Source organism: Frankia torreyi (assembly GCF_000948395.1).
GTDB classification, from domain to species: domain Bacteria; phylum Actinomycetota; class Actinomycetes; order Frankiales; family Frankiaceae; genus Frankia; species Frankia torreyi.
In genome coordinates this window covers 1-115,343 of sequence record NZ_JYFN01000018.1, presented here as the reverse complement: position 1 = coordinate 115,343, position 115,343 = coordinate 1, and the positions used below count along the sequence as shown (strand labels likewise).

The 115,343-nt window shown below is 73.1% G+C and carries 91 protein-coding genes, 2 tRNA genes and 4 pseudogenes (1 of these 97 running past the window's edge); 42 read left to right on the top strand and 55 right to left on the bottom strand.

The window, feature by feature from the left end; all coding sequences use genetic code 11:
• The 22 genes and pseudogenes from FF36_RS13470 to FF36_RS13370 form a co-directional block, all read right to left on the bottom strand.
• On the bottom strand, positions 1-43 hold the 5' portion of the coding sequence (locus tag FF36_RS13470) for a F0F1 ATP synthase subunit gamma (protein ID WP_044885388.1). 854 nt of this gene lie to the left of the window's left edge; 43 of the gene's 897 nt are visible here — the first part of the coding sequence; the start codon lies at positions 41-43; its stop codon lies off the left edge, out of view.
• A gap of 3 nt (positions 44-46) precedes the next feature.
• On the bottom strand, positions 47-1,705 hold the full coding sequence (gene atpA / locus FF36_RS13465; protein ID WP_044885387.1) for a F0F1 ATP synthase subunit alpha: 1,659 nt from the start codon (positions 1,703-1,705) through the stop codon (positions 47-49).
• Between the two features lie 75 nt (positions 1,706-1,780).
• Complete coding sequence (locus FF36_RS13460; protein WP_044885386.1) at positions 1,781-2,614, bottom strand: F0F1 ATP synthase subunit delta; 834 nt, start codon at positions 2,612-2,614, stop codon at positions 1,781-1,783.
• A gap of 2 nt (positions 2,615-2,616) precedes the next feature.
• A complete protein-coding gene (locus tag FF36_RS13455) occupies positions 2,617-3,210 on the bottom strand; it encodes a F0F1 ATP synthase subunit B (protein WP_044885385.1) in 594 nt (197 codons plus the stop codon).
• Between the two features lie 15 nt (positions 3,211-3,225).
• Entirely contained in the window at positions 3,226-3,468 is a 243-nt protein-coding gene (locus FF36_RS13450) for an ATP synthase subunit c family protein (RefSeq protein WP_009742208.1), read from the bottom strand.
• Positions 3,469-3,533: 65 nt separating this feature from the next.
• Positions 3,534-4,403, bottom strand: coding sequence for a F0F1 ATP synthase subunit A (gene atpB, locus FF36_RS13445; protein ID WP_011606996.1), 870 nt, complete (start codon positions 4,401-4,403; stop codon positions 3,534-3,536).
• A gap of 721 nt (positions 4,404-5,124) precedes the next feature.
• The gene (locus FF36_RS35935; protein WP_011606998.1) at positions 5,125-5,259 is read right to left on the bottom strand and encodes a hypothetical protein; all 135 of its coding nucleotides are present in this window, start codon (positions 5,257-5,259) and stop codon (positions 5,125-5,127) included.
• A 209-nt stretch (positions 5,260-5,468) separates the two neighbouring features.
• Positions 5,469-5,906 carry a Cg1360 family ATP-synthase-associated protein gene (locus tag FF36_RS13435; protein ID WP_044885384.1) on the bottom strand — a complete coding sequence of 146 codons (438 nt, stop codon included), beginning with the start codon at positions 5,904-5,906 and terminating at the stop codon, positions 5,469-5,471.
• Positions 5,903-7,009, bottom strand: coding sequence for an MraY family glycosyltransferase (locus tag FF36_RS13430; RefSeq protein ID WP_011607000.1), 1,107 nt, complete (start codon positions 7,007-7,009; stop codon positions 5,903-5,905). The genes FF36_RS13435 and FF36_RS13430 overlap by 4 nt, the downstream gene beginning before the upstream one ends.
• Positions 7,010-7,161: 152 nt before the next feature.
• Positions 7,162-8,418: a serine hydroxymethyltransferase gene (locus tag FF36_RS13425; RefSeq protein WP_044885383.1), complete on the bottom strand. Its 1,257-nt coding sequence runs from the start codon at positions 8,416-8,418 to the stop codon at positions 7,162-7,164.
• Positions 8,419-8,522: 104 nt separating this feature from the next.
• Positions 8,523-9,173, bottom strand: coding sequence for an L-threonylcarbamoyladenylate synthase (locus FF36_RS13420; RefSeq protein WP_044885382.1), 651 nt, complete (start codon positions 9,171-9,173; stop codon positions 8,523-8,525).
• A complete protein-coding gene (gene prmC / locus FF36_RS13415) occupies positions 9,173-10,177 on the bottom strand; it encodes a peptide chain release factor N(5)-glutamine methyltransferase (protein WP_044885381.1) in 1,005 nt (334 codons plus the stop codon). Before prmC ends, FF36_RS13420 begins: the two co-directional genes overlap by 1 nt.
• Complete coding sequence (gene prfA, locus FF36_RS13410) at positions 10,174-11,244, bottom strand: peptide chain release factor 1 (protein ID WP_044885380.1); 1,071 nt, start codon at positions 11,242-11,244, stop codon at positions 10,174-10,176. The genes prmC and prfA overlap by 4 nt, the downstream gene beginning before the upstream one ends.
• Positions 11,245-11,379: 135 nt before the next feature.
• Positions 11,380-11,616, bottom strand: a complete 237-nt coding sequence (gene rpmE / locus FF36_RS13405) for a 50S ribosomal protein L31 (protein WP_011607005.1) — start codon at positions 11,614-11,616, stop codon at positions 11,380-11,382.
• A gap of 577 nt (positions 11,617-12,193) precedes the next feature.
• Entirely contained in the window at positions 12,194-14,638 is a 2,445-nt protein-coding gene (gene rho, locus FF36_RS13400) for a transcription termination factor Rho (protein WP_044885379.1), read from the bottom strand.
• A 437-nt stretch (positions 14,639-15,075) separates the two neighbouring features.
• Positions 15,076-16,314 (bottom strand): homoserine kinase, encoded by a 1,239-nt coding sequence (locus FF36_RS13395; RefSeq protein ID WP_052681096.1) that lies wholly within the window; start codon positions 16,312-16,314, stop codon positions 15,076-15,078.
• Positions 16,311-17,492: a threonine synthase gene (gene thrC / locus FF36_RS13390; RefSeq protein ID WP_044885378.1), complete on the bottom strand. Its 1,182-nt coding sequence runs from the start codon at positions 17,490-17,492 to the stop codon at positions 16,311-16,313. The genes FF36_RS13395 and thrC overlap by 4 nt, the downstream gene beginning before the upstream one ends.
• Positions 17,489-18,772, bottom strand: coding sequence for a homoserine dehydrogenase (locus FF36_RS13385; protein ID WP_044885377.1), 1,284 nt, complete (start codon positions 18,770-18,772; stop codon positions 17,489-17,491). The genes thrC and FF36_RS13385 overlap by 4 nt, the downstream gene beginning before the upstream one ends.
• Entirely contained in the window at positions 18,769-20,229 is a 1,461-nt protein-coding gene (gene lysA, locus FF36_RS13380; RefSeq protein ID WP_044885376.1) for a diaminopimelate decarboxylase, read from the bottom strand. The genes FF36_RS13385 and lysA overlap by 4 nt, the downstream gene beginning before the upstream one ends.
• A gap of 100 nt (positions 20,230-20,329) precedes the next feature.
• Positions 20,330-21,961 carry an arginine--tRNA ligase gene (gene argS / locus FF36_RS13375; RefSeq protein WP_277912931.1) on the bottom strand — a complete coding sequence of 544 codons (1,632 nt, stop codon included), beginning with the start codon at positions 21,959-21,961 and terminating at the stop codon, positions 20,330-20,332.
• 149 nt (positions 21,962-22,110) lie between these two features.
• Positions 22,111-22,241, bottom strand: a pseudogene (locus tag FF36_RS37860) (response regulator); the annotation flags it as partial.
• 1 nt (position 22,242) lies between these two features.
• Positions 22,243-22,497: response regulator (locus tag FF36_RS13370; RefSeq protein ID WP_242422475.1), on the bottom strand; the 255-nt coding region annotated here is incomplete at its 3' end.
• 74 nt (positions 22,498-22,571) lie between these two features.
• Here FF36_RS13370 and FF36_RS13365 point away from each other — a divergent pair.
• Positions 22,572-22,643 (top strand) — tRNA-Arg (locus tag FF36_RS13365).
• 1,784 nt (positions 22,644-24,427) lie between these two features.
• On the opposite strand, the gene FF36_RS13355 is transcribed toward FF36_RS13365, so the two are convergent.
• Positions 24,428-24,727, bottom strand: a complete 300-nt coding sequence (locus FF36_RS13355) for a trypco2 family protein (protein WP_044885372.1) — start codon at positions 24,725-24,727, stop codon at positions 24,428-24,430.
• 167 nt (positions 24,728-24,894) lie between these two features.
• Between FF36_RS13355 and FF36_RS13350 the strand changes: the two genes are divergently transcribed.
• From FF36_RS13350 to FF36_RS37855, 3 genes and pseudogenes are all read left to right on the top strand, one after another.
• On the top strand, positions 24,895-25,332 hold the full coding sequence (locus FF36_RS13350; protein WP_044885371.1) for a hypothetical protein: 438 nt from the start codon (positions 24,895-24,897) through the stop codon (positions 25,330-25,332).
• A 9-nt stretch (positions 25,333-25,341) separates the two neighbouring features.
• The gene (locus tag FF36_RS13345; protein ID WP_044885370.1) at positions 25,342-25,818 is read left to right on the top strand and encodes a hypothetical protein; all 477 of its coding nucleotides are present in this window, start codon (positions 25,342-25,344) and stop codon (positions 25,816-25,818) included.
• Between the two features lie 168 nt (positions 25,819-25,986).
• Positions 25,987-26,838, top strand: a pseudogene (locus FF36_RS37855) (DUF2127 domain-containing protein); the annotation flags it as partial.
• Positions 26,839-27,013: 175 nt separating this feature from the next.
• On the opposite strand, the gene FF36_RS13335 reads toward FF36_RS37855, so the two are convergent.
• Positions 27,014-27,556, bottom strand: a complete 543-nt coding sequence (locus FF36_RS13335; RefSeq protein ID WP_173667357.1) for a DUF2231 domain-containing protein — start codon at positions 27,554-27,556, stop codon at positions 27,014-27,016.
• A 114-nt stretch (positions 27,557-27,670) separates the two neighbouring features.
• Here FF36_RS13335 and FF36_RS13330 point away from each other — a divergent pair, with 114 nt between their 5' ends.
• From FF36_RS13330 to aat, 4 genes are all read left to right on the top strand, one after another.
• Positions 27,671-28,114, top strand: a complete 444-nt coding sequence (locus FF36_RS13330) for a BlaI/MecI/CopY family transcriptional regulator (RefSeq protein WP_044885368.1) — start codon at positions 27,671-27,673, stop codon at positions 28,112-28,114.
• A gap of 88 nt (positions 28,115-28,202) precedes the next feature.
• Positions 28,203-29,126, top strand: a complete 924-nt coding sequence (locus tag FF36_RS13325; RefSeq protein ID WP_052681095.1) for a M56 family metallopeptidase — start codon at positions 28,203-28,205, stop codon at positions 29,124-29,126.
• 3,367 nt (positions 29,127-32,493) lie between these two features.
• Entirely contained in the window at positions 32,494-35,094 is a 2,601-nt protein-coding gene (locus tag FF36_RS13310) for a putative bifunctional diguanylate cyclase/phosphodiesterase (RefSeq protein WP_242422474.1), read from the top strand.
• Positions 35,085-35,921, top strand: a complete 837-nt coding sequence (gene aat / locus FF36_RS13305) for a leucyl/phenylalanyl-tRNA--protein transferase (protein ID WP_044885366.1) — start codon at positions 35,085-35,087, stop codon at positions 35,919-35,921. Before FF36_RS13310 ends, aat begins: the two co-directional genes overlap by 10 nt.
• Positions 35,922-35,950: 29 nt before the next feature.
• On the opposite strand, the gene FF36_RS13300 is transcribed toward aat, so the two are convergent.
• Complete coding sequence (locus tag FF36_RS13300) at positions 35,951-37,264, bottom strand: aminotransferase class I/II-fold pyridoxal phosphate-dependent enzyme (RefSeq protein WP_044885365.1); 1,314 nt, start codon at positions 37,262-37,264, stop codon at positions 35,951-35,953.
• A gap of 650 nt (positions 37,265-37,914) precedes the next feature.
• On the opposite strand from FF36_RS13300, the gene FF36_RS13295 reads away from it, so the two are divergent.
• Complete coding sequence (locus tag FF36_RS13295; RefSeq protein WP_044885402.1) at positions 37,915-38,652, top strand: class I SAM-dependent methyltransferase; 738 nt, start codon at positions 37,915-37,917, stop codon at positions 38,650-38,652.
• A gap of 190 nt (positions 38,653-38,842) precedes the next feature.
• Here the strand turns inward: FF36_RS13295 and FF36_RS13290 are convergent, their stop codons facing one another.
• Positions 38,843-42,439 (bottom strand): UvrD-helicase domain-containing protein, encoded by a 3,597-nt coding sequence (locus FF36_RS13290; protein WP_044885364.1) that lies wholly within the window; start codon positions 42,437-42,439, stop codon positions 38,843-38,845.
• A 325-nt stretch (positions 42,440-42,764) separates the two neighbouring features.
• Here FF36_RS13290 and FF36_RS39970 point away from each other — a divergent pair, with 325 nt between their 5' ends.
• Positions 42,765-47,804, top strand: a complete 5,040-nt coding sequence (locus FF36_RS39970; protein WP_044885363.1) for an AAA domain-containing protein — start codon at positions 42,765-42,767, stop codon at positions 47,802-47,804.
• Position 47,805: 1 nt separating this feature from the next.
• On the opposite strand, the gene FF36_RS13280 is transcribed toward FF36_RS39970, so the two are convergent.
• On the bottom strand, positions 47,806-49,329 hold the full coding sequence (locus FF36_RS13280) for an acetamidase/formamidase family protein (RefSeq protein WP_044885362.1): 1,524 nt from the start codon (positions 49,327-49,329) through the stop codon (positions 47,806-47,808).
• Positions 49,330-49,651: 322 nt separating this feature from the next.
• Between FF36_RS13280 and FF36_RS13275 the strand changes: the two genes are divergently transcribed.
• The 3 genes from FF36_RS13275 (at position 49,652) to FF36_RS13265 (ending at position 55,278) form a co-directional block, all read left to right on the top strand.
• The gene (locus tag FF36_RS13275) at positions 49,652-50,620 is read left to right on the top strand and encodes a thiamine-phosphate kinase (protein WP_044885361.1); all 969 of its coding nucleotides are present in this window, start codon (positions 49,652-49,654) and stop codon (positions 50,618-50,620) included.
• A 544-nt stretch (positions 50,621-51,164) separates the two neighbouring features.
• Positions 51,165-54,971 carry a multifunctional oxoglutarate decarboxylase/oxoglutarate dehydrogenase thiamine pyrophosphate-binding subunit/dihydrolipoyllysine-residue succinyltransferase subunit gene (locus tag FF36_RS13270; RefSeq protein ID WP_044885360.1) on the top strand — a complete coding sequence of 1,269 codons (3,807 nt, stop codon included), beginning with the start codon at positions 51,165-51,167 and terminating at the stop codon, positions 54,969-54,971.
• A 127-nt stretch (positions 54,972-55,098) separates the two neighbouring features.
• Complete coding sequence (locus FF36_RS13265; protein WP_009742177.1) at positions 55,099-55,278, top strand: DUF6104 family protein; 180 nt, start codon at positions 55,099-55,101, stop codon at positions 55,276-55,278.
• A gap of 13 nt (positions 55,279-55,291) precedes the next feature.
• On the opposite strand, the gene FF36_RS13260 is transcribed toward FF36_RS13265, so the two are convergent.
• Positions 55,292-56,266, bottom strand: a complete 975-nt coding sequence (locus FF36_RS13260; protein ID WP_044885359.1) for a zinc-binding dehydrogenase — start codon at positions 56,264-56,266, stop codon at positions 55,292-55,294.
• 179 nt (positions 56,267-56,445) lie between these two features.
• Here FF36_RS13260 and FF36_RS13255 point away from each other — a divergent pair, with 179 nt between their 5' ends.
• Positions 56,446-56,691: a hypothetical protein gene (locus tag FF36_RS13255; protein WP_044885358.1), complete on the top strand. Its 246-nt coding sequence runs from the start codon at positions 56,446-56,448 to the stop codon at positions 56,689-56,691.
• Between the two features lie 72 nt (positions 56,692-56,763).
• Here FF36_RS13255 and FF36_RS13250 read toward each other — a convergent pair whose 3' ends face one another.
• A complete protein-coding gene (locus tag FF36_RS13250) occupies positions 56,764-57,993 on the bottom strand; it encodes an NAD(P)-dependent malic enzyme (RefSeq protein WP_044885357.1) in 1,230 nt (409 codons plus the stop codon).
• Positions 57,994-58,433: 440 nt separating this feature from the next.
• Here FF36_RS13250 and FF36_RS13245 point away from each other — a divergent pair, with 440 nt between their 5' ends.
• From FF36_RS13245 to FF36_RS13215, 7 genes are all read left to right on the top strand, one after another.
• A complete protein-coding gene (locus FF36_RS13245; protein ID WP_063897577.1) occupies positions 58,434-59,297 on the top strand; it encodes an ABC transporter substrate-binding protein in 864 nt (287 codons plus the stop codon).
• A complete protein-coding gene (locus FF36_RS13240; protein ID WP_082121890.1) occupies positions 59,294-60,295 on the top strand; it encodes an amino acid ABC transporter permease in 1,002 nt (333 codons plus the stop codon). Before FF36_RS13245 ends, FF36_RS13240 begins: the two co-directional genes overlap by 4 nt.
• An 11-nt stretch (positions 60,296-60,306) precedes the next feature.
• Positions 60,307-61,065 (top strand): amino acid ABC transporter ATP-binding protein, encoded by a 759-nt coding sequence (locus FF36_RS13235; protein WP_479686784.1) that lies wholly within the window; start codon positions 60,307-60,309, stop codon positions 61,063-61,065.
• A 180-nt stretch (positions 61,066-61,245) separates the two neighbouring features.
• On the top strand, positions 61,246-61,872 hold the full coding sequence (gene rfbC, locus FF36_RS13230; protein WP_044885355.1) for a dTDP-4-dehydrorhamnose 3,5-epimerase: 627 nt from the start codon (positions 61,246-61,248) through the stop codon (positions 61,870-61,872).
• Positions 61,869-62,510, top strand: coding sequence for a GNAT family N-acetyltransferase (locus tag FF36_RS13225; protein WP_044885354.1), 642 nt, complete (start codon positions 61,869-61,871; stop codon positions 62,508-62,510). Before rfbC ends, FF36_RS13225 begins: the two co-directional genes overlap by 4 nt.
• A 364-nt stretch (positions 62,511-62,874) precedes the next feature.
• Positions 62,875-63,411: an anti-sigma factor gene (locus FF36_RS13220; RefSeq protein WP_011607046.1), complete on the top strand. Its 537-nt coding sequence runs from the start codon at positions 62,875-62,877 to the stop codon at positions 63,409-63,411.
• On the top strand, positions 63,408-64,379 hold the full coding sequence (locus FF36_RS13215) for an RNA polymerase sigma factor SigF (protein ID WP_082121889.1): 972 nt from the start codon (positions 63,408-63,410) through the stop codon (positions 64,377-64,379). The genes FF36_RS13220 and FF36_RS13215 overlap by 4 nt, the downstream gene beginning before the upstream one ends.
• Positions 64,380-64,485: 106 nt before the next feature.
• Here the strand turns inward: FF36_RS13215 and FF36_RS13210 are convergent, their stop codons facing one another.
• Positions 64,486-65,013: a hypothetical protein gene (locus FF36_RS13210; RefSeq protein WP_044885353.1), complete on the bottom strand. Its 528-nt coding sequence runs from the start codon at positions 65,011-65,013 to the stop codon at positions 64,486-64,488.
• Between the two features lie 349 nt (positions 65,014-65,362).
• Between FF36_RS13210 and FF36_RS13205 the strand changes: the two genes are divergently transcribed.
• Positions 65,363-66,400 carry a diacylglycerol/lipid kinase family protein gene (locus FF36_RS13205; protein ID WP_044885352.1) on the top strand — a complete coding sequence of 346 codons (1,038 nt, stop codon included), beginning with the start codon at positions 65,363-65,365 and terminating at the stop codon, positions 66,398-66,400.
• Between the two features lie 386 nt (positions 66,401-66,786).
• On the opposite strand, the gene FF36_RS13200 is transcribed toward FF36_RS13205, so the two are convergent.
• Entirely contained in the window at positions 66,787-67,611 is an 825-nt protein-coding gene (locus FF36_RS13200; RefSeq protein WP_044885351.1) for a glycerophosphodiester phosphodiesterase, read from the bottom strand.
• 547 nt (positions 67,612-68,158) lie between these two features.
• Here FF36_RS13200 and FF36_RS13195 point away from each other — a divergent pair.
• Positions 68,159-68,407, top strand: coding sequence for a WhiB family transcriptional regulator (locus FF36_RS13195; RefSeq protein WP_009742166.1), 249 nt, complete (start codon positions 68,159-68,161; stop codon positions 68,405-68,407).
• Between the two features lie 367 nt (positions 68,408-68,774).
• Here the strand turns inward: FF36_RS13195 and FF36_RS13190 are convergent, their stop codons facing one another.
• Positions 68,775-70,235, bottom strand: coding sequence for a sensor histidine kinase (locus FF36_RS13190; RefSeq protein ID WP_173667315.1), 1,461 nt, complete (start codon positions 70,233-70,235; stop codon positions 68,775-68,777).
• A gap of 100 nt (positions 70,236-70,335) precedes the next feature.
• Between FF36_RS13190 and FF36_RS13185 the strand changes: the two genes are divergently transcribed.
• The 3 genes from FF36_RS13185 to bioB all read left to right on the top strand — a co-directional run bounded on the left by FF36_RS13185 (position 70,336) and on the right by bioB (position 73,825).
• Positions 70,336-71,607, top strand: coding sequence for an 8-amino-7-oxononanoate synthase (locus tag FF36_RS13185; protein ID WP_082121888.1), 1,272 nt, complete (start codon positions 70,336-70,338; stop codon positions 71,605-71,607).
• Positions 71,604-72,320, top strand: coding sequence for a dethiobiotin synthase (bioD, locus tag FF36_RS13180; RefSeq protein WP_044885349.1), 717 nt, complete (start codon positions 71,604-71,606; stop codon positions 72,318-72,320). Before FF36_RS13185 ends, bioD begins: the two co-directional genes overlap by 4 nt.
• A gap of 437 nt (positions 72,321-72,757) precedes the next feature.
• Positions 72,758-73,825 carry a biotin synthase BioB gene (gene bioB, locus FF36_RS13175; protein ID WP_370657217.1) on the top strand — a complete coding sequence of 356 codons (1,068 nt, stop codon included), beginning with the start codon at positions 72,758-72,760 and terminating at the stop codon, positions 73,823-73,825.
• Positions 73,826-73,910: 85 nt separating this feature from the next.
• Here bioB and bsaP read toward each other — a convergent pair whose 3' ends face one another.
• Together bsaP and FF36_RS13170 are read right to left on the bottom strand one after the other, a co-directional pair.
• Positions 73,911-74,105 (bottom strand): biotin synthase auxiliary protein BsaP, encoded by a 195-nt coding sequence (gene bsaP / locus FF36_RS32745; RefSeq protein WP_055408282.1) that lies wholly within the window; start codon positions 74,103-74,105, stop codon positions 73,911-73,913.
• Between the two features lie 209 nt (positions 74,106-74,314).
• Positions 74,315-74,545 (bottom strand): biotin/lipoyl-binding carrier protein, encoded by a 231-nt coding sequence (locus FF36_RS13170; protein ID WP_011607058.1) that lies wholly within the window; start codon positions 74,543-74,545, stop codon positions 74,315-74,317.
• A gap of 160 nt (positions 74,546-74,705) precedes the next feature.
• Between FF36_RS13170 and FF36_RS13165 the strand changes: the two genes are divergently transcribed.
• The gene (locus tag FF36_RS13165) at positions 74,706-75,668 is read left to right on the top strand and encodes a DUF5317 domain-containing protein (protein ID WP_236706078.1); all 963 of its coding nucleotides are present in this window, start codon (positions 74,706-74,708) and stop codon (positions 75,666-75,668) included.
• Positions 75,669-75,700: 32 nt separating this feature from the next.
• Positions 75,701-75,775, top strand: a complete 75-nt coding sequence (locus tag FF36_RS40805) for a 50S ribosomal protein bL37 (protein WP_369299096.1) — start codon at positions 75,701-75,703, stop codon at positions 75,773-75,775.
• Between the two features lie 81 nt (positions 75,776-75,856).
• Here the strand turns inward: FF36_RS40805 and FF36_RS13160 are convergent, their stop codons facing one another.
• The 4 genes from FF36_RS13160 to FF36_RS13145 all read right to left on the bottom strand — a co-directional run bounded on the left by FF36_RS13160 (position 75,857) and on the right by FF36_RS13145 (position 78,946).
• Positions 75,857-76,810 (bottom strand): NAD-dependent epimerase/dehydratase family protein, encoded by a 954-nt coding sequence (locus tag FF36_RS13160; protein ID WP_044885398.1) that lies wholly within the window; start codon positions 76,808-76,810, stop codon positions 75,857-75,859.
• A gap of 164 nt (positions 76,811-76,974) precedes the next feature.
• Entirely contained in the window at positions 76,975-77,259 is a 285-nt protein-coding gene (rsrA, locus tag FF36_RS13155; RefSeq protein ID WP_044885346.1) for a mycothiol system anti-sigma-R factor, read from the bottom strand.
• Entirely contained in the window at positions 77,256-77,867 is a 612-nt protein-coding gene (locus tag FF36_RS13150) for a sigma-70 family RNA polymerase sigma factor (protein WP_041939803.1), read from the bottom strand. The genes rsrA and FF36_RS13150 overlap by 4 nt, the downstream gene beginning before the upstream one ends.
• Positions 77,868-78,106: 239 nt before the next feature.
• Complete coding sequence (locus FF36_RS13145) at positions 78,107-78,946, bottom strand: alpha/beta hydrolase family protein (RefSeq protein WP_044885397.1); 840 nt, start codon at positions 78,944-78,946, stop codon at positions 78,107-78,109.
• Between the two features lie 29 nt (positions 78,947-78,975).
• Here FF36_RS13145 and FF36_RS13140 point away from each other — a divergent pair, with 29 nt between their 5' ends.
• Positions 78,976-79,764 carry a methyltransferase domain-containing protein gene (locus FF36_RS13140; RefSeq protein ID WP_044885345.1) on the top strand — a complete coding sequence of 263 codons (789 nt, stop codon included), beginning with the start codon at positions 78,976-78,978 and terminating at the stop codon, positions 79,762-79,764.
• Here the strand turns inward: FF36_RS13140 and FF36_RS13135 are convergent.
• Positions 79,761-81,050, bottom strand: a complete 1,290-nt coding sequence (locus tag FF36_RS13135; RefSeq protein WP_044885344.1) for an amidase — start codon at positions 81,048-81,050, stop codon at positions 79,761-79,763. The genes FF36_RS13140 and FF36_RS13135 overlap by 4 nt on opposite strands.
• Positions 81,051-81,104: 54 nt before the next feature.
• Here FF36_RS13135 and aroA point away from each other — a divergent pair, with 54 nt between their 5' ends.
• The 4 genes from aroA (at position 81,105) to FF36_RS13115 (ending at position 85,272) form a co-directional block, all read left to right on the top strand.
• Positions 81,105-82,427 (top strand): 3-phosphoshikimate 1-carboxyvinyltransferase, encoded by a 1,323-nt coding sequence (gene aroA / locus FF36_RS13130; protein ID WP_044885343.1) that lies wholly within the window; start codon positions 81,105-81,107, stop codon positions 82,425-82,427.
• Between the two features lie 107 nt (positions 82,428-82,534).
• Complete coding sequence (gene rsgA, locus FF36_RS13125; protein ID WP_044885342.1) at positions 82,535-83,521, top strand: ribosome small subunit-dependent GTPase A; 987 nt, start codon at positions 82,535-82,537, stop codon at positions 83,519-83,521.
• A gap of 99 nt (positions 83,522-83,620) precedes the next feature.
• The gene (gene hisN, locus FF36_RS13120) at positions 83,621-84,460 is read left to right on the top strand and encodes a histidinol-phosphatase (protein WP_044885341.1); all 840 of its coding nucleotides are present in this window, start codon (positions 83,621-83,623) and stop codon (positions 84,458-84,460) included.
• A gap of 92 nt (positions 84,461-84,552) precedes the next feature.
• Entirely contained in the window at positions 84,553-85,272 is a 720-nt protein-coding gene (locus FF36_RS13115) for a glycerophosphodiester phosphodiesterase (RefSeq protein WP_044885340.1), read from the top strand.
• 322 nt (positions 85,273-85,594) lie between these two features.
• On the opposite strand, the gene FF36_RS13110 is transcribed toward FF36_RS13115, so the two are convergent.
• The 3 genes from FF36_RS13110 to FF36_RS13100 form a co-directional block, all read right to left on the bottom strand.
• Entirely contained in the window at positions 85,595-85,738 is a 144-nt protein-coding gene (locus tag FF36_RS13110; RefSeq protein WP_235487522.1) for a hypothetical protein, read from the bottom strand.
• Between the two features lie 454 nt (positions 85,739-86,192).
• Entirely contained in the window at positions 86,193-87,443 is a 1,251-nt protein-coding gene (locus FF36_RS13105) for an alpha/beta fold hydrolase (protein ID WP_044885339.1), read from the bottom strand.
• A 12-nt stretch (positions 87,444-87,455) separates the two neighbouring features.
• Positions 87,456-88,886, bottom strand: a complete 1,431-nt coding sequence (locus FF36_RS13100) for a gamma-aminobutyraldehyde dehydrogenase (protein ID WP_044885338.1) — start codon at positions 88,884-88,886, stop codon at positions 87,456-87,458.
• Between the two features lie 189 nt (positions 88,887-89,075).
• On the opposite strand from FF36_RS13100, the gene FF36_RS13095 reads away from it, so the two are divergent.
• Positions 89,076-90,434 carry an NAD(P)/FAD-dependent oxidoreductase gene (locus FF36_RS13095; protein WP_044885337.1) on the top strand — a complete coding sequence of 453 codons (1,359 nt, stop codon included), beginning with the start codon at positions 89,076-89,078 and terminating at the stop codon, positions 90,432-90,434.
• A gap of 319 nt (positions 90,435-90,753) precedes the next feature.
• On the opposite strand, the gene FF36_RS13090 is transcribed toward FF36_RS13095, so the two are convergent.
• On the bottom strand, positions 90,754-92,157 hold the full coding sequence (locus tag FF36_RS13090; RefSeq protein ID WP_044885336.1) for an aspartate aminotransferase family protein: 1,404 nt from the start codon (positions 92,155-92,157) through the stop codon (positions 90,754-90,756).
• Between the two features lie 228 nt (positions 92,158-92,385).
• Between FF36_RS13090 and FF36_RS13085 the strand changes: the two genes are divergently transcribed.
• Positions 92,386-92,874 carry an Lrp/AsnC family transcriptional regulator gene (locus FF36_RS13085; RefSeq protein WP_044885335.1) on the top strand — a complete coding sequence of 163 codons (489 nt, stop codon included), beginning with the start codon at positions 92,386-92,388 and terminating at the stop codon, positions 92,872-92,874.
• A gap of 292 nt (positions 92,875-93,166) precedes the next feature.
• Positions 93,167-93,427 carry a hypothetical protein gene (locus FF36_RS13080; RefSeq protein ID WP_044885396.1) on the top strand — a complete coding sequence of 87 codons (261 nt, stop codon included), beginning with the start codon at positions 93,167-93,169 and terminating at the stop codon, positions 93,425-93,427.
• Positions 93,428-93,721: 294 nt separating this feature from the next.
• Here the strand turns inward: FF36_RS13080 and FF36_RS13075 are convergent.
• Together FF36_RS13075 and FF36_RS13070 are read right to left on the bottom strand one after the other, a co-directional pair.
• Positions 93,722-93,798: transfer RNA gene (locus FF36_RS13075), tRNA-Met, on the bottom strand.
• 119 nt (positions 93,799-93,917) lie between these two features.
• The gene (locus FF36_RS13070; RefSeq protein WP_044885334.1) at positions 93,918-96,983 is read right to left on the bottom strand and encodes a UPF0182 family membrane protein; all 3,066 of its coding nucleotides are present in this window, start codon (positions 96,981-96,983) and stop codon (positions 93,918-93,920) included.
• 159 nt (positions 96,984-97,142) lie between these two features.
• Here FF36_RS13070 and FF36_RS13065 point away from each other — a divergent pair, with 159 nt between their 5' ends.
• The gene (locus FF36_RS13065) at positions 97,143-97,649 is read left to right on the top strand and encodes a PPA1309 family protein (RefSeq protein WP_041939808.1); all 507 of its coding nucleotides are present in this window, start codon (positions 97,143-97,145) and stop codon (positions 97,647-97,649) included.
• A gap of 125 nt (positions 97,650-97,774) precedes the next feature.
• Here FF36_RS13065 and FF36_RS13060 read toward each other — a convergent pair whose 3' ends face one another.
• The 3 genes from FF36_RS13060 to FF36_RS13050 form a co-directional block, all read right to left on the bottom strand.
• Positions 97,775-98,815: a YlbL family protein gene (locus tag FF36_RS13060; RefSeq protein WP_044885333.1), complete on the bottom strand. Its 1,041-nt coding sequence runs from the start codon at positions 98,813-98,815 to the stop codon at positions 97,775-97,777.
• A gap of 90 nt (positions 98,816-98,905) precedes the next feature.
• The gene (locus FF36_RS13055) at positions 98,906-99,304 is read right to left on the bottom strand and encodes a hypothetical protein (RefSeq protein ID WP_044885332.1); all 399 of its coding nucleotides are present in this window, start codon (positions 99,302-99,304) and stop codon (positions 98,906-98,908) included.
• A 59-nt stretch (positions 99,305-99,363) separates the two neighbouring features.
• Complete coding sequence (locus FF36_RS13050; RefSeq protein WP_370657216.1) at positions 99,364-99,861, bottom strand: molybdenum cofactor biosynthesis protein MoaE; 498 nt, start codon at positions 99,859-99,861, stop codon at positions 99,364-99,366.
• A 223-nt stretch (positions 99,862-100,084) separates the two neighbouring features.
• Here FF36_RS13050 and FF36_RS13045 point away from each other — a divergent pair.
• The 3 genes and pseudogenes from FF36_RS13045 to FF36_RS13035 form a co-directional block, all read left to right on the top strand.
• Positions 100,085-101,468, top strand: a pseudogene (locus tag FF36_RS13045) (zinc-dependent metalloprotease); the annotation flags it as partial.
• 298 nt (positions 101,469-101,766) lie between these two features.
• The gene (locus tag FF36_RS13040) at positions 101,767-103,005 is read left to right on the top strand and encodes a ThiF family adenylyltransferase (protein WP_044885330.1); all 1,239 of its coding nucleotides are present in this window, start codon (positions 101,767-101,769) and stop codon (positions 103,003-103,005) included.
• 121 nt (positions 103,006-103,126) lie between these two features.
• Positions 103,127-104,560 (top strand): annotated as a pseudogene (locus FF36_RS13035) (ABC1 kinase family protein); the annotation flags it as partial.
• Between the two features lie 601 nt (positions 104,561-105,161).
• On the opposite strand, the gene FF36_RS13030 reads toward FF36_RS13035, so the two are convergent.
• The 4 genes from FF36_RS13030 to FF36_RS13015 all read right to left on the bottom strand — a co-directional run bounded on the left by FF36_RS13030 (position 105,162) and on the right by FF36_RS13015 (position 110,095).
• Positions 105,162-106,691: an alkaline phosphatase family protein gene (locus tag FF36_RS13030; RefSeq protein ID WP_236706081.1), complete on the bottom strand. Its 1,530-nt coding sequence runs from the start codon at positions 106,689-106,691 to the stop codon at positions 105,162-105,164.
• A 127-nt stretch (positions 106,692-106,818) separates the two neighbouring features.
• A complete protein-coding gene (locus FF36_RS13025; RefSeq protein WP_173402707.1) occupies positions 106,819-107,106 on the bottom strand; it encodes a WhiB family transcriptional regulator in 288 nt (95 codons plus the stop codon).
• 106 nt (positions 107,107-107,212) lie between these two features.
• Entirely contained in the window at positions 107,213-107,722 is a 510-nt protein-coding gene (locus FF36_RS13020) for a glycerate kinase (protein WP_242419836.1), read from the bottom strand.
• A gap of 135 nt (positions 107,723-107,857) precedes the next feature.
• Positions 107,858-110,095: an ATP-dependent DNA helicase UvrD2 gene (locus tag FF36_RS13015; protein WP_044885327.1), complete on the bottom strand. Its 2,238-nt coding sequence runs from the start codon at positions 110,093-110,095 to the stop codon at positions 107,858-107,860.
• A 95-nt stretch (positions 110,096-110,190) separates the two neighbouring features.
• On the opposite strand from FF36_RS13015, the gene FF36_RS13010 reads away from it, so the two are divergent.
• Together FF36_RS13010 and FF36_RS32040 are read left to right on the top strand one after the other, a co-directional pair.
• Positions 110,191-110,430, top strand: a complete 240-nt coding sequence (locus tag FF36_RS13010) for a mycoredoxin (protein ID WP_044885326.1) — start codon at positions 110,191-110,193, stop codon at positions 110,428-110,430.
• 188 nt (positions 110,431-110,618) lie between these two features.
• The gene (locus FF36_RS32040; protein WP_396230172.1) at positions 110,619-112,139 is read left to right on the top strand and encodes a GAF and ANTAR domain-containing protein; all 1,521 of its coding nucleotides are present in this window, start codon (positions 110,619-110,621) and stop codon (positions 112,137-112,139) included.
• Between the two features lie 79 nt (positions 112,140-112,218).
• Here the strand turns inward: FF36_RS32040 and FF36_RS12995 are convergent, their stop codons facing one another.
• The 3 genes from FF36_RS12995 to FF36_RS12985 form a co-directional block, all read right to left on the bottom strand.
• Entirely contained in the window at positions 112,219-113,613 is a 1,395-nt protein-coding gene (locus FF36_RS12995; RefSeq protein ID WP_044885325.1) for a M16 family metallopeptidase, read from the bottom strand.
• Positions 113,610-114,911 (bottom strand): M16 family metallopeptidase, encoded by a 1,302-nt coding sequence (locus tag FF36_RS12990; protein ID WP_044885324.1) that lies wholly within the window; start codon positions 114,909-114,911, stop codon positions 113,610-113,612. Before FF36_RS12990 ends, FF36_RS12995 begins: the two co-directional genes overlap by 4 nt.
• A 188-nt stretch (positions 114,912-115,099) precedes the next feature.
• The coding region (locus FF36_RS12985) for a transposase (protein ID WP_206778456.1) at positions 115,100-115,343 on the bottom strand (244 nt) is incomplete at both ends.

Here is a 115,343-nt window from a genome sequence, read left to right as displayed (position 1 = left end):
CCGAGCGGATGCGCCGCCGGTACTCGCGAAGCTGCCCCGCCACGGATCAGCCCTCGTCGTTGGCGCGTGCCGGAGCCCGGTGAACCGGGATGGACTCCTGACGGACCGCACCGGGGTCGAGCGGGCTGGCGGCGGGCTCGTTGACCAGCGGCTTCCCGTCGGACAGCGTGAACTGGTTCTTGAACGCGGCGATCGCCGAGTTCAGCTCCTGGATCGTGTCGTCGCCGAGCTTGCCGGAGCCGAGGATGGCGTCGTAGATCCCACGGTGGGACCGGCCCACGTAGTCCAGGAACTCCGTCTCGAACCGCCGGACGTCGGCCACCGGCACGTCGTCGACCTTGCCGGTGGTGCCGGCCCAGATCGACACGACCTGCCGCTCGATCGGGTACGGCTGGTTCTGCGGCTGCTTGAGCAGCTCGACGAGGCGCGCGCCCCGGGCGAGCTGGTCACGCGAGGCCTTGTCCAGGTCCGAGCCGAACGCGGAGAACGCCTCCAGCTCGCGGTACTGGGCGAGGTCCAGGCGCAGCCGGCCGGCGACGGACTTCATCGCCTTGGTCTGCGCGCTGCCGCCGACGCGGGACACCGAGGTGCCGACGTTGATGGCGGGGCGGACGCCCTGGTTGAACAGGTCCGACTCCAGGAAGATCTGGCCGTCGGTGATCGAGATGACGTTCGTCGGGATGTAGGCCGAGATGTCGCTGGCCTTCGTCTCGATGATCGGCAGCCCGGTCAGCGACCCGCCGCCGAGCTCGTCGGAGAGCTTCGCGCAGCGCTCCAGCAGGCGGGAGTGCAAGTAGAACACGTCGCCGGGGTACGCCTCGCGGCCCGGCGGGCGGCGCAGCAGCAGCGAGATCGCCCGGTACGCCTCGGCCTGCTTGGACAGGTCATCGAAGACGATCAGCGCGTGCTGGCCGTTGTACATCCAGTGCTGGGCGATCGCGGAACCCGCGTACGGCGCGATGTACTTGAAGCCGGCCGGCTCGTCGGCGGGGGCGGCGACCACCGTGGTGTAGGCCAGCGCGCCGGCCTCCTCCAGGGTGTTCACCACCTCGCGGATGGTCGACTTCTTCTGGCCGATCGCCACGTAGACGCACTTGACCTGCTTCGACGGATCGCCGGAGGCCCAGTTGTCCCGCTGGTTGATGATCGTGTCGATGGCCACCGTCGTCTTGCCGGTCTGCCGGTCACCGATGATGAGCTGGCGCTGGCCGCGGCCGATGGCGGTCATGGCGTCGATCGCCTTGATGCCCGTCTGCAGCGGCTCCTTGACCGGCTGGCGCTGGACGACCGTCGGCGCCTGCAGTTCGAGGGCCCGGGAGCCCTCGGCCTGGATCTCGCCGAGGCCGTCGATCGGCCGGCCGAGCGGGTCGACGACCCGCCCGAGGAAGCCGTCACCGACGGGGACAGCGAGGATCTCGCCGGTGCGGCGGACCTCCTGCCCCTCCTCGATGTGCTCGGCCTCGCCCAGGATGACGGTGCCGATCTCGCCGATCTCGAGGTTCAGCGCGAGGCCCAGCACGCCGCCGGAGAACTCCAGCAGCTCGTTGGTCATCGTGTGCGGGAGACCCTCGACCCGGGCGATGCCGTCACCGGTGACGACGACCCGGCCGACCTCCTCCCGGCCGGCGGAGGTGGCCTGGAAGGAGTCGACGTACTCCCGTAGGGCGTCGCGGATCTCCTCCGGCCGGATGGAGAGCTCAGTCATCGCTTACGTCCTTCGTCGTTCATCGCTGGCAGGGCAGGTCGCCTGGGCGCCGCCATGGTCATGACCGCCACCCGGCTATCGAAGCAGCGCCCGGCGCGCGGCGGCCAGGCGGCGTAGCACGCTGCCGTCGACCACCTCGTCGCCGACCTTCACCACGATCCCGCCGAGGAGCTCGGGATCGAGATCGACCTGAAGTTGGATCTGGCGGCCGAAGTACCGGCTGATCGCCGCGCCCAGGCGGGCGATGACCTCGTCGGTCAACGGCACCGCCGTGCGCACGATCGCGACGACCCGACCCCGGCGGGCCGCGGCGATCCGGCTGAAGTCGGCCAGGCGACGCTCGACGTCACCGTGGATCCGGTCGGCCGCGGCCTGCTGGGCCAACCGCAGGGTGACCGGGTGGGCCCGACCGGACAGCAGCCGGGCCAGCAGCGCGTTCTTCACCGACGCCGGCGCGGCCGGGTCGGTCAGCGCCAGGGCGAGCTGCGGGTGCTGGCCGAGGATCCGGGCGAACCGGAACAGCTCGTCCTCGACCTCCTCCAGCGCGCCGTCCCGCTCCGCCTCGACCAGCAGGGCCTCGACGCTCAGTTCAAGCAGCGCGTACTGCAGGTCGACCGGCCGGGACCAGCGCGCCGAGACCGCGGTCTGCACGATCCGCAGGCTCACCGCGTCGAGCTGGCGGCCGAGCAGCCTGGCCGCGAGCTCGGTGCGCGCCGTCGGGGGCGCTCCCGGGTCGGTCAGCGCGCGGCGCACGGTCGGCTCCCGATGGAGCAGGTCGGCGACGGCCCGCAGATCGTCGGCGACCCGACTGGCATCCACCGAGGTGACGGTGGCGCCCGGCGGCGTCGCCGTGGCCTCGTCGAGGGTCGCCCGCGCGGTGGCGAGCCCGTGCCTGCTGGCTCCCTCCACCGTCAGCCTCCCGACCCCACCGGCGCGGGAGTGCTGCCCGCACCCTCGGCCGAGTTGTCCAGGGCGGCGATGAAGTCGTCGACGAGCCGGGCCTGGGTGGCGGTGCTCTCCACCTGGTAGCCGACGATCTTCGACGCGAGATCGATCGCGATCACGCCGACCTCCCGACGGACCTGGGCCACGATCTGCGCCCGGTCGGCCGCGAGCTGAGCGTCGGCGCGCTCCTTGATGTCGGCGATCTCCCGCTGCGCGGACGCGCGGAGCTCCTCGACGATCTGCCGGCCCTCGGTGTGCGCATCGTCCCGGATGCGCGCGGCCTCGGCCCGGGCCTCGGTGAGCTGCGCCCGGTACTGCTCCAGCAACGCCTGCGCCTCGCGCTGCGCGGACTCGGCGCGGGCGATCCCGCCCTCGATGCGCTCGGTGCGCAGCGCGTAGGTCTTCGCGATCTGCGGGCGGATCTTCCAGAAGAAGAAGGCCACCAGCAGCCCGAAGGCCAGGGTGCCGATGAGCAGTTCGCTCAGCGGCGGGATGAGAACGTTCTCGTCGGAGTGCCCGCTCTCGCTCGCGGCGAGAAGGATGGCGGCTGATGCGCTCATGGTCGCGTCGCCGGTTTACGGGAAGACGAAGGGAACGACGAAGCCGATAAGCGCGAGCGCCTCGGCGAGGGCGAAGCCGATCAGCATGTACCGGAAGGCGACCTGCTCCGCCTCGGGCTGCCGGGCGATCGCCTGGACGCCGAGACCGAAGATGAGACCGATACCGATACCCGGGCCGATGGCGGCCAGACCGTAGGCCACGGCGCCGAGGCTCCCGGTCACGGCGTCCTTGGAGGCGAGAACGATCGAGGGGTCCATTACGGTGCTTTTCCTATTCAGTCGGGCACCGGGACTCGGCCGGTGCTGGGGGGAGTTGTTCAGAACTAGGCGTGCGCCGCTGCCGGCACGCCCACCGGGGCGTGCTCGGCGAGTTCCTCGGACGGAGCAACCTCGTGCTCTCCGTGCGCCATCGCTCCGCCGATGTAGGCGGCGGTGAGGATGGTGATGATGTACGCCTGGAGGGCATCGATGACGAGCTCGAACGCCGTGAGGACGATCGCCACGAGCAGGGACGCGACGCCGAATACGAAGGGCGGCTTGGGCAGCAGGTAGTCCGCGCCCAGCGAGAAGACCAGCAGCAGGAGGTGACCGGCGAACATGTTCGCGAACAGTCGGATGGCCAGCGTGAACGGCCGGACGATCAGTGTCGACAGGATCTCGATCGGGCCCAGCAGCAGGCGGATCGCCAGCGGCGCGGTGGGCGCCGGGTCGATCATCTCTTTGAAGTACGCGCCGGCGCCGTTGGACTTGATGCCCGCGTAGATGAACATCACCCAGGTGACGACGGCGAGGACCATCGGGACCGCGATGCGCGAGGTCGCCGGGAACTGGGCCGCCGGGATGATCGCGAGGACGTTGCTGACCAGCACGAAGCTGAACAGGACCAGCAGGTAGGGCGTGTAGCGCGCGCCCTTCTCCCCGATGACCCCGCGAGCGATCTGCAGATCGACGAAGTCGTATGCGGACTCGCACAGGTTCTGGATCCCGCGAGGTATGATTTTAGCTCGACGGAAACCCAGCCAGAAGATCACGCCGACGAACAGCGCGGCGAAGATCGTGAGCGCGGTGGCCTTGTTGAGGTAGAGATTGACCGAGCCGATCCCGACATCGAACCAGTGCGGAGTCTGGAAGACCTCCTTCGTGGGGCCTTCGAAGCCCTCATCAGCGAGGACCGGCACGACAAACACCTCCATGATCGATTAAGTAACGCGTCCACGGCTCAGCGAGGTTGCCGTGCCGGCGGCAGATTGCCCCCACCCTACCGGGTTCGCACGACACGCTCACACCGAAGAACGACCCGCAGCCAACCGGCGGCAGCGCTTCGAGGGACACCTCGACAAGCCCAGGCCCTGGTGGGTGTCGGCAGGCCGACGTCCTGTTGCCCGCGATACTATCCACACCGGCGCGCCACAGGCACCAACTCGCTTCGAGGTTCACCCTGGCTCATGTGCGCGTTGTCCGGAGGTTTCGCTCCGTTGATGACGATTCCACATTGCGTGACCACCTCATGACGTCCAGTTCGCGCTGACGCCCGCCCGCGGGCCGTCGCTCGGCATGGTGCCGGGACGTGCACGGGTTGCGGTCATCTCGCCACTCCCTCCCGGCGGTCCGCCGCTTGCGCCCACTCTTGCCTATTTCGCCCGCGACGTCGATGACCTGGCAGGTCATGGTTGCGCCGGTGGGACCGGTGCGCGGTCGCCGCGAGTTTTCCCGATGACCGGTGAGATCGCGGCGAATCGGACCGGCCGCACCCATGGAACAGCCGGGAATGGTCGGATAGACAGGTCCACGGGCGCGAACGCCCCGGTCCATTCGGAACGGGACGGCCGGGACCATCGGGATGCAACGAACGGGACGACCGGAACGTCCCCACCAACTCCAGCAAAAAGGGGCGAACGGCCCCCGACCAACCGGCTAGCGCTGAGTCAGCCGGTAGATGACCAGGTACATGGCGGCCCCCATGCCGACCGCGAGGCCGATGGGCAGGAACAGCGCCCGAAAGCCGAACAGCCGGTCGGCACCAAAGCCCACCAGTCCCCAGAACGCCATCCCGGCGATCAGAGTTCCGAAGACGTTCCACGCCTCGCCGGGATGCTGCCCGCCCCGGGCGCGCTGCCGGGGCGGACGACCGGACGCGCGCGGGGCACCGGCACTTTCGGGTGGCCCACCCTCGGGCCCGCCCCGCCGTGCGCCGCCGCTGGCGGCCCCGGGGTTCCGGTCGCTTCCGGGGTTCCGGTCGCTCCGGTCGCTCCGGTCGCTCATCGCGTCGGCGGCCGCCGCGCGGCGTCCCAGGCGCCGGGGCGATCCGGGTCGAAAAAGGGCACCCGGGTGTGGGTCGCGACCCAGAGTTCGGCGCCCATCCAGGCGAAGACGCCGCCGAAGATCGACCAGGCGAAGGACGGCAGGTCGAGCGCCGAGCTGTCCTGGAGCCCCAGCAGCACCACCCCGAGCACCGCGATCTTCAGCGCGTAGGTGCCGAGGGCCGCCGGCAGCAGCAGGTGCGGCGCCCGGCGCGCGACCGCGCCCACCGCCAGCTTGCTGATGGTGAAGAACGCGACGACGATCACGAGCCCCAGCACCACGCTCAGCGCGCCGGTCCCCCCGCGCAGCCCCGCGGAGATCGCCACGGCGGGCACTGCGAGCGCGAGAGTGAGCAGCAGGCCGAGTCGGATCACCCGGGCCGCCGGCACGATCACGCGCGTGCCGACTTCTGCGTGCGGACCAGCAGCGCGAGCAGCGCCGCGAGCCCGACCCCGACGGTGGCGACGAGAATCGGCAGGGGGGAGGCGGAGAACGACGCGGCGACACCGCCGAACCCGACCAGAGCCGCCCAGAAATACATGAACAGAACCGCCCTCACGTGCGAATTGCCGATCTCCAGCATCCGGTGGTGGAGATGCATCTTGTCGGCCGCGAACGGCGACCGTCCCGCCCGCGTCCGCCGGATGACCGCCAGCCCGAGGTCGAGGAAGGGAACAGCGAGGACGGCCACGGGAATCGCCAGCGGGATCAGCGACGGATACGACCGCGAGGGTCCAGCGTAACCCCCGTAGGCGACCTGCCCGGTAACGGAGATCATCGAGGCGGCGGACAGCAGGCCGATCAGCATGGAGCCGGAGTCGCCCATGAACAGCCGGGCCGGATTGAAGTTGTGCGGCAGGAACCCGACGCACACCCCGGCGGTGACCGCGGCGAGCAGGGCCGCGGGCGATGCCCGGTAGAAGCCGTCGATCACCGCGATCTCGTAGGCGAAGTAGAAGGTCGCCAGCGACGCGATCGCCGCGACCCCGGCGGCGAGCCCGTCGAGCCCGTCGATGAAGTTCATCGCGTTGATCAGCAGGACGGTGGCGAGGATCGACAGCGGGACGGCGGTCTCCGGCCCGAGGCTCAGCGTGGTCTCGCTGTTGCGGTCGATGGCGAACGACCACTGGACGCCGAGCAGCACCATGATGCCGGCGGCGGCGACCTGGCCGGCGAGCTTGGTCAGGGAGTCCAGCTCCCACCGGTCGTCGGCGACCCCGAGCAGGCAGATCAGCGTGCCGGCGATGAGCACCGCCCGCGTCTCCGACCAGTCCTGGGACACCACCGACAGGAACGGCAGCCGGTCGGCCACCTCCAGGCCGGCATAGAGACCGGCGAGCATCGCCAGGCCGCCGAGTCGGGGCGTCGGGATCGCGTGGACGTCGCGGTCGCGCACCCCGGCGACGGCGCCGATGCGCATGGCGAAGGTCCGGGCCAGCGGCGTGGCGAGGAATGTCACCGCCGCCGAGACCACGAAGACGAGCAGGTACTCGCGCACCGTCGGGTATCTCCCACTGCCGACCCGGATGTGGTGGAACGCTGTGATGGAGAAGCTGTCATGGAAACGCTGTGATGAAACGCTGTGATGAAACGCTGTCGTGGAACGCTGAGGTGGAACGCTGAGGTGGAACTCGGAACGGCCCGCGGCGGCTACCGCGGGTACGCGGGGTACCGTTCGACGAGCGTGGCGACGCCCGCGGCGATGTCCGCGGCGGCGGCGGGATCACGCACCGCCCGGGCGATCAGGGCGGCGATCTCCTTCATCTCGCCCTCCCCCATTCCCTGGGTGGTGACCGCCGGCGTGCCGACCCGGATCCCGGAGGAGATCGCGGGCGGCTGCGGGTCGTAGGGGATCGCGTTCTTGTTCAGGGTGATGCCGGCGGCGTCGCAGCGGGCCTCGGCGTCGCGGCCGCTGACCCCGAGCTCGCGCAGGTCGAGCAGCGCGAGGTGGGTGTCGGTGCCCCCGGCGACCGGCCGGATGCCCTCGGCGGCGAGGCCCTCGGCCAGCACCTGCGCGTTGGCCACCACCTGGCGAGCGTACTGGGCGTAGGCGGGGGTGGCCGCCTCCCGTAGCGCGACGGCCTTCGCCGCCACCGCGTGCATCAGCGGTCCACCCTGGCTGAACGGGAACACCGCCTTGTCGATGCGCCCGGCCAGCTCCTCGCGGGCGAGGATCATGCCGCCGCGGGGGCCGCGCAGAACCTTGTGCGTGGTGAAGCTGACGACGTCGGCGTACGGCACCGGGCTGGGGATCGCGCCGCCCGCGACCAGCCCGATGAAGTGGGCCGCGTCCACCATCAGCCACGAGCCGACCTCGTCGGCGATGGATCGGAAGGCGGCGAAGTCGATCAGGCGCGGGTAGGCCGTCGCCCCACAGATGATCATCTTGGGGCGGTGCTGGCGGGCGAGGTCGCGTACCTGGTCGTAGTCGATGAGCTCGGTATCCTCGCGCACGCCGTAGGCGACGACGTCGAACCACTTCCCGGAGAAGTTCACCTTGCTGCCGTGGGTGAGGTGACCGCCGTGCGGCAGCGACATCGCCAGCACCGTGTCACCCGGGGTCAGCAGCGCCGCGTACACGGCGAAGTTCGCCGACGCGCCCGAATGGGGCTGCAGGTTGGCGTGCTCGGCACCGAAGAGCTCCTTCGCCCTGGCGATGCCGATCTCCTCGGCCCGGTCGACCACCTGGCAGCCGCCGTAGTAACGCCGGCCGGGATAGCCCTCGGCGTACTTGTTCGACAGCGTCGAGCCCAACGCCGCGAGCACCGCGGGCGAGGTGAGGTTCTCGCTCGCGATGAGCTGCAGGCCCCCGCGCAGCCGAGCCAGCTCGTCGAGCACCACCCCGGCGATGTCCGGGTCCGTGTCGGCGAGCTGGTCGAAGTCCGGGCCCCAGAACGGGGTGCTCATGGCGTACCTACCTTCTGCGCTCGTGCCGCCCGATCGGGACCAATGGTCCTCCGCGCCGGCACGGCCCTCCACTCGGGCCGGGCCAGGACCGGGTCAGGACCGACTCAACGGCCGGCGGGTTCCCGCACGAGGGGCAGGACCTCGCGCAACGCGTCGAGGCCGACGGCGCCGCTGCGAACGACGACCGGCACATCGCCGGTGCAGTCGACGATGGTCGAGGGCACGGCCGCCGGGCACGGGCCGCCGTCGAGATACACCTCGGCGGCACCGCCGAGCTGGTCGACCGCCTCGTCCACCGTGGTCGCCGGCGGCTGGCCGCTGATGTTCGCACTGGAGACGGCCATCGGACCCGTGCGGCCCAGCAGCTCGATCGCCACCGGGTGCAGCGGCATGCGCACCGCCACGGTGCCCCGGCCCTCGCCGAGATCCCAGCGCAGCGACGCCGCGTGCCGGACCACGAGCGTCAGCCCGCCCGGCCAGAACGCCGAGATCAGATCCTTCACCTGCGGGGTCTTGCGGTCGATGAGCCCATCCAGGGTCCGCCAGGAGCCGACCAGGACCGGGACGGGCATGTTGCGCCCGCGCCCCTTGGCGGCCAGCAACGCGGCCACCGCGTCCCGGTCGAACGCGTCGGCCCCCAGGCCGTACAGCGTGTCGGTGGGCAGCACCACCAGCCCGCCGCGACCCACGGCGGCGACCGCCGCATCCAGCCCACGGGCCCGCTCGGCCTCGTCGGAACAGTCGAAGCGCTGCATCACCCCTCCTCCCCTGTCGCTCGCTCCCCGGCGCCGGCCCGGCGCCGGCCGCTGACGAACCGGTCCCGCCCGGCCAGGTCGGGATGGTCGGCCACCTCCGCCCACCGCCCGTCGGCCCGCAGCAGACCCGGTGCGGCGACACCGTGACCATCGGCGTGTTCGACGACGAGCAGGCCCCCGGGGCGCAGCAGCCGGGCCGCCAACGCGACGACGGCGCGCACCACGTCGAGGCCGTCCGCACCGCCCCACAGCGCCCGGGGCGGATCATGCTCGCCCACCTCGGGCTCCACCTCGTCGCGGTCGGCATCCGGAAGATACGGCGGATTGCTGACGACCAGGTCGACCGACCCGGCGAGCCGGGCAAGCGACGCGGTGGGCGCGGCGGTGATGTCGGCCTCGTGCACCGTGACCGGAAGTCCGCTCGCCGCAACGTTACGCCGCAGCCAGCCCAGCGCCGCGGGGTCCACCTCCACGGCGTGCACCCGGGCGCCGGGCACCTCCGCGGCCAGGGACAGCGCGATCGCCCCGGACCCCGCGCACAGGTCCACACACACCGGGCCGTCCGGCGCCGCAGACGCTGACGCTGCGGACACCGAGGTCACCACGGACGCCGAGGTCACCGCGGGCGCCGAGGTCACCGCGGGCGCCGAGGGCAGCGCGGCGAGGGCCCATCCGACGACCGACTCCGTCTCCGGCCGGGGGACGAACACCCCGGGGCCGACGGCGAGGTCGAGATAGCGGAACCCGGCGAGGCCGGTCAGGTGCTGCAGCGGCTCACGCCGGGCACGCCGGCCCACGAGCTCGTCGAGGCGCTCGACGGCCGGCGGGGGCAGCTCGTCGACGAGTGCCAGCCGGGCCCGGGAGATCCCCAGGGCGTGCGCGGCCAACTGCTCGGCGTCGGCGCGGGGGCTGGCGACCCCGGCCGACCGCAGCCGTTCGGTGGCCCGCGCGAGCCAGGCCGCGAGCGTCACGGCGGGCCCGCGGGTCACCGACAGGCCGGTCATGACGCCTGGGCGGCCAACCGGGCCTCCAGATCGGCGGCGGCGAGCGCGTCCAGCACCTCGTCGAGCTCGCCGTCGAGCACCTGGTCGAGGTTGTGCGCCTTGTATCCGACCCGGTGATCGCTGATCCGGTTCTCGGCGAAGTTGTAGGTACGCACCCGCTCCGAGCGGTCCACGGTGCGAACCTGGCTGGCGCGCGCCATCGACGCCTCCGACTCGGCCTTCTCCCGGGCGACGCCGAGCAGCCGGGCGCGCAGGATCCGCAGCGCGGACTCCTTGTTCTGCAGCTGGCTCTTCTCGTTCTGGCAGGACACCACCAGACCGGTCGGGACGTGCGTGATCCGGACCGCCGAGTCGGTGGTGTTCACGCTCTGCCCACCGGGTCCGGACGAGCGGAACACGTCGATGCGCAGGTCGTTCGGGTCGATCTCGACGTCGACCTCCTCCGCCTCGGGAAGCACCAGCACCCCGGCTGCGGAGGTGTGGATGCGCCCGGCGGACTCCGTCACCGGCACCCGCTGGACGCGGTGCACCCCGCCCTCGAACCGCAGGCGGCCGTACACGCCGTCGCCGGGCGCCGAGCCACGGGCCTTCACCGCCACGCTGACGTCGCGGTAGCCGCCGAGATCGGACGGGTTGGCGTCGAGGATCTCGGTCTTCCAGCCGCGGCGTTCCGCGTAGCGCAGGTACATCCGCAGCAGGTCGCCGGCGAACAGGGCCGACTCCTCGCCGCCCGCGCCGGCCTTGACCTCCAGGATGGCGTCCCGGGCGTCGTCGGGATCGACCGGGACCAGGTAGGCGCGCAGCCGCTCGTTGAGCCCGGCCAGTTCGGCGTCGAGATCGTTGACCTCCCCGCGGAACGACGTGTCCTCCGCGGCGAGCTCGCGGGCGGCGGCGAGGTCGCCCTCCACCCGCTCGAGCTCCCGGGCCAGATCGACGACCGGGGCGAGCTGCGCGTAGCGGCGGCTCAGGGCACGGGCCTTCGCGGGGTCGTTGTGCACCGCCGGATCGGCGAGCTGCCCCTCGATCTCGGCGTGCTCCGCGACGAGGCCGTCGAGCGGGGACGTCATGGTGTTTCCTCTTCGCACATCATGGTCCCGGACGCCGCACGGCTCCGGAGCCAGGGTCGGCGGGGCGGCGCTGCCTGCGGCGCCCCGGACGCAAACGGCGCCCGCCCGGGGATCCGGACGGGCGCCGTGGCCGCACTACTTCGCGCCGCCGACCTTCTCGCCGGGGCGCCGCCGGCCGAACCGGCGCTCGAACTTCTCGACCCGCCCGCCGACGTCGAGGATCTTCTGCTTGCCCGTGTAGAACGGGTGGCACTGCGAGCAGACCTCGGCGTTGACGACGCCGTTCTCCTTGGTGCTGCGGGTGGTGAAGGTGCTCCCGCAGGTACAGTTCACGGTCGTCTCGTGGTAGGTCGGGTGGATATCAGCCTTCATGGTCCCTCTTTCGATGTGGCCGCCGGGTCGCCGTCCGGATGGAGGGCGTGAACCGGAGCCGTTCTGCCACCAGTCTGCCAGAGGCGGACGCCACGTCCGCCGGTGACTTTCCCAGCTCGCTCAACGTCCCCACGAGCCAGCCTGTTCCGCCCCGGTTCCGTCCCCCGCCAGTCCCCCGCCCTCGCTCAGCCCCCCGCCCAGCCGTCACGTTCCGTGACACGAGGTGGCGCGACCGAGGCGGGGCGCGAACCGGGCGAAGACTCCCGCGTCGGCGCCGGAGGCGCGGGAGAGCGCCTCCATGGTTCTTCTGTAGGGTTCGGCGTCCAATTTGTCCCTACGTAAGAGACAGGTGGCACCGCTCCCCTGCACAACCGCTTGCGGGACAGCGCCGGTGGGCCAGCCGGGAGGCGAGAGGCTGGGCGGGGCGCCGTCTGCCGTCGCACCGCCTACCGCCTACTCCAGAGGCCTGACGAGCGGCCGCACCATGAGACCGAGGTCTCCGAACGTCGCCGCCCCGCGGCTCCCCCGGTCGGACCGCCGAAGGCGATCCGACGTCACCCCGAACGTCGCCGTAGGACTAATCCTGCGGCGGCGCCGTCTTGGCGATCTGCATGAGGAACTCGTAGTTCGTCCGGGACTGCTTGAGCCGGTCGAGCAGGAGCTCCAACGCCTGCTGGTTCTCCCGGGTGTGGAGCACTCGGCGCAGCTTGTGCATGATCGAGAGCTCTTCGGGGGCAAGGAGGATCTCTTCCTTGCGGGTACCGGAGGCGTCGACGTCGACCGCCGGGAAGATCCGCTTGTCGGCGATCTTGCGGTCGAGCTTGAGCTCGGCGTTGCCCGTCCCCTTGAACTCCTCGAAGATCACGGTGTCCATCGTCGAGCCCGTCTCGACCAGCGCCGTGGCGATGATCGTCAGCGACCCACCGTTCTCGATGTTGCGCGCCGCGCCGAGGAAGCGCTTCGGCGGGTAGAGCGCCGTCGAGTCGACACCACCGGACAGGATCCGGCCCGAGGCGGGGGCGGCCAGGTTGTAGGCGCGGCCCAGCCGAGTGATCGAGTCGAGCAGGACGACGACGTCGTGGCCGAGTTCGACCAGGCGCTTGGCCCGCTCGATGGACAGCTCGGCGACGTTGGTGTGGTCGGCCGGCGGCCGGTCGAAGGTGGAGGCGATGACCTCACCCTTGACCGAACGCTGCATGTCGGTCACCTCCTCCGGCCGCTCGTCGACGAGGACGACCATGAGGTGGACTTCCGGGTTGTTCGTGGTGATCGCGTTGGCGATGGACTGCAGCACCATCGTCTTGCCGGCCTTGGGCGGGCTGACGATGAGGGCGCGCTGCCCCTTGCCGATCGGCATGACGAGGTCGATGACCCGCGTCGTGAGCAGGTGGGGCTCGGTCTCCAGGCGCAGACGCTCCTGCGGGTACAGCGGCGTGAGCTTGGTGAACTCGGGCCGCCCGCGCGCCTCGTCGGGTTCCATCCCGTTGATCGTGTCCAGCCGGACCAGCGCGTTGTACTTGTCCCGACGCTGCTCGCCCTCCTGCGGGGCGCGCACGACGCCGGTGATGGCGTCGCCGCGGCGCAGCCCGTTGCGACGCACCTGGGCCAAGCTGACGTAGACGTCGGTCGGGCCGGTCAGGTAGCCGCTGGTCCGGACGAAGGCGTAGTTGTCCAGAACGTCGAGGATGCCGGCGACGGGCACGAGGACGTCGTCCTCGCGCAGCACCGGCTCGTTCTCGGCCGGGCCGGCCGGCCCGCCGCGACCGCGGTTGCGGCCACGCTCACGGAAGCGGCCCCGCCGGCTGCGGCCGGCGAAGTCGTCGTCGCCCTGACCGTTCTGGCCGGAACGGTCACTACCCGGACGGTCACTACCGGAACGGTCACCGCCGGAACGGTCACTACCCGCACGGTCACTACCGGCACGGTCACTACCGGCACGGTCACTACCCGAGCGGTCGCCGCCGGAACGGTCACCGCCCGAGCGGTCATTGCCGGAACGGTCACCCTGGGTCCGGTCGGCGCGACCCGATGAACGGTCACCGGACTGCCGGTCCTGACGATCCCCGCCGGACCGACGATCCGTGCCCTGACGGTCGTTCGTGGGCCGCTCGCCGTCGCCGCCGCCGGAACGGCCGTTGTCGCCGGCCCGCCCGCTGTCGCCGGAACGGCCGCTGTCACCGAAGCGGCCGCTGTCACCAGAGCGGCCGCTGTCACCAGAGCGGCCGTTGTCGCCAGAGCGGCCGTTGTCGCCAGAGCGGTCGCGGCGGTCCTCACGGCTGCGGACAGCGCCTTCGCCCTGTCGGCCGGGGCTGGTCGCCGGCTGGGTCGGGGCGGACTGGGCGGAGGCGGCAGCGGCGGCCGGCGGCGCGGAGATGGCCGCGGGCTGCGCCGGGGCCGCCACGACGGGGGCTGGACGGGTCTCGACGACGGTGTCGCCGGCCGAGTCCGGCAGGGTCGGCTGCTCGAGGGCGGGGCTGGCCACGCCGCGCGACGCGCCGCGGCGGGAACGGGTGCGGGTGGTGGTGCTGGAGCCGCCGCCGTCGCCGGCGGGCTGACGGGTCGCCAGGGGCGCCGCGGCGGGCGCCTCACTCGGCGCCGGGATGGGCGCCACCGGCGCCTGGTCGATGACGGAGGCGGCGGCGGAGCCGCCCGCGGCCTCGCCGTTCTGCAGGTTCTGGATCGCGGCGATGAGCTGGCCCTTGCGCAGCCGGCCCACCCCCTGGATACCCATGGACGAGGCCATGGACTGCAGCTCGGGGAGCAGCATCGCGGACAGCCCGGTGCCCTGCCGGCGCCGCCGGGTCGCGGTGGCGCCCTCGGCGGTCGGGGCCGCGGTCGCGACGGCGGCCCGGGAGCCGCGGCTGGCGCGCGCGCTGCCGTTGTCGGCGGCGGGCGCGGTGGTGACGGCGTCTGCGGACGAGGTGCCGGCCGCCGGCCCGCTCTCGTGGGGCGGCGATGCAGGCGTCGCAGGCGCCGCAGACTCACGTGCGCTCACTGGCAGCACGTTGGTGGTGTCGCTCAAGGTTTTCCTTCCCTGAAGGAACTGGCTCCTGATGAGCCGGGCGTAGCTTGTGAACCTTCTTCGCCTGCACAGATGCCGGGTGAAGGGGATGTACAGCACCGGATGGGCGACGTCGCGCCCGTCTACGGCGCCAGCGGCCGACTGCCGCGAGCGAACTCGCCGATCCCGCCCAGGTGTGCCGGTGTGGAGCCGAGGCAACGACGACGAGGCCGAAACACCGGAGTCCCGAACCACGGCCCATCTGGCACTGCCAGAGCGGCACTGCGGGAGCGAGCACGCGCCGCGGTGGCAGCGGGTGCAGTCACCAGACTATCCAGCGGCAGACACCTCGGCAACAACCTTGAGACGTCAGGACTTCCCGATGTGACCCACGACCGCGAGCCGCGGCCCGACCGCCCCACCCCAGCCCGACAATATTACGTTATAAATCCGTTCGACTACCTTTCGGGGTCGAGGCGGGTGACCTGCGCCCCGAGGCGGTCAACACTCAGCGGCGCGACCGAGAACTCGGAGCTCGCCGCGCCCACCGCCGCCGCGGCCTGTTCCCCGCCGACCGCGAGGGCGAGTACGGACGGTCCGGAACCGGACAGGGTCGCCGGCACCCCCAGGGCGCGCAGCCGGGCGACCAGCTCGCCGGTGGCCGGCGCGGCGGGCAGCCGGTAGGGCTGGTGGAGCAGGTCCTCGGTCGCGCTGAACAGGGTGCGGGCGCGCTGCGCCGCTCCGGCGGGCTCGGCGGCGGACATCGTCAGCGCCAGCAACGCGGCCCGGCCGAGGGTCCGGGCGGCGTCGGGCAGCCCGACGAGCGCCGGCAGCGCGCCCCGCGACGCCTCGGTGGACTGGCGCACCGTCGGCACGAAGACCACCGGCCGCAGCTCGGCGAAGGGGTCGACGCGCAGGCAGCGGGCCCCCTCGACGTCCTGCCAGGCGACGGTGAAACCACCCGACAGCGCGGCGGCCACATTGTCCGGATGGCCCTCGATGTCATGCGCGAGGCGCAGCATCCACGCGGCTTCGGCCGGCGCCGAGGACCCGGGACCAGCCGCGATCGCGGCCGCGGTCACGTCGGAAGGGACGCCGGGACGGGCTACGCCGGGGGCGCCCTGGTTCGCCGCGGCGCCGGCCTCGAACTCCGGACCGAGATCGGCCCGGGTGAGCGCCGCCGCCGCCACGATCCCCGCCACGATCGCGGCCGCGGACGAGCCGAGCCCGCGGCCGTGCGGGATCCGGTTCACGCAGCGCAGAGCGAGCCCCGGCTGCGGCCGGCCGAGCAGGTCGAACGTCGCCCGGATCGCCCTGACCACCAGGTGCGTCTCGTCCTGGGCGACCTCGTCCGGGCCGACCACGTCGACCGTCAGGCCGGACGCGGTCACCTCCACGTCGACCTCGTCGTACAGCCCGAGGGCGAGTCCGAAGGCGTCGAAACCCGGGCCGAGGTTCGCGCTCGTGGCGGGAACCCGCACCCGGACCCGTCGGGCGGCGCCGGCGGCGGCCGTCCCACCGGCGCCGACCGCCGGCGAGCTCCCGTACTCTCCCCGCGCGTCACGGTCACCCGCGCCGGCGCCATCGCGGACAGCCTCGCCGGCGCCATCGCGGCGGTCACCCGCGCTGAAGATGTCGCGGACAGCCTGGCCGGGGACCGCTTCGGCCCCCGGGACCGCGCCGGACAGGGCGGTCACGAAGTCTGCAGCCCGAGCGCCTCGGCGGCGCCCGCGACGGTCGGCCGGATCGTCTCCGGTCGGGCCGCCCCGCTGATCGCCCAGTCGGGGTCCTTCAGGCCGTTGCCGGTCACGGTGCACACGACGCGCTGGCCCGCCTCGATGCGGCCGTCCTCGCGGGCCATCAGCAGCCCGGCGACACTCGCCGCGCTGGACGGCTCGACGAAGACGCCCTCCCGGCGGGCGAGCAGCCGGTAGGCGGCGAGGATCTGCCGGTCGTTGACGGCGTCGATGAGGCCGCCGGAGGAGTCCCGCGCGTCGACGGCGAAGTGCCAGGAGGCCGGGTTGCCGATGCGGATCGCGGTGGCGATCGTCTGCGGGGAGGTGACGATCTCGCCGCGCACGATCGGGGCCGCGCCCGCCGCCTGGAAACCGCACATCCGCGGCCGGCCGGCGCCGAAGCGGGCGTCCTCCTCCAGGTACCCCCGCCAGTAGGCGGTGATGTTGCCGGCGTTGCCGACCGGCAGGCAGTGCACGTCAGGGGCCCGCCCGAGCGCCTCGACGATCTCGAACGACGCCGTCTTCTGGCCTTCCAGGCGGTACGGGTTCACCGAGTTGACCAGGGTGACCGGTGAGGTGTCGGCGAGTTCGCGGGCGACCCGCAGGCAGTCGTCGAAGGAGCCGTCGAGCTGAAGCAGCCGGGCGCCGTGCACGAGCGCCTGGGCGAGCTTGCCCAGCGCGATCTTCCCGCTGGGGACGAGGACCGCGCAGGTGATGCCGGCGCGGGCGGCATAGGCGGCCGCCGAGGCCGAGGTGTTGCCCGTCGAGGCGCAGATGACCGCCTGGGAACCCGCGCCGACGGCCCGGCTGATGGCCATCGTCATCCCGCGGTCCTTGAACGAACCCGTCGGGTTCGCACCCTCGACCTTGAGATGAACCTCACACCCGGTGAGCTCGGACAGGTGCTCCGCGTACAGCAGCGGCGTGGCGCCTTCCCGCAGGGTGATCACCGGCGTGTCGTCGTCGACCGGCAGCCGGTCGCGGTACTCCTCGATGATCCCCCGCCACGGCCGGTGCGACCGGTCGGGCTGGGTGGACGCCGCCGGCTGCGCCGGCCCGCCCGGGAACGACGCGGACTGCGCACGAGCGCTGGACTCGGCAGCGCTGGACTCCGCACGAGCTGTGGACGTCGTGGTCACGGCTCACCTCCCTCGACCCGCATCACGCCGGACACCGCCCGCACCCCGGCGAGGCCGCGTAGCTCCTCGACGGTGGCCGACAGCGCCGCGTCGGGCGCGGCATGCGTCACGAGAACGAGGCTCGCGTCGTCGCCGCGGCCGTCCTGGCGGACGCTCCTGATGGACACATCGTGACGCGCGAAGGCACCGGCGACCGTCGCGAGCACGCCGGTCTTGTCGGTGACATCGAGATTCACGTGATACCTCGTCACGGTACGGCCCATCGGCAGGACGGGTAGCGCCGCGTAGGACGACTCGCCGGGTCCGCGCCGGCCCGCGATGCGGTTGCGCGCCACAGCGACCACATCGCCGAGCACCGCCGACGCGGTCGGCGCCCCGCCCGCCCCCTGGCCGTAGAACATCAACTGCCCGGCGGCCTCCGCCTCGACGAACACGGCGTTGAACGCCTCCCGCACCCCGGCCAGCGGGTGGCTGCGCGGGATCATCGCGGGATGGACCCGGACGCTGATCCCGTCGGTCTCGACGGAGCGTTCGGCGACCGCCAGGGCCTTGACGGTGCAGCCCATCTCCCGCGCGCTCGCGATGTCGGCGGCGGTGACGTCGCCGATGCCGACCCGGTAGACGTCGTCGATGGTGACCGGCGAGTGGAAGGCGAGCTGGGCCATGATCGCCGCCTTCGCGGCGGCGTCGTAGCCGTCGATGTCGGCGGACGGGTCGGCCTCGGCATAGCCGAGCGCGCCGGCCTCGGCCAGCGCCTCGGCGAAGGACGCGCCGGTCTCGTCCATCCGGGTCAGCACGAAGTTCGTCGTGCCGTTGACGATGCCGAGCACCCGCCGGACACGGTCGCCGGCCAGGCTTTCGCGCAGCGGGCGGATCAGCGGGATCGCCCCGCCGACCGCGGCCTCGTAGTACAGGTCGGTGCCGGCGGCGGCCGCCGCGTCGTGCAGCGCGGCGCCCTCGGAGGCCAGGAGCGCCTTGTTCGCGGTGACCACCGGTTTGCCGGCCCGCAGGGCGGCCAGCAGCCAGTCTCGGGCCGGCTCGATCCCCCCGACGACCTCGATGACGAGATCGACATCGTCGCGGGCGACGAGTCCGGCGGCGTCCGCGGTGAACAGGTTCGCGTCGATGTCGAGGTCACGGACCCGCTCCGGGCGGCGCACCCCGATCCCGACGAGGTCGAGCGGCTCGCCGACCCGGGCGGCGAGGTCGTCGGCGTTGGCCCGCAGCAGCCGGACGATCTCGCTGCCGACGACGCCGCAGCCGAGCAGCGCGATCCTCACGGTGTCACCGCCGCGGCGGTCTGCCCCGCCTGCCCCGCCGGGCCTGCCTGGCCTGCCTGCCCCGCCGGGCCCGCCTGGTCCGCCGGGTCGATGTCGAGGCGCAGCAGGTCCTCCTCGGTCTCCCGCCGGACGATCAGCCGGGCGACGCCGTCGCGCACCGCGACGACCGGCGGGCGGGTGACATGGTTGTAGTTGCTGGCCATGGACCGGTGGTAAGCCCCGCTGGCCGGCACCGCGACGAGGTCGCCGGGGCGCACGTCGTCGGGCAGCGGCACGTCGTGGGCGACGACGTCGCCGGACTCGCAGTGCCGGCCGACCAGCGTGACCACGTGGGCCGCGGCCGAGCCCGCCCGGGAGACCAGCCGGGCGGTGTACCGGGCGTCGTAGAGCGCCGTGCGGATGTTGTCGCTCATCCCGCCGTCGACGCTGACGAAGGTGCGCAGCCCGGGCAGTTCCTTGACCGTGCCGACCTCGTAGAGGGTCACCGTCGTCGGGCCGACGACGGCCCGGCCCGGCTCGACGCCGAGGCGCGGGACGGCGAGCCCCGCGGCCGCGCACTCCTTGCCCACGACGGCGGTCAGCCGCTCGGCGACGTCGGCCACCTCCAGCGGGGCGTCCTCGCTGGTGTAGGCGATGCCGAGCCCGCCGCCGAGGTCGAGCTCGGGCAGTTCGAGGTCGTGGGTGTCGCGGATGCGCGCCAGCAGGCCGACCATGCGATGCGCTGCCAGGCCGAACCCGGCCGTGTCGAAGATCTGCGAGCCGATGTGCGCGTGCAGGCCGACGAGGTGCAGCGAGCCGGCGGCGAGCACCCGCTCCACCGCCTCGGCCGCCGCACCGTCGGCCAGCGAGAAGCCGAACTTCTGGTCCTCCTGGCCGGTGGAGACGTAGTGATGGGTGTGCGCCTCCACCCCCGGCGTGACCCGCACGAGGACCCGCTGGCGCACCCCGGCCTCGGCGGCGACGGCGGCCAGGCGGTCGATCTCGGCGAAGGAGTCGACGACGATCCGCCCGACGCCGTAGGCCACCGCCGCGCGCAGCTCGGCGACCGACTTGTTGTTGCCGTGGAACAGCAGCCGCGCCGCCGGGAAGCCGACCGAGCGGGCCACGGCGAGCTCGCCGCCGGTGCAGACGTCGAGGTTCAGCCCCTCTTCGGCCACCCAACGGGCGACCGCGCGGCACAGGAACGCCTTACCGGCGTAGTAGACGTCGCAGTCGGAGAACGCGCGCCGCCAGGCGGCGCACCGGGCCCGGAAGTCGGCCTCGTCCAGGACGAACGCCGGGGTACCGAACTCGGCGGCCAGCTCGTCCACCCGGACGCCGCCGATCCGCAGCACGCCGTCGGGGTCGAGCCGGGCCGTCGCCGGCCAGAGGTTCTCCTCCAGTGCCACCACCGGGGCCGCCACCGCCGCGGCTCCCACCTCCGGGGCCGCCGCCGCCGGGTTGTCGGTCTCGCTCATGTCGCCTCTGCCTGTCTCCATGCTGCGGACTGTCCCAACGCCGCGGCCTGTCTCAACGCCGCGGCCTGCCCCAACGTCGCGGCCACTGTCCGCCATCCGGTCACATCCGCTCGGGTGCGCTGACGCCGAGCAGGCCAAGGCCGTTCGCGAGCACCACCCGGGTCGCGGCGACCAGCAGCAGCCGGGCCCCGGTGAGCGGACCCGCCTCCTCATCCCCCTGCGGGAGTACCCGGCAGGCGTCGTAGAACCGGTGGTAGACCCCAGCGAGTTCCTCCAGGTAGCGGGCGACCCGATGGGGGCCACGCAGGCTGGCCGCCGCCTCGATCACCCGCGGGAACTCGCCGAGCCCCCGCAGCAGGTCGACCTCGCGCGGATGGGTCAGCAGCGCGACGTCCGCCGTCTCGGGCGCGGTCGGCAGGCCCAGCGCCTCGGCGTTGCGCAGCAGCGAACTGATCCGGGCATGCGCGTACTGGACGTAGAACACCGGATTGTCGCTGGTCTGGCGGGTCACCAGGTCGAGGTCGAGGTCGAGGGACGAGTCGAGCGAGGACCGGACCAGCGAGTAGCGGGCCGCGTCGACCCCGACGGCGTCGACGAGGTCGTGCAGGGTCAGGAAGGTCCCGGCCCGCTTCGACATCTTCACCGGGGCACCGCCGCGCGACAGCGTCACCAACTGCCCGATGATGACGTCCAGGTTGGTCGCCGGGTCGTCGCCGAAGCAGGCGGAGATCGCCTTCAGCCGGGCGACGTAACCGTGGTGGTCCGCCCCGAGCAGGTAGATGAGCTGGTCGAAGCCGCGGCCCCGCTTGTCGCGGTAGTAGGCGGCGTCGGCGCAGAAGTACGTCGGCTGGCCGTCGCTCTTGACCAGCGGGCGGTCCTTGTCGTCACCGAAGTCGGTGGTGCGCAGCCACACCGCGCCGTCGGCGTCGTAGACGTGGCCCTGCGCGCGCAGGTCGTCGATCGCCTTCGTCAGCGCGCCGGCGGTGTGCAGCGCCCGCTCGGAGGCCCACCGGTCGAAGTGGACGCCGAAGCCCTCCAGCGTCGAGCGGATCTCGGTGAGCATCAGGGCCAGGCCCTCTTCGGTGGTCACCGCGAGCGCCTCGTCGTCGGGCAGGTCGAGCAGCTCCGGCCGGGCCGCCAGCACCGCCGCGGCGATCTCCGCGACGTACGCCCCGTGGTAGCCCTCCGCCGGGATCTCCCGGCCGGCGGCCGCGGCCAGCACCGACGCGCCGAACCGCTCGATCTGCACGCCGGCGTCGTTGACGTAGTACTCGGTGCCCACCGAGTACCCGGCCGCGGTCAGGATGCGGCCCAGCGCGTCGCCGACGGCAGCCCACCGGGCCGAGGCGAGCGTCACCGGCCCGGTCGGATTGGCGCTGACGAACTCCAGGTTGACCCGCACGTCGCGCGGCTTCGCCGCCTGGCCGTAGCTCTCACCGGCCCGCACCACCGTGCGGGCGATCTCGCCGAGAGCGTCCCCGGCCAGGGTGAAGTTCAGGAATCCCGGCCCGGCGATGTCGACGCTCGCAATCCCGCGCTGCGTGACCAGCCGACCGGCCAGCACCTCGGCGACCTCGCGCGGCTTGCGCCGGGCCGCCTTCGCGAGCTGCAGCGCCACCGGGGAGGCGTAGTCGCCGTGCCCGGCGGTCTTCGGTCGCTCCACCGTGACGGTGGTCGGCACAGTCACGTCCAGGTCGCCGTCGGCGACCGCGCGACCAATGGCCGCGACGATGGCGTCGGCGAGATCGGCGGGGGNCATGTCGCGATGCTATCGGCGCGACGCCATCCCACGTCCGCCCGCCGATCCGACCGTCCAGGCCGCCACGCGGCGAACCGGCGAGCCGAACGGCGCGAACCCGGTGATCCGCCGGCTGGACCTGGCTAGGCCGGCTGGCCGGCGGCGAGCTTCTGGACGACGGTGATCAGCTCGTCGGGGTCGAACGGCTTCGTCAGGTAGTAGTCGACGCCGATGCGAGCCCCGCGCTTGACGTCGGCCTCCTGCGCCCGCGCGGNGAGCATGATCAGCTTGATGTCGGCGGTCGACGGGTCCTCCCGCAGGTGAGCGGCCACGTCCCAGCCGTTCATCCGCGGCATCATGATGTCGAGCGTGATCACCTGCGGGTCGACGGCCCGCACCATCTCCAGCGCGTCGACACCGTCGACGGCGGTATGGACCTCGAAGCCTTCCAGCTCAAGGTTGACGACCACGAGCTGACGGATCACCGCGTCGTCGTCGACGACGAGGACCCGGGGGGCGGCTTGGTACACACCGGAAGCTTACGGCCGACCCGGGTGCGCGATCCGGTGTTCCCGCCTGGTAACGTATGCCGCGTTGCCCCAGAGCCCCCGTAGCTCAGGGGATAGAGCACCGCCCTCCGGAGGCGGGTGCGCAGGTTCGAATCCTGCCGGGGGCACGCGCGGCCTTCTATGCTTGTCGCCCTTGGGGCGCCTTTGGCTTTGCCCGTGATGTTTGCCGGGGGGCCGAGCCCCCCCCCGAACCCCCCCACAATGCGGCCGTTTTTGCTCGTCGCCCTTCGGGCGACTTCGGGTGGGTCCGCGGTGATTGGCGGGGACGGTGAGGCCCGTCGAGTGTCTCTCATCACATGACAATCTGCGTGGTGTTCCATCTGGGCTGGGTTGATCTTGGTGGCGTGTGGGGACCTGGTGTCTGTTCGGTTATCGCCTGGGGTTAGAGGGCGGCTCGTTCGTTTTCGATGGTCTGTGCTTCGGCATGCGGATCGAGGTCGGGGTGTGCGGGTGCGGCCCGGTTCAGCACGGTCAACGCCTGGTAGGTCTGGCCTGCCGATGCGCCGGTCAGGGCCTGTTCGGCGAGGTCGGGGTTGCCGGTGGGGCCGGTGAGGTGGCGGGCGAGGAAGTGTTCGGCGAGCCGGTCCGGGCTGATCCCGGCCCAGAACTGTCCGGTCTGCCTGCTTGGACGTGGTGTGCCCGGCCGGCCCAGTCGACTGCGGGATCGAGGTCGCCGAGCCGGCGGGCGAACCTCCCGGCCGCGTCGGTGAACAGGGTGGTCCGGTCGGGGCCGGTGGCTTCCACCGGTGGCGCCGGTGGCTTCCACCGGTGGCAGGGAGATGGTCTGGCCGTTCTCGGCGAGGTCGTGCTGGCGGGTGAGGTCGTCCCACCAGTCCCCGCCGCCGCGGGCGACCAGCAGCAGCCGTACCGGGGTGCGGCTGGTGCGGGTACCCAGGGTCTTGAGGAGGGTGTTGGTGAGGCTGGCGTGGGTTTCGGCGTAGTCCACGACCAGCAGCACCGGCCGTGTTGACCCGGCGAGCCGTCCAGCAAGGTGTGCCCCCTCCGGGTCGACGAGACCCGCGAGCCAGCCCGCCTCGCGCAGACGGGCGGTCAGGGCGCGGGCGAAACGGGTCTTGCCCTGCCCACCCGGGCCGACGAGGAGCCGCACCGCGCTGTCCGCCTCGCCCGCGCACCAGTCGGTGAACTCGGCGAGCAGGGATTCCCGGCCGTGCAGGTCGACGATCTCCGCGTCCGCGCGGAGCAACTGCGCCGGCGTGCGGGGCACCGTGACCGTGGGTGGGGTGAGGAGGCCGGCGAGTTCGACGGACTCCCAGCCCACCGGCCCGCCGTCGTCCGCGATCAGATTCCGGAAGGTGGGATCGTCCAACAGCCGCCGCACCGGCACCGCGGTCAGCCGGCCCTCCCCGAACCCGGGGGTGTCGACCACGATCACGGCGGTGGCCAGCCACACCGGCCCGGGGCCGGNGGGGNCGGCGCAGGCGAACAGCACCGCCCCGGACATCCCCGACCAGGGCAACGGCTCCGCATCCCCGGCCGGGGCCAACGGCGGATGATCCTCGATGTTGATGTCGTGGCGGTCGGTGACCAGCCCGCCCAGGGGGTTCACCTGCCCGGCGAGGTGGTTGGTCTCCCGGGCTCCGTCGTCGCCGCGCAGCACCCGGGGGAAGCCGACCGCCTCACCGGCGATGCCACCGGCACGGCCGGTGAGCGCGCCCCAGCGCAGCCGGTCCACCCGCGGGGGTGCCCAGGCCGGATCGTCGATGCGGATCAGTGCCGCGTCGGGTCTGGTGCCGTCGGCTCCGTCCCAGCGGTCAGGCCAGACGACCCCACCCGCGTGCGCCCGTCGGCCCGCACCGTGCGGATCTCCACGACCTGCCCCGGTGGCACCGGACCCGCCGTGCCAGCGTCCGTTCCCATGCGAGTGGTCGGGTTATTCGTCGTCGGCGATCAGCGGAGACCGGCCCGTCGCCGGATCCACCGGCTGCAGGCGGACGGTGAGCCGATGCGTGGAGGTCGAGGACTTCTCCCCGGATGCGCCGATCGACACCACCCCGATCCGCACACCCCCGTCCGCCTTGCCGCCGGTCCGGACCTCGATGCCCAGTTCCAGCTCCACCGGTTCCACCGAGAACCGGATGGGAGCATCCGCTCCCGCGACCATCGCCGCGATCAACTCCGCCCGCACCGCGCCGATCGCGTCCGCCAACCCCACCCACGGCCCGTCCACCATGATCCCCCGATCAGCAGCACCACCGGATAGTGCCCACGGTAACCGGAGATATCCGGTTTACCGGCGCATGCACACCTCGCCCCGACCCCACCGGACAGCTCCTGTGATCGCGGGTACCTACAGGCTATGGGGCGGTTGGGATAAGATACGCACAGGTCGAGCTGAGTGTGCTCCACGGCGACGCACTGGAATACCACTCCGATCTGCTTGCTCTGAAGCACGCACAGAAGTTGTACGGTGTCGACCTGGCCGTGGCCACGGCCGCGCGCATAGATTCCCTCGCCCTTCCACAGATCGGCGAGGAACTGGTGGTTCGACGCCCGATCGGGGTCGGCGCCAAGAACCTTCTGTTCGTCGGCGCCCAGTCCTCGCCGAGGCTTGGCTACGAAGAGATCCGCCGCTTCTCGCAGTCCGTACTCACTGCTGCGGCCAAGCTGACTCCTGCGGTGCGAGAGATCTGCCTGACTCTGCACGGTGTCGGCTTCGGCCTCGACGAGGTCGAAGCCTTCGAGTCCGAGGTCGCCGGAGTCATCGAGGCAATCGACACGGGGCGTCACCCGTCCGATCTCCGCGCGATCACCTTCATCGAGAGAGACGAGGGTTGAGCACGGAGAATGCGACGGTGCCTGAAGTCCCTCATCAGCGGCACCCTCCTCGAGGAGAGGTCGCAGACGCCGAGAAGAGTCGATCGCGTCGGCTACGACTCGGCGAAACGGTCGCACGCCTTCGTCGCCATGCCCTACACCGAGCCCTTCGGCGACATACTCAACTATGGAATCGCGCCTTCCATACGCTCGGTTGGCCTGCTCTGCGAGCGGATGGACGGACTTTCGTTCACCGGCGACGTCCTGGAGTACATGAAGGAGAAAATACGCACGGCCAGACTCGTGGTCGCAGACCTCAGTGACGCAAACCCGAACGTCTACCTAGAAGTCGGCTACGTCTGGGGGCGGGATGTTCCGTGCATACTGCTCTGCAATCGCAGTACCCCAATCGAGTTCGACGTCCAGGGTCATCGTTGCCTCTTCTACGGCTCGATCATGGAGCTGGAGAAGGAGTTGACCATCGAGCTGAGACGCCTCTTCGGGTGACGGACTCCGCCGCGAGTCACCGAAGCCGGGTCTGCGGCCGGATGTCGGAATTGTGTCAGTGCCGGGTCCACGGCGCGAGTCCGATGCGAGACTGCGGCGACGTGCTGACCGGCCCACGTCCGGCAGGCGCGGACAGGCGGGCGCCGGTTCGCGTGGGTGAACGCGGNGATGAAGGAGCGGGCAGGGATGCGGGTGGACTGGGAGCTGCGGGCCTGCGCGCGCAAGGGCCACGTCACCTTTCGGCCTGACGAACCCGAGCTGGCCGCGCGGCTGACCGCCCGGACCGCCGTCGGGGTGAGCTGGCGATGCCTGCGCTGCGGGGACTTCGTCGTCGGTGAGCCGGTGCTCGGCGGGCCGGCGCAGGACGCGCCGGTGCTGCTGCGCGGGCGGGCCCTGCGGGACGCCACGGTGCTGCGACTGCTGGCCGCGGAGCGCCTGGTGCGGGCGCTGCTGATGGTTCTCGTCGGCTACGCCATCCTGCGCTTTCGCCAGTCCGAGGAGGCCGTGCAGCGGCTGTTCGACCGGGCGGTGCCCGCGGCGCGGCCGCTCGCCGACGTCCTGCATCTCGACCTGAACCACTCCCCGACGATCGAGCACCTGCACCACCTGCTCTACACCCGGCCGAAGACGCTGCTGCTGGTGGCGGTGCTGCTGTTCGGCTACGCGGCGGTACAGATCGTCGAGGCGGTCGGGCTGTGGCTGCTCAAGCGCTGGGGCGAGTACTTCGCGGTCGTGGCGACCTCGGCGTTCCTGCCGCTGGAGATCTACGAGCTCACCGAGCGCATCACGGTGCTGCGGATCGGCGCCCTCGTCCTCAACCTCGGTGCGGTGGCCTATCTGGTCGCCAGCAAGCGGCTGTTCGGGGTCCGCGGCGGGGTGAAGGCCTTCGAGGCGGAGCGGCACGCCGAGTCCCTGCTCGAGGTCGAACAGGCCGCCCGCGCCGAAGCCCACCCGGCCCCCGGCCGCGACAGCACCCACCCCGACGGCACCCACCACGACAGCACCCACCACGACAGCACCNACCACGACAGCACCGACCACGACAGCACCGACCACGACAGCATCAACCACGCCGGCAGGGAGATCCGGCGAGGGTAGCGCTGCTGACCTACTCGACGCGGCCCCGCGGCGGGGTCGTGCGCACCCTGGCGGGCGCCGAGGCACCCGCCGGCCTCGGCGCCTCCGCCCAGGACGTTCAGCCGTGTTCGCCCGGTCCAGGGTTCGGATTGAAGCTGTCGTGCCAGACGGCCTTCGCCCCGCTGTCACCGATCCGGTAGATCTGCACCACCGAGCCGACGGCGACCACCACGCTCAGAACCGCGAGCGCGATCACCACCACCAGCCCGCTGGGGCGCGCGGCGGCGTGCGTCCCGCCGCCGCCGGACCCGCCGTCGGTGGACCCACCGACCTCGGCCCGCCGGCCCCACCACCAGACCGCCGCCGCCAGGACGAACAGCCCGATCGCCCAGGGCAGCAGTCCGTCGCCGAGCTCGGTGTGCCGGCGGACCAACGGGTCCGATGGGACCCGCGCCTCGAGCCATTCCCCGGCGTGGGTCGTCAGCGGCACGCTCACCAACGCGACCAGGGCGACCGACGGCGTGAGCACGCCGAGCCGGCGCCGGGCGGCGGGCCAGACGGCCGACAGCACGACCAGCAGCGCGGCGAGCGGCACGAGCACGACGACGACGTGTACGAGCAGCGCATGCGCTGGCAGGCCATTGATCTGCGTTGGTCCCACCGTGACTCCCATCCGGGGCGGCGCCGCGCGGGGGCGACGCATCATCATCTATCTCTGTAGTACTACAGGGATAGTAATACTACCGGTGTCGTAAGACGCGGTTAGACTTCAGCCATGCGTGGCAAGGGGCCTGGGCGGCGGGTGGCCGGGGAGCTGGAGTCCGCCGTCCTCGCCGTGCTGTGGGAGGCCGACGGGCCGCTCACCCCGAGCCAGACCCAGGAGGCCCTGATCCGGGACGGTCACGAGCTCGCCTACACGAGCGTCGCGACGACGCTCGCCCGGCTGCACGGCAAGGGCATGCTGGAACGGACAGTCGCCGGCCGTGGTCACGCCTACACCCCCACGGCGGCCGCGGCCCGGCAGCTCGCTGACCGCATGCGCGGGCTGCTCGGGGACGGCCGGGGCCGGGCCGAGGTCCTCAGCCACTTCGTCGCCGGGCTCACGGCCGACGACGAGGCCACCCTCCTCGCGTTGCTTGCCGCCGCCGAGGACGACGAGCCTTCGACGGGCGGCGGCTCGGTACCCGTCGCGGGCGAGCTGCCGGGCTCACGGCCATGAGCCCGGCCTCCTGCGGGTCGGCGCGTGCCAGCCGGCCGTCCGCGCGACAGGACGGGCCGCTGGGCGACCGGTGGTACCGGTGAGGTACATGGTCTGGGTTCCCCTGGTCGTCAACATCGTGGTCGCGATGTGCGCACCGGCGCTCGCCCGCCGGCTGCCCTACCGGGTGAAGCCGGCGGCGCTGACCGCCGGTGCGGTGATCGCGGCGGCCGGCTGGGTGTGGTCCCTGACGTTGCTGGCGGTGAGCTTCGTCGATCGGATGCCGGCGCTCGCGCATCGGCTCGGTGCGACCGTCGGCGCACCGCCAGCCGAGCTCCCGCCGTCCTCGGCGGGCGCGGCGGCCGTTCTGGCCGTCGGAGCCACTGCCGGCATGTTGCTGGCCGCGGCCACGCGCATCGGCCGGGATCTGATCAGGGCGGAGCGGCTGGTCCGCCGGCTACCGCCCGGGCGGGTCCACGTCGTCCCGCTAGGCCAGCCCGACGCCTGCGCGATCGGTGGCGTCACCGGGGGGCGGGTCGTCATCACCGCAGGCATGATCGACTGCCTGGACAGCGCCGAGCAGGACGCCGTCCTGGCCCACGAGCATGCCCATCTCGCCGGGGGACATCACTGGCTACGGATGATCGTCGCCTGTTGCGCGGCGGTGGATCCGCTGCTCAGACGCCTGCCCGGTCTCGTCGAGAATGCCTGCGAGCGGTGGGCCGACGAGCACGCGGCCCGCGCGACGGGGCAGCGTCGCGTCCTCGCCCGGGCGCTCGGGAAGGTCTCGCTGGCGACGCTGCGCGAGGCCCAGCGCCACGGACCGGGCGCCGCGGGAGAACCCCGGTCGACGCCCACCACCTGCGGCTTCGACCACAGCGGCGTCGCCGAACGGATGACGGCGCTGCTCGACGGATCATCCGGCGCCACCCGGGTGCCCGCGACGGTCCTGCTGGCGACCAGCGCGCTCGCGGCCATCATGATCGGCTCGGCGGTACACGCCGGCACGGACTACCTCGCGTTGCTCCGCTAGCCGCCGTAAGCCGGTCGCCGGGCATCAGCGCGGGCCGTGGCGGGCGGCACGGGTCGGTTGGCCGCCCCCGGTTCCGGGCGCGGCCGACCACCACCGCCACCGCCACCGCCGGGCACCGTCTCCCGCAGCGTCCGGTAGACCTCGCCGAACTCACGGACCGCCCGCACGGAGCGGTACCCGCCGAGCCGGCGGGCCAGCATGCGCAACCGCTCGGCGGTGCGCGCGGAGTTCACCCGGGCGTCGAGCCGGGCGGCGCGCAGGGCCCGCTCGCAGGCCCGCTCGACGTCGCCCTGTTGCAGGTGGACCTCGGCGAACCACGTCTCGTACAGCGAGATCTCGCGGGCGCGCAACGGGTCGTAGCCGGTCAGGCCGTGCCGCAGCCGATCCTCGGCCCGATCGGGGCGGCGCAGCTCGGTCCAGCACCTGCCGGCCATCACGTCGATCTCGCGGGCGTCCAGCCAGTAGACCCATTCGGGGTCCGCGGCCGGATCGGTGCGGTCGTAGAGCCGCTCCACGACGGCGAGCGTCTGCTCGCAGGCCCGCCGTTCCCCGGCCCGGGCGTGCGCCCAGGCAAGCCTGTCGGCGAGCAACGCCCGGGTGGTCGCCGATGCCGAGCGCCCGACCCCGGCACAGGCGGTCTGCGCGAGCAGCACCCCCTGCCGGGGATCGGCGTGGTTGACCGTCTGGTAGGCCTGGGTGGAGATCAGGTTCGCGGCCAGCGCGGTGTCCCCGCCGGCGTGCGCGGCCCGGATCCCGCCGGTGAGGAAGCGCCCCGCCGCCCCGTGCCGCCCGGCGTCGGCGGCGATCCACCCGGCGAGCTGGCAGAGCTGGGCCACCGACGACAGCAGCCGGCGACCGACCGCAGCGTCGTAGATCGCCTCGCGCAGCATCGTCACGGTGCCGAGGAGTTCCCGTTCGACCAGACCGACGAGGTCGCGCCCACCGACGTAATCGTCCAGCCGGCGGAACTGCCCGACCCGTCCCTCCACCTTCTCCGCCAGGGCCGCGCCGACATGCCGCCCGGCGGCGAGCTCCACGACCTGGGGCGGTTCCAGCAGCAGCCACTCGTGGGCGAGGCGAACGGAGTCCCACTCGTCGGCCTGCGCCGGCTGGGTCGCTGCGGCGGCGGCGGGCGCGGGGACCGGGCGTGCTCGCGCCGGCCCGGCGCTGCGGGCCGCCGGCACCACGATCGGCGCGCCGGGCACCGTGACCCGACCTCCCGCCGCCGGCGACGGTGTGCCCGCCGCGGCGCCCGAGGCCGCGGGCCACGGTCGCGCGGACCCCGCACCCTGCACTGCGGCGGCCAGGTAGGCGGCCAGCAGCTCACTGCTGCGCCGCGTCCACGCCCCGGGGAGNCCCGCCGACCCTGACGGCCCGCCGCCAGTCGATCCCGGCGGTACCGAACCAGCCGATGCCGCCCGGCCTGATCCGGGACCTGGACCGGGACCTGACCCAGGACCTGACCCGGGCCGAGCCGACCCGGGCGGCTGCGAGCGGCGGCCCGCCAGGCCCACGAGCCCCGACCAGGCCGCGTCCATCTCCGCGTCCATCTCCGCGTCCGCGGCCACCGCCCGCGGCCCGGACCCGCCGGTGTGCCCACCGGCGACGGACTCCCCCGGCAGCGGTAGCCGGAACCCCAGCTCGGGCTCCGTGACGCCGAACAACTGGCAGTAGGAGCGCCGATAGGCGACCCCGGGAAAAACCTTGCCGAGTTCGTGGCGGCGAATCATTTCCGCGGTCGCCGCCGGCGGGGNGAATCCGCTTTTTTCCGGCAGCCCGCGCAGCCGCCCGGCGAGACCGTCCTGGGTCAGGCCGTGCGCCTCACGAAAGCGTCGGAGAATGTTCGGCATCCATCCCGGATGCCTATCGACCGACACATCGACTCCGTTCTCTCGCCACCGCCGCACCCCGAGATCAGGATAGTCAGTGGGATGAGACGAACGGGCAGAATTACCGGAACAGGAACCGGTGCATCCTCGATGTCCCTTTCCTGTCCGGTCGTGGGCCTGTCCGGTCGTGGGCCTGTCCGGTCGTGGGCCTGTCCGGTCGTGGGCCTGTCCGGTCGTGGGCCTGTCCGGTCGATTGCCTCCCCGATGCTCTGGTCAGGCCGCCCGGGGTGCGGTGAACTCGTGGTCACGCGGCCGCGGCCGGATGGACGGGAGGTCCCCGGCCGTGGGGCCGCACTCCGGGTGCCGGTCGGCAACGAGTTGCCCCCTCGAAGACCGGCACCCAGGCCGGTTCCGGGTGGGCGTCCACGGGCCACGCCGGCCCACCCGGAGCCGGCCGCTCGCCGCCGGCACCCGTCCCGCACACCGCCGGTGACCGCCTGCACGCCGAGTTCGGCCGGCCGGCCCAGGTCGTCGAGAATCCTTTCGACCCGCTCCCCGTTCGGTCCGACGTCGAAGGAACAGGTCGTGGTCTTCCGGATTTCGCGGTAATCCCGACCCTCGGCCTCGCAGTGCGTCCGCAGGATGTCGAGCTTTCGCGGCAGCTCCGGGCCGGGAAAGAGATTGCCAGCCTGGGCGTAACGGGCCACCAGCCGCAGCGTCTTCCGTTCGCCGCCGCCGCCGATCAGGATGGGCGGATGCGGCCGGGTCAGCACCTGCGGCGAGTTGAGCGGCCGGGCCAGCCGATAGTACCGACCGATGGTGCCGGCCGGAATAGGGGCTTTCGTCGTCGCTCCACCTCCGCAGGCAGATCTCGAGGGTCTCCGCGAGGCGTTCGAAGCGTTCGGCCAGTGGCGGGAACGGCGGGCCGCGGGCCGCGGCCCGCTGTCTCCGCCTCGGACCAGGCCGCCCCGATGCCGAGCCAGGCCCGACCGCCGGAGAGGGCGTCGAGCGTGTTGACGATCTTGACGAGGACCCCGGCCCTGTGGCGAGGTGAAGTCGTCGGTGACGATAGACCTCCCATCCGTACACGGAGAGTCGCTCGTAGAACGGTATCCCCGCCGTACACGCCCACCAGACCCAACATCACAACAGGCATCTCGCGACGGACTTCCACCCGTAATGCCAGGAAACCCGGATGTACGACAATCCAGGCATGTTCCGTCCGGTAGCCGCCAGGACGGCCGTCTGGTGCCCGGGTGGCGGGGCCTCCGGGGTGTCCGTACCCTTTTGCGCGAAGGTGGTGGCATCCCTCCGCCCACCCCACAGATGGTCACATACCGTGACCATCGATCGGAGTCCGGGGCGCAGCCCGGGGCGGCGGGGGCGGCCACGCGGCCCGGTCCGCGCCCGGCGGTCGGCTCGCCGGACGGCTCGCCGCGGCGGACGGTCGACCGGCTCACGCACGCCGACCGCGCCGGGCCGCAACCGGGGGCCCGGCTCGCGGGCCCGCACGCAGCATCCGGCGGGGGGATGACCGGTTGACCACATCGCCACCTCCCCCACGCAGGTTCCGCCTGATCCGGTTCGCCCAGCTACTGCTCATCCTCGCCACGCTCGCCCTGTCCGTCGCCTCGTTCGTGGACATGCCACGCTTCGGCCACGAGGCCCGGTCGCTGAGCTATGGCGTCGCCATCGGCTCCGGCCTGATCTGCGTGTCCCGGGCCGTCCTCGTCCGCGGCGAGCGCACCCCCTGGGCACTGCTCGGCGCCGGGCTCATCAGCTACGGCTGCGGGACGATCTACCACAACGTCGCCGTGGACGGGCGGGGCGACGACATCCAGCCCTCGCTGGCGGATCTCGCCTGGCTGCTGTTCTACCCGGCCTGCTACGTCGCCGTGATCCTGCTGCTGCGCCGGCGGCTGGTCCGGCTGCACCGCAGTGTCTGGCTGGACGCGTTCGTCGGGCTGCTCGGCGTGGCCGCGCTGACCAGCGGCATCGGGGTGGCGATGGCGCGGGCCAACCCCGAGCACAGCGCGTGGACGATGACCGTCAACGTCATCTACCCGCTGGCGGACCTGCTGCTGATCCTGCTCGTCGTCACCGTGTTCGGGCTGCTGGGCTGGCGCCCGGGGCGGGTGTGGTGGCTGCTGGGCGCCGGCCTGGTGAGCTTCGCCCTGGCCGACTCGCTGCTGCTCGTGATCGTCACCGCCGGGCACACGCCGTCGAACGGGGTGCTGTCCAGCCTGTGGCTGCTTTCGGTGCTCATGCCGGCGCTGGCGTCCTGGCTGCGCCCGCGCTGGCAGCCGCCGGCGAAGATGTCCGGGTGGGGCGTGATCGCCGTGCCGCTGGTCCTCGCGACGGTCGCGCTGGGCCTGCTGGTGCTCGGCGCCGCGATCGACCTGCCGGCGGTCACCGTGGCGCTCGCGGCGGCGACGGTGCTGTCCGCCCTGGCCCGCGCGGCCTTCACCTTCATCGAGGTCCAGCAGCTCGCGGAAAGCAGGGTGCTGGCCCGCACCGACGACCTCACCGGCCTGGCCAACCGCCGTGGCTTCATCGAGCGGCTGACCCGGGCCGAGCAACGCACCACCGGACCGGACACCTTCGCCCTGCTGCTGCTCGACCTCGACCGGTTCAAGGAGATCAACGACTCGCTCGGCCACCAGGTCGGGGACGCGCTGCTGACCCAGGTCGGCACCCGCATCTCCGACGCCCTGCGCCCGGGTGACCTGCACGCCCGCCTCGGCGGTGACGAGTTCGCGGTGCTGCTCGAACACGCCGACGCCGACGCCGCCCGCCGGGTCGCCGACCGGGTGCTGACCGTGCTCGCCGATCCCTTCGACGTCGGGGGCGTGACGCTGCACGTGGGCGCGAGCATCGGGGCGGCCGTCTACCCGGACCATGCGCAGGACGCGCACACCCTGCTGCAGCGCGCCGACGTGGCGATGTACGCGGCGAAGTCGGGCCGCACCGGCGTGGAGTCCTACCGGCCGGGCGCCGACGTGAACAGCCTCGTCCGACTGGACATGATCGAGTCGCTGCGGGCCGCCCTCGGCACCGGCCAGTTGGAGGTGCACTACCAGGTCAAGGTCGATCTCGGCTCCGGGCGGACGGAGTCCGTCGAGGCCCTCGTCCGCTGGCGGCACCCGACCAGGGGCCTGCTCGGCCCGGAGGAGTTCGTCCCGCTGGCCGAGCAGGCCGGGTTCATGCGGATGCTCACGATCGAGGTGCTGCACACCGCCCTCGACCAGTGCCGGCGCTGGCACGCCGCCGGCCTCGAGGTCGCCGTGGCCGTCAACCTGTCCGCCTCCGACCTGCTCGACCGGGGCTTCCCCGCGCAGGTCAGCGGGATGCTCGCCGGCTTCGGCCTGAGCCCCGCAGTGCTGGAGCTGGAGATCACCGAGACGACGCTCATGCTCGACCGGGTGCGGTCGGCCACCGTGCTCGGGGAGCTGCGGGCGCTGGGCATCGGCATCGCCGTCGACGACTACGGCACCGGCTACTCGTCGCTGGCGCGGCTGCTCGAACTGCCCGTGAACGTACTCAAGCTCGACAAGTCGTTCATCCAGCGGGTGGCGGACGACAGCCGGGCCGAGGCGATCGTGCGATCCACCGTGGGCCTGGCGCACGCCCTCGACCTGCGGATCGTCGTCGAGGGGGTGGAGACCGCGGCGGCGGTGCGGATGCTGCGCGAGGTCGGTTGCGACCTCGCGCAGGGCTACTTCCTCGGCGAACCCGGCCCGTCCGAGCTGGTTACCGAACAACTCCGGCGACAGGCGGCGCTGGCTGGCACGATCGACCTGGAGACGGCGACGCGGGAGATGGCGACGCGGGAGACGACGACGCAGGAGACGACGACGCAGGAGACGACGACGCAGGAGACGACGACGCAGGAGACGACGACGCAGGAGACGACGACGCAGGAGACGACGACGCAGGAGACGACGACGCAGGAGACGACGACGCGGGAGGCGGTCGGGCTTGCGACGCCCCGCGAGGCGGGCGCCCGGGAGGCGGCTCGCGACCCCGTGGCCGACCGCGGGGCTCGCCGCACCGGCGGCCGCGCCCCGACGAGGGAGGGTGGCGTGCGCAACACTCCGGTGGCCCCCGGATCGACGCCGGCGGGCAGCCCGTGGCGGTGACCGCGGCGCCCCGCGCGGTGGGTCCCACCGTGTGGGACGGCTTCTCGCTCCTGCGCAGCCCCGGCCGGGCACCGGTCGCGGTCGGGGGCACGCTGGACCCGGCGACACTGGTCGGCGCCTACCGGGCGGGGGCGTTCCCGTGGCCCACCGGGGACGAACCGGAGGGCGCCGAGGCCGACGAGCCGGCGCCGGCCGGCGCGGGTGGTCTGCGTGACCTGTTGCGGGCCGCCGTCGCGGCCCGCCGGGTGCGGCATCTGTCCCCCGACCGTCCCGGCGGTTACGACCTGCCCTGGTGGAGCCCCGACCCGCGGGCGGTGATCCCCACCGGCGGGGTGCGGGTGAACCGCTCGCTGCGCAAGCGGCTGCGCAACTGCGGGTGGACGACGACCGTCGACGAGGCCTTCGTCGAGGTGGTCCGGGGCTGCCAGCGCGACGGCACGTCGGGCTGGATCACCGACGAGCTGATCGACGGCTACGCCCGGCTGCACGCCCTGGGATGGGCTCACAGCCTGGAGGTCTGGGACGGCGACGACCTCGTCGGCGGCGTCTACGGGGTCGGGATCGGCGGCGTGTTCGCCGGCGAGTCGATGTTCCACGCCCGCACCGACGCCTCGAAGGTCGCCCTCGCCGACTTCGACGCGCGTTTCGCCGCCGCCGGAGGCGTGCTGATGGACGTCCAGATGACGACGGACCACCTCGTCGACCTCGGCGCGCTGGAGATCCCTCGGGCCGACTACCTCGCGGTGCTGGCGCGGGTGCGCGACGCCGACGTCCGGCTCGACCGCGACCGGCGGCCGGTCGCCCGCCTCGCGCCGCCCGCGGGCTGACCGGCCGCCAGTCGTCGGGTACCGGCGGCTCAGCCGGGATCGGGCGGGCCGCTCGCCGCCACCAGCGGGAAGCGGTCACCGGCCTCGCCGAGGACGGCGAGCAGGTGGTCGATCTCGTCGTCGGTGTTCGCGGCAGTGATCTGGATCCGCACCCCGACCTGGTCGCGAGGGACGACGGGGAAGGGCACCACCGACGCGAAGACCCCCCGCTCGTACAGGAAGCGGCCCAGCGGGTCGGCGTTGTCCGCATCCAGCAGCGGGATCTCGACGATCGGGAATCCGCTGGTGTTGAGCGTGCCCAGGCCCAGCCCGCGCAGCCCGTCGAGGAACCGGCTGGTCAGCCGGTGCAACCGGGCCCGCAGCGCCTCCCCGCGCCGCTCGTTGACCCGCAGGCCGACCAGGCCCGTCGCCAGCGACGCGACCGGCGACGGGCCGGAGAAGATGTACGGCCCGGCCGCGGACTTCAGGTACTCCTTCACCTCCGTCGGGCAGGCGACGAACGCGAGCAGCGACGAGTACGCCTTGGAGAACCCGCCGACGAGCACCAGGTTGTCGTAGCCGGCGCCGAGATGGCGCACGATGCCGTTGCCGCGGCTGCCGTACGGGCTCGACTCGTCGGGGCCGCGCTCCCCGACAACGCCGAAACCGTGCGCGTCGTCGACGTAGAGCAGCGCGTCGTGGGCACGCGCGAGCGGGAGGAGCTCGTCAAGCGGCGGCCCGTTGCCCGTCATGCTGTGCACCCCGTCGACGCAGATCACCCGGGGATGGGGGGCCGCGCGCAACAGCCGGTCCAGCCGGTCGAGCCGGTCCTCCCGGAACCGCGCGACGGTCCCGCCGCGGCTGGCGACCATCGCGGCCCCGTCGTGGGCGGTCTGGTGGGCGTGGAGCTCGACGAACAGCGCGCCCCGGCCGACCAGCGCCGGCAGCACCGAATGTTGGATATGGGTGATGGTCGGCAGCAGCAGCGCGTCCTCGGCGCCGAGCAGCTCCGCGAGCATGCGCTCGATGTCGTCGTAGGGGCGCGGGCTGGCAATCAACCGTGACCAGCTCGGATGCGTACCCCACAGGTCCAGGTACGCCGGAACCGCCTCGATGATCTCCCGATCGAGATCTAGCCCCAGATAGTTACAGGAGGCGAAATCGGTGAGCCAGTGGTCACCGATCCGTATCCGGCGGCCGTCGATCTCGTCGACCGTCGCGTCGTAAAAGGGAGCCTGCCGGCGCATGCGGTCGAGTTCCGTGCGGATACCCAGCGGCCGGTCGAGGACGTGCCGCCAGGCCGGCGAGAATGCACTCGGCGCAGGTGGCAGGGGTCGGCCCAGGGTTTCAAAGGTCTGGGACATCCGGCCCGCTACCTGGCCGGTCGAGGGCTCGGGGGGATCACGCGACCTGGCCTGATGATCGCGGATAGCACAGAATGTCGCGGGGATCCGAGTTTTCGGAAATTCATCGGATCCGACTTGGTGGTCGGGCGCGCCACTACCATCACCCATCCTTGGGTTCACCGGGAACGCACGTCGCCGGGTCAGGGAACGAGGAGAAACCAACGGAAAAAAGGAACGTGGGGCAGGTAAACGATAAACCTCCCGACCCGTCGATTCCACACATCGCGCGCGAGCTGGGCAAACGCATAGCGAGATCCTCCGTCCACCGCACCCGACGCCCGCGCGGCGATACACCGGGGACGGCGCATCCCGCCTCGCCCGACCGAGCCAACCCCGCAGGAGGGCTTGCGCCCGCTCCCGCCGACCCCACCGGAGATGCCCTCCCACTCCCCGCCAGGCCCCACCGGGGATGCCCTCCCGCCCCTGCACAGGCCCGCCGGACCCCGACCCGCGAGGCATCGACCGACCCTCGCCCGGGGCCGGCTGCCCCCCGCGGCCGGAGTGTTATCGTCCCCGCCATGTCTGACACGGCGGCATCCGCGGCGACTTCCGCCGAGCCCACGACGGCGACAGCGGGGCCCTCCGACCCGGACGGCGAGGCGCCCCTCGTGCGCACGCTGCCGTACTCCGGCTGGGGCCTTAGCCGGTCGAAGACCCTCTTCCTCGCCCACCGCAAGGAGCCCGTCGACCCGGCGGGGTTCTACTCGCTGATCGCCGCGGACTCCGTCCGCCAGCTCATGCGGTACACCTCGCTGACCGGCCAGCTCGTGCTGGACGTCGGCGGCGGTCCGGGCTACTTCCGTTCGGCGTTCCTCGACGCCGGCGCCCGCTACGTCTGGGTCGAGCCGGACGTCTCGGAGATGGAGGCCGGGGGCATCGAGGTCCCCGGCCGAGTCCGGGGCAGCGCGCTGGACCTGCCGTTCCTGTCCGGCAGCGTCGACCTGTGCTACACGTCCAACGTCCTGGAGCACGTCCCCGACCCGTGGCGGATGTGCTCGGAACTGGTCCGGGTCACCCGCCCCGGCGGGCTGATCTTCCTCAGCTACACCAACTGGCTGTCGCCCTGGGGCGGCCATGAGACGGCGCCATGGCACTACCTCGGTGGTGACCGGGCAGCGGCCCGCTTCGAGCGCCGCAAGGGGCAGGCGCCGAAGAACATCTACGGCCGGACACTGTTCCCGGTGTCGGTCGCCGACACGCTGTCCTGGGCACGCCGCCGCGCCGACGTCGAGATCCTCGACGCGATGCCGCGTTACCTGCCGGACTGGGCGAAGGTGATCCTGAAGGTGCCCGGGGCCCGCGAGATCGTCACCTGGAACCTCGCGATGGTGCTACGCAAGCGCTGAGACCGTCGCGAGCGGCCCCAGCGCAGCGGTCCCCTGGCCCCGCTCGCGGTGGCGGCGACCCCGCCCCCGAGACGAGGCGGTGTGCCGGGCAGCGGCGCCACCTGTCTCCTCCACAGGGATAAATCGGACGCCAAGCCCGGTGGAAGAACCATGAAGGCGTTCGCCCACGCATCCCCTCGGGGACGTGCGGTCAGACGAGCCTGAGCTGCTGGCCCGCCGACGGCCGGCGGGCCCGCCGACGCGCGCCCGCGGCCTCGCCCGTCGACAGCAGGGCCGGGCCGATGTCGGCGAGGAACGGCGAGGGCCGGGTCTCCGCGTCCGTGCCGGCGCGGCGGCGCGCCGCGGAGGTCAGGATCAGCTGGTGGCGCGCCCGGGTGACGCCGACGAAGAACAGCCGCCGCTCCTCGGCCTCGGCAAGCAGCGCCGCCGCGGCCGGGTCGACCTCCCCGCCCGGGTCGACCTCCCCGCCCGGCGTCGCCTCGCCGGTGGCCGCGCAGGCGCGGCCGGCGGGGCCGAAGCGCATCGGCAGCAGCCCGTCCTCACAGCCGACGATGAAGACCAGACCGAACTCCAGGCCCTTGCTCGCATGCAGGGTGAGCAGGCTGACGCGGTCCGCCCGCGGGTCGAGCCCGTCGACCTCGCTGGCCATCGTGACCGACGTGAGGAAGCCGTCCAGGTCGGTCCCGGCGGCGGCCGCGGCGGGCGAGAGCAGCTCCACGGCCAGCCGCAGCTCGGCCTCGGTGGGCACCCGTCCGCCGGGGAAGCCCACGAACCCCGCCGGCAGCGACGCGCCCAGTTCGGTGCCGAGCGCGGCCGCCAGGTCGACCGCCTGCGCCGCCGCGTCACGCAGCAGCCCCGACACCGCCCGCACACCCACCGCACCGGCCGCACCGGCCGCACCGGCCGCCCTCGCCGCACCGGTCACCCTCGCCGCACCGGCCGCCCTCGCCGCACCCACCGCACCGGCTGCTCCGGTCGCACCGGCCGGGCGCAACAGGGCCAGCAGGGCGGCGACGGCCGGGGCGTCGGCCAGCGGCAGATGCGAACGGCGTTGGAAGGGGAATCCCCGCTTCGCCAGCGCCTCCATGATCGGTTCCGCCTGGCGGGCGGTCCGGTAGAGCACCGCGATGTCCGCGAACGACAGGGCCGCCTCCACCGACCCGTCCACCCCGGAGTCGAGTGCGTGGAAGGAGGTCCCGCCGAGTGCGGCGTCGATGGTGTCGACGACCGCGATGGCCTCCTCGGCCTCGCTGCGGTAGCGCCGCAGCAGCACCGGGCCGTCCCCCTCGGCGCCCCGCACCGCGGTCAGCGCCCGGCCCGGTACCAGGCTCGCCGGGGCGATCACGTCGAGGGCCGCCCGCACGATCGTGCGCGTCGACCGGTAGCCGCGGGTGAGCGCGACCGTGCCCGCGCCCGGGTAGTCCTGCTCGAACCGCAGGAAGAAGCCGACATCGGCGCCGCGGAAGCTGTAGATCGCCTGGTCCGGGTCGCCGATCACGCACAGGTTCGCCGCCGGCGGGCACAGCAGTCCCAGCAGTCGGTACTGGAGCTCGTCGGTGTCCTGGTACTCGTCGACCCAGACATGGCGCCAGCGGTCGCGGTAGTGCTCGACCAGCTCCGGTGCCGAGCGCAACAGGGTCAGCGGCAGCGCGATCAGGTCGTCGAGGTCGACCATGTCCCGTTCCCGCAGTTCGGCGTCGTAGCGGGCAAGGACGCCGACCAGGTCATGGTCGCGCTGGGCCTGGCCGAGCGCCCGCAGCCGCTTGAGCTCGGCGATCCCGGCCGACACCCGGCGCCGGACGCGGGAGTCGCCCTCGCCGTGCAGCGCGGCGTCGAGCAGCTCCGCCCGCACGGCGTCGTCGGCGACCTGGACCTGCGCCCCGCGCGCCAGCCGCTCGTGCTGCTCGCGGACGATCGTCAGCCCCAGGCCGTGGAACGTCGTCGCGAGCACCCGGCGGGCCCGTTCGCCCAGCATGGCGTCGAGCCGCTCGGCGAGCTCCCCCGCCGCCCGCCGGGTGAACGTCACCGCCAGGCACTGCTCGGCGGGCACGTCGCGCTCGGCGACCCGGTGGGCGATCGCGTGCACCAGCGTGCGGGTCTTGCCGGTTCCGGGGCCGGCGAGGACGAGCAAGGGGCCGGCCGGATGCGCCGCCGCCCGCCGCTGGTCCGGGTCCAGCCCGTCGAGCACGGACGGTTCCGCACCCGCTCCCCATTCCGCCGACTCGGCCACACCCACCGGCTCGACCGGACCCGCCGGTTCCGCGGAACCGACCGACGTGACCGCAGGCGCCCCCGCGGCGACGGCACGGTCAGCCGGCGATCCCTCCCCCACCGCGGCGAGCGCCTCGTCGAGCGTCGGGCCGCCGTCGGCGACATCCGTGCCGCCCGCCGCAGCCGCCTCGACGGCAAGTGCGCTGTGCCGGCCCCGCTGGCCGCGTCCCGCCTGCCGCGAGATCCGGCCGCCGCGCCCGGCCGCGTCCGGCTCGGCGGGGGCGCTCGGGGCGAAGTCGAACAGGGTGCCGCCGTCGCCGGCGAGCTCCCGCGACTCGAACAGCCGGATGACGCCGTACTCGCCGTCGAAGCCGGCCTGGCGGATCACCTCGCCGCGCCGCAGCCGGGAGATCGCCTCGACCAGTTCGGCCGAGCCCACCTCGGCGATCGCCGACACCGGGACGTCGCCGAGGATGCCGAGCTCCGGGCCGAGCCGGGACACCAGCGAGGTGACCTGGCCCGCGACCGCCTTGCTCTTCGGCCCCACCCCAAGGATCTCCCCGACGACCTCCGGCAGCGGCACCAGCGAGGTGACCGCGGCGGCTGTCGCGGGACGCACGCCGGCCCCGCGATCGGACAGCGCCTCCACCCGGTTGAGCACGCCCACGGTCAGCAGTCCGCCGCAGGTCGGGCAGCGCCCGCCGACCTCGCGGGTCTGCTCCGGGGTCAGGCACACCCCGCACTTGCGGTGCCCGTCGAGGTGGTACTTGCCCTCCTCGGGAAAGAACTCGACCGTCCCGGCGAACCCGTCCCCGCCGCGCAGCGCCGCCTCGATGGCGAAGTAGTCCAGCTCGCAGGTGAAGGCCGTCGCCTCGCGGCCGAGCATGGGCGGCGAGTGGGCGTCGGAGTTGCTCACCAGGCGGTAGCGGTCGAGGCCGGAGATCCGCCAGAACATCTCCGGGTCGGCGGACAGCCCCGTCTCCAGGGCGAAGATCTCGTCGGCGAGGTCGACGTAGCAGTCCTCGACGGCGTCGAAGCCGGACTTGGAACCCAGGACGGCGAACCACGGCGTCCACACGTGCGCTGGCACGAGGTAGCAGCCCGGCCCGCCGGCCAGGGTGATCTCCAGCAGGTCGCGGGAGTCCAGGCCGAGGATGGGCCGCCCGTCCGCGGCCAGGTTGCCGATGCGGGCGAGCGCCGCGGTGATGGCTCCGGCGGCTTCCCGGGTCGGCGCGTAGAGCAGGTGATGGACCTTGCGGGTCCGATCGCCCCGCTTGTAGATCGTGGAGATCTCGCTGGAGATCATGAAACGGGTCACTGTCCGACAGGAGGCCGGCAGCGTGCGCAGCACCTCCCGTTCCAGATCCGGCCGCAGCCGGAACAGGCCGGGCTCGGCCGGCACGAGTTTCTCGGCGAGCTCCTGCGACCACGCGGGGTGGGTGAAGTCTCCGGTGCCGACGACGGCGATGCCCTTGCGCGCCGCCCACCAGGCCAGGTGCTCCAGGTCGCAGTCGCGGCTGCAGGCCCGGGAGTAGCGGGAGTGGATGTGCAAATCAGCATAGAACCGTGACCTCACGGATGCGTATGTTGTCGCATCCGCGCGCGGCGACCGGCGGCGGCACGCCGAAGGTGCGGCCCCGAGCGTCGACCGGCCAACGGCAGGCATACGCCGAGGCCACGGCCGATCCATGGCCGCCAGCCGCCGGCAGGTCGCGGGGTGGCCGGCGTGGACGTGCCACCCGGCCCGCCGCCCGCCGGGGACAACCGTCATTATTCGTCGTGGCGGAGCCCTGATCGCGGCGGCGCGGAGGGGTACGGGAACGGGAGGGACGGCGGATGGCACCCTATGGGCGGCGCCTCCTGCCCGCCGCCGGCGCGGGGCAAGCGCGGCGGGTGATCCGGTGACGGCGCGCTACGCCGACGCCGAGCAGCGGGCGGCGCTGGCCGACCGCTGCCATCGGCTGGTGCGCTTCCTGCACGAGGTCGCGCTGGCCCGCTCCACGCGGGTGCGGACCGTCGAGGAGCACCCGCTCACCGTCTGGCTCGCCGACATCCCGGCCGGCGTCGCCCTGTCGGAACACGCCGGCGCCGGCGAGGTCCTGCTGACCGCCCCCGCCGCCGCCGCGCTGCCCCCGCCCCCACCGCTCCCGCCGCTCCTCGCCGGTCGGATCCGCCTGCCCGACGCGGCCCTGGCCGACCCCGACCGCCCCCCGGTGTGGCCGAGCGCGGGCGCAAACGCCGACGCTGCGGCCGGTTCCGACCCGGCGGGCCCGGAGGACGACCGGCTGGAGGCCGCCTACCGCGACTGGCTGCCCGGCTGGCGGATCTGGGCGACGCGCGCGCGCGCCGACGCCGAGCGCCGCGCCCTGCACAACACGCTGCACGCCGTCGCCGCCCGGGTGGCCCAGGAGGGCGACGCGCTGGAGCTGGTGCTGGCCACCGGCCTGCTTACCTGGACGCCACCCGGCGGCCCGCTCATCCGCGAGCACCTGCTGTCCACCCGGGTGAGCTGCGAGATCGACCCGGTCAGCTCGGACATCCGGGTGCGGGTGCCGGCGGGTGGCGCCACCCGACTGGGCGATGGCCCGCTGCTCGACGGCCTTCCCGGTTTCCGCCGGGAACGGACCAACCACCTGCACGAACGCCTGCACAACCGGCCGCCGGTCCCGCTCGGCGCGGACGACCCGCGGCTGCTGCGGGACTGGTTGACCCTGGCCCTGGACGTGCCGGTGGACGGCTTCGAGCCGCAGGACGCGCCGCCACCACCACCGGACGGCACGACCCGCCCCCGCGTGACCTTCGCCCCCGCGCTCGTGCTGCGCGTGCGTGACCAGGCCTCGCTGCTGACCTACTACGAGCGGATGCTGGCGGCGTTGCGCGGCGACGGGCCGCCGCCGCTGGGCCTGGTCCAGCTCGTCGCGACCCTGGACGCCGACGACCGGCTCGCCTGGCTCGACGCCGAGGGCGCGACAAGCGGCGCCGAACTCGGCGCCGACCCGCTGCTGCCGCTGCCGGCCAGCCCCGAGCAGGCCCGGGTGCTCGAACGGCTGCGCCACGACAACGGCGTCGTCGTCGAGGGTCCGCCAGGCACCGGCAAGACCCACACGATCGCGAACCTGATCTCCGCTCTGCTCGCCGAGGGTCAACGGGTCCTCGTCACCAGTCAGAAGGCGCAGGCCCTGCGGGTGCTGCGGGAGAAGCTTCCGCCCGAGCTGCAGCGGCTGTGCGTGTCGCTCACCGACGTCGAGGAGGCGTCCGGCCCCGCTGGCGTCTCCGCGGTGGACGTCGGCGCGATGGACGTCGGCGCGATGGACGTCGGCGCGATGGACGGGGTGGGCTCGCCCGAACTCGCCGCGAGCGTCAGCGCGTTGGCCGCGGAGAAGGCGGTCTACCATCCCGAGGCGCTCGACCGCCGGATCGAGCAGGCCGCGCGGCGGCGGGCCGAGGCGCTGCGTGCCCGGGCCGAGCTCGCCGAGCGGGCCCGCGGCGCGCGGGCCGCCGAGCTCGCCGTGCATCCGGACAGCGAGGTCGGCGCCGCGGGATGGGGGGGAACCCGGGCCAGCATCGCCGCCCGGGTTCGCGACGGTGGCGGGACTTACGGCTGGTTGCCGCTGCCCGTGCCGCCCGCGCGGACCGGCGACGAGCAGCCCGCGCCGCTGACGGACGCCGAGGCGGTGGAGCTGTACGCCCTGCTGCGCGCCGCCGACGACGACCCGGCCTCGGACGTCCCGATCGGTGCGGTACCGCCGGTCCTGGCCGCGGCGCGCTTCGCCGCACTGGTGACCGCGGACCGCGCGGCCCGGCAGGCGGCCGAGGCGGCCCGGGCCGGGGTCACCGCCACCGCCCGCGCCCTCCTGGACGAGATCGCCACGGCCGGCCCCGGACCGTCGCCGACCGACCCACTGCGGGCCGCAGTGACCGCGCTTGTCCGCGCCCTCGACGACCTGGCCGCGCACGGCGCCCGCGGACCGGACCGGGACTGGATCCCCGCCGCCCTCGACGATGCCCTCGCCGGGCGAGACCGCCTGCTCTGGGCCAAGGTGAGCGCCGCCGCGCCGCTCATCGCGCAGGCGGCCCGCCACGTCGACGACCTCGGCCTGCACGCCGTGGTGCTGCCCTTCACCGACGCCGCCCCCACGGATCCGGCCCGCGCCGCGGACGACGGCGACGGCGACGGCGACGGCGACGGCGAGCCCAGCAGCGGCGAACCCGGCAGCGCCGAGCGGGGCAGCGCCGAGCTCGATCCCGCCGCCCTGCTCCCTCGCGCCGAGGCGCTGCGGGCCCATCTGAACGGCGGCGCCGAGCTCCGGCGTCGCTTCAAGCCGAAGGTCCAGCGGGAGGCCGACGCGCTGCTGCGCCAGGTGACCGTCGACGGGGTCGCGCCGACAACCCCGGAACTGCTCGACGTCGTGCTGACCCGCCTGCGGGCGGAGCTCGCCGTCGAGGCGGCCGGTCGCGGCTGGACCCTGGTGGGCCGCCCGCCGCGGCCCGATGATCCGCTCGAGGTCCGACTGTCCCGACTGGTCGAGGGGCAGCAGGCCGTCGAGGGAATCGACGCCGTCGTGGCCGCGCGGGACCGGGTCGTGGCCCTCGCCGCCACGGCGGCGCCCGGGCAGCCGGTCACGATCGACTCCGCCGCGGACGCGCGGGATCTGGCCGCGGCGATGGCCGCGCTCGCAACGATGGCGGCCGCGGCCGAGGCCGACCGGGCGCTGGCCGACCTCGCCGACGAGTACGACCGGCTCGCCGCCGCCCCGGACGCCCCCACCGCGCTGGCCGCCGAGCTCGGCGCCGTGGCCGCCGCCACCCGGACCCGCGACGCCGACGCCTACGCCACCGCCCGCGCCGAGCTCGACGCCGCGGTGACCCGGGGGCAGGCCGCCGCCCGGCGCGCCGCGCTGCTCCGCCGGCTGCGGGCGGCCCATCCCGCGTTGGCGGATCTCCTGACCGCCGCCACGATCGACGGATCCGCCCGACCCGACGGCGGCCCGGGCGGCGCGCGAGGGCGCGAGGACGGCGGTGATGATCCGTGGCCGGCCCGGCTGGCGTCGTTCTCGGCCGCCTGGGCCTGGGCCGTCGCGGCAAGCTGGCTGGCCCGAGCCGCCCGTCCCGACGTCCCTGCCGGCTCCCCGGGTTCCGTAGGCGCTCCCGGCGGCGAGCCCCGCGGCGACGGCGTTCCCGACGGTGCGACCACGGCGTCGCCCGTCGACCTGGACGCCCAGCTCGACGCGGCCGAGGATGTCCTCGCCGCGGCCACCGCGGAGCTGGCCGGGGCGAAGGCCTGGAAGCACTGCCTGGAACGGATGGGCGCCGAGCAGTCAGCCGCGCTGCGCGCCTACGCCGACACCGTCGCCGCCGGCGGCACGCTGGCCGGTCGGCACGCCGAGCGCTACCGGCAGGCCGCCCGGGAGGCGATGGAGATCGCCCAGACGGCGGTGCCGGCCTGGGTGATGCCGATCCGGGAGGTGCTGTCGACCATCCCCGCGGTCCGCGACAGCTTCGACGTCGTCATCGTCGACGAGGGCAGCCAGGCCGGGCTCGACAGCCTGTTCCTGCTGTGGCTGGCGCCCCGCGTGATCGTCGTCGGCGACGACCGCCAGTGCACCCCGCCGGTCGACCCGGCGCAGGAGCTCGACCCGGTCCTCGACCGGCTCGACGCCCTGCTGCCGGACGTGCCGGCCTGGCTGCGCGTCGGTTTCACCCCGCGGTCCAGCCTGTTCAGCCTGCTGCGGACCCGCTTCGGCGAGGTGATCCGGCTACGGGAGCACTTCCGCTGCATGCCCGAGATCATCGAGTGGTCGTCGGCGATGTTCTACCGGGACGCGCCGCTGCTGCCGCTGCGCCAGTTCGGCGCGGACCGGCTGACGCCGCTGGTCGCGCGGTTCGTCCCGCACGGGTTCACCACTGCCACCCCGGCGGGACCGCGCAACCCGGCCGAGGCCGAGGCGCTCGTCGCGCAGGTCCTGGCCTGCGCCGAGGACCCGCGTTACACCGGGCTCAGCTTCGGGGTCGTGGTCACCCAGGGCACCGCGCAGGCCACGCTGATCCGCGACCAGCTCGCCGAGCGGATGTCGGCCGCCGAGCACCTGCGCCGCCGGTTGCGGGTGGGCACGCCGGCCGACTTCCAGGGCGACGAACGCGACGTCGTGTTCCTGTCGCTGGTCGTCGCGCCGGGCGACCAGCCGGTCCCGCTGACCCGCCTGGAGTACCAGCGACGGTTCAACGTCGCGGCCTCCCGGGCACGCGACCAGGTCTGGCTGTTCCACTCGGTGTCGCCGGCCGACCTCGACCACCAGGATCTGCGCCACAGCTACCTCAGCTATGTGCTGTCGGCGGCGCGCCCGGTCGCGCCGCTGCCCGGCCTGGCGCCGCCGCTCGCCGAGGTGGCCACGGACCGCCCCCATCCGGCCTTCGGTTCGCTGTTCGAGCAGCGGGTGTTCCGCCACCTCGCCGGCCGCGGCTATCTCGTCACGCCCCAGGTGGAGGTCAACGGCCGGCGGGTCGACCTGGTCGTGGCGGGCGGGCGGGCCCGGCTCGCGGTCGAGTGCGACGGCGACGTCGGCCCCGGGCCGGCGGAGATCGCCCGCGAGTTCGACCGTGAACGGGAGCTGCGCCGGGCGGGGTGGCGGTTCTGGCGGGTCCGCCAGTCCGACTTCGAGCTCGACCCCGAGGCGGCGCTGGCCTCGCTGTGGCCGCGGCTGGCCGCCGCCGGGATCGCCCCGGCCCCGGTCGAGCGGGCCGGCCGCGACGATGAAGGAACGCCGGGCGGCCCGGCCGCCGCCCGCGGACCGGTCCGCGCCGGCGCGGACGAACTGCTGCACCGTTGGCGCCCGATCGCGCTCTCGGAGCTGGAGGGCCTCGACGACGCGCCGGCGCCGACCGAGCGGCGCGATCCGGCGGGTGCCCGGCGCTCTCCGGGTACCGGCGCCTCGACCGACTGACTCATCGGCCCGGCGGTCGGCCCCGCCGGTCGGCCGGCCCCGGGCGCGTCGTCCCGGCCCGGGGGGATCGGGGCGCACCTGCCTGCTGCGGCTCGACCCCGCCGGGCTCGCCGGCAGGCCGCTCGCCGCCTACCGGTTGCGCAGACCCGTCCGCCACGCCGACCGGCTCGGGGGCGCGCTCGGAGCCGTCGCCGCCCACGTCCCCCTCGCCGCCCACGTCCGCCACGCCGCCCACGTCCCCCTCGCCGCCCACGTCCCCCTCGCCGGCAACGTCCCCCTCGCCGGCAACGTCCTGCACGCCGCCCACGTCCCCCTCGCCGGCAACGTCCTGCACGCCGGCAGCCTCCTCCACGCCGGCGGCGCCGACGATGCGGGCGAACGGCGGCCGGTGCAACCGGGGCTTCGCCGCCGTCGGCTCCGTGAAGTCCGCCCGGTGGATGCGGCAGAACGCGGTCTGGGCCCCGGGCCCGATCCGGCACACCCCGATGTCCGCCGCCGCCGACAGGTAGGCCAGTGCCTCCGCGCGTTCGAGCCCGACCCGGCTCTGCAGGAACAGCACCGCCGAACGGGTCGCGCGGCGGATCGCCTCGGTCAGGTCGGCGTCGAGACCCACGGTGACCCACACGGTGTCGGTCTCGACGAACGGCTCACGCAGCGCGCCCAGGGCGGCGCGGGCGGCCGCCTCCCGCAGCGCCGTCAGGCGCAGCGTCGCGCGCAGCGGGCCCTCCAGGGCCGTCGCGCCGATCTTCCCGTCCCCGACGGCGTAATGCGGGTCGCCGACGGCGAACAGCGCGCCGGCGACCTGGACGGGCAGGTAGAGCCGGGCGCCGGTGCCGAGATCGCGGCAGTCCAGAGCGCCGCCGTGCAGGCCGACCGAGGTGGAGGGAATGACCTCGGTGGTACTGTCCACCGCGACCGCCATGACGCCCAGGAACGGAGCCAGCGGGAAGCGGGCTCGTCCGCCGCTCGTGCTCGTCAGCGAGCCGAAGAGGCGACCGCGGCGGCGTTCGACGGCGCAGAAGGTGGTGACGGTGCGAAAGCGCTGCCAGTGCCGCGCGTCGGCGTCCGGCTCGGGCGGGCTGCCCTCCGGAAACTCCCCGGCGAGCAGGCCGGCGCCATGGCGGGAGGAGATGATCCCGTACCGGGCCCGCGGGTGCAGCGACAGGACGTCGACGCGCAGCACGTCACCGGGCTGGGCACCACGGATGAGCACCGGCCCGGTCACGATGTGCGGGGCGTCCACGCCGAACCGGTGCGGCAGGCCGGAGGCGGCGATGGCCCGGGCGTCGGCGAGGACCTCCGATGCCGGCACGCCGAGGTCGGCGAGGAAGGCGTCGGGGTCACGGCCCTGGTCGCCGAGGATCCCCTCCGGGCTGACCGTGTCGAAGGTGACCGCGGCGCCGGAGTCGACGCTGAGCACGGGCCTGGTCAGTGCGTTGGGCAGCTCGCCCCATGTGACGGTCTCGGGGGTGGAGGGCAGATAGTGCTTTCCCTCGATCTTGCCCCGGCCTGGCTGCAGCGCCACAGGCGGGCCTACCAGGCCCGATGCCGGCCGGGCGGGCTCCCGCCGTGACGAGCCTGGACGCGCGGGCGACCGGCCCCCGGAGTCCCGGTGGGCCGGACGCGACATGCAGAAGGACAGGGCTGGTCATGCACGCGCGTCAGATTTTCAGTGGCACATGACGAAAAGGTGACGTGGATGTTGCGATCACGGTCATTCCGTCGGGAGGGGGTGCTGGGCCGGTGAGTGGGAGGTCCAGGGGCGTGCGGAGGCGGTCGGGCAGGCGGCACCGGCGCTTCGGTGCCACCCTCCGCGGCGCCCGGTCGTTGCGCGGCGCCGGCGCGCCGTGACCGCGACGCTGCGGGATCTCGGCGAGTTCGAGCTGATCCGCGCGATCACCGCCCGTTTCGCCCGCGGCCGGGACGTCCTCGTCGGCCCGGGCGACGACGCCGCGGTGCTGGCCGCGCCGGACGCCCGGGTGGTCGTCACCACCGACCTGCTGCTGGAGGGCCGCCACTTCCGGCGGGACTGGTCGTCGGGCCTGGACGTCGGGCACAAGGCCGCGGCGCAGAACCTCGCGGACGTGGCGGCGATGGGCGCCCGACCGACCGGGCTGTTCGTCGGCTTCGCCGCGCCCGGTGATCTCACCGTCGACTGGGCCCTGGCGCTGGCCGACGGGCTCGCCGCCGAGTGCGCCCGGGCCGGGGCCACCGTCGCCGGCGGCGACATCAGCTCCGCCGACTCCATCATGCTGGGGGTGACCGCTCTCGGTGATCTCGAGGGCCGGGCGCCGGTGCTGCGCTCGGGGGCCCGACCGGGCGACGTGGTCGTGCTCGCCGGCTCCCTCGGGCGGGCCGAGGCGGGCCTGGCCCTGCTCACCGCGGGCCTGGGCCAGGGCGCGGACGCCGGCTGGGCGGGGCTGGTCACGGCGCACCGGCGGCCCCGGCCGCCCTACCCGCTCGGCCCGGCGCTCGCCGCGGCGGGCGCGCACGCGATGTGCGACGTCTCGGACGGCCTGGTCCAGGACCTCGGCCACATCGCCGCCGCCTCGGGGATGCGAATCGATCTCGACCTGGCCGGCCTGACCGCCCTGGCCGGCGGTGCTCCGCTGCGCTCGGCCGCCGCCGAGCTGGGGGCGGACCCGCTGGACTGGGTGCTCACCGGCGGCGAGGACCACGCGCTCGTCGCCTGCCTGCCTCCGTCCGCGGCCATCCCCGGGGGCTGTGAACGGATCGGGCTGGTGCTGCCCGGAACGGGCGTGACCCTGGCCGGGCAGCCGACCGCCGGCCGAGGAGGATGGAATCACTTCAGGTGACCGAGGGCTCGGCGGCGTAACCGCCCGGCCGGCCACCGCATCTTGGCGGACGGTCTCGCCGGGCGGGCAGGAGGCCACCTCGGTGCAGGTGAGCAGGTCCGAACAGCAGATATCGCCCCGGCGATCCGCCGGGGCGAGCTGCATTATCCGAACCACGTAGACGCCGGCCCGCCAGGTCGCCTCACGGGCGTAGGTCGCTCGAAGCGACTTTTATTGGGTCCGGGGGCCATGATGCGGGCCGGCGACACTTAGCTTAACGGATGGACCGCCCCGGGTGTTCCCCGCGCGGGAAACCGGACGAACGGCCCGCATCGGGTAGGGGCCACCAAGGCCGGGCGAGTCACCCTCCGCTGCCGACCGCCCACGCACATACCGGCCACGTGGGCGGCAGGGCGGCATCGAACCGGCACGCACCGTGCCTATGACCCGACCGGGCAGGCCCGCCCCTGCCCTGGGTGTCCAGAGCGGGTAGCCTGAGCAGACGGTGGCAGAAGGGCCTTTCGGAGGCCGTGAAGTGAGACCGTGGATAGAGGCGAATGGCCCCGTGACAGCACCGACGGTTCCTGCGTCAGGACCTGACTTCGGACCCAATGAATGGCTGGTCTTCGAGATCTACCAGCAGTTTCTCGAAGATCCACAAAGCGTGTCGCCGGAGTGGCAGGAGTTCCTCTCCGACTACCGGCCGACCGCGCCGCCGGCCGGCCCCGGCGCGGATGCACCCGCCGCGGAGGTGGCACCAAGCGGGATCTCACCCGACGGTGAGGTCTCCCACACGGCGCCGTCTGCGGCGAAGCCTACCCCGCCCGCGGCTCCGGCGTCCGTGCCTACTCCGGCCCCGCCCGCGAAGCCCGTCGCGGCGGCGCCCGCGAAGCCCGCCACGCCCGCACCCTCCGCGCCTGCGAAGCCGGCAGCCGCCAAGCCCGTCGCGGCCGCCAAGCAGCCGGCACCCGCCCCCGCCGGCGCGGAGGGCTCGGCCACCACGCCGCTGCGCGGCGCGGCCGCCCGCGTGGTCAGCAACATGGAGACGTCGCTGCACGTCCCGACCGCCACGTCGGTGCGGGCGTTCCCGGCGAAGCTGCTCGCGGACAACCGCATCGTCATCAACCGGCACCTGGCCCGCTCCAGCGGCGGCAAGGTGTCGTTCACGCACATCATCGGCTACGCGATGGTCAAGGCGCTGGCCAGCAACCCGGCCATGAACGCCTCCTACGCCGAGGTCGGCGGCAAGCCGGCGCTCGTCCAGCCGGAGCACGTCAACCTCGGGCTGGCCATCGACCTGGTGACCCCGAAGGGCCGCCAGCTCGTCGTCGCCGCGGTGAAGAAGGCCGACACGCTGGACTTCAGCCAGTTCTGGGTCGCCTACGAGGACCTGGTCCGCCGCGCTCGGTCCAACAAGCTGACCACCGACGACTTCACCGGCGTCACCATCAGCCTGACCAACCCCGGCGGCATCGGCACGGTGCACTCGGTGCCCCGGCTGATGGAGGGCCAGGGCACGATCATCGGCGTCGGCGCGATGGAGTACCCGGCCGAGTTCTCCGGCGCCGCGGCCAACACGCTGGCCCGGCTCGCGATCTCCAAGACGATCACGCTGACCAGCACGTACGACCACCGCATCATCCAGGGCGCCCAGTCCGGCGAGTACCTGCGCCGGATGCACCAGCTCCTGCTGGGCGAGGACGGCTTCTACGACGAGATCTTCCAGTCGCTGCGGGTGCCGTACGAACCCATCCGCTGGGTCGCGGACATGCCCGTGGTGCACGAGGGCGACCTCGACCACAACGCCCGGGTGCTGGAGCTGATCCACGCCTACCGGGTGCGCGGTCACCTGATGGCCGACACCAACCCGCTCGAGTTCGCCATCCGCAGCCACCCCGACCTGGACATCATCAGCCACGGGCTGACGCTGTGGGACCTCGACCGGGAGTTCGCCGTCGGCGGGTTCGCGAGCCAGCGGACGATGTCGCTGCGCGACGTGCTCGGCGTCCTGCGCGACTCGTACTGCCGCCGGGTCGGCATCGAGTACATGCACATCCAGGAGCCCGACGAGCGGGCCTGGATCCAGGCCCGGGTCGAGCGGTCCGCGGAGCGTCCGGACCCGGCCGAGCAGTTGCACGTGCTGGAGCGCCTCGGCGCCGCGGAGGCGTTCGAGTCCTTCCTGCAGACGAAGTACGTCGGCCAGCGCCGCTTCTCGCTGGAGGGCGCCGAGTCGACGATCCCGACGCTCGACGAGGTGCTGGAGCGCTCCGCCGACGCCGGCATCGACGAGGTCGTCATCGGCATGGCCCACCGCGGCCGGCTGAACGTGCTCGCCAACATCGTCGGCAAGTCCTACCGGCAGATCTTCGCCGAGTTCGAGGGTCACCTCGACCCGCAGACGGCGCACGGCTCCGGCGACGTGAAGTACCACCTGGGCGCGGAGGGCGTGTACACCGGCCGCGAGGGGCGCAAGGTGCCCGTCTCGGTCGTGGCGAACCCGTCGCACCTGGAGGCCGTCGACCCGGTCACCGAGGGCGTCGTCCGGGCAAAGCAGGACATCCTGGACAAGGGCACGGCCGGCTTCACCGTCCTGCCGATCCTCGTCCACGGTGACGCCGCGTTCGCCGGGCAGGGGGTCGTCGCCGAGACGCTGAACCTCTCCCAGCTGCGCGGCTACCGCACCGGCGGCACCATCCACCTGGTCATCAACAACCAGGTCGGGTTCACCACCTCGCCGGAGTCGAGCCGGTCCTCGGTGTACGCCACCGACGTCGCTCGGATGGTGCAGGCCCCGATCTTCCACGTCAACGGGGACGACCCCGAGGCGTGCGTGCGGGTGGCGGCGCTGGCCTTCCAGTACCGCCAGGCGTTCAACAAGGACGTCGTCATCGACCTGCTCTGCTACCGTCGGCGCGGCCACAACGAGATGGACGAGCCGTCGTTCACCCAGCCGTTGATGTACGACACCATCGCCAGCAAGCGCTCGGTGCGCAAGCTCTACACCGAGGCGCTGATCGGCCGCGGGGACATCACCCGCGACGAGGCCGAGCAGGCGATGAAGTCCTACCGCGCCGAGCTGGAGAAGGCGTTCGCGCAGACCCGGGACACCACCCCGTCGGGCACCGCGCCGCAGCCGCGGATCGTCACCACCCCGGAGGAGGCGGCCGCGGCCGCCGCGGTCAGCACCGCGGTCTCCGCCGAGGCCGTCAAGAAGGTCGTCGAGACGCAGGTCAACCTGCCCGACGGCTTCACCGTCCACCCCCGGCTGCGCCCCCAGATCGAGCGGCGCACCCAGATGGTCGAGACCGACGCGATCGACTGGGCGCTCGCCGAGACCCTGGCGTTCGGCACGCTCATCCTCGACGGCCGGTCGGTCCGCCTGACCGGGCAGGACAGCCGCCGTGGCACCTTCGGCCAGCGGCACGCCGTGCTGGTCGACCGGCACAGCGCCGAGGACCACACCCCGCTGCGGACGCTGCGGTACGGCGTCGACGGGACCGAGAACAACGAGGGCGTCGGCACCTTCTACGTCTACGACTCGCTGCTCAGCGAGTTCGCGGCGATGGGATTCGAGTACGGCTACGCGGTCGCCCGGCCGGACATGCTGGTGCTCTGGGAGGCCCAGTTCGGCGACTTCGCCAACGGCGCCCAGTCGATCATCGACGAGTTCATCAGCGCGGGCGAGGCGAAGTGGGGCCAGCGCTCGGCGCTGGCGCTGCTGCTCCCGCACGGCTACGAGGGCCAGGGGCCGGACCACTCCTCCGCCCGCATCGAGCGGTTCCTGTCGCTGTGCGCGGACAACAACATGACGGTCTCGGCGCCGTCCTCCCCCGCCAGTTACTTCCACCTCCTGCGCCGGCAGACCCTCTCGCCGGTGCGGCGCCCGCTGGTCGTCTTCACGCCCAAGTCGATGCTCCGGCTCAAGGCCGCCACCTCGACGGTGGCGGAACTGACCGAGGGTGGCTGGCAGCCGGTGATCCCCGACGACTTCGTCACCGACCCGTCGACGGTCCGCCGGGTGCTGCTCTCGGCCGGCAAGGTCTACTACGACCTGGCCGCCGCCCGGGGCAGGCACGACGACGCCGAGCGGTTCGCGCTGCTGCGGGTCGAGCAGCTCTACCCGACTCCCGGGCCGGAGCTGGCGAAGGCACTCGAGCGCTACCCGAACCTCACCGACGTCGTCTGGGTGCAGGAGGAGCCGGCGAACCAGGGCGCCTACCCGCACATGGCGCTCAACCTCGGCGAGTTCCTGCCCGGCGGGATCCGCCTGCGCCGGATCTCCCGGCGGGCGGCGGCGGCCCCGGCGTCGGGTTCGTCGCGGGTGCACGAGCGCGAGCAGCAGGCCCTCGTCGAGGCCGCGTTCGAGGACTGAGCGACCGGGCACGCACCGACAGATCGACGAGGATGACGGACGGTCCCGGCTCTGCCGGGGCCGTCCTGTCCGCTGATCCGGCCGGACGGCGGGACCCGAGACGCCGCCGGGAACGACGGGAGCGGGGATGTACTTCACCGACCGAGGCATCGAGGAGCTCGCCGACCGCCGCGGCGCGGAGACGGTGACCTACGAGGGACTCGCCGACTCGCTGCGGGCGTTCGTCGACGTCCACCCGGAGTTCGAAGAAGCCGTCGAACGCCTTGCCACCTGGCTGGCCCGCCCCGACGACGACGCCGACCTCTGAGCCGGCCGGGCGCTCAGGGCGTGAGCACCAGCTTGCCGAAGACATCCCCGTCGGCGAGCTGCTCGAACGCCGCGCGCGCCGCGGACAGCGGGCGTACCTCCTGCACCGGCGGGCGGATGCCGGTGCGCTCCAGGAAGGCGAGCAGATCGACGAGCTCCTCCCGGCTGCCCATCGTGGAGCCCACCACGGACAACTGCAGGAAGAAGATCCGGGTGAGCTCGGCCGGCGGATTCGGGCCGCTGGTCGCGCCGGAGACGACGATGCGCCCGCCGGGCCGCAGGGACCTGACCGAATGGCTCCAGGTGGCCGCACCGACGGTCTCGATGACGGCGTCGACCCGCTTCGGCAGCCGGGCGCCGGACTCGAACACCCCGTCGGCACCGAGGGCAGTGGCCCGCGCCCGCTTGCCGGTGTCCCGGGAGGTCACGAAGACGGTGTGCCCCGCGGCCTTGCCGATCAGCAGGGCGGCGGTCGCCACCCCGCCGCCGGCTCCCTGGACGAGCAGCGTCCCGCCGCCGCCCGCGGGCAGGCCGGCCCGGGACACCACCATCCGGTAGGCGGTGAGCCAGGCCGTCGGCAGGCACGCCGCTTCCTCCCACGTCAGCCCGGCGGGCTTCGGCACGAGGTTGCGCCGGGGCACCGCGACCCGCTCGGCGAGGGTGCCCGGATGCAGCTCGGACAGTAGGGTTCGCCGCGGGTCCAGCGTCTCGTCGCCGGCCCCCGCAGCCGGATCACCGATCACCGCATGCACGACGACCTCCTCCCCCTCGGCGGTCACCCCGGCGGCGTCACAGCCGAGGATCATCGGGAGACGGTCGGCCGGCAGACCCACTCCACGCAGACTGAAGAGGTCGTGATGGTTCAGCGAGGCGGCCCGCACCGTGACGGTGGCCCACTCCTCCGGCGGCGCGGGCTCAGGCTGCTCGCCGATGGACAGACCATCGAGAGGGGCATCGGGATGCAGGGAGATCGCGGCGGCTGCGAGCACCCCACGAACCTACGGCCGCCCGGCCGCGGGCGCGAGCAACTCAAGGCGGCCGCAAGGGGGATGCCGAGGCCATTTCCGACGAACAGGGATCATCCGCCCCGGGCCGCGCGTCCCACGGTCCGTTGTGCTGAACTCATCGCCGTGGGTACGACAAGCGTGGACGGTGCGGTGAACAAACCGTGGTGACCCGGGACGACCCGTCAGAGACGCCCCCTCGGCGCGGGGCGCACCGGCGGCTGAGCTTTCGCCGCCGGAGCATCATCCCGATCCCGGAGGCACCCGCCACGGTCATGGTCGACGGCACGCCGGTCATCACCGTCATGTCGGCGGACTTCGTCTGCTGCTCCTACAAGGGCTGCGGGACGCTGCGCCCGCTCGACGACGCCGTCGAGCACCGGCCGTGCCAGGGGTGCGGTCGAGTCTGAGGCCGCCCGCCTGCGGGCCCGGGAACCCCGCAGGCGGCTACCTGCGGGGTTCCCGACCGTCGTGGACCTTCCTCAGCGCCGGGCGACCCCGTCGGCCCGGGCGGCCGCGGCGACAGCCGCCGAGACGGCCGGGGCCACCCGGGGGTCGAACACGCTCGGGATGATGAGGTCCTCGGCCAGCTCGTCGGCGATCACGTCGGCGAGCGCCGTGGCGGCGGCGAGCTTCATGCCCTCCGTCACCCGGCTGGCCCGCACGTCGAGCGCACCGCGGAACACGCCGGGGAACGCCAGCACGTTGTTGATCTGATTGGGGTAGTCGCTGCGCCCGGTGGCGACGATGCGGGCGTACTTGTGGGCGATCGCGGGCTCCACCTCGGGGTCCGGGTTCGCCATCGCGAAGATGATCGCCTCGGGCGCCATGGTGGCGACCGCCTCCTCCGGCACCTGCCCGGAGGACAGGCCGAGGAACACGTCGGCGCCGCGCAGCGCGTCGGTGATCGAACCGGTCAGGCCGGCGGAGTTGGTCTCGGCGGCGAGCGCGGCCTTCACCGGGGTGAGGGCGTCGCGGCCGGGGTAGATGATGCCACGGCTGTCACCGACCGCGATGTCGCCGATGCCGGCGGCCAGCAGGATGCGGGTCACCGCCACTCCGGCCGCACCCGCGCCGGACACCACGGCACGCAGGTCGCCGAGGGTGCGCCCGGTCAGCTTGGCGGCGTTCTCCAGCGCGGCCAGGGCGACGATCGCGGTGCCGTGCTGGTCGTCGTGGAAGACCGGGATGTCGACGCGGTCCTGCAGGAGGCGCTCGATCGCGAAGCACCGCGGCGCCGAGATGTCCTCGAGGTTGATCCCGCCGAAGCTCGGCGCGAGCCGGACGACGGTCTCGACGATCTCCTCGACGTCGGTGCAGGCGAGCGCGAGCGGGACGGCGTCGACGCCGCCGAAGTGCTTGAACAGGGCCGCCTTGCCCTCCATGACCGGCAGGGAACCCAGGGGGCCGATGTCACCGAGGCCGAGCACGGCGGTTCCGTCGGTGACGACTGCGACGGTGTTGGACCGCCAGGTGTAGTCGTCGGCGAGTGCCGGCGTCTCGGCGATCGCCGTGCACACCCGCGCGACCCCGGGAGTGTAGGCCAGCGAGAGGTCCTCGCGGTTCTCCAGGGGGACGGTGAGCGCGATGCCGATCTTACCGCCGCGGTGCAGGGCGAAGGCGGGATCGTCGTCGGACGGGCGCGGGCTGACCCCGGCCAGTTCCGACGCGGCGGTGGAGTCGAGGGTCGAGTGGTCAGTGGTTGCGGTCACGGAGATTGCTCCTCGGACATGCCGCCGGTGGCCCCGTGGGCGATCGTGGTACCACCTGGGCGGCGCTACAAGACGCCCGCCCTCCGTGCGTGCCGTGTCCGCGGGAGGGCGGGCCTGAGCGGCCCCACTCCACGATGTTTGGTGATCGTGAAGCGGGACGAGCGCCCGGGGGTTGCCCGGGGTTACTTCCAATATCGCACGCCGACCCGGTCGGGCTCTCGCCGAAGGTTCGCCCACGGTGAACCTCGGACGAACCCCATCGCAACGCAAACGAAACATGTCGACACGGAGCGGGTGCGCGAGCGTAGCGGAGACGTCACATGATCAGGGTTTGGTGCACTCGGACACCGCCCACATCACATAACGCTCCACCCGAATCCTGGAGGTCATCAGTGCACAGCGGCGTTTTTCGTCATGGTGCGAGGATATCTGCCCTGGTCATGAGCCTCGCGCTGCTGACGATCGTGGCGGGCTGTGGCGATGACAACTCCAACACCACGGCCACGTCGGCGACGACAACCGCCACCGACCACGTCATCGCAGGTCAACTACCCCAAAGCAGCCGCGACAAGGGGACGCTCACGGTCGCCACCGACCCGTCCTACGCACCGAACGAGTTCTTCGACACGGACGGAAAAACCATCATCGGAATGGATATCGACCTGGCCCGCGCGCTCGGCGGTGTCCTGGGTCTCAAGGTCCAGCCCACGCAGGTGGTCTTCGACTCGATCCTGCCCGGTCTCGCCTCCGGCCGATATGACGTCGGTATGTCGTCCTTCACCGACACCAAAGAGCGCCAGAAGCAGGTCGACTTCGTGACCTACTACTCCGCGGGCACCTCCTTCATGACCCGCGGCCAGGGTGGGGTGGAGATCGCCACGCTGGCCGACCTGTGCGGGCGCACGGTGGCGGTGGAGACCGGCACCACCCAGCAGACCGACGCCGGCGACCAGAGCGGCCGGTGCACGGCGGCGGGCAGGCCCAAGGTCACCGTGCAGAACTATGACGACCAGAACGGCGCCAACCTGGCCCTCACCGCGGGCCGCGCCGAGGTGTCGATGGCGGACTCGCCGGTCGCCGACTACCAGGCGAAGCTGTCCGGCGGAAAGATCAGGATTGTGGGGAAGCCCTACGGGACCGCGCCCTACGGCATCGCCGTGCCGAAGAACTCGGGCCTGGCCGCTGCGCTGCGCGCCGCCATGGCAAAGCTGATCGACGACGGCGCCTACGCGAAGATCCTCGACCGGTGGGGGGTCCGGGACGGGGCCATCAGTGCCCCGCGGATCAACGGCGCGACCGGATGACGACCGCGGACGCCTCGCCGCCCCCGCGCGGCGCCACCACCCCCGCCACCGACCCCACCCCTGCCGCCGATCCCGCCCTCGCCACCGATCCCGCCCTCGCCACCGATCCCGCGCCGGCGCCGGCGGCCGGCGCCGCGCCCGGGACGGGGGTCGGGGTGGACGTCGACGCCGTGCCGCTACGCCATCCCGGCCGGTGGGCGGCCGGCGTGGCCATCGGCGTCCTCGCCGCGATGGGGGTGCACTCCCTCGTCACCAACCGGAATTTCCAGTGGGGCACCGTCGGCGACTACCTGTTCGCCGAGCCGGTGCTCCGCGGCCTGTGGGCCACCGTCTACCTGACGGTCATCGCGATGGCGATCGGGATCGTCGGCGGAATCGTGCTGGCCATCCTGCGGATGTCGCCGAACCCGGTCGTGGCCGGCGCCGCCTGGCTGTACATCTGGTTCTTCCGGGGCACACCGCTGCTGGTGCAGATCCTGTTCTGGAGCTTCATCGGCGCGCTGTACCCCCGGCTTTCGCTCGGAATACCGTTCGGGCCGAGCTTCGTCTCCGGCGACGCCAACCACATCGTGCCGCTGTTCGCCGCGGCGGTGCTCGGGCTCGGCCTCAACGAGGCCGCCTACATGGCCGAGATCGTGCGCGCCGGCATCAACGGCGTCGATGCGGGCCAGACCGAGGCGGCGTCCGCGCTCGGCATGTCCCGGGCGCTGACGCTGCGGCGCATCGTGCTGCCGCAGGCCATGCGGACGATCATTCCACCCACCGGCAACGAGACCATCTCGATGCTCAAGACGACCTCCCTGGTGAGCGTGATCTCCTACAACGAGCTGCTCAACGCCACTCGACTCATCTACGCCCGCAACTTCCAGACAATCCCGCTGTTGATCGTGGCGGCGCTGTGGTACCTCGCACTGACCTCGGTGCTCACGGTCGGGCAGCACCAGCTCGAGCGCCGCTTCGCCCGCGGAACCCTGGCCCGCGTCGGGGAGCGCCGGTGAGCGGCACCGCGGTGCCGATGGTCCGCGCCGAGCGGGTGCGCAAGTCGTTCGGCCAGCACGTCGCCCTTCGGGAGGTCTCCCTGACCGTGGTCCCCGGCGAGGTGACCTGCCTGATCGGGCCATCCGGCTCCGGGAAGACCACATTCCTGCGCTGCATCAACCACCTGGAGCAGATCAGTGGTGGCCGGCTGGAGGTCGACGGGGAGCTCGTCGGTTACCGCGAGCACCGCGGGCGGATCCGGGAGCTGCGGCCCCGCGACATCGCGCGCAAGCGCCGGGAGATCGGGATGGTGTTCCAACGGTTCAACCTCTTCCCACACCTGACCGCCCTGGAGAACATCATCGAGGCCCCGGTCCGGGTGCGCGCCGAGCGGCGGTCCGAGGCCGTCGAACGGGGCCGGGCGCTGCTGGCCCGAGTGGGCCTCGCCGATCGGGCGGGCGCCTACCCCGCCGAGCTCTCCGGCGGGCAGCAGCAGCGGGTCGCGATCGCCCGGGCGCTCGCGATGCGCCCCAAGCTGATGCTGTTCGACGAGCCGACCTCCGCGCTCGACCCCGAGCTGGTCGGCGAGGTACTGGAGATCATGCGCCAGCTCGCCACCGAGGGGATGACGATGATCGTGGTCACGCACGAGCTCGGGTTCGCCCGCCAGGCGGCCGACACCGTCGTCTTCATGGACGCCGGCAGGGTCGTCGAAGTCGGGCCGCCGGCCACCCTGCTCACCGCACCGACGCACGAGCGCACCCGCGCCTTCCTGTCCAAGGTGCTCTAGACCCCACGGTGGACGCTGCCCCCACCGTCGCCGCTGCCCCCACCGTGGACGTCGGCGCACGACACCGGCCGCATCATCGGAGCCGGCGCTCCGCACGAGCCACCCCTGCGCGCCAACGCGCGCCGACCCGACGGTCCGGCCTGCGGGGAGGCAACTGGTCGAACCGGTACCTTCGCTGTCGTGGAGATCAGCGAACTATCGGTTCCAGACGCCTGGGTGTTCACCCCGCGTCAGCACTCCGACAGCCGCGGGACCTTCCTGGAGTGGTTCCGCTCCGACGCGCTTGCCGAGGTCGTGGGCCATCCGCTGACCCTGTCGCAGGCCAATCACAGCGTCAGCCGGGCCGGAACCCTTCGCGGCGTGCACTACGCTCAGGTGCCACCCAGTCAGGCGAAGTACGTGACCTGCGTGCGCGGGCGGGTGCTCGACTGCGTCGTTGACATCCGCACCGGATCGCCGACGTTCGGCACCTTCGCCTCGGTCCTGCTCGACGACGTCGACCGGCGGGGCCTGTACGTCTCGGAGGGCCTGGGGCACGCCTTCATGGCGCTGACCGACGACGCGGCGATCTCCTACCTGTGCTCGACGCCTTACACCCCCGGTCGCGAGCACGGCGTCAACCCGCTCGACCCCGATCTGGCGCTGCCCTGGCCCGATGATCTCACGCCGCTGCTGTCGGAGAAGGACGACTCGGCCCCCTCGCTGAAGGAGGCAGAGTCGGCGGGCCTGCTGCCGGCCTACCGCGACTGCCTGGCCTTCTACGACGAGCTACGCGCCGCCGGCGCCGTGGCGGGCGGATCACGATGATCCGGGTGGCCGGCCCCGGGGACGTCGAGGTCGTCCTGGAGCTGGTCCGGGCGCTCGCCGGCTACGAGCGCGAAGCGGACCGGGTCGCCATGACCCCGGCCGATCTGCAGGCCGCCCTGTTCGGCCCGATCCCGGCCGCCTACTGCCTCGTGGCCACGGCCGACCAACCACCCGCGGGTGCCACCCCGGACGGGGGACCACCCCCGTCCGGGGGACCACTTCCGACCGGGGGGCCGCTCCCGTCCGGGGGCCCACTCCCGACCGGCGGTGCGCTTCCGGCCGGGGTGGCGCATCCACCCCCCGTCGTGGGCTTCGCGATCTGGCATCCGACCTTCTCCACCTGGACCGGCCAGTCCGGCATGCACCTGATCGACCTGTTCGTGCGGCCGGAGCACCGCCGTGGCGGCCATGGCCGGGCGCTGCTCGCCGCACTCGCCACGGTCTGCGTCAAGCGCGGCTACCGGCGGCTCGAATGGGCCGTGCTCGACTGGAACACGCCGGCGCAGGCGTTCTACCGCTCGCTGGCGGCGCGGCCGCTGACCGGGTGGTCGACCTGGCGGGTGGACGGCGACGCCCTCACCGATCTCGCCGCCCTGGGCCGCCCTCGCCCCGGCGCCGGCACCGCCGATCCGGCCTGATCCCGCCGCTTCGGCCCGGATCGGGGCCCGACCCGGCGGTTCGTCCCCGTTTCTGGGCCCCGCGTGCCTGGTCGGCACCGGCGCCGGCCAGGCACGGAAGGGCGCCGACGGCGAGGGCTTACGATCACCCGACCTGCGGGACCCACCGGCGGCTGGGTACGGTGGAGGCGGTGGCCGTCGCCGGCCGCCGACGGAGCGGATCGCGACCGGCCATGAGGGACGTCACGGCCGCCGCGGAGATGCATGATGCCGTCGGTGAGCGGGAAGGCAGTCATTCACAACATCATCGTTCGGCCGGCTCCGGCCGGCGGACCACCCGCGAGGGTTCCTCCTCGCACTATGCAGGCTCTTTGGGGGTAGGAACGTGGATCCGACGCCTTCGACCGGCGGCGCGGAGAACTCCGACACCATCGACAGCCAAACCGCCCACTCCGGCGGACTGCGCGACGTCGTCGCGCTCACCCTGCCCGCGGCCAGTGCGTACCTGACTGTCCTGCGCACCGCCACGGCATCCCTCGCGGCCAGGCTCGACTTCACCCTCGACGACATCGAGGACCTGCGGATCGCCGTGGACGAGGCGTGCGCGCTGCTGCTCGTCTCGGCGGTGCCCGGGTCGTCGCTCGACTGCACGTTCACGCTCTCGCCCGGGGTGATGCACGTGCTGGTGACGGTCGAGAGCCTCGACGGCGAGCCCCCGTCGGAGGACACCTTCGCCTGGACGGTGCTCAAGGCCCTCGCGGGGGATGTGGACACCTCCACCGGCCCGGGCAACAAGGTGAGCATCACGCTGCAGAAACGCCGGGGCGTGCGGGCGGATCTCGGCGAGCCGCCGGCGGGACACGTCCGCGGATCGGGTGCGGCCGACCAGACACCATTGGGTGACGCGGTAGGTACACCGTGACGTCAACCGGCAGAACTCCGACTCCGCCCCGTACGGCAGCCGCCCATGACACCCCCGCGGTGGACCCGGTGGCCGCGCTGAGCCAGCGGGGGGCTGCCCTGGACGAACATCCCGCCGAGCGCGGCCAGGAGCCGGACCTCGGCACCGAGGTCGCGGCCCAGCCGGCGCCGAGCGCCGAACCCGAGCGCGAGGGCACCGAACGCACCCACTCTCCCGACCGGGCGATGGCCCGGGCGCTGTTCGTGCGCCTCGCCGAGCTGCCCGAGGGCGACGCGGAACGCGCCGCCATCCGCGACCAGCTCGTCCGGATGCACCTGCCGCTGGTGGAGTACCTCGCCCGGCGCTTCCGCAACCGCGGTGAGCCGCTCGACGATCTCGTCCAGGTCGCCACGATCGGCCTGATCAAGTCGGTGGACCGGTTCGACCCGGAGCGCGGGGTGGAGTTCTCCACCTACGCCACCCCGACGATCGTCGGCGAGATCAAGCGTCACTTCCGCGACAAGGGCTGGGCGATCCGGGTTCCCCGCCGGTTGCAGGAGCTCAAGCTCTCGCTGACGAAGGCGACGTCCGAGCTGTCCCAGACACTCGGCCGCTCCCCCACCGTCAGCGAGATCGCCCGGCATCTGCAGATGAGTGAGGAGGACGTCCTCGAGGGGCTCGAATCGGCCAACGCCTACTCGGCGGTCTCCCTCGACGCGCCGGACTCCGGTGACGACGAGGCTCCCGCCGTCGCGGACACCCTGGGCGTCCAGGACGAATCCCTGGAGGGCGTGGAGTACCGCGAGTCGCTCAAGCCGCTGCTGGAGAAGCTCCCGCCGCGGGAGAAGCGCATCCTGCTCCTGCGCTTCTTCGGCAACATGACCCAGTCGCAGATCGCCACCGAGCTCGGAATATCCCAGATGCACGTGTCCCGGCTGCTGGCCCGGACCCTGGCCCAGCTACGCCGCGGCCTGCTCGAGGACGGCTAGACCCCTCCGACTCCGGTCATCTGGTGGAGCTCCGGTCATCTGGCCTCGCCAGGTCGCGTACCGCCGCAGGACCGCCACAACCTCACGAACGCGTACCGCGCCTGTCTCAGGGACGCTGCGGCCCCCGCGGCACCTGCCTGCCGTCGCCGCGTCCGGCGTCCTCGTCCTGCCCCGCGTGGGTGGCGGGGCCGCGGGCGCTGGCGGCCGACGGACCGAACCCGACCGAGGCCAGCAGGGCCACGACAATCACGAGTGGGACGACGAACAGCGGGATGCCGTAGCCGTAGTCGCCGGCCTGCACCAGCCCCCAGGCGACGGGCAGGCAGAGGATCTGCACGACGAGCGTGGGCGACCGGTAGGACGCCCCGCGCCGCAGCACTCCCGCCGCGAGCACGGCCACGCCCACGGCGCCGAGGATCGCGAGAACCCCACCGGTCTCGGCGCGCCCGACGTCGTCGATGTCGGAACCGAATCCGCGCAGCACCTGCAGGACGCCCAGCGCCAACAGGACGAGCGCCTCGGCGGCAAGCAGAACGCTCGCCACCCAGGCCGGCACGGACGCCGTGCGCGCGGCCTCACGCAGCTCGTCGAACCGGCCGCCGGCCGGCTGCCCGGGACGGCTCGTGGATCCCATGGTTCCGACACTACGTCTCCCAGCGGCCAGACCGGTCTTCCAGGCGACCAGAACGGTCTCCCAGGCGACCAGAACGGTCTCCCAGGCGGCCCGACCGGTCTCCCGGCCCCGGACCCGGACCCGGCGCCCCGCTGCCCAGCCGGGCGCGGACGGGGTCGCCGTTGCCGTTACACGACTCCGCCGTCACCCGACTCCCCCGTGCGCCCGTTGCAGGGGATTTGTACCGATTCGCGACCGAGTGTGGGATCCGGCGATCGCGACGACGCTGACACCCGGGCCCCCCGGTTTCACCGATGTGAGAGTTTTCCCAGCCGCCGCCCGGGATGGGCGGGCGGACTACGGTAGAGGCATGCGAGGGCTGCTGGTCGTCAACCCCGTCGCCACCACCACAACCGAACGTGTTCGTGACGTCCTCGCCAGCGCGCTCGCGGCGGACGTCGCGATGGAGACCGTGCTGACCAAAGGCCGCGGCCACGGGGTCGAGCTGGGGGCGCGGGCCGTCGAGCTCGGCGTCGACGTGGTGATCGCGCTCGGCGGGGACGGCACCGTCAACGAGATCACCAACGGGTTGCTTCAGAACGGCCCGATCGACGACGGGCCAGCGCTCGCGGTGGTGCCGGGTGGCAGCACGAACGTGTTCGCTCGGGCCCTGGGATATTCGGCCTCGCCGGTGGAGGCGACCGGCGAGCTGCTGGACGCGTTGCGCGAGGGGCGCAGCCGCCGGATCAGCATCGGTCGCGCCGAGTACGGCGACGAGGGCCGCTGGTTCACGTTCTGCTTCGGCATCGGGCTGGACGCGCGGGTGGTCGCGCAGGCCGAGGAGAAGCGGCGCAAGGGGCGCCGCAACAGCGCCGGCCTGTTCCTGCGGACGGCGGCGGGCCAGGTGACCCGCGGCGCCGATCGGGGCGCCCCGCCCATCACCCTGGAGACGACCGACGCCCACAGCCTTCCCGTCGACGCCGCTCTCCCCGCCGACGCCGCTCTCCCCGCCGACGCCAGCGTGCCGGCCGATTCCGGGCAGGCGGACGCCGAGGCGGCCGGGAGCGCCGAGGAGCGCATCGCCCTCGGCATCGTCTGCAACACCCGCCCGTGGACCTACCTGAACTCCCGTCCGGTGCTGGCCTGCCCCGAGGCGTCGTTCGACACCGGGCTGGACCTGCTGGCGCTGCGCCGGGTGCGGCTGTCCAGCGTGCTGCGCACGGCCTCGCAGATCCTGGGAGACGGGCGCGGTCCGCACGGGCGCAACGTCGTGCGCCGCCACGACGCGGCCGTGATCCGGTTCCTCGCGGATCACCCGCTGCCGCTGCAGATGGACGGCGAGTACCTCGGCGAGTACGTCGACGTCACGCTCACCCACCACCCGCGGGCCCTGCGCGTCATCGCCTGACCAGCCGCCTCGGCCCCGACCGGCCTGCCCGCCGACCGGCCTGCCCGCCGGCCACCCCACCCGGCGGCTCCGCCGACACGGTCCGGCCTGCGCAGGTCCGCCCGCATTGGCGGCAGGTGTCGCGATTTCTCGGACGAGTCAGACGAGTCGGACGAGTACGTCCGAAGCCCACGCCGACGGGCGACCCGCCGTCCACGGTCCGGATTCCGGGCACCGTTCGGGCGCCCGCCAGCCGCTGTGATCGATCGTGTACGGAATCGCGCCGAGGCTCGAGCACGGTCCGCGCCCGGAATGCCGCCCTTGTTCCTCGACACGATGTGGCCGCATTTCGGCCGTAATCCCTGCCGGGACGATCAGGAGTGGGGAGGGGTGGTTCCCGTCTCGCCTCAGTCGTCCTGGGGGGCTTCCACCCCGTGCGGCGTGTCCGCGCCACGCGAGATGCCCGGGGCGGGCGAGGTGCCCGGGGTTGGCGGGGCGCCGAGGGCTCGGCGGATCTCGACCGGGTCGTCGCAGATCGCCCCGGCGACCCCGGCGTCCTGTAGCCGGCGGGCGGCGTCGACGGCGGTGACTGTCCACGTCACCAGGCGTACGCCGGCCTGTCGGGCGCGGGCGCCCGCGTCCGGCGAGCCGAGCACGGCGCTGGTGTGGGCATGCAGCTCGGCGTGGCCCGCGGACCGCGCGTAGGCGAGGCCGCCGCTGACGGACATCCGCGGCATCGTCAGGAACGCCGTCGTGACGGCCAGCTCCGCGTCGCGCAGGGCCTCGATGGCGAACCAGTCGAACGACGACACCGTGATGCCGCCGGCGCCGGCGTCGAGGTCGGCCACGGTGGGCCGTGGCCCCGTCCAGCCCCGGGCACGCAGCCGCTCGGCGAGGGCCCGCGCCGTGCGCTCCCGGGGGGCGTCGAAGTCCGGCTGGCCGGGCTGGTTCTTGATCTCGCAGATCAGCCGGCCGCGGCCGGCCCAGACGTCGAGGATCTCGTCGAGCAACGGGATGCCGCGGGCGCGCAGCGCCTCGGTGGGTTGCCGGACGATCGCCCGCCCGGCCGGCTTGGACAGCCGGGCGTCGTGCACGCATACCAGATCCCCGTCGGCGCTGCGGCGGACGTCGATCTCGACGCCGTCCGCCCCGGCACACAGCGCCGCGTCCACAGCCTCGACCGTGTTCTCCGGGCCAGGAACCCTGCTACCGCGATGACCGAGAACCTCCATGGCCCAACCCTGCCATCTCCGGCGGGCCGAGCGTGTCACGGCAGGCGGGGAGGACGCCGCCCAGCCGCGGCCGGAGTAACCGGAGTAACCCGGATGCGCACAGACGAACGCCGATGCCCAGATGGCATGAAGCCGGCCGCTTGATCGGGAAGAACCCGCCGTGTGCCTCGCAAACCGACCCGACGACAGCCGGCCCATGCCACCGCATCCCCTGTCAACCAGGACTTCTGTGGCGCTTCAGCAACCGTCGGAGACGGTCGCACCCCGTGGCCCATCTGTGTCCCTGCCGGACAAGTGCAGGCCAGGCAGGGTGTGAAGACGGTTGCAGGTTCTTGCGCCCCTGCCCGTTCCGGTGGGAGGGTGGCGAATGTCCGAGGTGGATGCACGTGCACCCGGGCTCACCGACAGCCAGGAACCCGCTCCACGGCCCGCCGACGGGGCCGAGCAGACAACCTGCTCACTTAATTTTCATCCGCGGCACAACCGTAGCGGCTCGCAAAGCGTCTCATGTGCAGTGTGGCCCGAGACGAGAGAGGGAGTTGGACGCATGGACTGGCGCCACAGAGCGCTCTGCCGTGACGAGGATCCCGAGCTCTTCTTCCCGATCGGTACTACCGGTCCGGCGGAACGCCAGGTCGAAGAGGCAAAGGCCGTTTGCGCGCGGTGCGCAGTCACCAGTGACTGCCTCAACTGGGCACTGGACACCGGGCAGGACTCCGGGGTCTGGGGCGGGTTGAGCGAGGACGAACGCCGGGCGCTCAAGCGCCAGGTCCGTCTGCGGGTGCGAACCGCCTGAGTGCACGACCCCCGGTGGCCCAGCGCCGAGGACCGGGGGGCTCCAAGGACGTGCCACGTCCGCATCACCCCAACCACCCGCGGTAGATCCTGCCCGCCGGACCTCGCACTATCGGCGGACCACAGCGGTCCCCGCACGACGCCATGCCATGACCCGTGCCCGGGCACGGGGGTGGCTGGCAGCAGCATCGGCCGTTCTGTCCGCGCGTCCGCCGCAGCGATGCGGCGCGACGCGGACGGGGCGGCCGTAATGTTTTCGGCCCCCGCCACGACCCCTTCGCCCCCCGCCCACGGGCGCGGGACATCGCCACACCAGCCGCGAGCGAGGGACACAACCTGGGGGATACCCCCGCGCGCGCCCTAAACACTCAACTTTCAGAAAGTGGGATGGACAGCAGCGCCTCGGTGCCGCGCTCCGGACCGGCCTGCAGCCGGATGGTGCCGTGCATCTCACCGAGCACGAGCTGACGGACGATCTGCAGCCCCAGCCGGGGCGAGTGCTCGAGCTGGAAGTCCTCCGGCAGGCCGGCCCCGTCGTCGGCGACGACGACGTCCAGCCGGTCCACCAGGCGCTGCACGCGGATCTCGATCGAACCCGCCGAGCCATCGAACGCATGTTCTACAGCATTCTGCAGAAGCTCTGAAAGCACAAGGGCCAGCGGCGTGGCGAGTTCACCGGGCAGCCGCCCGAAGGAACCCGACCTGCGGGTGTTCGCCCGCGCACCGGTGGACGCCAGGTCGACGGTCACCGACGTGATCTGGTCGGCGATCTCGTCGAACGGCACGCTCTCGCCCAGGCTCTGCGAGAGCGTCTCGTGCACAACCGCGATCGAGGTCACCCGGCGCACCGACTCCCGCAGGGCCGATCGTGCCTCGTCGACCTTGGTCCGACGCATCTGCAGCCGCAGCAGCGCGGCCACCGTCTGAAGATTGTTCTTGACCCTGTGATGGATCTCACGGATGGTGGCGTCCTTGCTCAGCAGCAGCGCCTCCCGCCGACGCAGATCCGAGACGTCCCGGACGAGGACGAGCACCTCCCGGGTGGACCCGGGGAACAGCGGGATCGCCCGCAACATCACCACCGTGCTGCCGACCCCGGCCTCGACCTCCACCGGCCGGCGCCGGCCGATCGCATGCCAGACGGCGGGCGTGGTCGCGGGCAGGTTCAGCGCCCGGTGCACCGTGCGCAGGTCCTCCCCGGTGACGTTGCCGGTGTAGCCGAGGCGGCGGTACGCCGACAGCGCGTTCGGGCTGGCGAAGATGACCTTGCCAGCACCGTCGAGCCGCATCATCCCGTCGCCGACCCGGGGTGACTCCGGCAGCTCGGCCGAGCTCCCGCGGAACGGAAAGGCACCCTCGGCGATCATCAGGGCCAGGTTGTTGGCGCCCTGCAGGTAGGAGGACTCCAGATCGCTGGGGGTGCGGGGATTGACCAGGTTGGTGTCGCGGGCGAGCACGGCAATCACCTCGTCGCCGTGGCGGACCGGGATCGCCTCCGTCCGCACCGGCACCCCGCCGTCCCACTCGGGCTCGCCCTCCCGGGCGATGCGGTGCTCCCGCCAGGCGTTCTGGACCACCCACCGGTTGATGACGACGCTGCCGACCTCGTCGTTGTGGTAGGCGGTCGGGCCGGTCGTGGGTCGGACCTGGGCCACGACGAGAAACTCCGTCCCGCTGGTATGGCCCCGGCCCGAACCCGAACCGGAACGGACGGGCACGAGGAGCAGCAGGTCAGCGAAGGAGAGGTCGGCGAGCAGAGCCCAGTCCGCGACGAGCGCGTGCAGGTGGTCGATGTCGTCGTCGCTGAGATCCGTGCTCGCGCGCAGCATGTCGGCGAGGGTTCCCACGGGTCGCAGACTGCCAGACGGACCGGGGCTGCGAGCTGGCGGGCACCCCCGCGGGACCCTCCGGGCCCGTACGCTCGCCGTCGTGACCGTCGACAACGCCGCCGCGGCCGTGGTTCCCGGTACGCGCACGGAGCCACAAACCGCCGCAAGCGTAGCGAAGACCACCACCGAGCCCACCGGCGACCCGCCCGCGGCCGATCCGCTGGCCTGGCTTGCCGATCATGCCTGGAGCCGCGAGGTGGCTGGCCTGCGCCGCCGGCTGCGCCCGCGCACCCTGACGCCCGCCGCGGATGGTTCCCAGGTTCGCGTCGACCTCGCCAGCAACGACTACCTCGGCCTCGGCCGCCATCCCGCGATCGTCGAGGGGGCGGCGCGCGCCCTGCGGGAGTGGGGCACGGGATCCACCGGCAGCCGGCTGGTGACCGGAACGACCGCCCTGCACGGCGAGCTGGAGGCGGCGCTCGCCGACCACGTGGGCTTCGCCGGGGCGCTGGTCTTCTCCTCCGGCTACACGGCGAACCTGGGCTGCCTGACCGGGCTGGCCGGCCCCGGCGACCTGATCGTCTCCGACGCGCTCAACCATGCCTCGATCGTGGACGCCTGCCGGCTGTCCCGGGCGCGGGTGGCCATCACTCCGCACGGCGACGTCGCCGCCGTGACCGCCGCCCTCGCCGCCGGCGGCTGGCGCCGCGCGCTCGTGGTGACCGAGTCGGTGTTCTCCGCCGACGGCGACGCCGCTCCCCTCGCCGAGCTGCACGCCACGGCCCGCGCCCACGGGGCGGTTCTCGTCGTCGACGAGGCGCACGGGCTCGGCGTGGTCGGCCCGGCCGGACGCGGCGCGCTGGCCGCCGCCGGGCTCGCCGGCCAGCCGGACGTGGTGGCCACGGTCACCCTGTCGAAGGCACTCGGCGGCCAGGGCGGCGCGGTCCTCGGCACGGCGGCCGTCCGCGAGCACCTCATCGACACGGCCCGCGCCTTCATCTTCGACACCGGCCTCGCCCCGGCGAGCGTCGGCGGGGCGCTGGCGGCGCTGACGCACCTGCGGGCCCATCCGGAGCTGCCCGCCGCGGTCCGGCGCCGCGCCGGCGAGCTCGCCGCGCTCACCGGGGCGCCGCGCCCGGCCGGCGCGGTCGTCTCGGTCCTCGTCGGCGAGCCGGAGCCGGCGGTGGCCGCGGCGGCGACCTGCCTGGCGCACGGGGTGGCGGTCGGCTGCTTCCGGCCGCCGACGGTGCCCGCGGGCACGAGCCGGCTGCGGCTGGCCGCCCGCGCCGATCTCAGCGACGCCGACCTGACACTCGCGACCGAGGCGTTCGCCGCCGCCGGGGTCCTCGCCGCCGAGGTGCCCGCCCGGTGACGCTGCTGGTGATCACCGGTACCGGCACCGAGGTCGGCAAGACGGTGGTGACCGCGGCGCTGGCCGCGCTCGCCCACGACCGCGGCCACGCCGTCGCGGTGGTCAAGCCGGCGCAGACCGGGGTCCGGCCCGACGAGCTGGGAGACGTCGATCTGGTCGCCGGGCTCGCGGGCATCCGCGACGTCCACGAGCTGGCCCGTTACCCCGACCCGCTCGCGCCGGCGGCCGCCGCCCGCCGGGCCGGACGACCCGCCGTCGACCTCGGCGACGTGGCGGCCCGGATCGGCAAGCTCGCCACCGACCACGACCTCGTCCTCGTCGAGGGGGCCGGCGGTCTGCTGGTGCGCTACGACGACAACGGCGCGACCCTGGCCGATCTCGCCCGGCTGCTCGCGGCGCCGGTGCTCGTCGTGACGGCGGCGGGACTCGGCGCGCTGAACGCCACCGCGCTGACCCTGGAGGCGCTGGCCCACCGCGGCCTCGACCTCGCCGGCGTCGTCATCGGATCCTGGCCGCGCGAGCCGGACCTGGCCTGCCGCAGCAACCTGACCGACCTGACCGACCTGGCCGGCCGACCGCTGGCCGGGGCCCTGCCGGCGGGCGCCGCCCTGCTGAGCCGGCCCGAGTTCCTGGCGACGGCCCGGCAGTCACTCGAACCCGCCCTCGGCGGTACCTTCCGTGCACGGCAGTTCCGTGCACGCCACCCCCTATAGGGCGATTCCCTTGCGTTTCCACAGGCCTACCCGTCCGCATTGTCCCTGTAGAAAGGCAAGGGAGCGTAGGAGGCGGTAGGCGGCGACGGAGCCGATGGCTGGCGGAGCCGATGGCTGGCGGAGCCGATGGCCGGCGGAGGCCGGCGGCGGCTGCCGACTGCCGGCCCGCTGGATGCACGGAGGACGGACGCGGGTGACGAACGTGCCCGACGTCGCGCGGGAAAACCGGGCGGCGCAACGGGCGCGGGTTCGACAATGGAGGGCGCGCTCCGACCGATCCGACGACAAGCCCACCCGCGAATATCGACAAATCCCAATACAACTAGCAAACCGGACAAGCCGAACCGAGACACCGGTTCGATCAGCCCACCCGACGACGAGCCGACCCACCACCACCGAGCGCATCTCCTCTGCCGACGTCCCGCCTGGAGGCCCCCGTGACCGCACCCGTGACCGCGCACACCGCCCCGGCGACGGTGCCACCGCCGGCGCCGGCCGCCGCCGGGCAGGACCCGGCCGCTCTGCTTGCCCACGCCCGGCGTGAGGTGCTCGAGGCCGGGCGGGGGCTCGACGAGGCTGGCGTGCTCGCCGTCCTGCGGCTGCCCGACGAGTACCTGGGCGACGCCCTCGCGCTCGCCCACGAGGTCCGGATGCGCTGGTGCGGGCCGGAGGTCGAGGTCGAGGGCATCATCAGCCTGAAGACGGGCGGCTGCCCGGAGGACTGCCACTTCTGCTCGCAGTCGGGCAAGTTCGACTCGCCGGTGCGCTCGGCGTGGCTCGACGTGCCCTCGCTGGTCGAGGCGGCCCGCCAGACCGCGGCCACCGGCGCCACCGAGTTCTGCATCGTCGCGGCCGTTCGCGGACCCGACGCCCGGCTCATGTCCCAGGTCCGCGAGGGGGTCGCGGCCATCCGCGCGGCCGTCGAGATCAATGTCGCCTGCTCGCTGGGCATGCTGACCCAGGAACAGGTCGACGAGCTCACCGCGATCGGTGTGCACCGCTACAACCACAATCTCGAGACGTCCCGCTCGCACTTCCCCAAGGTCGTCACCACCCATAGCTGGGAGGAGCGCTGGGAGACCTGCGAGATGGTGCGCGCGGCCGGCATGGAACTGTGCTGCGGCGCGATCCTGGGGGTCGGGGAGTCGCTGGAGCAGCGGGCCGAGCTCGCCGCCCAGCTCGCCGTGCTGGAGCCCGACGAGGTGCCGCTGAACTTCCTCAACCCGCGGCCGGGTACCCCCTTCGGCGACTACCCGCCGGTGCAGCCGCGCGACGCGCTGCGCGCCATCGCCGCGTTCCGGCTGGCTCTGCCCCGGACGATCCTTCGCTACTCGGGCGGCCGGGAGATCACCCTGGGCGATCTGGAGGCGCAGGGGATGCTCGGCGGCATCAACGCCGTGATCGTCGGCAACTACCTGACGACGCTGGGCCGGCCGGCCGAGTCGGATCTGAAGATGCTCGCCGACCTGAGCATGCCGATCAAGTCGCTGCAGGCCACGCTGTAGGACTGCGCCCGTCTCCGGCCGGCCGGCTCGCGCGCGGCGCGGGCCCTGGCCGGGGGCGGGCTGGCGGGGGGCGGGCGGGGCGGAATCAGGCGTTGGTGGCCGTCTTGAGGCCGTGTTCGGTGCAGCGCGCCGACCAGCCCGCGGGGGTCACCTGCACCACCATCCGCCGCCGGCAGACCCGGCAGTAACGCGGGGGTTCGAGCTCACGGGCCCGCGCGCACGCCTCATGACTGCCCACACTGGCCAACTGACCGCAACGGTCACAGAACGAAGCGTCCACGAACGTCAGCTTAGGGCATGGCACGACGCAGCCCGTAGCCGACGGCGGGGCCGACCCGCAAGCGGCTCGCCGCGGATCCCGGCGGGCCCGATGGTCACGCCGGGCGCCGGGCGGAACGGGCCGGCCCGAACGGGCCGGCATGAACCGGGATGAACCGGGCCGGATGGACCGGCCCGGGTACTTCAACCCCGGATGAAACCGGGCGGGGCTCAGCCCGCGGCGACCGGCTCGACCACGGCGATCAGGTCGCCGTCCTGGACGACATCGCCCTCCTGGACCGCGATCCTGGCGACCGTGCCGCCATCCTCGCTGATCACCGGGATCTCCATCTTCATGGAGTCGAGGATGACGAGGGCGTCACCGGCGGCCACCGGGTCACCCACACCGACGACGACCTTCCAGACGTTGGCCACCATCTCCGCGCGGACTTCCTCGGCCATCGGGCTCCCTTCAGCGGCGGGTCGAACCTGGCAAGAGCCTAGTGCCCCCGGTCACCCGGACCAACTGCCCTGCGCCCACAGGTGTGTTCGCACCGCAGCACAGAGGCGACTCGACCGCCCGGTGTTGGGACTGTCCGGCGTAACCCCGCAGACTACGGATGTGCTTGTACTTCTCGTGCTGACCCTGGTGTGCGGGCTGGGCGTCGGCCTGGCCCGCGGCGGAACCCTCGGCGCCCTCGCCCGCGTCCACGTCCTGCGCCCGTGGTTGTTCGCCGCGGTGGTCCTGGTACTGGCGGTGGGCGGGCTCGTCCCGGCGCTGCACAGCCCCGCCTGGATCGTGGCGGCGGTGCTTGCCGCGTTGTTCGCCGGCATGAACAACCGACTGCCCGGGCTCGGGCTGCTGGTGACCGGCATCATCGCCAACGCCGCCGTCATCACGGCGAACGGCGGGCAGATGCCGGTGTCGTTGTGGGGCGCGGGCCGGGCCGGCGTTTCGATCGACGACATCCTCACCTCGGCCTTCCACACCCCCGCCGGGGACGGCACGAGCCTGCGGCTGCTCAGTGACATCATTCCGCTGCCCTTTCCGGGGGCGCCGGCGGTGGTGAGCATCGGCGACGTCGCGATGGCCGCGGCGCTCGGGCTGTTCGGTGCCGTGACCCCGGTGCGGGCCTGGCGCACGCTGCGAGCCCGACGCCAGGCGGCGCTGGCCGGCGCGCCGCCGGCGGGGTACGGCGGTGCGGACGGCCTGATCGGCTCCGACGACCACTTCGGTCAGGACGACCGGCTCGGCCACGACGAGCGCCTCGCCGACGACGACCAGCCAGGTCACGACGACCACGCTGGTTGGGATGAGCCCGACGTTCATCCCTACGCGAACGACGTGCTCGACGGCGGCTCACGCAGGGGCGCCGTGGTGGTCCCCGAGGCCGGGTCCGCCGGGAACGTCCACCTGGTCGGGCAGGTCGGCGACGGCGGGGGCGACGGCCACCGTGCGGCCGACAGGCGGGACGCGGCCAACAGGCGGGACGCGGACGACGCCACGGACGGCGACACGGACGGCGGGGGTGAGGGCCCCGCGGGCAGGTCGGTCACCACCCGCCGGCCCGGGCTGGCACGATGACTCCACATTCGATTGACGGAGGGGAGGACGCCATGGCGAAGAAGAAGCGCAAGCGGCGCGCGCGGGCCAAGAGCAAGGCCAACCACGGCAAGCGCCCGAACACCTGAGCAGCCCCGGACACCGAGGCAGCGCTGAACACCTGACCAGCTCGGCGGGCCGTGCGCGCACGGCCCGCCGCCAGGCGCCGCTCAGGCCGCGGCGACGGTCTGCCGGCGCAGCCAGGCGACGGTCCGCGCCAGGCCCGCGTCGAGGTCGACCTCGGGTCGCCAGCCCACCAGCCGCTCGGCCAGGCCCACGGCCAGGGCGATGCGGGCCAGCTCGCCGGGACGCGCCGGCGCCCGCAGCGGGGTGTCGGGCGCGCCGATGATGGCGGCAATCCGGCTGTGCAGCTCCCGGACGCTGGTCTCGACGCCGGTGCCGATGTTGAGCCGGCTGCCGGCGGCGGCGTCCACCGGCAGCACCCGGGCGAACGCCTCGGCCACGTCGCCGACGAACACGTAGTCCCGGCTCGCGGTGCCGTCACCGAAGATCTTCGCTGGCCGGCCGGCCAGCATGGCCGTGCCGAAGATGGCGACGACGCCCGCCTCGCCGTGCGGATCCTGCCGCGGCCCGTAGACGTTGGCCAGCGCCAGGGCGGTCGAAGCCAGGCCGTGGGTGGCCCGGTAGACGTTGAGATACAGCTCGCCGGCGGCCTTGCCCGCGGCGTACGGGGACTCGGGCGCCACCGGCGCGGTCTCGTCCACCGGCAACCGCGCGGGCGAACCGTAGATCGACCCGCCGGACGACGTGTGGATGACCTTGGACGTGCCGGCGAGGCGGCTGGCCTCGAGGACGTTGATCGTGCCGAGCACGTTCTGCCGCGCGTCGCGCAGCGGGTCTGCGACGCTGACCCGGACGTCGATCTGGGCCGCCAGGTGGGCGACCACCTCGGGTCGCACCCGGTCGGCAAGGGCGAGCAGCTCGGGCGAGGTGACGTCGAGCTGCTCGAAGGAGAAGCGGGGGTCCGCCGCCGCGGCGGTGAGGTTGGCCAGGCGGCCGGTGGACAGGTCGTCGACGCCGACGACGCTGTGACCGTCGGCCAGCAGCCGGTCGGTGACGGTGGAACCGATGAAGCCGGCCGCGCCGGTGACGAGGATGCGCACGAGACAGGACACTAGCCCGCACTCCTGTGCACTTCCTGTACACCAGGTGACCGCGAACGCCGTGGCGGCCAGGCGCCGTCACGGCGGGTGCTCGCGTTCGATGAAACGGGGCAGTGAAGCGGGGCAGTGAAGCGGGGCGGCCTCGCGGCCGGGCTACCGGCGCCCTACTCGGGCCGGAACTCCGTGGCGTCCGCCTCCACCCGGGCCGACCGGAGCCGGGCCAGGACACTGGTCCGCAGCGAGTCCGGCGCTCGCTCCCCGCCGCACTTGCGGGCGACGAGCATCTTCACCTCGTGTTCCACGCCGAACTCGCGCAGGCACGGGGAGCACTCGTCGAGATGCGACCGGATGAGGTTCTGCTGGCCGCCGTCGCACTCACCGTCGAGGTACAGGAAGACCGCGTCCAACACCTTCCGGCAGTCGATCTCGTGCTCACCACCGCAGCTCACGACGCACCACCCTCGCCGTCGGCGGACCCGGCGCCCACCAGCCCACGACCCGCCGCGTACTGCTCCAAGGACTTGCGCAGACCGCGTCGTCCACGGTGCAGCCGGGACATCACGGTCCCGATCGGCGTTCCCATGATCTCCGCGATCTCCTTGTAGGCGAAGCCCTCGACGTCGGCGAGGTACACCGCCATCCGGAAATCCTCCGGCAACGCCTGCAACGCGTCCTTGATGTCGCTGTCGGGCAGGTGCTCCAGCGCCTCGGTCTCCGCGCTCTTCAGGCCGCTGGACGTGTGCGACTCCGCCTCGGCGAGCTGCCAGTCCTCGACCTGCTCGGTCGGGCTCTGCAACGGCTGCCGCTGCCGCTTGCGGTAGGTGTTGATGAAGGTGTTGGTGAGGATCCGGTAGAGCCACGCCTTGAGGTTCGTGCCCTCCTGGAACTGATGGAAGGCCGCGAACGCCTTGACGAAGGTCTCCTGGACGAGGTCCTCCGCGTCGGCCGGGTTGCGGGTCATCCGCAGGGCGGCCGCATAAAGCTGGTCGAGGTACGGGAGGGCGTCGCGCTCGAACCGCGCGCCCCGCTCCTCGGTGGTCTCGTCGACCAGGATCACTCCCTCACCGTCACGCTGTGCAACGGCCCACTCCGCGTTCCGGGTTTCGGGTCGGACGGAACCGGACCGTCTCTCCGGAGCGGACGATACCCCGACCACGGTCTCGGCGCGCATCGGCACGACGGCCACAGGGGGCCATTGTGGGACATGTCGCGACTGCGCCGACGGCTGCCGGTGCGTGGCGTTCGCAGGAGTCATGAGACCTCCGTGACCTCGTGAGACAACGACGTCAACGCCGATCACCCCGCGGCTGATTCCCGCCCCGGGCCCGACGGGCCCATTCGGTCGAGCAGGAATGCGGCACCGATCCGGGCGGCCTCGGCGACGGCCTCGCCGGCCGGCCGGCCGTCCCGCACCCGGGTCCGGAAGGAGTGGTCGCCGCCCGCGACGAGGTGCACCCGCCGGTCAAGCGCCGGATCCGGCTCCGGTCGGCCGAAGGTGTCCCGGTCGCCCTGGACGACGAGGACGGGCACGCCGGCGCCGTCGAGCTCCCCCTGTCGCGACGGCTTCGGACCGCCATTCGCGGTGGTGCCCGGCGGCCGCAGCGGGAAGCCGAGGGCGAGCACCCCGCACGCGCCGGACCCGGCGGCGACCCGCATGGCGACCCGCGAGCCCATCGACACCCCGGCGAGGGCCAGCGGGCGCGGCGTCCCGAGCGCCTCGATCGCGGCGGTGGCCACCGCGTCGAGGCGGGCCGGTCGGTCCGGCGCCCGGCGCCCGGCCACCCGGTAGGGCATCTCCAGCCGGGCGACCCGCACCCCGGCGGCGCCCAGCCGGGCGGCCAGCGCGTCGAACAGGGGCGTGTCGACGCCGCTGCCGGCCCCGTGCAGGAACACGACGGTCGACTCGCCGATCCCGGGAACCACCCGCAGCCGCCCGCCGTCCACAGCTATGCAGGCACCATCAGCTCCGCAGGCACCGTCAGCCCCGCAGGCACCGTCACCGGACGTAGGTCCGGGGCCGGCGTCAGGGGGTGGCGGGACCGGCGCGCATCGATCCGACACAGCAGGGAAGGACACGGCGTGGTCGGGCGCAGAATCTGTCAGACTTCCACCTTGAGTGTGTGACTTGCCTCGCATCATTGCCTCCCGAAGGGTAGGAAAGCTTCATGCTGCCTGGCCTCGACGCCGACCCAGGCCCGCCCCGTGGACGAGCAAACACCCTGGTCTGCGAGGCTCCGGCCGACAGTGACGATCCGTACTGGGCCTTCTATGAGGAGGTCGCGTCGGCCCAGTTGCGGGAGTGGCTGCCGGCGCAGCCGGCGCGGGTGCTTGACGTCTCCGGCCCCCGGGCCCGCTTCGCCCGCCAGATGGTGACCGCGGGTCACCAGGTCGTGCGGGTGGTGGCCCAGGCCGAGCCGGCCGAGCCGGCCGCCGGCCCGGGCGCGCTGCTGCCGGTCGTGGGCGACGCCCGCTCGCTGGACTGGTTCTCCCCCGTCTCGTTCGACGCGGTGCTCGCCGAGGCACGGGCACTGTCGTTCTGCCTGGCCACGGAGACCACCCTCGACGAGATCCACAGCATGCTGCGCCCGGGCGGGCGGCTGCTGCTCTGCGTCGACTCGCTGCTGCTCGGCCTCGCCCGCCTCGCCGAGCAGCATCGCTGGGCGGAGCTGTCCGACGTCCCCCGCGCCGACGTGGTGCTCGTTCCCGCCGAGGACGGCACCATCACCCGCTGCTTCTGGCCGGAGGAGCTGCGGGCGCTGCTGACCAGCGCCGGCTTCGTCGTCGACTGGATCCGGCCGCGCACGGTGCTGTCCGCCGAGGCGGTCAAGCGGGCCGTGGCCGAGGACGTCTCCTGCTTTCCCACCCTCGTGCGCACGGAGGTGGAGCTCTCCGCCGAGCGCGAGGGCGAGTCCATCGGCATCCACCTGATCGCCTCGGCCCGCCGGCCCGCCTAACCGGTCCACCGGTCCGGTGCCGGCGACGGCCAGGGGACGAGCCGTTCCAGTGCGGCGACGAGGCGCAGCAGACGGCCCTCCTCGCCATGACGGCCGACGATCTGCAGCCCGACCGGGCAGCCGTCGGCGGTGAAACCCGCGGGCACGCTCACCGCCGGCTGCCCACTGAGATTGAATGCCCAGGTCAGGCTCACGCTGCGGACCTCGCCGGGGCCCGCATGCGGATGCGGCCGGTTAGGCGTTGTCGGCGTGAGCAGCACGTCCGCCCGAGCAAGCACGCCCGCGAGGCATCGGTCGTTATGCGCGCGCACCGCCGCGGCGTTTGACGCGGCCGCAGTCCCAGCGGCCGCAGTCCCGACAGCCGCAGTCCCAGCGGCCGCAGTCCCGGCAGCCGCCGTCCCCGGGCCCGCTGACGCCGCTCTCAGTGCGGTCCACGCCGCCTCCGGGTCAAGCAGCTCGACGGGCACGTCCGTCCAGGCCAGCACGCCCGCGGCGGCAAGCCGGTCGGCGGCGGCCCGGCTCACGGCGACCACCTCCGGCTCGGGCCTGGCGAAGCCAAGCGTCGACGACCAGACGGCGATTCCGAGCCGCCCGCCCTCCCGCTTGCCCCCGGGAGGCACCACCGGCGGCACCTCGCTGGCGCCGGCGACGACCGCCCACCAGGCCGCCGCGTCGGCGGCGTGGCGGACGATCGGGCCGGGCACGGTCAGGCCGGCGCGGTCGGGGCCGGGGAAGCGGCCGTTGGTCGGCTTGAGCCCGACCACGCCGCACCAGGCCGCGGGGATGCGGGTGGAGCCGGCGCCGTCAGCGGCGGTCGCGAGGGGAACGACTCCGCTGGCCACGGCGACCGCCGAGCCCGCCGACGATCCACCGGGCACCCGATCGGGCCGCCACGGGTTCACCGTCGGGCCGCGGGTGGTGTGCCCCCAGGTCTGCCAGGGATGCGCCGTTCGGATCGGCACCGCCGTCGCCCCGATCACGATGGCCCCCGCGGCGAGCAGCCGGCGGGTCGTGGGCGCCGTGACGTCGCTGCCCGCCTTGACCGCGATCGGCACACCGGCCAGCGGCAGCTCGGCGCCGCGGGCGAGCGCCCGGCTGACCAGGCTGGCCCGGTACGCGGCCCAGGCCGGCCAACAGGAGGTGAAGGCCCGCAGCGCGCCGTCGGTCTCCCGCAGCCGGGTCAGGGCCGCCTCGACCGGGGCCTGCGGGGCGATCAGCCCGGCGCGGACCAGCGCGGCCAGCTCGGTGGCGCCGAGCGCCGGGTACTCACGGCGCACATGATTCATCGGCCCGTCCGGTACCGCCGGCGCCGGGGGCGGCCGACCATCCGGCATGCTGTCATGGTGAGCATCCTGACCGGCCCCGAGGCCACGGGCACGCAGTCCGACCCGTGGCCGGCCCCGACCGCGCAGCGCCCCGTGACGGCTGTCGTCCCGGTGCCCGGCGCGAAGTCCGGCACGAACCGGGCGCTCGTTCTCGCCGCCCTGGCGAACGGGCCGTCCCGGCTGCGCGGCGCCCTGCGCTCGCGCGACACCCTGCTGATGGCGGGGGTGCTGCGCGCGCTGGGTGCCGAGATCAGCACCGACGGGCCGGACTGGGTCGTGCGACCCGTGCCGGCCGCGCGCCTCGCCGCCGGCACGCGGGCCGAGTGCGGCAACGCGGGCACCGTCGCCCGGTTCACCCCGGCCCTGGCCACCCTGCGCGAGGGCGACGTCGAGTTCGACGGCGACGCCCGCATGCGCGACCGGCCGCTCACTCCGCTGCTCGGCGCGCTGCGCCGGCTCGGCGCCGACATCGACGGCGACCGGATGCCCTTCACCGTGCGCGGCCGCGGTCGGCTGCCCGGCGGCGAGGTCACCGTCGACGCCTCCGACTCCAGCCAGCTCGTCTCCGGCCTGCTGCTCGCCGCCCCCCGCTACGACGCCGGGGTCACGGTCGTGCACCGCGGGGCGCGCCTGCCGTCGGGCCCCTACCTGGACATGACGGTCGCCGACCTGCGGGCGGCGGGCGCGGTCGTCGAGGTCGCGCCGCCCGGCACCGACGGCAGCCGGCGCTGGCGGGTGGAGCCCGGCGAGCTCACCGCCGCCGACCGGGCCATCGAGCCGGACATGAACAGCGCCGCGGCCTTCCTCGCGGCCGCGGTCGCCACCGGGGGGCGGGTGGTGGTGCCGGACTGGCCCGAGGCGACGGAGCAGCCCGGTCGGATGCTCCCCACGCTGCTGGCGGCGATGGGCGCCACGACCGAGCGCACCGCAGCGGGGCTGGCGGTCAGCGGCGGCGGCGGGATCCACGGGATCGACGTCGACCTCGGCGACTTCGGGGAGGCCGCGCCCGTCCTGACCGCGCTCGCCGTCCTCGCCGACTCGCCGTCCCGGCTGCGCGGCATCGGGCACCTGCACCTGCACGAGACCGACCGGCTCGTCGCCCTCGCCCAGGAGCTCGGCAGTCTGGGGGCACGGATCACGGTGACCGACGACGGGCTGGCGATCGAGCCGGCGCCCCTGCGCGGCGCGCGCCTCGACCCGCGCGGCGACCATCGGCTGGCCATGGCGTACGCGGTGGTGGGCCTGGTCGTGCCGGGGATCGTCATCGACGACATCGCGACGACCGGCAAGACGGTGCCGGACTTCCCCCGCATGTGGACGGCGATGCTGGCCGGATGAGCCCTGGCGGAATGAGCCCTGGCAGTTTGAGCCCTGACAGTTTGAGCCCTGACAGCTTGAGCCCTGACAGCTTGAGCGACGCGGCGAACCGGGCTAGGGGCTAGCCGATGGCCCGCGAACTGGACGAGGACGATGTCCGGGTGCGACCGGGGCGCAGCTCGCGTCCCCGGACCCGGGAGCGGCCCGACCACGCCGAGGCGGTGCCGGCGGTGGTGGTCGGCGTCGACCGTGGCCGCTACACCTGCCGGCCGGGCCCGACGCCGCAGCGGCTGGTCGCCGCGGTGCGCGGCGGGTCGATGCGCCGCACGTCGGTGGTCGTCGGGGACCGGGTCGCGCTGGTGGGCGACGTCTCGGGGACGTCCGGGGCGCTGGCCCGGCTGGTGCGCCGCGAGGAGCGCACGAGCGTCCTGCGGCGCACGCCCGACGACACCGACCCGGCGGAGCGGCCGATCGTCGCGAACGCCGACATCCTGGTCATCGTCTGCTCGGTGACCGATCCGGTGCCGCGGCCGGGCCTCATCGACCGCTGCCTGGTCGCCGCCTACGACGGCGGACTGTCCCCGGTGCTGTGCCTGACCAAGACCGACCTGGCCGACCCCGCGCCGCTGATCGAGCTGTACCGGCCGCTGGGATTCCCGGTGCTGACGACCCAGCCGGACTGCGACCTCGACCCGCTGCTGGCGCTGCTGACCGACCGGGTCAGCGTGTTCTTCGGCCACAGCGGGGTCGGGAAGTCCAGCCTGGTCAACCGGCTGGTGCCGGCCGCGGACCTGGCGATCGGCGAGGTCAACGCCGTGACGGGCCGCGGCCGGCACACGTCGTCGGCGGCCGTGGCGCTGCTGCTCCCGGGAGGCGGGACGGTGATCGACACACCGGGGGTCCGGTCGTTCGGCCTCGGCGCGGTGGCACCGAACCGGGTGCTGCGGGCCTTCTCCGACCTCGCCGCCGCGGCCGAGCACTGCCAGCCCGGCTGCGAGCATCTCGCCCCGTCGCCCGACTGCGCGCTGGACTCGGCGGTGCGCGACGGCGAGGCCGACGCCGCCCGGCTCGCGAGCCTTCGCCGCTTGCTGGCGGCCCGCGGAACCCCCCTATGAGAATGCAGCTCGCGAGATTCGTCACACTCTTCCCGCCACGCGGGGCCTGCCGTCCGCGTCACCGACGCGCCAGGGGGCTCGGCTCGTAGTCTCGCAGGCGTGACCCCGCCTAACCCCACCTCCGTGGGCACCGAATCGACCGAGGACATCGACGCCGTTGCCGTCGCCGACGATCTCGCGCTCGCGCTGAGTCTCGCGGACGCTGCCGATCGGATTACTCTTTCCCGTTTCCAAGCCGTCGATCTGCACGTCGAATCCAAGCCGGACAACACCCCGGTCTCCGACGCCGACACCGCCGTCGAATCCATGATCCGTGAGCGGCTTGCCGTCGCCCGGCCGGGGGACGCCGTCCTCGGCGAGGAGGAGGGGCTCGTCGGCGCGGGTGCCCGGCGGCGCTGGATCCTCGACCCCGTCGACGGGACGAAGAACTTCGTGCGTGGCGTGCCGGTCTGGGGCACTCTGCTCGGCCTGGAGGTGGACGGCCAGATGGTCGTCGGCGTGGCGAGCGCACCCGCGATGAGCCGGCGCTGGTGGGGAGCCCGGGGCACCGGCGCGTTCACCCGGGACGCCACCGGCGACACCCGGGCGCTCAAGGTCTCCTCGGTCGGCCGGCTGGCGGACGCGTTCATGTCCTTCGCCTCGGTGGAGGGCTGGCGGACCGCGGACCGGCTCGACCAGTTCCTGCACCTGGCCGACCAGGTCTGGCGGACCCGGGCCTACGGCGACTTCTGGTCGCACATGATGGTCGCCGAGGGCGCGGTGGACCTCGCCTGCGAACCCGAGGTGTCCCTGTGGGACATGGCGGCGCTGCAGGTCATCGTCGAGGAGGCCGGCGGCCGGTTCACCGACCTGGCCGGCCGCCGCGGCCCGGGCCACGGCACCGTGCTGACGACCAACGGCCACCTGCACGACGTCGCGCTGCGTTCCTTCAACCCCTGAGTCCCCGCGCAGCCACGGGGCGCCCCGGTGGCGCCCCGCCGGGTTACACCGGACGGTCCTGACAGTCGGATGACGGAGATGAGTGGCGGCCGGTGATCGGCTTCGCGCATCGCGGGGCGCCGGCCCCGCACCAACGGGAGAACACCCTGCCCGCGTTCCGCCGTGCGTTGGCCGGCGGGGCCAGCGGGTTGGAGTCGGACGCCTGGCTGACCGCGGACGGGGTGGCGGTGCTGCACCACGACGGGGTGCTCGGACCGCCTGGCCGGCGGCGGCGGATCAGCGATCTGACCGCCGACCGGCTGCCCGGCTGGGTGCCGTCGCTGACCGCGTTCTACGCCGAACTCGGCACGTCGTTCGAGTTCAGCCTCGATCTGAAGGGGCCGCCCGGTGGCTGGGCGCCCGCGGCGGACGCCGTGGTCGCCGTGGCCCGGCGGGCGGGCGGAAGCTCGGCGGCCCGGCGGCTGTGGCTGTGCGGGAACCTCCCGGAGCTCGCCGCCTTCCGGGATCGTGACCCGGACGTGCGCCTGGTGAATTCCACGTCGATGCGCACCGTGATGGATGGTGGCGGGATCAGCACCTACGGCGAGCGGCTGCGCGCCGCCGGGGTGGCCGCGCTGAACCTCCGGACCCGGGAATGGACGCCCCCGCGCGCCGGGATCGTCGGCGTTCTGCACGACCTCGGTATCGCCGCGTTCGGTTGGGATGCGCAGAGCACAAGCACGCTGGTACGCCTGGCCGGATACGGGCTCGACGCGGTCTACAGCGACCATCTGGCGCGGCTGGTGCGGGTCACCGGTTCCGCTGCGGCATAGCGCCGGACCAGCAGCATAGCGTCGGACCAGCGGATGAGTCGGAAGCACGGGCGGCGCATCGGGGCGAATTGGTTGACGAAGCCGACGTAGTCGCCCATTGCGTTGTGCGCAGCGTGACCTGACTCCGGCGCACCGTCATATCGTCGACGGTTAGGTTGGCTTGAGGTAGCTATAGGGACCACCGACGGAGAGTGGCCACGAAAGATCGGCCGACCGGCCCGATGGATTGGCCCGCAGAAGCGATTACCGCGCGGTTGACGACGGTGGGCGACCATGGCTCACCGTGGCACTTTCCTGACACCCGGATGACGGGCGACTCCGCTCAGTCCTCCTCGGCGACTTTCAGCATCTGCTCCGGAAACCCGGTGCGTTCCGCCACATGCTCGACGGAGTAACCCTGTCGCACCAGGTCACGGGCCTGCTCCAGCGTCCAGCCCCGCCCGGGGTCAACCCGGCTGACAACCACTTCACTCGCCTGGTGCCGTTCCTGCGGCCAGCTGAGTCGTGCACGGCGTGCCAAGGGTCGACCTCCGAGATTTGAGGACTTTGGTGTTACGCCACCAAGGATAGGCCATATTGACGTCGGCCTGCCCGTTGAACTCCACGATAGCGGGTGGCGACCTGTTAATGCAGACCCGCGCCGAAGGCTGTGCATCATCCGAACGCCGGGTGGCCCGAACAGGCGACCATGCACAAGGTACGAGTGGGCAGGATCTCCGTCGACCCCGGGAACTTCCCGGTGACGAAGAGCGTCGAGGAGAGCGGTTCAGCCGAGAAGGCATGACCGCATCTGTCCGGGGGCCTTCCGGCCCACCCATCGCTTAGCCGTCCATCCGCGGCCGCGAGGGCATAGACCGAACCGCGGTGCGCGACGCCGGCCAGGTCGAACCCGAAACGGCCTGATACCGGCCCGCGAGCCCTCAGCCGACGGGTGCGCCCGGATCGGGCGGCCCGCCCCGGCCGGTGCCCCGCGACGGCCGCTCCCCTACCCGCGACGCCCCCACCCGCGGCTTCCCCACCCGCGACGTCCCCGAACGGGGGGACTCGGCGGTGGTGGCGTTCACGGTGCCGGTTTTCGTCTCGATCGTGTAGTTTGTCTCGATCGCGGTGTTCGTCTCGATCGCGGTGTTCGTCTCGGTGCCGGTGTTCGTCTCGGTGCCGGTGCTCTCGGTGCCGGTCGTGGCAGCCGCCGTGGGCGAGGCCGGGATGCCGGGATCGTCCATCGGCCGGGGGGTGCGCTCCTCCCGGCCGTGTTCGCGCAGCAGCATCCGCCATTGGCGTGGCGAGTGGCTCGCCGGCCTGGTCGTGGCCAGGAAATCCTCGAGAACCCGCCGGAAGCGCGCGGGATCGCTGTGATGGGGAAAATGCCCGGCACCGGAGAAGATCTCCAGCCGGCTTCCGGGCATGGCCGCATGCGCGATCCGGGCGTGATCGACCGGGATCACCGCGTCCCGGTCGCCCCAGACGATCAGCGACGGCATCCCGGCGGCCAGATAGCAGCGGTCGAGCATCGTGATGGCCTGCCCGCGGGCGTCGACGACGCTTCGTAGCGTCCGGAGGAAGGCCGCCCGCGCCGTCGGCACCCCGAGCGAGTCGCAGACGTGCAGGATGTCCTCGGCATCGCGGCCGAGGGCGGTGTGCAGTGCCCGCAGTGTCCGCAGTCCGGCCCAGCCGGCGAGCCGCACCGGCGGGATGCCCATCAGCGACATCACCGTGCCGGCGCCCGGCAGCGCCGCGGCCCGAAGTGCCGGGTGCAGATCGGGCCCGACCCCGCCGGTGGACACCAGGACGAGCCGCTCGCAGCGCTCCGGGAACTGGTAGGCGAACTGCATCGCGACCCCGCCACCGAGCGAATGCCCGACGACCGTCGCCCGCTCGATGCCGAGCACGGTGAGCAGGTCACGCATGCCGCAGGCATAGCCGGCCACCGAGTAGTCACCGCGCGGCTTGTCCGACTCCCCGTGTCCGAGCAGGTCGGGGGCTATCACCGTGTGGCGCCGCGCGAGCTCGGGAATGATCGGCCCCCAGGTGCGGGCGTTGTCCCCGATGCCGTGGATCAGCAGCAGCACCGGTCCGCGGCCGGCGCGCAGATAGCAGCGCCGATACCCGTGGACCGTGACGAACCGCGGGGTCAGCCCCCCAGCCCCCGCACTCGGCGCACCGACGGTCATGGCCACCCCAGCTCAGAACTCGATGTTGCTCATCACGTGCTTGATCCTGGTGTAGTCCTCCAGGCCGTACACGGACAGATCCTTGCCGTAGCCGCTCTTCTTGAATCCGCCGTGCGGCATCTCCGCGACGATCGGGATATGAGTGTTGATCCATACGCAGCCGAAGTCCAGGCGGCGCGCGACCCGCATGGCCCGGCCGTGATCGCGCGTCCAGACGCTGGAGGCCAGGCCGTACTCCACGCCGTTGGCCCAGGCCACCGCAGTGTCCTCCGCGTCGAACCGCTGCACCGTGATGACCGGGCCGAAGACCTCCGACTGGATGAGTTCGTCGTCCTGGCGCAGACCGGCGACAACCGTGGCGGGGTAGAAGTAGCCCGGCCGGTCGAGGGGCGCCCCGCCGGCAAGGATCTCGGCGTGCTCCGGCGCCCGCTGGACGAACCCGCCCACCCGGTCGAGCTGGCCGGCGCTGTTCAACGGGCCGTAGTCGACGTCGGTCTCGTCCGGCGAACCCGTCGCGGTGCCCCGGGCCGCCTCGGCCAGCGCCGCGACGAGATCGTCGTGGATCCCCGGCGCGGCCAGCACCCGGGTCGCCGCGGTGCAGTCCTGGCCGGCGTTGAAGTAGGCGGCGCCGGCGATCTCCGCGGCGACGGCGGCCGGATCCACGTCGTCGAAGACGATGACCGGCGCCTTGCCGCCGAGCTCGAGATGCACCCGCTTGAGCGAGTCCGCCGCCGCCCGCGCCACCTCCATGCCGGCCCGCACGCTGCCGGTCACCGACACCATCGCCGGCCCCGGGTGCGCGACCAGCGCCCGCCCGGTATCCCGGTCCCCGCAGACGACGTTGAGCACGCCGGGCGGGAGGAACTCGGCGGCGATCTCGGCGAGCAGCAGGCTGGACGCCGGGGTCGTGTCCGACGGCTTGAGGATGACCGTGTTGCCGGCCGCGATCGCCGGGGCGATCTTCCATACCGCCATCATCAGCGGGTAGTTCCACGGCGTGACCTGCGCGCAGACCCCGACAGGCTCTCGGCGGACGTAGCTGGTGTGCCCGGCGAGGTACTCCCCGGCGGCCCGGCCCTCCAGCAGGCGCGCGGCCCCGGCGAAGAAGCGAATCTGGTCGGCGGACGGCCCGATCTCCTCGTCGATGGTGAGCTGCAGCGGCTTACCGGTGTTGGCGCTCTCCACCGCGGCGACCTCGTCGGCGCGATCCTCCAGCGCGTCCGCGAGGCGCAGCAGCGCCCGGGAACGCTCGGCCGGGGTGGTGTCGCGCCAGGTCTCGAACGCCGTGGACGCGGCGCGGACGGCGGCGTCGACGTCGGCGGGACCCGACCGCGGGGCCTCGGCGAACAGCTCGCCGGTCGACGGGTTCAGAATTGACATCGTCTCGCCGCCGGCGGTCTGACTGGAGACACCGCTGACGAAGTTGGCGAGGATCTTGTCCATACGTCTCTCCTCGTGCTGATGGTCTCCCGACCGTCCGACCGCCCGACATGTCACCACAACGATTACGATGGTTACACGAACTTCAGGCCACGGATAGCGTGAACAAAGGACCGTGACGCCACGGAAACACGCTACCCGCGCCCCGTCCAGCGGAGGGCGCACGGCCCCGGAGAAAGGCAGGTCGAAACGATGCCGGGCCGCCGACGTCCCGCCGCCGCAGCCGCCGTCCCGTCCCTGTGGCTGGATACCGCCGGCCCCGCCCCCACGCCCCGGCCGCGTCTGTTGGGCCGGCTCACCGCCGACGTCGCCATCGTCGGCGCCGGCTTCACCGGCCTGTGGACCGCCTACCACCTGCGCCGCGACGACCCGACCCTGCGGGTGGCCGTCGTCGAGCGGGAGATCGCCGGATTCGGCGCGTCCGGGCGCAACGGCGGCTGGTGCTCGGCGCTGTTCCCCGTCCAGTCGATGGCGCCGGCGATGCGGGGGCCGCTCGCGGCCACCATCGACGACATCGACGCCGTCTGCCGCGCCGAGGGCATCGACTGCGACCTCGTCAAGGACGGCTTCCTCGAACTCGCCACCACCCCCGCCCAGCTCACCCGCCTCCGCGCAACCCTCCCGAGCGTGCCCGCCGTCGACTCCGCACCGCGCTGGCTGGACGCCGACCAGGCCGCCCGCCTCGTCCGGGTGCCCGGCGCCCTCGGCGGAATCCTCGATCCGCAGTGCGCCGCGCTACACCCGGTCAAGCTGGTCCGCGGCCTCGCGACGGCGGCGCAGCGCCACGGCGCCGAGCTGTTCGAGCACTCCCCCGCCGAGCGCATCGAACCGGGTCGGGTGGTGCTGGCCGACGGCGAGATCCAGGCAGGCGTCGTCGTGCGGGCCACCGAGGGCTACACCCCCACCCTGCCCGGCCTGCGCCGCGACCTCGCCCCCGTCTACTCGCTCATCATCGCCACGGAGCCGCTGCCGGAGTCGGTCTGGGCGGAGATCGGCTGGGATCGCCGGGTCACCCTGTCCGACGGGCGCCGGCTGCTCATCTACGCCCAGCGCAGCGCGGACGGCCGGATCGTCCTCGGCGGTCGCGGCGCGCCGTACCACTTCGGCTCGCGCACCAGCCCGGCCTTCGACTCCTCCCCCGCCGTCTTCGAGCACCTCCGCCGCACCCTGGTCACCCTGTTCCCCGCCGCCGCGAACGCCCGGATCACCCACGGCTGGGGCGGCCCTCTCGCCGTCCCGCGCGACTGGACCCCCGGCGTCAGTTTCGCCCCCGACACCGGCCTGGCCTGGGCCGGCGGCTACGTCGGCGACGGCGTGGCCGCCGCCGCCCTGGCCGGACGAACCCTCGCCGACCTGATCCGCGGCCAGCACTCCCCTCGCACCGAGCTCCCCTGGGTCGTCGACCGCCGCCGCCCCTGGGAACCCGAACCGGCCCGCTGGCTCGGCATCAACGCCGGCCGCCTGCTCGCCGCGGCCGCCGACACCCGCGAGAACCGCACCGGCCGCCCCTCCCGCCTCGGTCCCGCCCTCGACCACCTCACCGGCCACTGACCCTCCTCAAGCCCGAACGGGCCGGCCGAACGCCGTCTCCGATCGCCCCGCGGATCATCAGCGACGGGTGGGCACTCAGCCCGCCGGTACACAACTCAGCGGCGATCTCCGCCGGACGGGATCCACCCGGTCGCGCGATGCGGTTCCGCGGAACACCACGATCGCCGGAGCTGGGGGCTGAAACTGGGGCTGAGGCGCGCAGCGCGGTTCCGCGGAACACCAACATCCCGCGATCGGATCGCCGCTCCAACCAGGCGGCGTTGCTGGTTGCGATCCCTCTAGGGATGATCAGCGACCCCGGCCAGGCGTGCCAGGCGGGTCAGGCGGTGAGGTCGCGGGTGAGCTGGTCGAGGCTGTCGAGGTAGCGGTCGACGTCGGCGTCGGTGTGCTGGACCGACAGGGTCCACTCCTCCTCGCGGCCGGGGGCCATCAGGACGCCGCGGTTGGCGTTGTAGAGCCAGGCGAGCTCGGGCAGTTCGGCGTTCTGGTGGGCCATGAAGGACGTGTAGTCGCGGATGGGCGCGTCGGTGAAGTGCACGCAGCCCTTGGAGCTGATCCCGACGGTGTAGCCGGGGATGCCGTGGCGGGCCAGGATCTCGTCGCAGCCGGCGATCAGGCGGTCGTTGAGGCGGTCCAGGTGCGCGTAGGCCTCGGGGGTGAGCACCTCCAGCAGGCTCGCCCGGGCCGCGGCCATGGTCAGCGGGTTGCCGTTGAACGTGCCGACCTGCTTGACCCTGTCCGAGGCGACGACTTCCATGATCTCCGCGGTCGCGCCGATGGCGCCCGACGGCAGGCCGCCGCCGAGGGCCTTGGCCAGCGTGATCATGTCGGGTCGCACGCCGAAGCGCTCGGTGGCGCCGCCGGCCGCGACGCACAGGCCGGTCTTGACCTCGTCGAAGATCAGGATGATGCCGTGCCGGGCGGTGATCTCCCGGACCGCCTCGAGGTAGCCGGGCTCGGGCAGGATGACGCCCAGGTTCATCATCGCCGCCTCCATGATGACGCAGGCGGGCAGGCGGCCCTCGGCGGCGAGGGCCTCGATCCGGCGCTCCATCGCGGCGGCGTCGTTGAACGGGACGGGCACGGTGAGGTCGATGACGGCCTGCGGGATGCCCGCGCCGTAGCCGAGGGAGTTCATGTTGTCGGCCGGACCGATGTCGTCGTAGGGCGTGCCGATCGACACCATCACGTAGTCGTGGTGGCCGTGGTACGAGCCGAAGATCTTGACGATCGTGTCGCGGCCGGTGACCCCGCGGGCGATGCGGATGGCGTCCATCGTCGCCTCGGAGCCGGAGTTGACGTAGCGCCACTGCGGCAGCCCGAACCGGCGGGCGAGCTCCTCGCTGACGATGACCGAGTCCTCGGTCGGCATGGCGAAATGGGTGCCGAGGGCGACCCGCTCGGTCACCGCCCGCACGATCGCGGGGTGGGCGTGGCCCTGGACCATCGAGCCGAAGCCGTTGTGGAAGTCGGCGTACTCGTTGCCGTCGACATCCCAGACGAGCGAACCGCGCCCGTGGGTGAGGTAGATCGGCCACGGGTCGCGGACCTGGTAGGACGAGGGCACCCCCGACGTCATCGACCGCGTCGCCCGCGCGTGCAGCCGTTCGGAACCACGGGTCCGGTTCTGCAGGCGGGCCTCCTCCCGATCGGTGAGCTCCGCCGCCCTGGCGTGAAGTGCGGCCTGGGTCACACTTGCCTCGGTAACGATCAGATTCGACACCGTCCACGCATCCCTTCAGCCAAGCGCCTACCGAAAGCGTAGCTCGACTGGCCATCGGGCGAGCGAATCCGTAGACAAAAGCGGATTCAGGTATCGCTTCCCCGTTCATTCGCTCGTAGCCATACGATGACAACGGGACGCCCTCCGAGCGGTCCGGGCCGGCGCGGCCCGACGCCCCGGCCGGCGATCGGACCGGCGCACCGCCGGGCGAGACGAGGAGGATGCCGGGTGCGGTCTCGACGGACACCCGGCCAGCGCTCCGCCTCAGACGGGCTGCTGGACGACATCAACAAGGCCATCATCGAACAGCTCCAGCAGGACGGCCGGCGCTCGTACGCGGCGATGGCGGCCGCCGTCGGGCTGTCCGAGGCGGCGGTGCGCCAGCGGGTCCAGCGGCTGCTCGACGCCGGCGTCATGCAGATCGTCGCCGTCACCGATCCGCTGCGGGTCGGCTTCCACCGGGAAGCCATGATCGGCGTACGGGTCACCGGCGACACCCGGGTGGTCGCCGCCACCATCGCCGCTCTCCCCGAGGTCGACTACGTCGTGCTCACGGCCGGCTCGTTCGACCTCATCGTCGAGATCGTCGCCGAGGATGACGAGCACCTGCTGGAACTGATCAACGATCGGATCCGTGCCCTGCCGCAGGTGCTCGCCACGGAGACGTTCGTCTACCTGCGTCTGGTGAAGCAGACCTACACCTGGGGAGCGCGCTGACGCGCCAGGGCAACAGCAACGGGCGGGCAGGGTGACGCGGGATTCAGGGGCACGAACGGGACGGCGACCGGTGGCGGCGAAGCGCGACGACGACGGCGATAAGCCGTGGTCGGAGGCATGCCCGCGCCGGGGCCGGCGGATGGGCACTCGTCGCCACGGGTGAGGCGCCCGGAGTGGGGAACGGACGCGGAGTCACGCCGCCGACACCATTCCCCGAACAACCAAGCAGTACCAACAAGAGTCCAACACGTGCAATGACACAACAACTCGGCCCAGACACGATGGGGTGAGCATGGCGCTTGTCCACCATGACCCGCAGGACGGCATACTAGTTACTCGCATTGGGCAGGCCGAGATCACCGTGCGGCCCGAGCCGCCGGCGAGCGCCGGCAAGGCTCCGGTGATCCTCCTCCGCCTGGACGCCCCCATGCTGGATACGCTCGCCGCCGCCTACCTCGACCCGGACGAGGCCCGCCGCCTCGCCCAGTCCCTGCTCCGCGCCGCCGAGGCGGCGCGACCGAGCAGTCCCTGGCGCACGCCCCGCCCCCGCTGACCCGCGCCCGGCGAATCAGCCGCGGTTCGGCCACCTCAGCGCCTGGGCCGAGGTGGTGTGCATGGAAGCGGCGCCGGCTGTCTCTTCCACAGGGATAAATCGGGCGTCGAACCCTGTGGAAGAGCCAGGTAGGCGCTCTCCCACGCACGAGACGGAGGTCGAGACCGTTCCGCGCGCCTGAGGCGTGCGGTCCGCGAGCGAAGGGGCGGGGGCCGCAGGGATCTACCGAGCAGGCAAACCGGACGATGAGAATCGAAAAGACTCCCGGAGAAATCTCCGGGAGCCTTTTCGCGGTGGTAGCGGGGACAGGATTTGAACCTGTGACCTCTGGGTTATGAGCCCAGCGAGCTACCGAGCTGCTCCACCCCGCGTCGGTGTGTCTTTACTATACAGGGCCGCCACCGGCAGATGTCAAACCGATGGCGGCCCTAATTTTGGGAACTTCCCGGCGAAGATCATAAAGGGGGCGGATCGTCCCGTTCCGGGAGTATCAGCCGGAGGTGGGCGCCGCCCGTGGCTGCTGTGGCGGACTGCTCGTGGGACCCGCGGAGCCCGCAGGGCGCGCGGGGGCGGCGGTCGGCGACGCGCTGGGCGGCGCGGAGCCGGCGGCGGTGCCGCGAGGTGCGGGCGCGGGCGAGCCGCTCGGCGAGGGGCTCGCGGCCGGCGGGGTCGTCGGTGGGCTGGCGAGAGTCCGCAGCCGGCTCAGCGCGTCGGCCAGGTCGGTCTGCGCCTGGCCGTAGGCGTTGAAGTCCGGCGGGTTCTTGCGCAGGGCGTCCTGACCCGCCTTGTAGGCGCTGTCGGCGGCGTTGACGGCGTCCTGCAGCCCGGACGTCCCGCCCGGTGGAGCGGCGCCCGCGCCGCCGCTCTGCGTAGCACCCTGACCGCCACCGGTGGTCGTGGTGGCTCCGGTACCGGCGCCAGCCGCAGCGGCCCCGGCTCCGGAGCCGAAGACCTTGTCGAGTGCCTCCCCCAGGGATGTGCCGAAGCCGATGCGCTCCCCGAAGGCGGTGGCGATGCCCTGCAGGGTGGGATAGCCCGAGCCGCCGCGGGCCTGGACGTAGTACGGCTCGACGTAGAGCAGCCCGCCCGCGACCGGCAGGGTCAGCAGGTTGCCCTCGATGGTCTGCGAGCCGGCTCCCCGCCACAGGGTCAGCTTGTTCGCGACGTCACCGTTGGCCTCGATCGCGTTCTGCACCTGCACGGGGCCGTTGATCGTGCCCCCGGGCGGGAGTTTGAGCAGGGTGAACTGCCCGTAGTTGGACGGATCGCTGGAGACCGCCATGTAGGCCGCGAGCTTCGACGACCGGGCCGAGATCAGCGGCGACGTCAGGTTGTACGACGGGCCCGAGCGGCCGGGTAGCTGGCTGTAGACGTAGAACGGGGGCTGCGGCTGCCCGCTGCCGTCGGGCGAGTCCGACACCTGCCAGAAGTCCTCCTGCGAGTAGAAGTCCCGCGGGTCGGACACGTGGTACTGGCCGATGAGGTCACGCTGGACCTTGAACAGGTCCTCGGGGTACCGCAGGTGCTCCCTCAGCGACGGCGAGATGTCCCGCTTCGGCTTCACCGTGTCCGGGAAGGCCTTCATCCACGTCCGCAGCACCGGGTCGGACTCGTCCCAGGCGTACAGGGTGACGGTGCCGTTGTAGGCGTCGACGGTCGCCTTCACCGAGTTGCGGATGTAGTTGACCTGGTTCGCGGGCTGCCGGGCCCGGTTGCCGCTCTGCGCGGTCACCGAGTCGGCGGTGACGTTGCCCAGGGTCCGCCGGGCGGAGTAGGGGTAGCCGTCGGACGTGGTGTAGCCGTCCAGAATCCAGGTGACGCGGCCGTCGACGACGGCGGGGTACGGGTCGCCGTCGAGGGTGAGCCAGGGCGCGGCCTTGCTGACCCGGTCCCGCGGGTTGCGCTCGTACAGGATGCGGGAGTTCTTGGTGATGTCGCCGGAGAGCAGCAGGTTCTTCTCGCCGAAGCGCAGCGCGAACAGGGCCTGCCGGAAGGTCGAGCCGATCGAGACCCCGCCGTCGCCGGTGTAGGTGGTCGTGGCCTGGGTGTCCGCCCCGGGGCCGGGTCCGTCGATCTCCACCTGGCGGGTGCCGACGACGGAGTAGTTCGGCGACATCTCGCCGAAGTAGACCCGGTTCTCCTTGACGCCGAAGTCGCCCTCCTGGGGGAGGTTCCGCTCGCCCTGGTCGAAGGCGGGCTGACCCTCGTCCACGGTGTTCGACGGGGCGGCGACGAAGCCCTTGCCGTGGGTGTAGGTGAGGTGCTCGTTGATCCAGTTGCGCTGGTCGACGCCGAGCCCGGCCTGGTTGAGCTCCCGCACGGAGACGACGTAGTCGCGGGTGGTCTTCTTCTTGTCGGCGCCGGTCACGGTGTACCGGTCGACGTCGAGGGTCTTCTCGAACCCGTAGTAGCCGCGGATCTGCTGGAGCTGCTGGAACGTCCGCGACAGCTTGCTCGGGTCGAGCAGGCGGGTGTTGGGCACCGTGCCGGTGTCCGCGGCGACCTGCGAGGCGGTGACATCGGTGCGCGCGGCGTACGGCTGTGGCTTGACGTTCTGGATGCCGTAGGCCGCGCGGGTCGCCGCGATGTTGCGCTCGATGTACGGCTGCTCGCGGGTCGCCTCGTTCGGCCGCACCTGGAACTGCTGGATGAACGCCGGGTAGATGCCGCCGATGACCACCGATGACAGCACGAGGATCCCGGCGCCGAGCAGCGGCAGCGTCCAGCCGCGCTGGAAGATGTTGTAGATGAACAGCACCGCGCAGGCCAGCGAGATGAACAGCAGGATCAGCTTCGCGGGCAGCACGGCGTGGACGTCGGTGTAGGACGCGCCGGTGGCGACGCCGCGCGAGGAGAACACCGAGCCGAACCGGTCGAGGTAGTAGGCCCAGGCCTTGAGCAGCGCGAGCAGTCCGAGCAGCACGGAGATGTGCGCCTTGGCGGCGGGCGTCACCCGCTCCCCCGGCGTCTGCAGCCGGATGCCGCCGAACAGGTAGTGGGTCAGCACGGTGACCAGCAGGGACAGCAGCACGGCGGTCAGCAGGAAGCCGAGCAGGAAACGCTGGAACGGGTACGTGAAGGCGTAGTAGCTGATGTCCCGGTGGAACTGGGGGTCCCGGGTCCCGAACGACTCGCCGTTCACCCACAGCAGCCAGGTCCGCCACCGGCCGGAGGCCGACAGCCCCGCCGCCAGGCCGAACACCGCCGCGATACCGAAGAGGATCAGCTTCATGTACGGCTCGATGGCCGACCGGTAGCGTTCGAGGTTCTGCTGTTCGGTGGAGAGCGGACGCAACTGCGGGCGAAACCGATAACCAAGTACGATGTTGGTCCCGATGACGACGGCCATCACCGCGCCGAAGATGAGGAACAACAGGATCCGGGTGTAGATGACGGTCGTGAAGACCTTGCTGAAATCGACCGAGCGGTAGAACAGCAGGTCCGTGTAGAGCCGCGTGAAGGTGGCGAAGAACGCGATCACGAGGGCGACGGCCAGCAGCACCGGGACGATCACCTTGGCGCGGGTCAGCACCGGGCGGCGACTGGTCGTTGCCACAGTTCCTCCGTGCGGTCAGGACGGTCGGGTGTTCATCGACAAGGGCGGATCCGGGGTTTCCGGACCCACCAGCCGGGCGGTGCCGACGCGAGGGGCGTGTACTGCCCCAGTACGGCAACCTACGCCAGGCACTCAGGGGAGATCGGAGAGGATGGGTTGGTGAGCAGCCCGAACATCACGGAGTTGACCTCCGTCGTACTCGAGGTCGAGCGGCACGTCGCGGACTCCGGCTGGGATCAGCCCAGCCAGGTCTACGCACTCGCCGACACCGCCGATCTGCTGGCGCGGGAACCCGCGCTGGCCCCCCACATCGGGGATTCGCCGCCTGGTTCACTGACCCCGGTCGAGCAGGAGCCGCTGCCGGTGGGCCGGCTCGACGAGGTGCTCGCCGGGATTGGGTGGCCCCCTGAGGTGCTGGGCTGCGTGCTGGTGACCGAGCTCGTCGTTCTCCCGCCGAGCGCGGAGGAGGAGGCGCCGTACTCCGACCACGAGATCGAGTACTGGGCCGCGAACCACCCGGAGCGCCAGGACGTCCGGCTCGCCGTCGGGGTCACCCGCAGCGGGCTGCACGCGTCCTGCCTGCGGGTGCGCGGGGACGACGAGCTCGTCGTCGATCCCGACCTGGCCGACAACCTCGTCGACGGGCTGCTCGCGACGTTCCAGTGACTTCGACCGCCGGGTGGGGCGGCCGGCGACCCGCGTGGCCCGGGGGCCGTCCGCACGCTCCACCCGGCCGGTCCAGACCACCCGGCCGGTCCAGACCACCCGGCCGGTCCCGACGGCCGGACCGCTCAGCAGGACGGCACGCTCGCCGCCGGATTCGTCCGCAGCGCGTCCACCGCCTTCAGGGCGCCGGCCAGGGTGTCGACCTTCACCAGGCGGGGCGCGCGGCCGGAGTCCACCGACAGGGCGTCGGCGCAGTTCGCCGCCGGCACGAGGAAGATCGACGCCCCGGACGCCTTCGCGCCGAGGATCTTCTGCTGAATGCCGCCGATCGGCCCGACCTCGCCTGCCGCCGTGATCGTCCCGGTACCGGCGATGGTCTTCCCCCCGGTGAGTGCCCCGGGAGTGAGGAGATCCACGATGCCCATCGCGAACATCAGCCCGGCGCTCGGGCCGCCGACGTCCGACAGCCGGATCCGGACGGTGAACGGATAGGTCCGCTTCTCGGTCGTGGTGATGCCGATCATGGCCCGGGACGGGTCGTCGGTCGCCGGGCGGGTGGTGATGGTGACGGTGGCCGGCTTGCCACCCCGCTTGTAGGCGATGGTGACGGCCGTCCCGGGGCGGACCTTTCCAACCTGGGCGCGTAGCTGGTCCTGGGTCGTCACGGCGACCCCGTCGACCTGGGTGATGACGTCGCCGGCCACGAGTTTACCGGCGGCGGGCGACCCGTCCGGGATGGTGTAGACGGCGACCGATCGGCCCGTCGCCGCGACGCCGAGCTGGGCGAGCGCGGCCGCCGTGGCCTGGTCCTGCGAGTCCAGCATGGCCTGGGCGTTCTCCTGCTGGACCTGCTCCTGGCTGGAGCCGCGAGGCCGGATGAGCTCGGTGGGGACGACCGCCCGGTCGTCGTCGATCCAGTCCTGCAGGGCGCTGACCAGATTGAGCTTCGGGGTCTCCTCGACCGTGGTCAGCTCGAGCCGACCGGAGGTCGGATAGGTGCGGTGCCCCTCGATCGTGATCAGCCGGGTGCCGTCGACGGCGCCGAGCGTGTCGGTGACCGGCCCGGGGGCCAGGGTGACGAACGGTACCGGCATCCACAGGCCCACGACCAGGAGCACCAACGCCAGTACCGACGCCACCACGAGAGACTGGGTGCGCCGGGCCATGAACGCAGTCTATGTACCGGCCCGCACCCGGTCGGGCCGGCGTCCAGGGCAGGCGACCCTCGCCCCGGACGCCGGAGGTCCGACGCGCGGTCAGGAGGTCTCGGGCGGACGACCCCTGGGCTGGTGCCGCAGCGACGACACGTCGATGGGCACGGTGTCGGCGAAGGGCGACACCTGGGCACCGGTGGCGACACCCAGGTCGTCCAGGTCGTCCAAGCCGGCTAGGTCGTCCAGTTCGCTCGGGGAGAGCGGGGTGTTCGAGGTGAACGGGTCATCGTCCGGAGGCGGTTCGGGGTAGCCGGATTCGTCGAGGTCGGCACCGGTCCGCGTGGCGGACTGGGCGGGTATCGGGCGGGCCAGCGCGGCCATGCTGCGCCGGTAGCCCGCGATGGTGATCATGGCTTCGGAGGTACGGTCCGGCCGGCCGCGCAGGGCGACCCACACGGCCGTCAGGAGCAGGGCGACAGGGGGGATCAACAGGAACCACATGGGAGCCTCGACGTCGAGACGAGTAAGAAGATGACTTATTTCTATCGTAGGTGCCCCGCTCAGCAGGCGCCTACCCATTCAGCCGCGCCATCCTCAAAAACCTGATGTTTCCAAATCGGAACCTGCGCCTTGATGTCATCGATCAGACGACGACAGGCGGCAAATGCCTCCGCCCGGTGGGCCGCCCCCACGGCCACCACGACCGCGGTCTCACCCACCCGTAGGTGCCCCGTGCGGTGGGCCACCGCGATCGCCCGCACCGGCGCGCCGGCCGCCACCTCGGCGGCGACGCGCTCGATCTCGGCGGCCGCCCGCGGATGCGCCTCGTAAGCGAGGTCCGTCACCCCCCGACCGGAGTCATGGTCGCGAACGGTGCCCACGAACAGCGCAATCCCGCCCACGTCCGGGAGCAGGACGGCGGCCATGCACTCGTCCACCGACAACGGGGTGTCACGAATGTCCGCGAGAACGACGCGGGCCGGAGCCCCGGTACCGTGCCCCGCGTCGGAACCGAGATCGGAGCCGAGATCAGAGCCGAGATCGGAGCCGGCGTCCACGGCCGGCTCCCCCGACGCCGGGGACGGCCCGCCCGCCCCGGCGGTCTCGCGCGCCGAGGCACCGGTCGGTGGGACGGGTGCGGGAGAACGCGTCGAGTCCACGTCCACGACCGTAACCGGCCGGGGCGGCCTCCGTTTCGCCCGGCGGCCAGAAAACGCATTACCGTGGGTTCATGTCCCAACCGCGCGTGCGACGCCCCGCTCCCCGATCAGGCCACGTCCGATGAGTGGCGACTTCCCGTTCGGCTTCGCGTCCTCCGGCGGCGGCGAGGAGCCCCGGTCCCCCTTCGGGGGCGGGGGCCCCTTCGGCGGCGGCGCGCCGTTCTTCGCCGAGCTCGAGCGGCTGCTGTCCTGGCAGGGCGGTCCGGTCAACTGGGAGCTGGCCCGGCAGGTGGCGGTGCGCTCCCTGGGCGACGGCGAGTCGAGCGTCCCCATGGGGCAGCAGCACATGGTCGCCGAGGCGCTGCGGATCGCCGACGTCTGGCTCGACCCGGTGACGACCCTGCCCGCCGGCGCGACGACCGCCAGCGCCTGGTCGCGAGTCGAGTGGATCGAGAAGACGCTGCCGGTCTGGAAGACGCTGTGCGACCCGATTGCCGCCAAGGTCGTCGAGGCGATGCGCACGGGGATCTCCAGCGGGCTGAGCCAGCTCGGCGGGGGTGGCGTCGAGCTGCCCAGCGAGCTGCGTGACGCCCTGCCGCCCGGGGTCGATCTCAGCGCCCTGATGGGGGCCGGTGGACCGATCATGCAGATGATGAACCAGGTCGGCGGCATGCTCTTCGGCGCGCAGGTGGGGCAGGCGATCGGCACCCTGGCCGCGGAGGTCGTCTCGTCGACCGAGGTTGGCCTGCCTCTCGGGCCGGCCGGGACGGCCGCGCTGGTCCCGGCGGGGGTCACCGCGTTCGGGTCCGGGCTGGAGATCCCCGAGGACGAGGTGCGCATCTACCTCGCGCTGCGGGAGGCCGCCTCCACCAGGCTGTTCGCGCATGTGCCCTGGTTGCGCGCCCACGTGCTCGGCGCGGTCGAGGAGTACGCCCGCGGCATCGCGGTGGACACCGAGGCCGTCGGCCGGGTGATGCGGATGGTCGACCCGACCGCCCTGATGAACCCGGAGCGGTTGTCCGAGGCGCTCGGCGAGGACGTGTTCAACGACGCGACCACGCCCGAGCAGAAGGCGGCGCTGGCCCGCCTCGAGCTGATCCTCGCCCTCATCGAGGGCTGGGTGGACCACGTGACCGACGCCGCGGCCACCGGCCATCTGCCGGCCGCCGGCCGGCTGCGCGAGATGGTCCGGCGCCGGCGTGCCGAGGGCGGGCCCGGTGAGCAGACCTTCTCCACGCTGGTCGGGCTCTCCCTGCGCCCGCGCAAGCTACGCGAGGCCGCCGCGCTGTGGGCGGCGCTGGCCGAGGCCCGCGGGCGGGAGGGGCGCGACGCGGTGTGGGCGCATCCCGACCTGCTGCCCACGGCGGCCGACCTGGCCGCGCCGGACGGCTTCGTCACCGGCGCGTCGGCCAGCGTCCTGGACGATCCGATCGGCGAGATCGAGAAGCTGCGCGACACGCCGCCCGCCGAGGGCGGCGGGAAGTCCCCCGGCGGCCCCACCGACANGCCGGACNCCCCCGGTGGCTCGGACCCCGGCACCGCGAGCTGACCGTGACCCGCTGAATCCGGCGGCGACGCGACCGCGCCCTGCCCCGCCGGGCCAGCCGGCGCCGAGCCGGTGTGGACGAGGCACGCTCGGACCACGCACGATCCACAGGGCGGTCCACAGCCTCTCCACAGCCGCCGGCGCGGTCTCGCGTTCTGTCGGACCCGCATGACACGGTGGGGATCAACCGGCCCGCTGGCCGGTCATCCTGATCCGCGTCCGGTGGCTTCGGCCGCCGGCGGACCTGCGGGGGATCCATGCGCCCGATCCTCAAGCCTGGCCTTCGTCGGCTCTGGCACAACAGCTCCACCCTGCAACTCGGCATCGACCCGGCCCGCGCCGTCCTCGTCACCGACCTCGGTCCGCCGCACGCGGCCCTGCTGGACGCCCTCGACGGCCGGCGCACGTTGGAACAGCTCCGCCTCGACGGCGGCGAGGCCGCGCGCGATCTGCTCGACCTGCTCGGCCGGGCCGGCCTGCTCGACGACGCGGCAACGGCCCCGGGCACGACGCCACTGAGTCCGGCCGACCGCGACCGCCTGTCGCCCGACCTCGCGGCGTTGTCGATCCGCTCCGCCGATCCGGCCCGCCCCCGCCGGGTGCTCGCCGCGCGCCGCGCCGCCCGGGTGCTCGTGCGGGGTGCCGGGCGGGTCGGCGCGCAGATCTCGACCCTGCTCGCCGCGGCCGGGGTCGGCCGGGTCGTGGTCGACGACGCGGAGGTGACGACGGCCGCCGACGTGTCCCCGGGCGGGCTGCGGCTGGACGACGTCGGCCGGCCCCGGGCTCTCGCCGCGGGGACGGCGATGACCCGGGTGCGCCGACAGGCCGATCGGCGCCCCGGTCTCGGCGCGGCCGGCTCCGCATCCCTGCCGCCCCCCGGGCGCGGCAACGGACCGGGGGTGGATGCCTTCGACGCGGATCTGATCGTGCTGGCCCCGGTCGGCCCGCCGACCGTAGCGCCCGGTGCCTGCCTGGACCTCGAACGCCGCGGGACCGCTCATCTGCTGGCCGGGGTGCGCGAGACGACGGGGATCGTCGGCCCGCTCGTCGTGCCGGCCGCAACGGCCTGCCTGCACTGTCAGCACCTGCACCGGCACGCCCGCGATCCGGTCTGGCCGATGCTGGCGATGCAGTTGGTCCGCCCGCGCCCGGCCGGCCACGACCCGTGCGAGATCACCCTCGCCAGCCTCGTTGCCGCGATCGCCGCCATGCAGGCGCTGGCCTTCCTGGACCTCGCCGTCCCGCCGTCGCCCGACCCTGGCCCAGGCTTTCACCAGTCCGACAACACGGACTTGCCCCACGCACCCGCAAGCACCAAAGATGAGATGTTCGACACGCCAAACGCCACTCCGAAGATCCTTCCGGTAACGGCGGACGGGGCGTTGGAGCTCGCCCTGCCGGACTGGCGCCTCCGCCGGCGAAGCTGGCCGGTGCACCCCAACTGTCCCTGCCGCACCGCCCGATCCGCAGCGGTGCAGGCTGGCACCGATGCCTGAGATCCGGGTGCCGGATGCCCGCGCGCCGGCAGCGGTGCCCGGGCTCGGCGGCGGCAACATCGCCACGACCACTACCCACGGTCGGCGCCCCTCACGCCTCGGAACAGGGCACGATGGAGCGGTGTCCGACATCCCACGGCGGGCCGTCGTCCGCACCGCCAAACTGGCAACGCTCCCGATCGGAATCGCCGGCCGAGCCACGCTCGGCGTCGGCAAGCGGATCGGCGGCCGTCCCGCGGAAGCCGTCGCCTCCGAACTCCAGCAGCGCACCGCCGCGCAGATCTTCCGCGTCCTCGGGGAGCTCAAGGGCGGCGCGATGAAACTCGGCCAGGCGCTGTCCGTGTTCGAGGCGGCCCTGCCCGACGAGGTCGCCGCGCCGTACCGGGCCGCGCTGACCAAGCTCCAGGAGGCGGCGCCCCCGCTGCCGGCATCCGTGGTCCACCGCGTCCTCGCCGAGGAGCTCGGGGCGGACTGGCGGTCGTTGTTCGTCGAGTTCGACGACGCGCCGGCCGCGGCGGCGAGCATCGGCCAGGTTCACCGGGCGGTGTGGTCGGATGGCCGGCCAGTCGCGGTCAAGGTGCAGTACCCGGGGGCCGGGCCGGCCCTGGTCGCCGACCTCACCCAGCTCGGGCGGGCGGCCCGGCTGTTCAGCGCGGTGACTCCGGGGCTGGACATCAAGCCGCTGGTCGAGGAGCTCAAGGCCAGGATCACCGAGGAGCTCGACTACCGGCTGGAGGCGGCCTGGCAGTCGGCCTTCGCACAGGCGTACGCCGACGACCCGGACATCGTCGTCCCGCGCCCGCTGGCCGGCTCGGACCGGGTGCTGGTCAGCGAGTGGATCGACGGGGTCCCCCTGTCCGCCATCATCGCCGACGGCTCCACCGAGCAGCGCGACGCCGCCGGCCTGCTGCTCGTGCGGTTCCTCTACTCGTGTCCCGGGCGCGCCGGCCTGCTGCACGCCGACCCTCATCCGGGGAACTTCCGCCTGCTGCCCGACGGCCGGCTCGGCGTGTTGGACTTCGGCGCCGTGAACCGCCTGCCTGGAGGGCTTCCCGCCCCGATCGGCCGGCTGGCCCGCCAGACCCTGGCCGGCGACGCGGAGGCGGTGGCCGCCGGCCTGCGCGACGAGGGGTTCATTCCCCCGTCCGCCGAGATCGACGCCGACGACCTGCTCGACTACCTCGCGCCGATGCTGGCGCCGATCGCCGAGCAGGAGTTCACCTTCTCCCGAGCCTGGCTGCGCAAGGAGGCGGCACGCCTGAGCGACTGGCGCTCCGCCGCGGCGCAGCTCGGCCGCCAGCTCAACCTCCCGCCGTCGTACCTGCTCATCCACCGGGTCACCCTCGGCGCGATCGGGATCCTCTGCCAGCTCGGCAGCACCGGCCACTTCCGCGCCGAGATGGAACGCTGGCAGCCGGGGTTCGCCGAGCCCGATTCCGCGGCCGCCCTGGCCGCCGAGGAGGCCAACCACCCGGACCGGACACTGCCCGTCCTGGCGGTCCGGGACGAGGCCGGGGTCATCCGGCCGCTGCCGGGCCCGGTCGTGCTGCCCGGGNCCCCGACCGCCGGCCGCACCCGCCGAACCTCCAGGACCGCGAAGACCCCGAAGCCAGGGCGAGCCGCAAAGCCGGCGCGGACCACGAAGCCCGAACCGGTCACACAGCCCGAACCGGTCACACAGCCCGAACCGGCCACAAAGGCTGAACCAGCCACAAAGGCTGAACCAGCCACGAAGCCGGAGCCAGCCACGAAGGTGCGGGCCGATCAACGGATCGACCGACCGACCAAGGCGGCGACGAAGGGCGGCGCGCCGCGACGCGCCCCGGCGGCCACGCGCGCCACGAAGCCTGCCGGCGATCCGGTGCCTCAGCCCATTCCCGTAGCCGACGCGGTACCCACGCAGGCCGAACCCGACGAGACGAGCCGGCCGGCCCGGTCATCACGGCGCGCCGCCAGGACCGCCGTCTCCCCCGCGACCGACCCCCCAGGCGCATCCGCAGCGCCCGGCCCCCGTCGCGCCGCGGGCCGGGCACGGGCAGCTCCCCCTCGCCAGATCCCCCGGGACGAGACGCCCTCGGACTCGATCACTGCCGAAGACTGACCCTCACGCCAGCGTCGCTAGCTGCGGTTCTGCGGAGCCTGGTCACCCGACCGACCTACATCGCGTCCGGGGTGAGACCGTCGAGAGCGGACTCGCCGAGGTAGAGGAAGCCGTAGCCCTCGTCGCGGAACCGGACCCCGGCGGCGCGCAGGGCGTCGCCCCAGTCGCCGCGGCAGGCCGGGTCCGCCGCCTCCGAGCCGTGGTCGGCGGTCAGCAGGATCGCGGTCTCGGCCAGCAGGCCACGCTCGGCGAGCAGATCGAGGAAGCCACCGAGGCGGGCATCTGCGTCCCGCAGCGCGGCGCGGGACTGTTCCGAGTAGGGACCGCCGCCGTGATGGCCGGTGTCGGTGACCGTGGTGTTCCACCACATGACGTCGGGTGGGGTAGTGCCCGGCGCCCAGAGCTGGATGACCTGGGCGAAGCCCAGCGCGTCCACCCGGGTGGACCAGGCGTAGTCGGAGCTCTCCTGGACCCAGCGCGCGCTGGCGTGCGGGTCGCCCTCGGCCGGCGGCAGGTAGTCGCCCATGTCGCCGGCTCCACCGGCGTTGCCGGCCGCCCGGACCAGGCCGAACGTCGAGTAGTGCGCGCCCCGGTCGACGGGCTCGTTCACGCAGGCGCTGACCGCGCCGGGGCGCTGGCGGGCGATGGCCTCGAAGAGCGTCTCGACGCCGTCGCGGAGCTGCTCGCAGGCGGCGTGCCAGGTCTTCACGTCGTTGACGATCACCTGGCGGCCGGTGGCCCGGTCGAAGTAGACGTTGTGGAGGATGCCGTGCCGGCCCGGCCCGACACCGGTCAGCGCCGACGTGTGATTGGTCAGCGTCACGCTGGGGAACTCGGCGATCGCCCCACCGGTCAGCGCGGTCCCCTCGGCCAGCAGGCGGGCGACGTTCGGCAGTTCGCCGGTCTGGGCTAGGTGCAGCAGGTCGTTGCTGTTCGCGCCATCCCACAGCAGGCCGACGACGTGGCGCGCGCCCGGACCGGCGAGCTGGGTCAGCGGCGTGCCCTCGGCGTCGGGCAGGGTGACGCCGGCCAGCGCGGCGAGGGTGGGTGCGACGTCGATGATCCGCGCCGCGCCGGGCCGCAGCCCCCGGACGCGCACGCCGGGGCCGGACAGCACCAGCGGGGCTCGGGACTGGCCGGCGTTGAGCGAGCCGTGCTCGCCGAGGTGCCCGCCGCGCTCGGGCCAGTAGTGCCGCGGGGTGTGCACGACGATCAGGTCGGGCGACCGGGTCGCGTCCCCGAACGCGGACAGCAGCCGGCGACCGGCGAAGGGGTAGGCGTCGCGTTCGTTCGGCGGCGACGGATCCGCCAGCGCCGCGGCCAGGGGCACCCCGTGCATCGGGTCCTGGCAGGCCAGCGGATGCCGCCCGAAGCGGACCTCCCAGGGGCCGTCCGGATCGGTCACCGGCAGCCGGGCCGAGCCGTCGGCGTTGGCCACGTAGAGCCAGCCGGCATCCACCCAGGCGGCGAGGTCCACGATCTCGGCCAGGTCGGGGCTGGTGAGGGCGGCGACGGCGAGAGACAGGTCGTCGGACCCGACCGGTTCCGGCGCCACCCCCGGCGCCGTTCCCGTTCCGGTCGACATCGGATATACACGCTCGCTGCTGGGCACGCCGGAACAGTACCGGTGCCGACGGGAGCACTGAAAGAAATCAACGGCCAACGGCGGCGGGCGGGACGCCGACAAACCGGTGTCCCGCCCGCCGCGCCCGTCAGGCCGCGACCTCCTCCGGGCGGACCTTGCGCGGCCGGCCGCGGGGCCGCTTGCGGGGGACGACGGTGCCGGTCACGACCAGCTCGCCACCCCACACCCCCCACGGCTCGGCCCGGTCGAGGGCCGCGGCCAGGCACGCCACCCGGACCGGGCAGGTACGGCAGACCGCCTTGGCGGTCTCCACGTCCGCCGGGGACTCAGCGAAGAACATCTCAGGATCGACGTCCCAGCAGGGCAGGACCAGCCGATCCCGCTCGATCCGGGAGACGATCGAGTGATCGAACACCGGTGTCACCTCCGACACGGGTAGGTCTTCGAGCGGATAGAAGGAGCAAAACGACAAAGGCCGCGATCCCCATGGGGATCGCGGCCTCGGCGTCGGCTCCGCGGAACTAGTCCGGGAGCGGATCGCGAGCGGATCCCGAGATGAGGTGACGGTCTGCGTGCTCGGACGCCTGGGCCGCGGCGGAGGCCGTGTTCCAGGACGACGCCGGGTTCCCGGACATGGCGAGCCGACGCGTCGGCTCGCCGGCCGGACGATCGGCGATCGCGGTGAACCCGCCCAGGCCGAGGACCGTGCCCGAGACGCCGGCGGCGGGCGCACCCGTCCCCTGGGCCTCGGTGCCATGGCAGGCCGCCAGCACACGGACGTCCGCCACGAAGAGGGCGCCGACCGTGCTGACCACGCCGGACCGGCCGAGACGGCCGACCGCGCCGAGAACACCTAGGCCGAGAGCTGGGCTGCCGAGGGCGGCTTTACCGGGGGCGGCTTGGCCGAGAACGACGGACGCCTCGACGACGGCCGGCACGGGCTCGACGGCACCGCTGGCCGACGGGCCGGGCCGATATCCCCGGGGACGGGCGATCTCGGTGCCGGCCTGGTCCATCACGATGCTGAGCACAGCGAGATCACCTCCTTCTCGGGAAGCCATGGAGCGCAGCCGTTCCAGGGCCTGCGTCGGGCGTCGTGGGTAACGGTAGAAGGTCGCCACGCGAACCTCAACGTATTTTCTGTGTCGCGTGTCGGACACCCGCAGTTACGAGGGCTCGTGTGTGGGCGTCGGCGGGGTGCGCCCGGCGACGAGGTCGAGCACCGCCTGCCCGTAGCGGTCGAGCTTGGCCTGGCCGATCCCGGGGATCCGGACGAGCTCCGGGACCGAGCGCGGCCGGCATTCGGCGAGCGCCTGCAGAGTCGCGTCGGTGAAGATCACAAAGACGGGCATGTGCAGCTCCCGCGCGGTGGCCGCGCGCCACGCCCGCAGCCGCTCGTACAGCGCCGCGTCGACGTCGCCGGGGCAGCCCTCGCAGCGCCCGATCCTGGCCTGGGCGCCGGTCAGGGCCCGCCCGCAGACCCGGCAGCGCACCGCCGAGCGTCCCCGGCCCGGCCCGCCGCCGGCGCCGGTCTCCTCCGTCGCCCCCTGGCGCCCCGCCGCGCCGCCGGCCCCCCCTGTGGTGCCAGTCCCCGCTGGACTGCCAGGCCCCTTCAGTCCGCCGGCCCCGGGGCCACCCCGCCCGCCGGCGGCCGGGACGAGGCCACGGCGCGCCGGCCGCAGATCGTCGAGGAAGCGGGACGGGCGCCGCGAGCGCCGGCCGTCGGCACGGGCCAAGGCCCAGGACAACACGAGGTGAGTACGGGCCCGCGTCACGCCCACGTAGAGCAGGCGGCGTTCCTCGGCGATCTGCTCGGCGGTCTTCGCGTGGACGAGCGGCAGCGTGCCGTCGGTCAGCCCCACGAGGAACACCGCGTCCCATTCCAGGCCCTTCGCGGCGTGCAGCGTGGACAGCGTCACCCCCTCCACGGTGGGCTGGTGCTCGTGGGTGACGCGATCGCCGAGCTCGGCGACGAACTCGGCGAGGCCCGCCTGCGGGGAACGGGCGGCGAGGTCGACGGCGAGGCGGTGCAGGGCGGCGAGGTTCTCCCACTGCTCCCGCTCCGCGCCGGACCCGGCCGACGGCCGATCCGCCCGCCAGTGCAACGCGCCGAGGATGTCCGCGACGGTGTCGGCGAGCCCGGCGGGCCGGTCGGTGTCGGCCGAGCGCAGGGCGGCCCGCAACAGCCGCAGCGCCGCGACCACCTCGGGCCGGGCGAAGAACTTCTCGCCGCCGCGGACGAGGTAGGCGACGCCGGCCGCGCCGATCGCGGCCTCGTAGGCCTCGGACTGGGCGTTGATCCGGTACAGCACGGCGATGCGGCTGGCCGGCGTCCCGCGGGCGATCAGCGTGCGGATGCGGCTGGCGACGGCGGCGGCCTCGTCCGCCTCGCTGTCGCACTCCAGCCAGACCGGCGGCGGGCCGTCGGGCGCCGCGGCGACGAGCCTCGTGCCGGGCGCGGCCTGCACGAGCCGGTTCGCCAGCCCCACGACCTGCGGGGTCGACCGGTAGTCCCGCACGAGCCGGACGACCGCCGCGTCCGGGTGGCGGCGGGGGAAGTCGAGCAGGTAGCGAGGCGAGGCACCGGCGAACGAGTAGATGGTCTGGTGCGGATCACCGACGACGCAGAGGCTGTCGCGCTCACCGAGCCAGGCCTCGAGCACGCGCTGCTGCAACGCGTTGACGTCCTGGTACTCGTCGACGACGAGGTGGCGGTACCGGGAGCGGACCTCGGTGGCGACCCAGTCGTGCTCCTCGATCATGGCCGCGGTGAGCAGCAGCAGATCCTCCATGTCGACGACGCCGGCCTCCCGCTTGACCTCCTCGTACGCGGCGTAGAGCCGGGCGACGGTCTGCGCCGGGGTGGCGGTCTCCCGGCCGCCGGCCGCCGCCAGCCGGGCGTAGTCCGCGGGCGCGACGAGGCTGGCCTTGGCCCACTCGACCTCGGCGGTCAGGTCCCGCAGCTCGGCGCGGTCCGGGCTCAGCCGCAGGCGCCCCGCGGCGCGCACCATGTTGGGGATCTTGCTGGACTCGAGTCGGGGCAGCGGTCCGCCGGCCACGGCCGGCCAGAAGTGCTGCAACTGCCGCAGGGCCGCCGAATGGAACGTGCGTGCCTGCACACCGGGCACACCCATGGCCCGCAACCGGCCGCGCAGCTCCCCCGCCGCCCTGGTCGTGAAGCTCACGGCGAGGATCTGGCCGGGGCCAACCCCCCGGTCCACGACCATGTGGGCGATTCTGTGCGTGATGGTGCGCGTCTTGCCCGTACCAGCACCGGCGAGGATGCAGACCGGTCCCAGGGGGGCGTCAGCCGCGGCCCGTTGCTCGGGATCGAGCTGGGCCAGCAGGTCCCCGGCCCCGGGGGAGGCGGCGGCCCGCGCGGCGGGGCCAGGCGATCCGGACATCCCCCGACACGGTAGTCCCCACCCGCGCCGGGAAGCGTCGCAGGCACGACGCTGTTACACCGACCGTTGCGTCCCAGTGGCTTGGAGGCCCTTTCGTGCTCACGATCTACACGACTTCCTGGTGCGGCTACTGCGTTCGGCTGAAGAGCCAACTCGACCGCGCCGGGCTGGAGTACAGGACCGTTGATATCGAGAACGACCCGACAGCAGAGCAACTTGTCCGCGATGCGAACAACGGGAACGCGACCGTACCGACCGTGCTCTTTCCCGATGGCACTGTGATGACGAACCCTAGCGTCCGCCAGGTCACTGAGAAGGTCACTTCTGCCGCATAACGGATACGTAGAGCAACGACATCCCGGGATTTCTTACCTTCCCACCGCACACGCGGCCGGCTCGTGGGACGGTGTCCGTCACTGCCCGTGAAGTTTGTGGGAGAGTTCGGCCTGTGTCGTCAGCACCTTCAGAACAGGCGTGGAGCACCGTCGATGCCGCGCTGCGGGCCGTTCGCGCCCTGGACCGGATGGAGACAGCCTGTTTCGTCGTGGTATCTGCGACGACTGCGAGCTATCTCCGTGTGACCGGAACCTTCGCCGATCTCGGCGAGGGAACCCACTATCCCCGGGCGGACAGCGTCATCGCCCGCATGCTCGACGGTGCGCCCGCGGCGGCGACCGGAGTCGGCCCGGGGCATCCCGCGGCCGACACGGCCGAGCATCGCCAACTGGGGGTGCACAGCTATCTCGCGATGCCGGTGATCCCCACGGACGGCCGACTACTCGGTTTTCTCGTCGGTCTGGACCACGGTGAGGTGAGCGTGTCAGCCGACACACTGGCCCTGGTCCGGGCAATCGCGGACGCCCTCGCGGCCACGGGCGACATCCCCTCGCCACCCCCGCCGGCCGTCTCGCCCAACGGACCGCGGCCCGGCGATCACTCCCGGGAGGCCGGCGGCTCCGGCGACCACGCCTTGGTCGGCACACCGGACGAGGAACGTCCGGCCCAGGCGGCACCTGCGGCCCGGCCCGGTGCCGCGGCACCCAGCACAGCCGCAGCACCCAGCGGCGAAGGGTCACCAGGCGGCGAGGGGCCGACGCACGCCGAGGGGCCGACGCACGCCGAGGGGCCGAGAGGCGCCGAGGGGCCGGCGGGCGAGCAAGGGGCTCACGGTCCTGCCGCGACGTCCCCGCCGCCACCGGCCGGCACCTCCCGACCGCCCGGGAGTGCGCCGCCGGGGCCCGTGGACGGGCCGGAGCCCGCCGCGGTCCCACCGACCCCCCCGCGGCCACCTGGCCGGGTGCCGACGCCCCAGGCCCTCGCGCGGGGGGTCCGCCCCGGACCGCCCGGCCGGGCCGGTCCGCCGCGACCGGCTCCGCCGCCCGCGCCCGGCGGCGGCACCGGCCCGGCGGGGACCGGCGCCGCGGGGACCGGTGCCGCGGGGACCGGTGCCGCGGGGACCGGTGCCGCCAAACCCGCTCCGGCCGTCTCCCGGCGTTCGACCGCGGACATGCGGCTGCGGCGGACGCCCGCCGGTTGGGTCGTGGAGGGTCCGGGGGCGGAGGTCCGCCCGGTCGGTGATCTCATCTCCGCGATGGTTCTCGCCGACCTGCTGGCCGAGGACCTCGCCCCACCCGGCCGCCCACGCCGAGCGGAGCGTGACCTTGGGGAGATCGAGCAGCTCCGGCTGTCCGTCGTCCAGCTCGAGCACGCCCTGGCGTCCCGGGTGATCGTCGAACAGGCCATCGGCGTGCTGGCGGAACGCAATCAGATCCGGCCGCGGGAGGCGTTCGAGAGGTTGCGGCGCACGGCCCGAGGCATGGGCCGTCGCGTCCATGACCTGGCCCGACAGGTCGTCGATTCGGTCGGCGACCCGCGAGCGGTGCTTCCGGGCGAGCTCGGTGGCCGGGGCCCGGCCGGCGGCGGTCCTGGCGGCGGCGGTCCGGGGCATGGTGGCGGGGGCCCCGCGGGCGCGACGCCGGGACCGGGGTCGGGCGGGGGCGCGCCTCGCCCGACGCCGCCGCGGTCCACCTCCGGCCGGCGCTGACGCGACGCCGGTCGGGCGAGCGCTCAGCGCCGCCCGGCAGGCTGGCGCGCCTCGCCCGACCGGGGCTCGGCGAACCGCGTCAGGACTCGATCAGCCCGAGGGCCCCCACCGCCCGGACGATCTTGGCCTTGTCGCCGACGAGCACCGTGATCAGTCCGGTGGGCGCCAGCAGGTCGGCCGCGACGGCCTGAACGTCGGCGGCCGTCACCTCGGCCAGCGCCCGCGGGTGGTCGCGCAGGTACTCCACGCCGATGCCGACGCCGGCCAGCGCGGACAGCGTCGAGGCGAGCCCCGCGGCGGTGGCGCTGCCGATGGCGAGCGTGCCGACGGCGTACTGGCGGGCCGCGTCGAGCTCGTCCTGCGTCGGCGGGAGCACCGCCAGCCGCCCGAGCTCGTAGAGGATCTCCAGCAGGGCCGGGCCGGTCACCTCGGTGGCGACGTCCGCGGCGACGGTGAAGCGCGATCCGACCTGGTAGTGGTCGATCGAGCTGCGCGGCGAGTACGTGTAGCCCTTGTCCTCGCGGATGTTGTTGACCAGCCGGGAGCTGAAGTACCCACCGAAGATCGTGCTGGCCAGCCGCTGCGCCGGGTAACCGGGGGCGGACCGGTCCAGGGCTGCCCCGCCGAGGCGGATGTTCGTCTGCACCGCGCCGGGGCGGTCCACGATGACGATCGGGCCGCGGTGCAGCTCGGGTAGCGGCGGTGCGCTCGACGCGGGCCGCCCCGACCAGTCCCCGAGCGCCGCGGTGACCGCCGCCAGCGCCCGCTCGGGCGACACGTCGCCGACGAGGGTGAGGATGGCCCCCGCCGGCGAGACCCGTTCGGCGTGCAGGCCGCGCACGTCCGCCGCGCCGACCTGCCCGACCACGTCCGGGTCGGGGATGGCGGTGGCGTAGGGGTGGTCGCCGAACAGCCGCTCGAGCAGGGCCTCGCGGGCGATCACGGCGGGCTGGCTACGGGCGACCGCGGTGTCCTCGACGATCCGGTCGCGCTCGCCGGCGACCTCGTCGTCGGGAAAGGTGGCGCCGAGCAGCACGTCGGCCATGATCTCCAGCAGCGGCTCGAGGTTCGCCGCGAGCGCGGAGCCGACGACGGCGAGCCGGTCGCTGTCGACCCCCGTCGACAGCGAGCCGCCGAGGCGCTGGACCTCCGTGGCGAGCCCCACCCGGTTGAGCCGCCGCGACCCGGTGAACAGGGTCTCCGCCAGCACCTCGGCGCGGGCCTGGTACACGGGCCCGCGCCCGGCGAACGGGATGCGCAGCCGCACCTCGACGATCGGCACGCTGCCCCGCTGCACCACCAGCACCCGCAGGCCGTTGGCGAGGGTGCGGTCGGTGACGGCGGGCAGCGCCGCCGGCTCGGTCGGCCGGACGGCGGGGATCACGCCCGCCGGGGCGGCCGGGGTGGCGGTGGCCGCCGGCGGCGCCGAACGCGCGGAGTTCGTCGATGTCGAGGTCACAGCACTCCCGATCATGAGGCGGCGCCGGCATGCAGCTCCAGGACCGAACGGCCCTGGTCGAGCAGGGAACCGGCGGCGGCGGCGACCGCCGCGCCGGTGACGGCCGACAGCTCCGCCGGCAGTTCGTTCACCAGCTCGGGCCGGCCGCGGTGCAGCTCGTGCACGGCCATGGCCAGCCCACGGCCGAGGGCGTCGTCGGCCTCGCGCAGCAGCGAGGAGGCCACCCGGGCCTGCACCCGCTCCAGCTCGCCGTCCTCCAGTCCGTCCCCCGCGAGCCGGGCGAGCTCCTCGTCGACGGCCGCGAGGACCACGTCGGCGCTGGACTCCTCGGACTGGCGGGCCTCCAGAGTGAGCAACAGCGGGTCGCGCTGGTCGAACGGATTGCCGAACGCGCCCAGGTAGGTGCTGACCCCGATCACCGAGCGGTCCTTCTGGACCAGACGGCGCTCCAGACGGCTGGCATCGCCGTCGCTGAGCACCTCGGTCAGCAGGTAGTAGGCGAGGTAGGCGGGCAGGTCGGCGATCGGGTCGGGGACGCGGTAGCCGACCGCGAGCGCCGCGCGGGGAGCGAGCGGGTCGGTGAGGACCGCCCGGCGCTCCGCCGCGGGCACCGGCTCCGCGAAGCTCGCCCGCGGCGGCACCGCGCGGGCGGGGATGTCGCCGAAGTACCGGTTGACGAAGGTCAGCGCCTCGCCGGAGTCGAAGTCGCCGACGATGGTAAGCACGGCGTTACCGGGGGCGTAGTACTTGTCGAAGAAGTCCTCCGCGTCGTCGAGGCTGGCCGCCGCCAACTCGGAGAAATCCCCGTAGCCGTTGTGCGCGTTGGGAAAGGTGTCGAACGCCACCGGCGGCAGTTTGATCCAGGGAAATCCGCCGTACGGCCGGTTGAGGACGTTGACCCGGATCTCCTCCTGCACCACGGCGATCTGGTTGTCGAGGTTCTGCCGGGTGATCTTGGGCGCCCGCATCCGGTCCGCCTCGAGGAACAGGGCCAGTTCGAGCGCCCCGGCCGGCAGCAGCTCGAAATAGTCCGTGTAGTCGGGGTGCGTGGAGCCGTTGAAGATTCCACCGGCGGCCTGGACGTGCTTGGGATGTTCCGCCTTCCCCACGTTCGCGCTGCCCTGGAACATCAGGTGCTCGAACAGGTGAGCGAAACCGGTGCGGCCTTCGGGCTCGGACCGGAAGCCCACGTCGTAGTGCACGGAGACGGCCACCACCGGCGCCGTGCGGTCGGGAGCGAGCAGGACCCGCAGGCCGTTGTCGAGCCGAGTCCGCTCGATCGGATAGGAGGATGCCGGCAGGGCCGACCTCACCGCGGCGGCGCCGACCGGACCGGGTTCTCTAGGCGAGGACACAGTTGCCAACGCTACTGCCCGCCGGCCCGGCCCGGTGGCGAAGAAGGCCACCGGCCGGCTTTGCGCCCTCCGCCGACTCTGCTGCTTAATTCGGGGTTTGGGTTGCGAGTTGGTGGCTGAGGCGGGTGAGTCTGCTGGTGCGGGGNGTGAAGGCCGGTTGGTCGGGGTTCCCGTGGGCGTCGAGGCGGATGATGTTGACCGCGGTGGCGGAGAAGGCGTGTTGGAGGCGGGTCTTGGGCAGGCCGCGGTAGCGGGCGTTGCGCAGACCGGTGACGTCGAGGGCCTGGTTGATGGTGCCCTCGATCCCGGCGCGCAGGGCGTACCTGGTCTTCCAGGTGTCGGTGGCCTGCTCGGCGCGGGCGGCGGCGAGGGTCTCGTGGAGTTCTCGGG

Coding starts and splice junctions, on each gene's coding strand:
- FF36_RS13330 (WP_044885368.1), top strand. CDS start 27,671: ATGCGTGGCAAGGGGCCTGGGCGGCGGGTGGCCGGGGAGCTGGAGTCC.
- FF36_RS13030 (WP_236706081.1), bottom strand. CDS start 106,691: ATGTCGACCGGAACGGGAACGGCGCCGGGGGTGGCGCCGGAACCGGTC.
- FF36_RS12995 (WP_044885325.1), bottom strand. CDS start 113,613: ATGATCGGGAGTGCTGTGACCTCGACATCGACGAACTCCGCGCGTTCG.
- FF36_RS13190 (WP_173667315.1), bottom strand. CDS start 70,235: ATGCTGCGCGCGAGCACGGATCTCAGCGACGACGACATCGACCACCTG.
- FF36_RS13105 (WP_044885339.1), bottom strand. CDS start 87,443: ATGACCGTCGGTGCGCCGAGTGCGGGGGCTGGGGGGCTGACCCCGCGG.
- lysA (WP_044885376.1), bottom strand. CDS start 20,229: ATGAGCGAGACCGACAACCCGGCGGCGGCGGCCCCGGAGGTGGGAGCC.
- FF36_RS13225 (WP_044885354.1), top strand. CDS start 61,869: ATGATCCGGGTGGCCGGCCCCGGGGACGTCGAGGTCGTCCTGGAGCTG.
- FF36_RS13195 (WP_009742166.1), top strand. CDS start 68,159: ATGGACTGGCGCCACAGAGCGCTCTGCCGTGACGAGGATCCCGAGCTC.
- FF36_RS13455 (WP_044885385.1), bottom strand. CDS start 3,210: ATGAGCGCATCAGCCGCCATCCTTCTCGCCGCGAGCGAGAGCGGGCAC.
- FF36_RS13055 (WP_044885332.1), bottom strand. CDS start 99,304: ATGTGGTTCCTGTTGATCCCCCCTGTCGCCCTGCTCCTGACGGCCGTG.
- rpmE (WP_011607005.1), bottom strand. CDS start 11,616: ATGAAGGCTGATATCCACCCGACCTACCACGAGACGACCGTGAACTGT.
- FF36_RS13060 (WP_044885333.1), bottom strand. CDS start 98,815: ATGGCCCGGCGCACCCAGTCTCTCGTGGTGGCGTCGGTACTGGCGTTG.
- FF36_RS35935 (WP_011606998.1), bottom strand. CDS start 5,259: ATGGCGTTCTGGGGACTGGTGGGCTTTGGTGCCGACCGGCTGTTCGGC.
- FF36_RS13200 (WP_044885351.1), bottom strand. CDS start 67,611: ATGGAGGTTCTCGGTCATCGCGGTAGCAGGGTTCCTGGCCCGGAGAAC.
- prmC (WP_044885381.1), bottom strand. CDS start 10,177: ATGACCGGCCTGTCGGTGACCCGCGGGCCCGCCGTGACGCTCGCGGCC.
- FF36_RS13100 (WP_044885338.1), bottom strand. CDS start 88,886: ATGGACAAGATCCTCGCCAACTTCGTCAGCGGTGTCTCCAGTCAGACC.
- FF36_RS13245 (WP_063897577.1), top strand. CDS start 58,434: ATGAGCCTCGCGCTGCTGACGATCGTGGCGGGCTGTGGCGATGACAAC.
- FF36_RS13145 (WP_044885397.1), bottom strand. CDS start 78,946: ATGCGAGGCAAGTCACACACTCAAGGTGGAAGTCTGACAGATTCTGCG.
- FF36_RS13450 (WP_009742208.1), bottom strand. CDS start 3,468: ATGGACCCCTCGATCGTTCTCGCCTCCAAGGACGCCGTGACCGGGAGC.
- FF36_RS13095 (WP_044885337.1), top strand. CDS start 89,076: ATGCCGGGCCGCCGACGTCCCGCCGCCGCAGCCGCCGTCCCGTCCCTG.
- FF36_RS13325 (WP_052681095.1), top strand. CDS start 28,203: ATGGTCTGGGTTCCCCTGGTCGTCAACATCGTGGTCGCGATGTGCGCA.
- FF36_RS13420 (WP_044885382.1), bottom strand. CDS start 9,173: ATGCAGCGCTTCGACTGTTCCGACGAGGCCGAGCGGGCCCGTGGGCTG.
- FF36_RS13140 (WP_044885345.1), top strand. CDS start 78,976: ATGCTGCCTGGCCTCGACGCCGACCCAGGCCCGCCCCGTGGACGAGCA.
- atpB (WP_011606996.1), bottom strand. CDS start 4,403: ATGGAGGTGTTTGTCGTGCCGGTCCTCGCTGATGAGGGCTTCGAAGGC.
- atpA (WP_044885387.1), bottom strand. CDS start 1,705: ATGACTGAGCTCTCCATCCGGCCGGAGGAGATCCGCGACGCCCTACGG.
- FF36_RS13080 (WP_044885396.1), top strand. CDS start 93,167: ATGGCGCTTGTCCACCATGACCCGCAGGACGGCATACTAGTTACTCGC.
- FF36_RS13425 (WP_044885383.1), bottom strand. CDS start 8,418: ATGAGCACCCCGTTCTGGGGCCCGGACTTCGACCAGCTCGCCGACACG.
- FF36_RS13265 (WP_009742177.1), top strand. CDS start 55,099: ATGTACTTCACCGACCGAGGCATCGAGGAGCTCGCCGACCGCCGCGGC.
- FF36_RS13040 (WP_044885330.1), top strand. CDS start 101,767: ATGCGCCCGATCCTCAAGCCTGGCCTTCGTCGGCTCTGGCACAACAGC.
- FF36_RS13170 (WP_011607058.1), bottom strand. CDS start 74,545: ATGGCCGAGGAAGTCCGCGCGGAGATGGTGGCCAACGTCTGGAAGGTC.
- FF36_RS13300 (WP_044885365.1), bottom strand. CDS start 37,264: ATGTCCCAGACCTTTGAAACCCTGGGCCGACCCCTGCCACCTGCGCCG.
- aroA (WP_044885343.1), top strand. CDS start 81,105: ATGGTGAGCATCCTGACCGGCCCCGAGGCCACGGGCACGCAGTCCGAC.
- prfA (WP_044885380.1), bottom strand. CDS start 11,244: ATGACGTCCCCGCTCGACGGCCTCGTCGCGGAGCACGCCGAGATCGAG.
- FF36_RS13210 (WP_044885353.1), bottom strand. CDS start 65,013: ATGGGATCCACGAGCCGTCCCGGGCAGCCGGCCGGCGGCCGGTTCGAC.
- FF36_RS13240 (WP_082121890.1), top strand. CDS start 59,294: ATGACGACCGCGGACGCCTCGCCGCCCCCGCGCGGCGCCACCACCCCC.
- FF36_RS13355 (WP_044885372.1), bottom strand. CDS start 24,727: ATGGTGGACGGGCCGTGGGTGGGGTTGGCGGACGCGATCGGCGCGGTG.
- FF36_RS13135 (WP_044885344.1), bottom strand. CDS start 81,050: ATGAATCATGTGCGCCGTGAGTACCCGGCGCTCGGCGCCACCGAGCTG.
- FF36_RS32040 (WP_396230172.1), top strand. CDS start 110,619: ATGGAGACAGCCTGTTTCGTCGTGGTATCTGCGACGACTGCGAGCTAT.
- FF36_RS13205 (WP_044885352.1), top strand. CDS start 65,363: ATGCGAGGGCTGCTGGTCGTCAACCCCGTCGCCACCACCACAACCGAA.
- FF36_RS13015 (WP_044885327.1), bottom strand. CDS start 110,095: ATGTCCGGATCGCCTGGCCCCGCCGCGCGGGCCGCCGCCTCCCCCGGG.
- FF36_RS13345 (WP_044885370.1), top strand. CDS start 25,342: ATGCGACGGTGCCTGAAGTCCCTCATCAGCGGCACCCTCCTCGAGGAG.
- rsgA (WP_044885342.1), top strand. CDS start 82,535: ATGGCCCGCGAACTGGACGAGGACGATGTCCGGGTGCGACCGGGGCGC.